The 115,343-nt window shown below is 71.4% G+C and carries 96 protein-coding genes, 3 tRNA genes and 1 pseudogene (1 of these 100 running past the window's edge); 59 read left to right on the forward strand and 41 right to left on the reverse strand.

Features of this window, described 5'->3' with window-relative positions; all coding sequences use genetic code 11:
* Positions 1 to 145 precede the first annotated feature (145 nt).
* Positions 146 to 646: a hypothetical protein gene (locus tag ASC99_RS10120; protein WP_057230436.1), complete on the forward strand. Its 501-nt coding sequence runs from the start codon at positions 146 to 148 to the stop codon at positions 644 to 646.
* A gap of 370 nt (positions 647 to 1,016) precedes the next feature.
* Here the strand turns inward: ASC99_RS10120 and ASC99_RS10125 are convergent, their stop codons facing one another.
* On the reverse strand, positions 1,017 to 1,202 hold the full coding sequence (locus tag ASC99_RS10125) for a hypothetical protein (protein ID WP_235502857.1): 186 nt from the start codon (positions 1,200 to 1,202) through the stop codon (positions 1,017 to 1,019).
* Positions 1,203 to 1,532: 330 nt separating this feature from the next.
* Here ASC99_RS10125 and ASC99_RS10130 point away from each other — a divergent pair, with 330 nt between their 5' ends.
* On the forward strand, positions 1,533 to 1,751 hold the full coding sequence (locus ASC99_RS10130) for a hypothetical protein (protein WP_057230438.1): 219 nt from the start codon (positions 1,533 to 1,535) through the stop codon (positions 1,749 to 1,751).
* A gap of 154 nt (positions 1,752 to 1,905) precedes the next feature.
* On the opposite strand, the gene ASC99_RS10135 is transcribed toward ASC99_RS10130, so the two are convergent.
* On the reverse strand, positions 1,906 to 3,072 hold the full coding sequence (locus ASC99_RS10135; RefSeq protein ID WP_235502858.1) for an IS630 family transposase: 1,167 nt from the start codon (positions 3,070 to 3,072) through the stop codon (positions 1,906 to 1,908).
* Positions 3,073 to 3,301: 229 nt separating this feature from the next.
* Entirely contained in the window at positions 3,302 to 4,141 is an 840-nt protein-coding gene (locus ASC99_RS10140) for a class I SAM-dependent methyltransferase (RefSeq protein WP_057230915.1), read from the reverse strand.
* 73 nt (positions 4,142 to 4,214) lie between these two features.
* Between ASC99_RS10140 and ASC99_RS10145 the strand changes: the two genes are divergently transcribed.
* Positions 4,215 to 4,814 (forward strand): TetR/AcrR family transcriptional regulator, encoded by a 600-nt coding sequence (locus tag ASC99_RS10145; protein WP_057230441.1) that lies wholly within the window; start codon positions 4,215 to 4,217, stop codon positions 4,812 to 4,814.
* Between the two features lie 488 nt (positions 4,815 to 5,302).
* Positions 5,303 to 6,058: an IS5/IS1182 family transposase gene (locus tag ASC99_RS10150; protein WP_057230442.1), complete on the forward strand. Its 756-nt coding sequence runs from the start codon at positions 5,303 to 5,305 to the stop codon at positions 6,056 to 6,058.
* Positions 6,059 to 6,280: 222 nt separating this feature from the next.
* Here the strand turns inward: ASC99_RS10150 and ASC99_RS10155 are convergent.
* The 6 genes from ASC99_RS10155 to ASC99_RS10180 all read right to left on the reverse strand — a co-directional run bounded on the left by ASC99_RS10155 (position 6,281) and on the right by ASC99_RS10180 (position 10,870).
* Positions 6,281 to 6,359 (reverse strand) — tRNA-Asn (locus ASC99_RS10155).
* A gap of 5 nt (positions 6,360 to 6,364) precedes the next feature.
* Positions 6,365 to 6,438 (reverse strand) — tRNA-Arg (locus ASC99_RS10160).
* Between the two features lie 312 nt (positions 6,439 to 6,750).
* On the reverse strand, positions 6,751 to 7,365 hold the full coding sequence (locus tag ASC99_RS10165) for a hypothetical protein (protein ID WP_157531465.1): 615 nt from the start codon (positions 7,363 to 7,365) through the stop codon (positions 6,751 to 6,753).
* Between the two features lie 364 nt (positions 7,366 to 7,729).
* Positions 7,730 to 8,293 (reverse strand): recombinase family protein, encoded by a 564-nt coding sequence (locus ASC99_RS10170; RefSeq protein ID WP_057230444.1) that lies wholly within the window; start codon positions 8,291 to 8,293, stop codon positions 7,730 to 7,732.
* Positions 8,294 to 8,432: 139 nt separating this feature from the next.
* Positions 8,433 to 9,770: a DUF2252 domain-containing protein gene (locus tag ASC99_RS10175; protein WP_057230446.1), complete on the reverse strand. Its 1,338-nt coding sequence runs from the start codon at positions 9,768 to 9,770 to the stop codon at positions 8,433 to 8,435.
* A gap of 98 nt (positions 9,771 to 9,868) precedes the next feature.
* On the reverse strand, positions 9,869 to 10,870 hold the full coding sequence (locus ASC99_RS10180) for an asparaginase (RefSeq protein WP_057230447.1): 1,002 nt from the start codon (positions 10,868 to 10,870) through the stop codon (positions 9,869 to 9,871).
* A 172-nt stretch (positions 10,871 to 11,042) separates the two neighbouring features.
* Here ASC99_RS10180 and ASC99_RS10185 point away from each other — a divergent pair, with 172 nt between their 5' ends.
* Positions 11,043 to 11,498: an Lrp/AsnC family transcriptional regulator gene (locus ASC99_RS10185; RefSeq protein ID WP_057230449.1), complete on the forward strand. Its 456-nt coding sequence runs from the start codon at positions 11,043 to 11,045 to the stop codon at positions 11,496 to 11,498.
* Here the strand turns inward: ASC99_RS10185 and ASC99_RS10190 are convergent.
* A complete protein-coding gene (locus ASC99_RS10190) occupies positions 11,481 to 11,894 on the reverse strand; it encodes a RidA family protein (RefSeq protein WP_057230451.1) in 414 nt (137 codons plus the stop codon). The genes ASC99_RS10185 and ASC99_RS10190 overlap by 18 nt on opposite strands.
* A 72-nt stretch (positions 11,895 to 11,966) precedes the next feature.
* Between ASC99_RS10190 and ASC99_RS10195 the strand changes: the two genes are divergently transcribed.
* On the forward strand, positions 11,967 to 12,863 hold the full coding sequence (locus ASC99_RS10195; protein WP_057230452.1) for a LysR family transcriptional regulator: 897 nt from the start codon (positions 11,967 to 11,969) through the stop codon (positions 12,861 to 12,863).
* A gap of 28 nt (positions 12,864 to 12,891) precedes the next feature.
* Here ASC99_RS10195 and dnaE read toward each other — a convergent pair whose 3' ends face one another.
* Together dnaE and ASC99_RS10205 are read right to left on the reverse strand one after the other, a co-directional pair.
* Complete coding sequence (gene dnaE / locus ASC99_RS10200; protein ID WP_057230454.1) at positions 12,892 to 16,449, reverse strand: DNA polymerase III subunit alpha; 3,558 nt, start codon at positions 16,447 to 16,449, stop codon at positions 12,892 to 12,894.
* A gap of 227 nt (positions 16,450 to 16,676) precedes the next feature.
* The gene (locus ASC99_RS10205) at positions 16,677 to 17,555 is read right to left on the reverse strand and encodes a LysR family transcriptional regulator (RefSeq protein WP_057230456.1); all 879 of its coding nucleotides are present in this window, start codon (positions 17,553 to 17,555) and stop codon (positions 16,677 to 16,679) included.
* A gap of 72 nt (positions 17,556 to 17,627) precedes the next feature.
* On the opposite strand from ASC99_RS10205, the gene ASC99_RS10210 reads away from it, so the two are divergent.
* The 6 genes from ASC99_RS10210 (at position 17,628) to ASC99_RS10235 (ending at position 23,461) form a co-directional block, all read left to right on the forward strand.
* Positions 17,628 to 18,497: a dihydrodipicolinate synthase family protein gene (locus ASC99_RS10210; protein WP_057230458.1), complete on the forward strand. Its 870-nt coding sequence runs from the start codon at positions 17,628 to 17,630 to the stop codon at positions 18,495 to 18,497.
* Between the two features lie 87 nt (positions 18,498 to 18,584).
* The gene (locus ASC99_RS10215) at positions 18,585 to 19,622 is read left to right on the forward strand and encodes an aspartate-semialdehyde dehydrogenase (protein ID WP_057230460.1); all 1,038 of its coding nucleotides are present in this window, start codon (positions 18,585 to 18,587) and stop codon (positions 19,620 to 19,622) included.
* 192 nt (positions 19,623 to 19,814) lie between these two features.
* Positions 19,815 to 20,849, forward strand: a complete 1,035-nt coding sequence (locus tag ASC99_RS10220; protein WP_057230462.1) for an NYN domain-containing protein — start codon at positions 19,815 to 19,817, stop codon at positions 20,847 to 20,849.
* 201 nt (positions 20,850 to 21,050) lie between these two features.
* Positions 21,051 to 21,944, forward strand: a complete 894-nt coding sequence (locus ASC99_RS40300) for an ABC transporter ATP-binding protein (RefSeq protein WP_057230917.1) — start codon at positions 21,051 to 21,053, stop codon at positions 21,942 to 21,944.
* Positions 21,941 to 22,750, forward strand: a complete 810-nt coding sequence (locus ASC99_RS40305; RefSeq protein ID WP_057230464.1) for an ABC transporter permease — start codon at positions 21,941 to 21,943, stop codon at positions 22,748 to 22,750. The genes ASC99_RS40300 and ASC99_RS40305 overlap by 4 nt, the downstream gene beginning before the upstream one ends.
* Before the next feature lie 48 nt (positions 22,751 to 22,798).
* On the forward strand, positions 22,799 to 23,461 hold the full coding sequence (locus ASC99_RS10235; RefSeq protein WP_057230466.1) for a hypothetical protein: 663 nt from the start codon (positions 22,799 to 22,801) through the stop codon (positions 23,459 to 23,461).
* 169 nt (positions 23,462 to 23,630) lie between these two features.
* Here the strand turns inward: ASC99_RS10235 and ybaK are convergent, their stop codons facing one another.
* The 3 genes from ybaK to ASC99_RS10250 form a co-directional block, all read right to left on the reverse strand.
* Positions 23,631 to 24,122 carry a Cys-tRNA(Pro) deacylase gene (gene ybaK, locus ASC99_RS10240; protein ID WP_057230467.1) on the reverse strand — a complete coding sequence of 164 codons (492 nt, stop codon included), beginning with the start codon at positions 24,120 to 24,122 and terminating at the stop codon, positions 23,631 to 23,633.
* Between the two features lie 15 nt (positions 24,123 to 24,137).
* Positions 24,138 to 24,866 (reverse strand): LON peptidase substrate-binding domain-containing protein, encoded by a 729-nt coding sequence (locus tag ASC99_RS10245; protein ID WP_057230469.1) that lies wholly within the window; start codon positions 24,864 to 24,866, stop codon positions 24,138 to 24,140.
* A gap of 69 nt (positions 24,867 to 24,935) precedes the next feature.
* Positions 24,936 to 26,513: an oxidoreductase gene (locus tag ASC99_RS10250; protein ID WP_200948309.1), complete on the reverse strand. Its 1,578-nt coding sequence runs from the start codon at positions 26,511 to 26,513 to the stop codon at positions 24,936 to 24,938.
* 95 nt (positions 26,514 to 26,608) lie between these two features.
* Between ASC99_RS10250 and hisD the strand changes: the two genes are divergently transcribed.
* Genes hisD through hisF form a run of 8 tightly spaced genes read left to right on the forward strand, consistent with a single transcriptional unit; the run spans position 26,609 to position 32,378 of the window.
* Entirely contained in the window at positions 26,609 to 27,916 is a 1,308-nt protein-coding gene (gene hisD, locus ASC99_RS10255; RefSeq protein WP_057230473.1) for a histidinol dehydrogenase, read from the forward strand.
* Positions 27,913 to 29,013, forward strand: coding sequence for a histidinol-phosphate transaminase (locus tag ASC99_RS10260; RefSeq protein ID WP_057230474.1), 1,101 nt, complete (start codon positions 27,913 to 27,915; stop codon positions 29,011 to 29,013). The genes hisD and ASC99_RS10260 overlap by 4 nt, the downstream gene beginning before the upstream one ends.
* Before the next feature lie 6 nt (positions 29,014 to 29,019).
* On the forward strand, positions 29,020 to 29,613 hold the full coding sequence (gene hisB, locus ASC99_RS10265) for an imidazoleglycerol-phosphate dehydratase HisB (protein ID WP_057230476.1): 594 nt from the start codon (positions 29,020 to 29,022) through the stop codon (positions 29,611 to 29,613).
* The gene (locus tag ASC99_RS39685; protein WP_057230478.1) at positions 29,610 to 29,762 is read left to right on the forward strand and encodes a hypothetical protein; all 153 of its coding nucleotides are present in this window, start codon (positions 29,610 to 29,612) and stop codon (positions 29,760 to 29,762) included. Before hisB ends, ASC99_RS39685 begins: the two co-directional genes overlap by 4 nt.
* Before the next feature lie 15 nt (positions 29,763 to 29,777).
* Positions 29,778 to 30,413, forward strand: coding sequence for an imidazole glycerol phosphate synthase subunit HisH (hisH, locus tag ASC99_RS10275; protein WP_057230480.1), 636 nt, complete (start codon positions 29,778 to 29,780; stop codon positions 30,411 to 30,413).
* Positions 30,414 to 30,460: 47 nt separating this feature from the next.
* The gene (priA, locus tag ASC99_RS10280) at positions 30,461 to 31,183 is read left to right on the forward strand and encodes a bifunctional 1-(5-phosphoribosyl)-5-((5-phosphoribosylamino)methylideneamino)imidazole-4-carboxamide isomerase/phosphoribosylanthranilate isomerase PriA (RefSeq protein WP_057230482.1); all 723 of its coding nucleotides are present in this window, start codon (positions 30,461 to 30,463) and stop codon (positions 31,181 to 31,183) included.
* The gene (locus ASC99_RS10285; RefSeq protein ID WP_057230484.1) at positions 31,180 to 31,611 is read left to right on the forward strand and encodes a RidA family protein; all 432 of its coding nucleotides are present in this window, start codon (positions 31,180 to 31,182) and stop codon (positions 31,609 to 31,611) included. The genes priA and ASC99_RS10285 overlap by 4 nt, the downstream gene beginning before the upstream one ends.
* Positions 31,608 to 32,378: an imidazole glycerol phosphate synthase subunit HisF gene (gene hisF, locus ASC99_RS10290; protein WP_057230486.1), complete on the forward strand. Its 771-nt coding sequence runs from the start codon at positions 31,608 to 31,610 to the stop codon at positions 32,376 to 32,378. Before ASC99_RS10285 ends, hisF begins: the two co-directional genes overlap by 4 nt.
* 154 nt (positions 32,379 to 32,532) lie before the next feature.
* On the opposite strand, the gene ASC99_RS10295 is transcribed toward hisF, so the two are convergent.
* The 3 genes from ASC99_RS10295 to ASC99_RS10305 form a co-directional block, all read right to left on the reverse strand.
* The gene (locus tag ASC99_RS10295; RefSeq protein ID WP_057230488.1) at positions 32,533 to 33,297 is read right to left on the reverse strand and encodes a VOC family protein; all 765 of its coding nucleotides are present in this window, start codon (positions 33,295 to 33,297) and stop codon (positions 32,533 to 32,535) included.
* Between the two features lie 88 nt (positions 33,298 to 33,385).
* Positions 33,386 to 34,024: a TIGR03085 family metal-binding protein gene (locus tag ASC99_RS10300; RefSeq protein ID WP_057230490.1), complete on the reverse strand. Its 639-nt coding sequence runs from the start codon at positions 34,022 to 34,024 to the stop codon at positions 33,386 to 33,388.
* A gap of 33 nt (positions 34,025 to 34,057) precedes the next feature.
* Positions 34,058 to 34,594, reverse strand: a complete 537-nt coding sequence (locus tag ASC99_RS10305; RefSeq protein WP_157531467.1) for a hypothetical protein — start codon at positions 34,592 to 34,594, stop codon at positions 34,058 to 34,060.
* A 135-nt stretch (positions 34,595 to 34,729) separates the two neighbouring features.
* Here ASC99_RS10305 and ASC99_RS10310 point away from each other — a divergent pair, with 135 nt between their 5' ends.
* The 27 genes from ASC99_RS10310 to ASC99_RS10435 all read left to right on the forward strand — a co-directional run bounded on the left by ASC99_RS10310 (position 34,730) and on the right by ASC99_RS10435 (position 75,625).
* Positions 34,730 to 35,203: a hypothetical protein gene (locus ASC99_RS10310; RefSeq protein ID WP_063857053.1), complete on the forward strand. Its 474-nt coding sequence runs from the start codon at positions 34,730 to 34,732 to the stop codon at positions 35,201 to 35,203.
* Positions 35,204 to 35,250: 47 nt separating this feature from the next.
* The gene (hisI, locus tag ASC99_RS10315; RefSeq protein ID WP_057230919.1) at positions 35,251 to 35,625 is read left to right on the forward strand and encodes a phosphoribosyl-AMP cyclohydrolase; all 375 of its coding nucleotides are present in this window, start codon (positions 35,251 to 35,253) and stop codon (positions 35,623 to 35,625) included.
* Between the two features lie 42 nt (positions 35,626 to 35,667).
* Complete coding sequence (locus ASC99_RS10320; protein WP_057230496.1) at positions 35,668 to 37,179, forward strand: anthranilate synthase component I; 1,512 nt, start codon at positions 35,668 to 35,670, stop codon at positions 37,177 to 37,179.
* Positions 37,180 to 37,222: 43 nt separating this feature from the next.
* A complete protein-coding gene (locus tag ASC99_RS10325) occupies positions 37,223 to 37,843 on the forward strand; it encodes a TIGR02234 family membrane protein (RefSeq protein WP_057230499.1) in 621 nt (206 codons plus the stop codon).
* A 112-nt stretch (positions 37,844 to 37,955) separates the two neighbouring features.
* Positions 37,956 to 38,213 carry an HGxxPAAW family protein gene (locus ASC99_RS10330; RefSeq protein ID WP_057230501.1) on the forward strand — a complete coding sequence of 86 codons (258 nt, stop codon included), beginning with the start codon at positions 37,956 to 37,958 and terminating at the stop codon, positions 38,211 to 38,213.
* Positions 38,214 to 38,332: 119 nt separating this feature from the next.
* A complete protein-coding gene (locus ASC99_RS10335) occupies positions 38,333 to 38,794 on the forward strand; it encodes a DUF2752 domain-containing protein (RefSeq protein ID WP_057230503.1) in 462 nt (153 codons plus the stop codon).
* Between the two features lie 198 nt (positions 38,795 to 38,992).
* Positions 38,993 to 39,805, forward strand: coding sequence for an indole-3-glycerol phosphate synthase TrpC (gene trpC, locus ASC99_RS10340; protein ID WP_057230505.1), 813 nt, complete (start codon positions 38,993 to 38,995; stop codon positions 39,803 to 39,805).
* Between the two features lie 8 nt (positions 39,806 to 39,813).
* Positions 39,814 to 39,957 carry a tryptophan biosynthesis modulator TrpM gene (gene trpM, locus ASC99_RS42085; RefSeq protein WP_369824173.1) on the forward strand — a complete coding sequence of 48 codons (144 nt, stop codon included), beginning with the start codon at positions 39,814 to 39,816 and terminating at the stop codon, positions 39,955 to 39,957.
* A gap of 55 nt (positions 39,958 to 40,012) precedes the next feature.
* Entirely contained in the window at positions 40,013 to 41,248 is a 1,236-nt protein-coding gene (gene trpB / locus ASC99_RS10345) for a tryptophan synthase subunit beta (protein ID WP_057230508.1), read from the forward strand.
* A gap of 2 nt (positions 41,249 to 41,250) precedes the next feature.
* Complete coding sequence (gene trpA, locus ASC99_RS10350; protein WP_057230509.1) at positions 41,251 to 42,057, forward strand: tryptophan synthase subunit alpha; 807 nt, start codon at positions 41,251 to 41,253, stop codon at positions 42,055 to 42,057.
* 309 nt (positions 42,058 to 42,366) lie between these two features.
* Complete coding sequence (locus ASC99_RS10355) at positions 42,367 to 42,618, forward strand: hypothetical protein (protein ID WP_057230511.1); 252 nt, start codon at positions 42,367 to 42,369, stop codon at positions 42,616 to 42,618.
* Positions 42,619 to 42,763: 145 nt separating this feature from the next.
* Positions 42,764 to 43,282, forward strand: a complete 519-nt coding sequence (locus ASC99_RS10360) for a MauE/DoxX family redox-associated membrane protein (RefSeq protein WP_082598230.1) — start codon at positions 42,764 to 42,766, stop codon at positions 43,280 to 43,282.
* A gap of 55 nt (positions 43,283 to 43,337) precedes the next feature.
* Positions 43,338 to 44,150 (forward strand): thioredoxin domain-containing protein, encoded by an 813-nt coding sequence (locus ASC99_RS10365; protein WP_057230513.1) that lies wholly within the window; start codon positions 43,338 to 43,340, stop codon positions 44,148 to 44,150.
* Between the two features lie 75 nt (positions 44,151 to 44,225).
* Positions 44,226 to 45,161, forward strand: a complete 936-nt coding sequence (gene lgt, locus ASC99_RS10370) for a prolipoprotein diacylglyceryl transferase (RefSeq protein WP_057230515.1) — start codon at positions 44,226 to 44,228, stop codon at positions 45,159 to 45,161.
* A 202-nt stretch (positions 45,162 to 45,363) separates the two neighbouring features.
* On the forward strand, positions 45,364 to 46,065 hold the full coding sequence (locus ASC99_RS10375; RefSeq protein ID WP_057230923.1) for a VIT1/CCC1 transporter family protein: 702 nt from the start codon (positions 45,364 to 45,366) through the stop codon (positions 46,063 to 46,065).
* Positions 46,066 to 46,482: 417 nt separating this feature from the next.
* Positions 46,483 to 51,066, forward strand: a complete 4,584-nt coding sequence (gltB, locus tag ASC99_RS10380) for a glutamate synthase large subunit (RefSeq protein ID WP_369824177.1) — start codon at positions 46,483 to 46,485, stop codon at positions 51,064 to 51,066.
* On the forward strand, positions 51,059 to 52,519 hold the full coding sequence (locus tag ASC99_RS10385) for a glutamate synthase subunit beta (RefSeq protein WP_057230516.1): 1,461 nt from the start codon (positions 51,059 to 51,061) through the stop codon (positions 52,517 to 52,519). Before gltB ends, ASC99_RS10385 begins: the two co-directional genes overlap by 8 nt.
* 526 nt (positions 52,520 to 53,045) lie before the next feature.
* Positions 53,046 to 53,300 carry an acyl carrier protein gene (locus ASC99_RS10390; protein ID WP_235502461.1) on the forward strand — a complete coding sequence of 85 codons (255 nt, stop codon included), beginning with the start codon at positions 53,046 to 53,048 and terminating at the stop codon, positions 53,298 to 53,300.
* Positions 53,287 to 54,132 carry a thioesterase domain-containing protein gene (locus tag ASC99_RS10395; RefSeq protein WP_057230519.1) on the forward strand — a complete coding sequence of 282 codons (846 nt, stop codon included), beginning with the start codon at positions 53,287 to 53,289 and terminating at the stop codon, positions 54,130 to 54,132. Before ASC99_RS10390 ends, ASC99_RS10395 begins: the two co-directional genes overlap by 14 nt.
* A gap of 86 nt (positions 54,133 to 54,218) precedes the next feature.
* Positions 54,219 to 60,935 carry a type I polyketide synthase gene (locus ASC99_RS41890; protein ID WP_082598231.1) on the forward strand — a complete coding sequence of 2,239 codons (6,717 nt, stop codon included), beginning with the start codon at positions 54,219 to 54,221 and terminating at the stop codon, positions 60,933 to 60,935.
* An 88-nt stretch (positions 60,936 to 61,023) separates the two neighbouring features.
* Positions 61,024 to 68,208, forward strand: coding sequence for a type I polyketide synthase (locus ASC99_RS10405; protein ID WP_057230521.1), 7,185 nt, complete (start codon positions 61,024 to 61,026; stop codon positions 68,206 to 68,208).
* A gap of 34 nt (positions 68,209 to 68,242) precedes the next feature.
* Positions 68,243 to 69,853 carry a PfaD family polyunsaturated fatty acid/polyketide biosynthesis protein gene (locus tag ASC99_RS10410; protein WP_057230523.1) on the forward strand — a complete coding sequence of 537 codons (1,611 nt, stop codon included), beginning with the start codon at positions 68,243 to 68,245 and terminating at the stop codon, positions 69,851 to 69,853.
* A complete protein-coding gene (locus tag ASC99_RS10415) occupies positions 69,850 to 71,481 on the forward strand; it encodes an acyl-CoA dehydrogenase family protein (protein ID WP_057230525.1) in 1,632 nt (543 codons plus the stop codon). Before ASC99_RS10410 ends, ASC99_RS10415 begins: the two co-directional genes overlap by 4 nt.
* Positions 71,482 to 71,509: 28 nt before the next feature.
* On the forward strand, positions 71,510 to 73,297 hold the full coding sequence (locus ASC99_RS10420) for an acyl-CoA dehydrogenase family protein (protein ID WP_057230527.1): 1,788 nt from the start codon (positions 71,510 to 71,512) through the stop codon (positions 73,295 to 73,297).
* Positions 73,284 to 73,532, forward strand: a complete 249-nt coding sequence (locus tag ASC99_RS10425; RefSeq protein ID WP_057230528.1) for a hypothetical protein — start codon at positions 73,284 to 73,286, stop codon at positions 73,530 to 73,532. The genes ASC99_RS10420 and ASC99_RS10425 overlap by 14 nt, the downstream gene beginning before the upstream one ends.
* Positions 73,529 to 74,242, forward strand: coding sequence for a 4'-phosphopantetheinyl transferase superfamily protein (locus ASC99_RS10430; protein WP_057230530.1), 714 nt, complete (start codon positions 73,529 to 73,531; stop codon positions 74,240 to 74,242). The genes ASC99_RS10425 and ASC99_RS10430 overlap by 4 nt, the downstream gene beginning before the upstream one ends.
* 54 nt (positions 74,243 to 74,296) lie before the next feature.
* Positions 74,297 to 75,625 (forward strand): NAD(P)/FAD-dependent oxidoreductase, encoded by a 1,329-nt coding sequence (locus ASC99_RS10435; RefSeq protein WP_057230532.1) that lies wholly within the window; start codon positions 74,297 to 74,299, stop codon positions 75,623 to 75,625.
* Between the two features lie 11 nt (positions 75,626 to 75,636).
* On the opposite strand, the gene ASC99_RS10440 is transcribed toward ASC99_RS10435, so the two are convergent.
* The gene (locus ASC99_RS10440; RefSeq protein ID WP_057230534.1) at positions 75,637 to 76,287 is read right to left on the reverse strand and encodes a MerR family transcriptional regulator; all 651 of its coding nucleotides are present in this window, start codon (positions 76,285 to 76,287) and stop codon (positions 75,637 to 75,639) included.
* A gap of 125 nt (positions 76,288 to 76,412) precedes the next feature.
* Here ASC99_RS10440 and ASC99_RS10445 point away from each other — a divergent pair, with 125 nt between their 5' ends.
* Complete coding sequence (locus ASC99_RS10445; protein WP_057230536.1) at positions 76,413 to 76,823, forward strand: DUF3291 domain-containing protein; 411 nt, start codon at positions 76,413 to 76,415, stop codon at positions 76,821 to 76,823.
* A 54-nt stretch (positions 76,824 to 76,877) separates the two neighbouring features.
* Positions 76,878 to 78,341 carry an MFS transporter gene (locus ASC99_RS10450; RefSeq protein ID WP_057230538.1) on the forward strand — a complete coding sequence of 488 codons (1,464 nt, stop codon included), beginning with the start codon at positions 76,878 to 76,880 and terminating at the stop codon, positions 78,339 to 78,341.
* 68 nt (positions 78,342 to 78,409) lie between these two features.
* Here ASC99_RS10450 and ASC99_RS40320 read toward each other — a convergent pair.
* From ASC99_RS40320 to ASC99_RS10460, 3 genes and pseudogenes are all read right to left on the reverse strand, one after another.
* On the reverse strand, positions 78,410 to 78,711 hold a 302-nt coding region (locus tag ASC99_RS40320), incomplete at its 5' end, for a 5'-nucleotidase C-terminal domain-containing protein (RefSeq protein ID WP_235583024.1).
* A gap of 1 nt (position 78,712) precedes the next feature.
* A pseudogene (locus ASC99_RS10455) lies at positions 78,713 to 80,323 on the reverse strand (bifunctional UDP-sugar hydrolase/5'-nucleotidase); the annotation flags it as partial.
* Between the two features lie 152 nt (positions 80,324 to 80,475).
* Entirely contained in the window at positions 80,476 to 81,135 is a 660-nt protein-coding gene (locus ASC99_RS10460) for a LuxR family transcriptional regulator (protein WP_057230543.1), read from the reverse strand.
* Between the two features lie 225 nt (positions 81,136 to 81,360).
* Between ASC99_RS10460 and ASC99_RS10465 the strand changes: the two genes are divergently transcribed.
* Positions 81,361 to 84,129, forward strand: a complete 2,769-nt coding sequence (locus tag ASC99_RS10465) for an AAA family ATPase (protein WP_057230545.1) — start codon at positions 81,361 to 81,363, stop codon at positions 84,127 to 84,129.
* A gap of 18 nt (positions 84,130 to 84,147) precedes the next feature.
* Here the strand turns inward: ASC99_RS10465 and ASC99_RS10470 are convergent, their stop codons facing one another.
* The 3 genes from ASC99_RS10470 to ASC99_RS10480 are packed head-to-tail and all read right to left on the reverse strand — an operon-like array spanning position 84,148 to position 87,272.
* Complete coding sequence (locus ASC99_RS10470; RefSeq protein ID WP_157531468.1) at positions 84,148 to 84,585, reverse strand: hypothetical protein; 438 nt, start codon at positions 84,583 to 84,585, stop codon at positions 84,148 to 84,150.
* On the reverse strand, positions 84,572 to 86,179 hold the full coding sequence (locus ASC99_RS10475; protein WP_235502455.1) for an extracellular solute-binding protein: 1,608 nt from the start codon (positions 86,177 to 86,179) through the stop codon (positions 84,572 to 84,574). The genes ASC99_RS10470 and ASC99_RS10475 overlap by 14 nt, the downstream gene beginning before the upstream one ends.
* Positions 86,180 to 86,192: 13 nt before the next feature.
* On the reverse strand, positions 86,193 to 87,272 hold the full coding sequence (locus tag ASC99_RS10480) for a hypothetical protein (RefSeq protein ID WP_063857054.1): 1,080 nt from the start codon (positions 87,270 to 87,272) through the stop codon (positions 86,193 to 86,195).
* A gap of 248 nt (positions 87,273 to 87,520) precedes the next feature.
* Between ASC99_RS10480 and pyk the strand changes: the two genes are divergently transcribed.
* Complete coding sequence (pyk, locus tag ASC99_RS10485; protein ID WP_057230553.1) at positions 87,521 to 88,951, forward strand: pyruvate kinase; 1,431 nt, start codon at positions 87,521 to 87,523, stop codon at positions 88,949 to 88,951.
* Between the two features lie 152 nt (positions 88,952 to 89,103).
* Here the strand turns inward: pyk and ASC99_RS10490 are convergent.
* A tRNA-Leu gene (locus ASC99_RS10490) sits at positions 89,104 to 89,176 on the reverse strand.
* A 98-nt stretch (positions 89,177 to 89,274) separates the two neighbouring features.
* On the opposite strand from ASC99_RS10490, the gene ASC99_RS10495 reads away from it, so the two are divergent.
* The gene (locus ASC99_RS10495) at positions 89,275 to 89,928 is read left to right on the forward strand and encodes an ANTAR domain-containing response regulator (RefSeq protein WP_057230554.1); all 654 of its coding nucleotides are present in this window, start codon (positions 89,275 to 89,277) and stop codon (positions 89,926 to 89,928) included.
* A 56-nt stretch (positions 89,929 to 89,984) separates the two neighbouring features.
* Here the strand turns inward: ASC99_RS10495 and ASC99_RS10500 are convergent, their stop codons facing one another.
* The 7 genes from ASC99_RS10500 to ASC99_RS10530 form a co-directional block, all read right to left on the reverse strand.
* A complete protein-coding gene (locus ASC99_RS10500) occupies positions 89,985 to 90,701 on the reverse strand; it encodes an ABC transporter ATP-binding protein (RefSeq protein ID WP_057230556.1) in 717 nt (238 codons plus the stop codon).
* Positions 90,698 to 91,540 (reverse strand): ABC transporter ATP-binding protein, encoded by an 843-nt coding sequence (locus ASC99_RS10505; RefSeq protein ID WP_057230929.1) that lies wholly within the window; start codon positions 91,538 to 91,540, stop codon positions 90,698 to 90,700. Before ASC99_RS10505 ends, ASC99_RS10500 begins: the two co-directional genes overlap by 4 nt.
* 8 nt (positions 91,541 to 91,548) lie before the next feature.
* Positions 91,549 to 93,300, reverse strand: coding sequence for a branched-chain amino acid ABC transporter permease (locus ASC99_RS10510; protein WP_057230931.1), 1,752 nt, complete (start codon positions 93,298 to 93,300; stop codon positions 91,549 to 91,551).
* 5 nt (positions 93,301 to 93,305) lie between these two features.
* Entirely contained in the window at positions 93,306 to 94,235 is a 930-nt protein-coding gene (locus ASC99_RS10515) for a branched-chain amino acid ABC transporter permease (protein WP_057230558.1), read from the reverse strand.
* A 131-nt stretch (positions 94,236 to 94,366) separates the two neighbouring features.
* A complete protein-coding gene (locus ASC99_RS10520; RefSeq protein ID WP_057230560.1) occupies positions 94,367 to 95,593 on the reverse strand; it encodes a branched-chain amino acid ABC transporter substrate-binding protein in 1,227 nt (408 codons plus the stop codon).
* A gap of 289 nt (positions 95,594 to 95,882) precedes the next feature.
* Positions 95,883 to 96,554, reverse strand: a complete 672-nt coding sequence (locus tag ASC99_RS10525) for a hypothetical protein (RefSeq protein WP_057230562.1) — start codon at positions 96,552 to 96,554, stop codon at positions 95,883 to 95,885.
* A 74-nt stretch (positions 96,555 to 96,628) separates the two neighbouring features.
* Positions 96,629 to 97,081 carry a PaaI family thioesterase gene (locus ASC99_RS10530; protein WP_057230564.1) on the reverse strand — a complete coding sequence of 151 codons (453 nt, stop codon included), beginning with the start codon at positions 97,079 to 97,081 and terminating at the stop codon, positions 96,629 to 96,631.
* A gap of 201 nt (positions 97,082 to 97,282) precedes the next feature.
* On the opposite strand from ASC99_RS10530, the gene polA reads away from it, so the two are divergent.
* Positions 97,283 to 99,961, forward strand: a complete 2,679-nt coding sequence (gene polA / locus ASC99_RS10535) for a DNA polymerase I (protein ID WP_200948315.1) — start codon at positions 97,283 to 97,285, stop codon at positions 99,959 to 99,961.
* Between the two features lie 154 nt (positions 99,962 to 100,115).
* Here the strand turns inward: polA and hrpB are convergent, their stop codons facing one another.
* Positions 100,116 to 102,611, reverse strand: a complete 2,496-nt coding sequence (hrpB, locus tag ASC99_RS10540; protein ID WP_057230568.1) for an ATP-dependent helicase HrpB — start codon at positions 102,609 to 102,611, stop codon at positions 100,116 to 100,118.
* Positions 102,612 to 102,614: 3 nt separating this feature from the next.
* Positions 102,615 to 103,487, reverse strand: a complete 873-nt coding sequence (locus ASC99_RS10545; RefSeq protein WP_157531469.1) for a class I SAM-dependent methyltransferase — start codon at positions 103,485 to 103,487, stop codon at positions 102,615 to 102,617.
* Between the two features lie 415 nt (positions 103,488 to 103,902).
* On the opposite strand from ASC99_RS10545, the gene rpsA reads away from it, so the two are divergent.
* Positions 103,903 to 105,396 carry a 30S ribosomal protein S1 gene (rpsA, locus tag ASC99_RS10550; RefSeq protein WP_057230571.1) on the forward strand — a complete coding sequence of 498 codons (1,494 nt, stop codon included), beginning with the start codon at positions 103,903 to 103,905 and terminating at the stop codon, positions 105,394 to 105,396.
* Positions 105,397 to 105,556: 160 nt separating this feature from the next.
* Complete coding sequence (locus ASC99_RS10555; protein WP_057230572.1) at positions 105,557 to 107,836, forward strand: MMPL family transporter; 2,280 nt, start codon at positions 105,557 to 105,559, stop codon at positions 107,834 to 107,836.
* Here ASC99_RS10555 and ASC99_RS38415 read toward each other — a convergent pair.
* Positions 107,826 to 107,978 carry a hypothetical protein gene (locus ASC99_RS38415; RefSeq protein WP_157531470.1) on the reverse strand — a complete coding sequence of 51 codons (153 nt, stop codon included), beginning with the start codon at positions 107,976 to 107,978 and terminating at the stop codon, positions 107,826 to 107,828. The genes ASC99_RS10555 and ASC99_RS38415 overlap by 11 nt on opposite strands.
* Before the next feature lie 87 nt (positions 107,979 to 108,065).
* Positions 108,066 to 108,482: a MarR family winged helix-turn-helix transcriptional regulator gene (locus tag ASC99_RS10560; RefSeq protein WP_057230574.1), complete on the reverse strand. Its 417-nt coding sequence runs from the start codon at positions 108,480 to 108,482 to the stop codon at positions 108,066 to 108,068.
* 62 nt (positions 108,483 to 108,544) lie between these two features.
* On the opposite strand from ASC99_RS10560, the gene ASC99_RS10565 reads away from it, so the two are divergent.
* Both ASC99_RS10565 and coaE read left to right on the forward strand, forming a co-directional pair.
* Positions 108,545 to 109,189: an MBL fold metallo-hydrolase gene (locus ASC99_RS10565; protein ID WP_057230576.1), complete on the forward strand. Its 645-nt coding sequence runs from the start codon at positions 108,545 to 108,547 to the stop codon at positions 109,187 to 109,189.
* A 4-nt stretch (positions 109,190 to 109,193) separates the two neighbouring features.
* Complete coding sequence (coaE, locus tag ASC99_RS10570; RefSeq protein WP_057230578.1) at positions 109,194 to 109,787, forward strand: dephospho-CoA kinase; 594 nt, start codon at positions 109,194 to 109,196, stop codon at positions 109,785 to 109,787.
* On the opposite strand, the gene ASC99_RS10575 is transcribed toward coaE, so the two are convergent.
* The 4 genes from ASC99_RS10575 to soxR all read right to left on the reverse strand — a co-directional run bounded on the left by ASC99_RS10575 (position 109,784) and on the right by soxR (position 113,936).
* The gene (locus tag ASC99_RS10575) at positions 109,784 to 110,170 is read right to left on the reverse strand and encodes a DUF5955 family protein (RefSeq protein ID WP_057230580.1); all 387 of its coding nucleotides are present in this window, start codon (positions 110,168 to 110,170) and stop codon (positions 109,784 to 109,786) included. The two genes, coaE and ASC99_RS10575, sit on opposite strands and share 4 nt — an antisense overlap.
* Before the next feature lie 14 nt (positions 110,171 to 110,184).
* Positions 110,185 to 112,452, reverse strand: coding sequence for a hypothetical protein (locus ASC99_RS10580; RefSeq protein WP_057230581.1), 2,268 nt, complete (start codon positions 112,450 to 112,452; stop codon positions 110,185 to 110,187).
* Positions 112,453 to 112,524: 72 nt separating this feature from the next.
* On the reverse strand, positions 112,525 to 113,379 hold the full coding sequence (locus ASC99_RS10585) for an SAM-dependent methyltransferase (protein ID WP_082598232.1): 855 nt from the start codon (positions 113,377 to 113,379) through the stop codon (positions 112,525 to 112,527).
* A 68-nt stretch (positions 113,380 to 113,447) separates the two neighbouring features.
* On the reverse strand, positions 113,448 to 113,936 hold the full coding sequence (soxR, locus tag ASC99_RS10590) for a redox-sensitive transcriptional activator SoxR (RefSeq protein ID WP_255359232.1): 489 nt from the start codon (positions 113,934 to 113,936) through the stop codon (positions 113,448 to 113,450).
* 58 nt (positions 113,937 to 113,994) lie between these two features.
* On the opposite strand from soxR, the gene ASC99_RS10595 reads away from it, so the two are divergent.
* Together ASC99_RS10595 and ASC99_RS10600 are read left to right on the forward strand one after the other, a co-directional pair.
* Positions 113,995 to 114,699: a thiamine pyrophosphate-dependent enzyme gene (locus ASC99_RS10595; protein WP_057230583.1), complete on the forward strand. Its 705-nt coding sequence runs from the start codon at positions 113,995 to 113,997 to the stop codon at positions 114,697 to 114,699.
* A 20-nt stretch (positions 114,700 to 114,719) separates the two neighbouring features.
* On the forward strand, positions 114,720 to 115,343 hold the 5' portion of the coding sequence (locus tag ASC99_RS10600) for a transketolase family protein (protein WP_057230585.1). It continues 273 nt past the right edge of the window; only the first 624 of its 897 coding nucleotides appear in the window; it begins with the start codon at positions 114,720 to 114,722; its stop codon lies off the right edge, out of view.

Consider the following 115,343-nt stretch of genomic DNA (forward strand, 5'->3'; position numbering starts at 1 on the left):
GGTCCGCTGGTTCTGGCCGTCGTCGTGCTCCCCGGGGCGGGGTGGCCCGCTGATCCCGGTCCCCGGTTCGTTGTGGCTGGGGGCGGTGGATGCCTGCGACTGGTCGTTGCCTGTTCCGGTGCGGTCGCTGGTAGAAACACTGTCCATGGCCTACTACGCCGATCTCAGCCGCTACTCGTATCTGACCGACGATGAGGATCGGGTGATCGAGGTGGTCGACATCCCAGACGGGTGCATCTACTTCGTTCCCGGCTCACCTCGTCTCAACGTGGGATGGCTGGGGGATTCCTGCCGGCCCGGCCCCGTGGACGCGGCCTTGGTGGCGGCCCTGCGCGAGATAGCCGCGCACCAGAGGGTCAACGTGACCCGCGGGTACCACCACTGCGAGATCGGTGCGTGCCCCGACCTGCTGTCGCTGGAGAACTTCTACACCGGGACGGAGGAGACCCGCGGGGACCGGGAGATCCGGGTGCCTGGCGAGCACGGCGTCGTCTTCGCCGCCCCCGCACTGGTCGCGCACTACGTCGAGGCGCACGGCTACCAGCCGCCGGCCGCCTTCGCCGCCGCCACGAAGGCATTCGCCGCCCAAGGCGGCCACATCGGGGAACCGTCCTGGGTGCCCCCGGACGCGGACCGGGACTACTAGGCAACACGTGCCCGGCTGCTCCCCGGCTGGGAGCGGCCGGCCCCGGTCTCCGTGCTCCGGTTCCTGACCCCGACCGGGGTGCTGCGGCTGCGCCGGGTGCGGTCGGTGGCCGGTTCCTTTCCGGGCGGGGCGGTGCTCCCCGGGCTGGGACGGTGTGGGGACGGGGCTGTCCCAGGCATGTCTCACCGGCGTCTCAGCACGCGAGTTGTGTCCGTTTCGCTGGGACAGTCTCAGGCCGTATCCCCAGGTGGGAGCGTTTTCGGTCTGGCCTGAGACAGGCCTGGGACACGGCCTCGCAGCTACCGGTGTTGACCCATCTCAGCGAAGTTTGACCGGCCTCTGGCTGCCGAGAACGGGCAGGCCCTGGGGTTCAGGCCACCTCGATCAGCCCGCAGGCATAGGGGAACGCCTCCAGGAACTCCCGTCGTTCGGGATCGGTCTCGGTCTCGGTCAGCCCCTCGATCGCCAGCAGGAGTCGCTCGAGCTGTTCGGACGGCAGCCCCTTGAGCACCGAGGCGACGCCCTCCATCACCTTCACCGCACAGTCGGGATCCACCTCGTCGTCATCGCAGCTGTCGAGGACCGGATGTTGCCGACGAGAAGCCCGGCAAGGACAGAGACCAGCGGGTCGGTGACGGTCATCCGAACACCCTAATCCGGGCCGATCTACGTACTCGCGGCGCCGGTCAAAGTTCGCTGAGACGGGTCAGGTGTCCTCCGGCAGGGGATCTTGACCGGTTGCCAAGTGATCTTGACAGTCACTGGGTTTCTGTCACTTGATCTTGGCCAGGGTCTGACCAGTGCGGGCCCGCTGGCCGGGTCGGCGCGCGCTCCGAGGGCGGGAAACCTGTCGCGGTCGCACCGGGTCTTCCGGGATGCTCGGCCCATGCGCATCAACTTCGACGGAGTCACTCCAGTGCCGCGGATGCTGCTCCTCAGCGAGTTCCAGCTCAACCCCGACTTCCATGTCAGCCTGGACCGGCCGGTGTTCGTCACGGCGGGCGACCGCGTCTCGTACGAGGGCGGCGCCGTCGTGGTGACTCGCCCGACCGGTGAACACCGCAAGCACCCGGCCGGCAACAGCTACTGGATCTGCCGCCGATAGTCGGGCGACCAAACTCGCCTGGCAATCGGTCAAGATCACGTGGCAGTGGGCTGTCGGGGGTGGCGGGCCGTCAGGCCGTCGCCCGCTGCTGACTGCCGTTGCTCTGTCAGGTCGCCGCCTTAGTGGTCGGCTTCGGAAGTCCTTCGGGGGTTGATCACGCGGTGAGGCGGAAGGAGGATTCTTCCGGGTGATCGGTGGTGTGCCGGTCGAGCCTGGCCAGCAGATCGTCCAGGTCGGAGGTGGTGAACTTCCACTGGAACGGCTGTGCCGTGGCGTTGTAGCGGTCTTCGAAGGCTCGGAGCCGGTCCCCGACCTGGGCAAGGTCGGTGAAGTCGTTGGGCGAGACGACCTTGCGCTGGACGACGGAGAAGTAGATCTCCACCTGGTTCAACCACGAAGCGTGGATGGGGGTGTGCACCATCACCGTGTTCGGGAACGCGGCGGTGAGCCGGTCGGCGGCCTTCTTGCCTCGGTGGGAGGAGCCGTTGTCGACTATCCAGAACACGCGCTTGGCGCTGACATAGGGCTCCCGGCTCATGACCTGGGTGACAAGGTTCATGAACGGTTCGATCCCGGTCCTGGGCTCGGTACGGCCGAACACCTTTGCGTAGTGGACGTCGTAGGCGGCCAGGTCAGCCAAGGCGCCTCCGCGACCGTAGGTGTGGTTGACGCGCATCGCACGGGCCTGGCCGGGGGCGAGGGTTGGGTGGCAGCGGCAGCGGGCCTGGATGGAGGTCTTCTCGTCCGCGCTGATCACGTACTCGTCCTCACCGAGCGGTTGGCCCTGCCAGGTGCGGGCGTACAGGTCCAGGACACGCTCGGCCCTCGCGCGGAAGTCGGGGTCGGTGATGAAGATCCATGAGCGGTACCGCCAGGGCTTGAGCGCGTCCTCGGCGAGCCAGCGGCGCACGGTGGAGGCCGACATGAACGTAGCGACGCCCCGGGCCATGGCCTCCCTGGCCAGCTCTGGGCACGACCAGCGTGACAGCGGCACGCCAGTCTCGACGGGTAACTGGCAGGCCAGCGCCTTCACCTGGGCGGCCCGCAGCGCGGTAAACGCGGAAGGGCGACCGGGGCGGTTGCGGTCGGTCAGCCCGGCCAGGCCCTGCTCGGCAAAGCGGCCTCGCCACCTGCGCACCGTGTCCAGATGCAGGCCGGTCTCCCGCGCGATGCGCGCATTGGAGCGGCCCCTGGCCGCATGCAGCACGATCTGCGCGCGCATCCGGGCCTGGTAGGCGGTCTTGTGGCCATGGGCCATCTTCTTCAGTCGATGCCTTTGCGAGGCGGTCAGCGATATCGGGCAGGCGGAGGAAACGGGCAAGGCAGGCAGGCCTATCAGCAGAAGTAGATCTCCTGGAGGAGGGATGGGAGATAGAGCTGGCGGACCTGGCCCAGGTCTCCTCGTAGTACCTGACCGAGCACTTCCAGCGGTTCGGTCGCTACAGCATCTGCGCCACCACTCCGGCCGGCGGCGGCCTGCGTCCGCTGCGCGACCCGGCCACCGGCGCCGTCCAGGAGAACGAGGAGGGGTAGGCCACGCAGGGCCCGTATCAGGAAGCAGTGGAGGGGGTATCGGTTCGCAGCGTGGTGACTGCCACGGTGGCGTAGTGCATCGTGAAGCTGCCTCCTGCCGCGTCGATGGCGGCGCCGACGCCAGCCAGCACTTCCTCCAGCTTGGCCTGCGGGAGCCGGGTGAAGGCGCCCTGGGTGGGTAGCTGATCCAGCCACTCGTCCCGTGTGTAGGGCCGTTCCCAGTCGAATCGCCACTGCTCGGGGTCGGCGAACCGATCCACCTCCCGTATCCCGTCGGCTGCCTTGGTGCACAGTGCCGTGTACCCGTCTACGGCGGGCACCGTCCATTGACGTGCGGCGAGCGAGTCGGGCATCACCCGGCGATAGACCTCGGCGAAGGCTTCCGCCACTTCGGGCAAGGGCTGGCCCGCGTTCCAGAAGAGGGCCAGCAGACCGCGGGGACGCAGAGCCTGTGCCGCCGTGGCAGCTCCAGCGACCGGGTCCACCCAGTGCCAGGTCTGTCCGGAAACGACGGCGTCGAACTCTCGGCCTGCCGGATCCCAAGCTTCGAACGCCGCCACCTCGACGTCGAGTCCACGCTGGCGTGCGAGGTCGGCCATCCGAGCGTCGACGTCGACACCCAGCACCCGGCATCCGGCCGCTTCGAACTGCCGGGCCACGATGCCAGTGCCACAGCCGACATCCAGGACATCGCGGCCAGGGCTGGCGGCAACGATCCGGTCCACCAATGCTTGGGGGTACATGGGCCGAGCCCGGTCGTAGCGTTCGGCGTCCGAGCCGAACGACTCCGCTACCTGTCGGTTTTCATGGGATGCGTCTTCGGGGCGAGGAGCTCGCCCCAGCGGTAGAGTGGGCACATGCCCACTATTAGTGGGCATGTGCCCACTCGTCAATACAAACGGGCCGATCAAGAAAACAAGGAGATGTGCGGTGCCCACGGGAGTAGCCATCCGCGATGTGCGCGGCCAACTGTTCGATGCCGCCGAGTGTGTCCTGCTGCGGGACGGACCGAGCGCGCTCACCAGCCGGGCGGTCACCACGGAGGCGGGCTGCGCCAAGGGCGTCCTGCACCGACACTTCGCCGATTTCGACGCCTTCCTCGCCGAGCTCGTACTGGACCGCATCGCGCGAATCGACGACCAGGCCGCCGCCCTGCGCAAGTCCGCCGGCACCGGCACCGTCGCCCACAATCTCACCCAGGCATTGCTGGACCTGTTCGAGTCGGTTGCGGTGGCTATCGTCAGCCTCGTCACCTCACGGGACAGCCTGCGCGCCCAACTGCGCGAGGTCAGGCCCGTCGGCGTCCCGCTCCTGACGGATGCCGCGGCCGCGATCACCTCCTACCTAACTGCCGAGCGCGAACTCGGCCGCATCACCGCGGACGCTGACGTCGACACGCTCGCTCCCGCTCTCATCGGAGCCGCGCACATGCTGTTCGCCGACCGACAAGGCATCCCGCCAGAGGCCGGAGACGTCCGCAAAGTCGTCACCGCAGTCATTGCCGACGCTGCGCAAGACCCGCTGCGGTGAACGGCCATACAGCAGGCGCATACCCAAGGCTCGGGCACCGGTGCGTGGAAGAGTCGACCTTCACGTAGTCGAACTGGACTGTCGTCGTACATGGCGATTCTCATAAACGAGCAATCGTGGCAGCCAACGCAGGGACCCCGCCTCGCTCCCCCCGACATCCGGCCAGACACCACCACGTACAACACGGGGCCCGAAGTCAACCCCCGAAGGACTTCCAGGACGGACCACTTAGCCGTGGCCCGCCGGTGTGCCCTCGTCCCGTGTCGGGCCCGCCCATTCACCTCTGACGGCCCGTCACCGCACGAGTCCAGAAAACACCCCGAATTTCCCTGCCCGTGCAGCCTGTTGATTCGCCCGCAGCGAGCCTTTTCAGCTCGGCACCTGATCGGGTGATCTGACGAATCGGGCGGATGTTCTGCGCAACGGACAGGGCCTCACGGCCGTTGAGCAGGTTCTCTACGCCTCAACTCGTCAGCCGGGAAGCCCCGTTGATTGCATATCCTGCCGCACTCGACCTGCCCCACGCACTCGTCGAGCTGGTCACCATGCTGATCGTCACCCGAGAGGGTGACCGCCGGTGCAAACTCGCGCCCCACCAACAGGCGCTGCTCGCCCTGGTCTACCTGCGCAAGCACAACACCCTTGCCCAGCTCGCGGCCGGCTTCCGGATCAGTGTCGGCACCGCCCGCGCCTACGTGCGGGCGGTCGTCGGCCTTCTCGCCGAACACGCGCCGGACCTGGCAGAGACCCTCGGCGCCGCACAGCCGGAGTATGTGCTGGTCGACGGCACCCTGGCCGAATGCGACCGCGTCCGCGACAGCGAGGGCGACTACTCCGGCAAGCACCGTCGCCACGGCGTGAACGTCCAGGTGGTCACCGACCCCAAGGGCACGATCCTGTGGTTCTCACCCGCACTGCCAGGCCGCACCGCGGACCTGACGGCCACCCGCACCCACCGCATCATCGCGATCTGCGAGGAACTCGGGATCGCCGTCCTCGCCGACAAGGGCTACGTCAGCGCCGGTGGCACGTTCGAAACCCCGATCAAACGCGCCGCCGGATGCGAACTGCCCGACAAGTACAGGGCGTTCAACAAGGTCCACGCCCGCCTACGGGTCGCCGTCGAGCGCGGTGTCGCCAAGCTCAAAACCTGGCGGATCCTCCGCCACGCCCGCCGCAGCCCGAACTGGCTCACGTCAGCCGTCGCAGCGATCCTCACCCTCACCCTCACGGTCTACAGCTGAAAAGGCTCANGGATCCTCCGCCACGCCCGCCGCAGCCCGAACTGGCTCACGTCAGCCGTCGCAGCGATCCTCACCCTCACCCTCACGGTCTACAGCTGAAAAGGCTCAGTGAGAGCAGCTCCGCACATCTTGCATACGCTGCGTAGCATCTCGGGTACTCAATGTGCCCGAGTGGAAGACGTCGAAAGGCCCGCCGCCGGGACTGATCCCCAGTGACGGGCCTGGCACGGGCGGAGGGGCTCGAACCCCCAACCTGGCTGTGTAATGTCCAGCCGCTCTATCCATTTTGAGCTACACCCGCGCACGTCCACCCGACCGGACTTGAACCGGCGACCTCCGCCTTAGAGGGGCGGTGCTCTGGCCAACTGAGCTACGGGTGGCCGTAGGTCTTGATTCTGTGCCACGGCCTGCGCCGGGGCCACAGGTTTTCGGACGCCGGGATGCGGCAGTGCTGACGGGTGTGCAGACGGCCCGCCACCGGGGCTGATCCCCAGTAACGGGCCGTTGTGGTCCCTGCGGGCCGGCAGGCGGCCGGTACCAGCGTGGCCTGGCCTTGGCCTTGCGCTGCCGGGTCCGCTGCGCGGCCTGTACGGCCAATGCCCGCACCCCCGGTTGCGGTTCGTCAATCCACGTCACCACCACGCGGTCCGCTATGGGTGTGCGGTCCCCGGGCCGTGCCGCCGGACGGACCGTCAGGTGGCCCAGGGCGGCCTGGAGAAGGGCGCGGCGCCCGTCAATGTCCTGGGACGCCCACAGCTCCGCCAGCGTCTCACCGTCGCCCAGCGGCGCCAGGTCGTCTTCGCCGGACAGGCGGACAACTGTGCGGTGAGGGTGGTGATCTGGAGTTCGAGGGCTTCCGCCAGCCGCTCGTACGCCCGCTCCGGCATGCCCTTGAGGTAGTAGCGGTCATCGAGCTGGGTGCGCCGTTCCCCAGCTTGCTGGAGCGCGGAGCGCAGTTTGTCCCGCTGCGCGGTCTGCTCCGGGTTCATGAACCCCAGCCAACGGCGGCCAATCGCCTGGACCGTCGCGGACCCCGGCGGAAGGGACCGCACGTGGTTGATCCACAGCACCTCCACCGCAGCCTCCAGCCGGGCCGACGCGGTGGTGAACCCGACACAGGCGGCCGGGCCCTGGTCCACCCGCGTGCGGCACGTGAGGACCACGCCGCTGTTTCGGGCGGGTCCGCCGCAGTGGGGGCAGCGCAGGATGAGCGGCGGCAGGGCGGTGCGCTGACGGTGGCCGCGCCCCCGTCCCGTCGCCCGGGGCTTGTCCGTGGAGCGGGCGGCCAGGTTCCCCTGGATCGTCACCCACTCCGTGTACGTGGCCACGCCCTCGCCGCACGTGACCGGCAGCCCGTCCGGGCCCATCTTTACCCCGGGCCGGTTGTACTTCCCCGTCGCCTGCCCATGCTCGTCAAGGACCGGGCGTGATTCCGGGACCAGCCCGGCCCAGTACGGGGAATGGGCCAGCTCCAATCGCCCGCTCCGTCCACGGCTTCCCGTCGCGCCGAACGGCCCCGTCGGCGGTCATCACGGTCGCCTGTTCTCCCACAGCAGGACGGCGATGCGCCGGGACGGCCCGTACTCCACCGGGTCCGGCTCCACCCGCATCGCACCCTTCTTACCCGTGGCACGCAGCCCGTACGGGGCCCGGCCACCGGTGAAGCACCCCTCATCCTTGTGCGCGTTGATCCCGTCGGTGACGCGGGAACGCGATCTCCGCAGCCTCCTCCCGAGCCCGCTCAGACAGGATCGCGAACAGCAGACGCCCGCCCTTCCGGCTGTCCAACCCCTCGGACACGCTGACCAGGGACGCGCCACGCTTGTCGAACTCGTCCAGCAGGACACCGACCTTGCCGATCCCCTCCCGGGACAGCCGGTCCGTCTTCCATACGGCCAGCCCCTTGGAGACTCCCGTCAGCACCGCGTCACAGGCACCATCGAACTCCGTACGCCGCACCCAGGACTTACTGGCCGACTGCTGCTCGAACCAGATGTGGCGCAGCGTCACTCCCTCTTTCCTGGCCCAGAACGCCAGGTCCCGGACGTGACTGCGGAGGTTGGTCAGATCGTCCTGCTTCCGGCTCCGCCGGACGTACCCCTCCCGAAGTTCGTCCGGCGTACCCGTCACCACCTCCCACAGGCCCAGGTCGGCGAGCTGCGCGGGGGCGAGGCCAAGGCCCAGCAGGGCGTCGCGGTCAGCACGTACGGTGGGCTCGGTCAGGGTGGTAGTCACGGGGCGTCCTCCAGGTCAGGGCTACTGCCCTTCCTGGGAGAGCGAAGATCGCTCCACCTGGCCCGGACAGAACCTATGGTTCTGACCGGGCTCCGTTCCCCGAGCCCCTGACCGTAGATGCGTGAGCAGTTGCCGAAGGTCAGCCCAGGCCGGGGATGCGGTCGTTGCGGAAGAGGTCGACGAAGATCTGGTGGTCGCTGCGGGCGCGGTCGCCGTAGGTGAGGGCGAAGGAGACCAGCATGTCGGCGAAGCCGGCGGTGTCGTCGCCGATCGCCCGGTCGATCGCGTGCTCGGTGGAGAACGGCACCAGGCCGTGCCCGCTGGAGGACTCGTCGGCGGCGGCGTGCATGCCCGCGGTGGCCCGGCCGAGGTGGGTGACCACGTCGCGGAGGTCGGCCGGTTCGGTGAGGTCGGTCCAGTCCAGGTCGGCCGAGTAGGGGGAGACCTCGGCGACCAGCATGCCCTGGCCGCGCAGGGTGGCCCAGCCGAGCCAGGGGTCGCTGGCGGCCTGCAGGGCGCGCTGGGAGATCACCGTACGGTGGCCCTCGTGCTCGAAGTGGCTGCGGATCTCCGGGTCCGTCACGTGCCGGGACACCGCCGGGGTCTGACCCTGCTTCAGGTAGATCACCACGTCGTTCTCCAGGGCGTCGGTGTGGCCCTCCACCAGCACGTTGTACGAGGGCAGGCCGGCGCTGCCGATGCCGACGCCCCGGCGGCCGACCACGTCCTTGACCCGCAGGGCGTCCGGCCGGATACGGGTGGCCGGGGGCAGGGTCGCCAGGTACTGCTCGAAGGCGGCCAGCACCTCGGCGCGGGTGGAGTCGTCCAGCGGGATCGCGCCGCCGCCGGAGCGGAACCGGCGCTCGTACCCCTCGATCACGGTCTCCCGCTCCAGCAGCGCCACCCGGGTCTGCAGCCGGGCCCCGCGCAGCGTCGCCAGCAGCGGGCCCTCGGCGGTGTCCAGGGTGTACGCCTCGGCCGGTGCGCCCGCCGCGAGGTCGGCGATCCGCGCCCGGTAGGCGGTGGCGAAGGCCCGGACCAGCTCGGCGATGGTGCTGTCGGAGAGCGCCTTGGCGTAGCCGAGCAGGGCCAGGCTGGCGGCCAGCCGCTGGACGTCCCAGGTGAAGGCGCCGACGTACGCCTCGTCGAAGTCGTTGACGTTGAAGACCAGCCGGCCCTCGGCGTTCAGGTAGGTGCCGAAGTTCTCCGCGTGCAGGTCGCCGTGGATCCAGACCCGGCTGGTCCGCTCGTCCAGGTACGGCGCGCCGAACGCCTCGAACGGAGCGGTGGTCAGGTCCGCGTAGTACAGCCCGGCGGTGCCCCGGTAGAAGGCGAAGGCCGAGGCGGCCATCTTGCGGAACTTCACCTTGAACGCGGCCGGGTCCTCGGCCAGCAGTCGGCCGAAGGCCTCGTCGAAGACCCGCAGGATGGTCTCGGCCCGGTCGGGCTCGCGCTCGGCCGCGTTCTGCTGCTGCATGGGGATCGTCCTCTGTGCTGGGTCGTCGGTCCTGGGTCGGATGACGCCACAGTATTCGGACAGGTTCCCGGCCGGCGGCGAGGGCCCCGGCCGCCGGCTCAGGCGTGGGTGAGTGCGCTGCTCCGGGCGGCCAGGGCATGCCGGAGCAGCTCGGTGCGCTCGGCCGGGTCGGTGGCGCCGAGCAGCGCGGCCAGCACGGCGATCCTGGACTGCCCCGCCCGCAGCGTGCCGGTCGGTACGGCGCCCGCGGCGACCAGGTCGACCGCACCGCCGTGGGTGTAGATCTCGGTGACCGGGCCGGACTGCACCCGGGTGGTCAGTGCGACCAGCACGCCCCGGGCGGTGGCGGCGGCGACCGCCTCGACGAACTCCGGGGTGGCGTTGCCCGCGCCGGTGGCGACCAGTACCAGGCCCTGTGCTCCGGCCGCCACGGCGGCCTCGAACAGCGCCGGGTCGGCGTCCGAGTGGTGCATCACCATGTCCACTCGGGGCGGCACGGCGTCGGCGGCGGGAAGCGCGAGCGGGGTCGGGCGCTCGGGCTGACGGATGATCAGGGCGCGGCCGAAGCCGACGTCGCCGAGCCGGTCGCCGGAGGGGTCGGCGAAGGCGTTCGGGGCGACGGTCTGGGTCTTCACGGTGCCCCGGGCGGCGTGCACCTCGCCGTCGAAGACCACCAGCACACCCAGGCCGCGTGCGGTGGCGGCGGTCAGCAGGGCGTCGTGCAGGTTGCCGGGCCCGTCACCGTCGGCGGCGTCCAGCGGGAGCTGTGCGCCGGTCAGCACCACCGGGCGCTGGTCGCGGTGGTGCAGGTCGAGCAGGAAGGCCGACTCCTCCAGGGTGTCGGTGCCGTGGGTCACCACGATGCCGTCCACCCCCGGGTCGCGGAACACCCGGTGCACGGTGTGCAGCAGATCCAGCTGGTGCCGGCTGGTCAGCCGGGGGCTGTTCACGCTGAACAGGTCGACCACCTCGACCGAGACGCCCTCGGGGACGGCTGCGGTCGCCATCACCTCGCTGCCGTCGGCGTCGGCGGCGAAGCCGGAGCCCTGCCAGCGGCTGGCTATGGTCCCGCCGGTGCTGATCACGACGATCCGGGCCATGAATGCCTCCTGCAAAGGGGAACAGCCCGGCACCAGCTGTTTGCCGGGGCCGGGCTGCCTGTTGGTCTCCGCGGGTGGCGGAACGCTCACCAGCAAGAATAGGCGAATCGGTGCGCAATGCGATCGCGAATTCTTGCGAGAGATGACAAGGAGTGGGCAATATGATCGCGTGATGGATCAGATCGACAGGGATATCTTGCGCGAGCTCCAGCGCGACGGCCGGCTGAGCAACCAGGAGTTGGCCCAGCGGGTCGGGCTGACGCCCTCGCCGTGCATGCGCCGGGTCCGCCAGCTGGAGCAGGACGGGGTGATCCGGGGCTACCGCGCGGTGATCGACCCGGCCGCCGTCGGCCGCAGCTTCGAGGTGCTGGTCTCGGTCGAGGTCCGCCGCGAACGCGAGGCGGTGGAGGCCTTCGAGGCCGCGCTCCAGGAGATCCCGGACGTGATCGAGGCGTACCGGCTGTTCGGCAGCCCCGGCTGCCTGTTGCGGATCGCGGTCGAGGACCTGAAGGCGTACGAGCGGCTCTGGATCGAGCGGCTGACCACCCTGGCGGGGGTCACCGAGGTCAACTCGCAGATCATCATGAAGCGGGTGAAGGAACCGAGCGGCCTACCGGTCGGCGGCTGACGGCTCATCGGGCATCGGGCATCGGGCGTCCACCTCGATCTCGATCCTCATCCGGGGGTCGGCCAGGCCGCACTCCAGCATCGTCGCAGCCGGGCGGACCGGACCGAAGATCCGGCGCAGGCTCGGCCAGCAGGGCGGGAAGTCCGCCCGGTCGGGCAGCAGATACCTGACCCGGACCACGTCGGCGAACGAGCAGCCCGCCGCCGCCAGCGCCTCGCCGATGTTGCGCAGGCACTGCTCGGCCTGCTCCACCACGTCCTCGGAGATGGTCATCGTCCGGTAGTCGAAGCCGGTGGTGCCGGACACGTGCACCCGGTCGCCGTCGACCACCGCCCGGGCGTAGCCGATCTCCTCCTCGAAGGTGGAGCCACTCAGAATCGCGCGTCGTTCGGTCATGGGGGCGAGCTTGGCAACGGGGCAGTGATACGTCCAATAGTCCGGACGGCATCCTGTGATACCCCTGGCGATATGGAACGCCCCGAACTCGGACTCCGCCAGCTGCACGCCTTCGCCGTCCTCGCGGAGGAGCTGCACTTCGGCCGGGCCGCCGAACGCCTCGGCATCGCGCAGCCGCCGCTCAGTCAGCAGATCCGGCGACTGGAGGAGAGGGTCGGGCACCCGCTGTTCACCCGGGGCCCCGGCGGGGTCGCGCTGACCGCCGCCGGCCAGGAGCTGCTGCCCGCCGCCCGACGGGCGCTGGACGAGATCGCGGACGGACTGGACGCGGCCCGGCGCACCGGTAGCGGCGAGGTGGGCCGGCTGCGGATCGGCTTCTCGGCCTCGCTCGCGCTGACCGTGCTGCCGGGTCTACTGCTGGCCTATCAAGAGCGCTATCCCGCAGTGCGGTTGGAGCTCCGCGAGCTGACCACGGCCCCGCAGGTGGCCGCGCTGCACGAGCAGACCATCGACCTCGGCCTGCTGCGCGAGCCGCCGGAGCAGCCGGGGCTGAGTACCCGGACGATCCTGACCGAGGAACTCGTCGCCGTGCTGCCCGCCGCCCACCCCCTGGCGGCCCAACGAGCCGTCCCGGTCGCCGGGTTGGCGGACGAGTCGTTCGTCCTGCTGCCCCGCGAGGCGGGCCCCACGGTGCACGACCGGATCCTCCGGCTCTGCCGCGAGGCGGGCTTCGAACCCCGGCTCGGCCAGCAGGCGGTGGAGTGGCAGACGGTCGCCGCCCTGGTCGGCGCGGGCCTCGGAGTCTCGATCGCCCCGGCCGGCCTGCGCCGCCTCCGCCTCCCGGGCGTCACCTACCGCCGGCTTGACCCGAACACCGCCCGCACCACCGTCGCGGCCGCCTGGCGCACCGAGGACCGCAGCCCACTGGTCGCCCGCTTCCTGGCCCTGGTGGCCGCCCACCCGGGCTGACTCCGGGGCAGGCTCAAGGCGGCACCACTCAGGCGTTGCTCCAGGCGGACGGGCCCAGCAAGGTCTTGACCTCGGAGGCGAAGGCGCCGTTGTCGGGGTTGACCAGGAAGCCGAGCTCGTACAGGACGTTCTTGGCCCGGCCGGTGGTGAGGAGGCGGACCGGGACGTCGCCCGGGTGGGAGCGGAGGGTGGTCTTGAACTCGGCGATCATCTCCGGGTTGACCCGGCCGGTGGGGACGGTGATCAGGATCGGCGGCTTGCCGCCGTGTTCGGCGGAGGAGATGTCCAGGCTGGTGATCTCCTGGCCGAAGATGCTCAGCGAGCCGTCGCGTTCGTTCAGCCGGCCGCGCACCGCGATCACGTTGTCCTCGACCATCTGGTCGGACATCAGGTTGTAGGCGGCGGGGAAGAACAGCACCTCGACCGAGCCGTCCCGGTCCGCCAGGGTGATGATCGCCCAGGCGTTGCCCGCCTTGTTGATCCGGCGGTCCACGGCGGTGATCAGGCCGGCCAGGCGGACCTCGCCCTCGGTGCGGCCGGAGCCGAGCAGTTCGGCGATCGAGACGTCGCGGTTGCGGGAGAGGATGTGCTCGGCGCCGTCCAACGGGTGGCTGGAGACGTACAGGCCGAGCATCTCCCGCTCCAGGCTGAGGAGTTGCTTGCGTGGCCACTCCCGGTCGGAGAGCTCGAAGTCCAGGCCGATGGTCGGCACGTCCTCGCCGTTGTCCATCGCGCCGAACAGGTCGTCCTGGCCGATCGCCTGCTGCTTCTTCACGCCGGTGACGGCGTCGATCGCGTTCTCGTGCACGGTGGTGAGCGAGAGCCGGGTGTGGCCCAGCGAGTCGAAGGCGCCGGCCTTGATCAGCGAGTCGACGGTGCGCTTGTTGCAGACCACCAGCTCGACCTTGTCCAGGAAGTCGGCGAAGGAGGAGTACTTCCCCTTCTCCTTCCGGGACTTGACCAGCGAGTCGATCACGTTGGTGCCGACGTTGCGGACGGCCTTGAGGCCGAAGCGGACGTCGGTGCCGACGGCGGTGAAGTCCTCCACCGACTCGTTGACGTCCGGGGAGAGGATCTTGATGCCCATCGACCGGCACTCGGCCAGGTAGACGGCCATCTTGTCCTTGTCGTCCGCCACCGAGGTGAGCAGGGCGGCCATGTACTCGGCGGGGTAGTTCGCCTTCAGGTAGGCGGTCTGGTACGAGACCAGGCCGTACGCGGCCGAGTGCGATTTGTTGAACGCGTACCCGGCGAACGGCACCAGCACGTCCCAGACGGCCTGGATCGCCGCGTCGGAGTAGCCGCGCTCCTTGCAGCCCGCGTGGAAGGGGACGAACTCCTTCTCCAGGACCTCCTTCTTCTTCTTGCCCATCGCGCGGCGGAGCAGGTCGGCCTGTCCGAGGCTGTAGCCGGCCAGCACCTGGGCGGCTCGCTGCACCTGCTCCTGATAGACGATCAGACCGTAGGTGGGGCCGAGCACCTCGGCGAGCGGGGCCTCCAGCTCGGGGTGGATCGGGATGATCTCCTGCTGGGCGTTCTTGCGCAGGGCGTAGTTGGTGTGCGAGTTCATGCCCATCGGGCCAGGCCGGTACAGCGCCGAGACGGCGGAGATGTCGGCGAACTCGGTCGGCTTCATCAGCTTGAGCAGCGCCCGCATGGGCCCGCCGTCGAGCTGGAACACGCCCAGGGTGTCGCCCCGGGCCAGGAGTTGGTAGGTGGTCGGGTCGTCCAGCGGGATCTTCTCGATGTCGACGGTGATCCCGCGGTTGGACTTCACGATCTTGATGCAGTGGTCGATGATGCCCAGGTTGCGCAGACCCAGGAAGTCCATCTTGATCAGACCCATGGCTTCGCACGACGGGTAGTCGAAGCCGGTGATGATCACGCCGTCCTTGTCCCGCTTGTGCAGCGGGATCAGTTCCAGCAGCGGGGTCGAGGAGAGGATCACGGCCGCCGCGTGCACACCGGTGCCGCGGATCAGGCCCTCGATGCCGAGGCCGGTGTCGATGATCTTCTTGACGTCCGGCTCGTTCGCGTAGAGCGAGCGGATCTCGGTGCCCTCGTTGTAGCGCGGGTGCTTGTCGTTGAACAGGTCGGCCAGCGGCACGCCCTTGCCCATCACGTCCGGCGGCATCGCCTTGGTGATCCGGTCGCCCATCGCGAACGGGTAGCCGAGGATGCGGTTGGCGTCCTTCACGGCCGCCTTGGCCTTGATGGTGCCGAAGGTGTTCACCTGGGCGGTGTACGCCTCGCCGTACTTGTCGGTGACGTAGCGCACCATCTGGTCGCGCTGGCGGTCGTCGAAGTCGATGTCGACGTCCGGGGGGTTGATGCGCTCGGGGTTCAGGAACCGCTCGAACAGCAGATCGTGCTCGAGCGGGTCCAGCTCGGTGATCCGGGTCAGGTACGAGACCATCGACCCGGCCGCCGAACCACGGCCCGGGCCGACCGGGATGCCGTTGTCGCGGGCGTACTGGCAGATGTCGGCGACCACCAGGAAGTACGCGTCGAAGCCCATCGGGGAGATGACGCCCATCTCCAGCTCGATCCGGTCCAGCACCTCCTGGCTCGGGCTGTCGCCGTAGCGGTGCTGCAGGCCGGCCTTGATCTTCTGCCGCAGGAAGGACGCCTGGGTCTCGCCCTCGGGCACGTCGAACTGCGGCATCCGGTCGACGTAGTTGAAGACCTCGTCGTACGGCTCGATCCGGTCGGCGATCTCCAGCGTGTTGCGGCACGCCTCCGGCAGCTCGGTGAAGAGCGCGCGCATCTCCTCCGGCGTCTTGATGTAGTAGCCGCTGCCGTTGAACTTGAAGCGGTTCGGGTCGTCCTTGTTCTTGCCCACGCCGACGCAGAGCAGGCTGTCGTGGGCGTCGGCCTGATCGGCCGTCACGTAGTGCGAGTCGTTGGTGGCCAGCAGCGGGATGTCCAGCTGCTTGGCGAGCCGGAGCAGACCGTCCCGGACGTCCCGCTCGATGGACAGGTCGTGGTCCATCAGCTCCAGGAAGTAGTTCTCCCGGCCGAAGATCTGCTGGTACGCGTCGGCGGCCTTGACCGCCTCCTCGTACTGGCCCAGCCGCAGCCGGGTCTGCACCTCGCCGGACGGGCAGCCGGTGGTGGCGATGATCCCGGTGGCGTTCGCGGCGATCAGCTCGCGGTCCATCCGGGGCTTCATGTAGTAGCCCTCCATCGACGCGAGCGAGGAGAGCTTGAAGAGGTTGCGCAGCCCGGTGGCGTTCTGCGCCCACATGGTCATGTGGGTGTACCGGCCACCACCCGAGACGTCCTTGCCGCCCTCGCCGTCCGCGCTCACCTGACGCTGCCCGCCGGGCGCCCAGAACACCGGCTTCTTCTCGAACCGCGAGCCCGGTGCGACGTACGCCTCGATGCCGATGATCGGCTTGACGCTGCCGATCTTCTTCGAGGTCTGGAAGAACTCGTACGCGCCGAACATGTTGCCGTGGTCGCTCATCGCGATCGCGGGCATGCCCTGCCGCTCGGCCTCCGCGAACAGCTTCCCGTTCTTCGCCGCTCCGTCCAGCATCGAGAACTCGGTGTGGACATGCAGGTGAACAAAGCTGTCGGCCACGGTGGGACGGCTCCTCAGGCGCAGGGTCTGTCTGGCGATTCCCGTCGGGCCCGGCCCGCCCGGCACGCACGCTCACCGCACGGCCGAAACACCCAAGTAGCTCCGCTACGAGGGCGCCCCGGCCGCACGCCGAGCGCACGCACCGAACGACCCGGTCTGATCCGACGGGAATCGCCAGACAGACCCTCGAAGGAAGGCTCCACCCTAGCCCCTGAACGGAGGTCCGTTCAGCACCTCAGTTCACTCGGGAGTGCCGTTCGCAGAGCCGCGACGAAGGCCGCCACGGCCGGGTGACGGGCCGCTCCGGCGCGGTACGCGGTCCCGGTCCGGCGGGCCATCGGGAGCCGGGTCAGCGCCACGCCAGGGGGCGCCCCGGCCACTCCCAGCTGGGGGACCAGAGCCACTCCCTGGCCCGCCGCGACGAGCGCCAGAACTGTGGCGAAGTCGTCGATCTGGTGCCGGATCCGGGGCGTGTAGCCCGTCGCCTGGCAGGCCCGGACGGCCATCGAGTGGCAGAGGGTGCCGTGCGGCGCGACGATCCACGGCGACTCGCGGTGGTCGGCGATCGTCCCGGCCGACGGGGCCGCCAGGTACATCGCCTCGGTGAACAGCGGCTCGGCCGCCAGGCCCGGCGTCGGGTCGGCCGGGACGAAGTCGTACTCGTGCACCAGCGCCACGTCCAGCTCGCCGGAGCGGAGCAGCGCCGAGACCACCGCCGGGTCGACCTCGGTCACCATCGGCTCCAGGCCCGGGTGCTCACGGCCGAGCGCGGCCAGCGCCGCCGGGATGATCGCCCGGGCGGCCGAGGGGTAGGTGCCGATCCGCAGCGGGCCCGCCAACCCGCTTCGGGCGTCGGCCAGTTCGGCCCCGGCCTGTTCCAGTCGCTCCAGTACCGCCTCCGCGTGCCGGACCAGGTTCCGCCCGGCCGGGGTGAGGGCGACCCGGCGGCCGGTCCGCTCCAGCAGCGGGACGCCGGCCTCCCGCTCCAGCACCGAGAGCTGCTGCGAGACGGCGGACGGGCTGAAGGCGAGCGACTCGGCGACGGCGGCGATGGTGCCGCGGTGGGCGAGTTCACGGAGCAGCCGAAGCCGGCGGACGTCGAGCATAAGCAGAGCTTACGCAAAGCCTCGGAGATATGAACTGGACCTGAACAGACTCGGGGCGGCAGGCTCGACGGCATGGAACTGCACGGAATCCACGTACCGCTGGTCACCCCCTTCGAGGCGGACGGCACGCTCGCCGTCGAGGCCCTGGCCGGGCTGGCCCGGCAGGCGCTGGCCGACGGCGCGGCCGGGCTGGCCGCGCTCGGCACCACCGCCGAGGTGGCCACCCTGGACGAGGCCGAGCGACGGACCGTGATCGAGGTCTGCGCCAAGGCCGCCGCCGAGTACGGCGCCACCCTCACCGTCGGCACCGGCGGCAACGACACCAGGCGCACCGTCGCCGCCCTGGCCGAGCTGGCCGGGGTGGCGGACGCCGCCCTGGTCACCGTGCCCGCCTTCACCCGGCCGGGCGAGGCCGGAGCACTGGCGCACTTCGAGCAGCTGGCCGCCGGGAGCCCGGTGCCGCTGATCGTCTATCACATCCCGTACCGCACCGGTCAGGCGCTGAGTGCCGCCGCGCTGCGCCGGATCGGCGCCCTGCCGAACGTCGCCGGGGTCAAGTACGCGGCCGGCGGGATCGACCAGGAGACCATCGCGCTGCTCGCCGACCTGCCGCCGGACTTCGCGGTACTGGCCGGGGACGACCCCTTCCTGGCCCCGCTGCTCGCCCTCGGCGCGACCGGCGGCATCCTGGCCTCCGCCCACCTGGCCACCGCCCGGTTCGTCGAATTCGCCGAGGGCCGGGGGTCGCGGGAGCTGGGACACCGGCTCGCGCAGCTCTCGATCGCCTGCTTCGCCGAGCCCAACCCGACCGTGATCAAGGGCGTCCTGCACGCCCAGGGGCGCATCCCCACCCCGGACGTCCGCCTCCCGCTGCTGCCCGCAAGCCCGGAGTCGGTGGCGGACGCGCTGTCCCTGCTGCCGCCCAGCACGCCCACCCAGTGAAACGCCTTGTCGCTCCGACCCGCTGAACAGGCATGATGGGCGGAGTGTGCGGGCCTTGATCGAGCACAACACAGGAGGAGAAGTCGGATGAGGATCGGCATCGTGGGTGCCACCGGCCAGGTCGGTGGAGTGGTGCGCAGCATTCTGGCGGAGCGTGAGTTCCCGGTGGCGGAGCTGCGGCTGTTCGCCTCGGCCCGGTCGGCGGGCAAGACGCTGCCCTGGCAGGACGGCGAGGTCACCGTCGAGGACGCGGAGACCGCCGACTACTCCGGCCTGGACATCGTGATCTTCTCCGCCGGTGGCTCCACCTCCAAGGCGCTGGCCCCCAAGGTCGCCGCCGCCGGTGCGGTCGTGATCGACAACTCCTCGGCCTGGCGCGGTGACCCCGAGGTCCCGCTGGTGGTCTCCGAGGTCAACCCGGACGCGATCGCGAACCGCCCCAAGGGCATCATCGCCAACCCGAACTGCACCACGATGGCCGCCATGCCGGTGCTGCGCCCGCTGCACGACGAGGCCGGTCTGACCGCCCTGGTCGCCACCACCTACCAGGCCGTCTCCGGCTCCGGCCTGGCCGGCGTCGCCGAGCTGCACCGGCAGGCCTGCGAGATCACCGAGCAGGCCGACCAGCTGGCCTTCGACGGCGAGGCGGTCCAGGCCACCGACCCGGGTGTCTACCAGCGGCCGATCGCCTTCAACGTGATCCCGCTCGCGGGCAACCTGGTGGACGACGGCTCGTTCGAGACCGACGAGGAGCAGAAGCTCCGCAACGAGTCCCGCAAGATCCTGGAGATCCCCGACCTCAAGGTCTCCGGCACCTGCGTGCGCGTCCCGGTCTTCTCCGGCCACTCGCTCCAGGTGAACGCCCGGTTCGCCAACCCGATCAGCGTCGAGCGCGCGTACGAGCTGCTCGCCAAGGCCCCGGGCGTCGAGCTGTCCGAGATCCCGACCCCGCTCCAGGCGGCCGGCAAGGACCCCTCGTACGTCGGCCGGATCCGGGTGGACGAGACGGTGGAGAACGGCCTCGCGCTGTTCCTCTCCAACGACAACCTGCGCAAGGGCGCCGCGCTGAACGCGGTGCAGATCGCCGAGCTGGTCGCGGCCGAGCTGGCCGAGCTCAGGGGCTGACACCCCGTCACCTGCCGGTCGGCCCTCGACGCCGACCGGCAGGGGCGGTGGCGGAACGGTTCGCCCGTCGATCGGAGGGTAGAGAGTGCCCACCGGCGGTACTCGCCCTGACCGCCGGGACGTCGGCGGCCGTGCGGGCCCCCACATCATTTCCTCCGCGCGGTGCGGCCCTCCGGAGGGAAGTGGTGTGGAGTGGACCGGTGCGTCGTCCTGGTGGACGCGGGGTACCTGCTGGGTGCCGCCGCCAACCTGCTGGCGGGAGACCCCGTCCGGGCCCGGCTGACGGTGGATCACGCGGCGCTGGCCACCGCGCTGGCCGAACGGGCCGAGGCGGAGACCGGGCTGCCGCTGCTGCGGATCTACTGGTTCGACGCCGCCCCCGACCGGCGCTCGCTGCCCGAACACCGCCGGCTGCGCACGCTGCCCCGGGTCACCGTCCGGCTCGGTGCGCTCACCCGGGCCGAGGGGCGCTGGGTGCAGAAGGGCGTGGACGCCGCGATGCACGCCGAGCTCACCGAGCTGGCCCACAACCGGGCCTGCGCCGACCTGGTGCTGCTCAGTGGCGACGGCGACCTGCTGCCCGGCATGGTGTGCGCCAAGGAGCACGGCGTGGTGGTCCACCTCTGGGCGGTCCAGCCGGTGGACGGTGACTTCAACCAGTCCGAGGACCTGGTGGCCGAGGCGGACGAACGGCGGGTGCTGAGCCGCGCCTTCGTCGAACGCTGGGCCCAGCTGCGGGAGACCGGCCCGGCCACCGTACCGGCGGTGCGCGCTCCCGAACTCCGGGTCGTGCCCACCCCCAGGGACCTGGCCACCCGCCCGGCCCCCACCGTCCCGCCCGCGCTGGTGCTGCGCTGGTCCTCCGCCCGGCTCACCCCCGCGCCGCCCACCCTGGCCGAGATCACCAGCCCCGAACAGCGCTGGGCCGACCGGGAGGAGGACAGCGCCGCCGTTCCCGGCGAAGCCCAGCAGGTCGGCGCCGTGTTCGCCCGCCGCTGGCTGTCCCGGCTGCAGCGGGACACCGAACTGCTCCCGCTCTGGGCCGACCACCCGCGCATCCCGCACCGGCTGGACTCCGAACTGCTGCGCTACGCCGCCCGGTTCGGCCTGCTCGCGGCCAAGGACGACCAGATCGACGAGCAGGACAGGTACGCCATCAGGGCGGGCTTCTGGCAGGCCTTCGCCGACCGCGTCCCGCGCCCCGACCTGGCGGTCGCCCAGGAGTGAGGGGGCTCGCCGGAGCCGAATCAACCCCCTTGTCCGGTTCCTCCGGGCCAGCGCGTAGAGTCTTCGACCGTGAGCGACACCGACCGGCGGGCACCACAGCCCACGCCGCAAGGCGACCTCGGCGGTCCCGGCCACCACCCTGCCGGGCAGTGCTGCACCGTACGAGACCTTGCCAAGACCTACCGCAGCAAGGACGGCGAGATCCGGGCCAACGACGGCATCGCGCTCGACATCCGACGCGGCGAGGTCTTCGGCCTGCTCGGACCCAACGGCGCGGGCAAGTCCACCCTGGTCCGCCAGCTCACCGGGCTGCTCCGGCCGGACCGGGGCTCGATCGACATCCTCGGGCACGACATCGTCCGGCACCCGGAGCGGGCCGCCCGGCTGCTCGGCTACCTGGGCCAGGAGTCGACCGCGCTGGACGAACTCACCGTCGCGATGGCGGCCGAGACCACCGGATGCCTGCGCGGCCTGACCCGGGCCCAGGCCCGGAGCGCGAGCACCGACGTGCTGACCGAGCTCGGCCTGACCGCGATCGCCGGCCGCCCGCTCGCCAAGCTCTCCGGCGGACAGCGCCGGCTGGCCTGCTTCGCCGCCGTGCTGGTGGGGGAGCGGCCGCTGCTGGTGCTGGACGAACCCACCAGCGGCATGGACCCGGTGGCCCGCCGGGCGGTCTGGTCCGCAGTCGACCGGCGCCGGGCCGAGCACGGGACCACCGTGCTGCTGGTCACCCACAACGTGATCGAGGCGGAGACCGTACTCGACCGGGTCGCGGTGGTGGACGAGGGCCGGATCATCGCCTGCGACACCCCCGGCGGCCTCAAGGCCCTGGTGGACGGCGACGTCCGGCTCGACCTGGTCTGGCGCACCGAGGCCCCGCTCGGCGTCCCCGCCGTCGCCCGGCTGGCCGAGCGGGCGGTCCGCTCCGGGCGCCGCTGGACCATCCGCACCACGCCCGAACAGGCCCGCGAACTGGTCGCCACCGTCACCACGGGCCCCGCCTTCGCGGCCCTGGACGACTTCACCCTGGCCACCCCGAGCCTGGAGGACGCGTACCTCAAGCTCGGCGGCCGGCACGAGGGACTGGCGAAGTGAGCCCCACTCAGATCCGGAAGGCCGACGCGGTGGCCCTGCTCGACCCGCCCCTGGCCCCCGCCCCGGCCCGCCTGCTGCCCTCGCTGGCAGCCGTCTACCGGGCCCAGCTGGCCCGGGCCCGGGTGGCCCGGATCCCGCTGCTCTTCGTGGCGACCTTCCAGTCGCTCGGCATCCTGCTGATGATGCGCGGCGTGGTGGACCCCGGGGACGTCCCGGCCGCCCGTTCGGTGGTGGCGGGCTCCAGCGTGCTGGTGGTCGCCTTCGTGGCGCTCAACCTGCTGGCCCAGTACTTCGGCCGGCTCCGTGCCACCGGCGGCCTGGACCACTACGCGACCCTGCCGGTCCGCCCGGCCGCCGTGGTGCTCGGTGCCGCCGCCGCGTACGCCTCCTTCACCGTGCCCGGCGCGCTGGTCACCGCCGGGGTCGGGGCCTGGATGTTCTCGCTCCCGTTCGGCCATCTCTGGGTGCTGCTCGCGGTCGTCCCGCTCGCGGGCGCGGCGCTGGCCGGGGTCGGCGCGGCCTGCGGGCTGCTGGCGCCCCGTCAGGAGATCGCCACCCTGCTCGGCCAGCTCGGCATGTCGGCCGCACTGCTGCTCGGCGTACTTCCGGTGGCCCAGCTGCCCGGTTTCGTCCGGCTGCTGCGTGACCTGCTGCCCTCCACCTACGGGGTGGAGGCCTTCGCGGAGAGCTTCGCCACCGCACCCGACTGGGCCTCGGTGTTCGGCAACCTGGCAGTCTGCGGTGCGGTCGGCCTGGTCTCGCTGGCGGTCGCCACCTGGGCTTATCGCCGGGCCGCCACCCGCTGAGACCCCGGTGTTCGACCTGGGAGCCGCCGGTCGTGAAACGATGGGCCGGTGACCGTACCGAACACTCCTGCGGATTCCGCCGCCGAGCCGCCCCGGGACTCCGTCCCGGTGTACCCCGCGCAGCCGGACCCGTACCTGCCGCCGCCGATGCCCGTCCGCGAACGGCGCCCGCTCGGGCCCGAGCTGCGGATCGGAGCGCTGACCACCCTGGCCGGGGTGGTGGTCGGGGCGCTGGTCGGCCTGCTCTGGCTGTGGCTGGCACCGCGGGTGATGTTGGTGGCCGGCACCGACGCGATCCGGTACGTCGACCCCGAGGGCGAGCAGCGGGCCGGTGCCGACGGCACCTTCGCCCTGCTGGCGCTGGCCGCCGGTGTGCTCTCCGCCCTGGCCGCCTTCCTGCTGACCCGCCGACGGGGCGGCGGCATCGCCGTCGCGGGCGGGCTGGCCCTGGGCGGTCTGGCCGGTTCGATCCTGGCCTGGCAGCTCGGCACCCGGCTCGGCCCCGCCACGGACGTGTTCGCCAGCGCCAAGAAGGCCGGCCAGGGCGTCGAGTTCAGCGCAGCCCTCGAACTCGGCTCCCACGGCGCCCTGCTGGTCTGGCCGATGGCGGCGATGGTCGTCCTGCTCGCCCTCTCGGCCGCCTTCGGCAAACGCGAACAGGACCCCCCGCCGTACTGGGTCGGCCCCCAGTGGCAGCAGCCACAGGCCTAGGCACACGCCAGACGCTCCGGCACAGGCTTCGGAAGACAGGGGCTCGGGGAACTGCGACGCCGACCTCGTACACGGTGATCCGTACGTAGATGGTCAGGCACTTCGTCCGTGACCCCGGCGCCAGATCTCCTCGCAGTTCCCCGAGCCCCTGGGCCGTAGATGGTTGAGGTCAGCGGCCGATAGAGGCGACCACAGCGGTGGTCAGGGCGACCAGGTCGGCGGGGGAGAGTTCGATCTCCAGCCCGCGGCGCCCACCCGAGACGTAGACCGTCGGATGCGCCAGCGCCGTCACATCGACGACAGTCCGTAGCGGACGGCGCTGCCCGAGCGGCGAGATGCCGCCGAGCACGTACCCGCTGCTGCGTTCGGCCGCCGCCGGGTCAGCCATCGCCGCCCGCTTGCCGCCGACCGCCTGGGCCAGCGCCTTCAGGTCGAGCTGCCCGGAGACCGGCACCACACCGACGGTGAGCTTCCCGTCCACCTCGGCGACCAGGGTCTTGAACACCCGCTCACCCGCGACGCCGAGCAGCTCGGCCGCCTCCCCGCCGTACGAGGCGGCGGCCGGGTCGTGCTGGTACGCGTGCACGGTGAACGCCACCCCGGCCGCCTCCAGCGCCACCGTCGCGGGCGTACCGCCACCGCGCTGCTGCTTCTTCGCCATCGCGCTGACCCTCCGTCAGTTCGGGCTGAACGACTGCCGGGTCAGCTCCACCCCGGGCAGCGAGGGCAGCCAGGCCAGCACCGCGGTCTCCCGCCGGAGCAGCTCGAGCTCGGTGGTCAGCCGCTGCGCGGTGTCGGGGCAGGCCAGCAGCGCCTGCTTCACCGGGGTGGGCAGGATCGCGGCGGCCGCGACCAGGTAGGACAGCACCTGCGGATCGTTCGGCAGCTCGTGCTGCCCGGTCAGGCTGACCTCGCGGGCCCCGGCGAGCCGCTTCTGGTACGCCCGGAAGGCCCGTTCGACCCCGGCGGCCAGTGCGCCCGCGCCCTCGCCGGTCTGCTCCTCGATCGGCTCGGTCTCGCCGACCAGGTAAGGCCCCGTCACATCGACCGAGCGGAGCCAGAACCGGGTGGTCCCGGTCACCAGCAGCTCGTACTGCCCGTCCGGCTGCTCCTGCGCCGAGGCCACGTCCGCCACGCACCCGATGTGGTGCAGCGCCTCCAGCGGATCGCCGGTGATCGTTCCGAGCCCGTCCAGCGGCCCGGCCGGCTCCGCGTTCTCCCGGACCGGCGCGACCTCCCGCCCGTCCTTGATCGCCAGCACCCCGAACCGCCGCGGCCGGTCCTCCGGCTGGGCCATCAGGTCGCCCACCAGCCGCCGGTACCTCTCCTCGAAGACGTGCAGGGGCAGCACCAGGCCCGGGTACAGGACCGTGTTGAGGGGAAAGATCGGCAGCCGTTCAGTCACGGCGCACAGCGTAGTTCAGCAACGGCCACCCCTGTCCCGATTACCCGTCAGCCGGCCGGCAGGTGCGGCTCAGCCCCGCTGCAGCATCCGGGTCGCACCGGCCACCACGGTGGTGGCGAGCACCCAGCCGGAGAGCACCAGGCCCGCCACCATGAACTGGCCGGTCCGGTCGGGGTTCCAGCCGTCCGGGCCGAGGTTCACCACCGGGAGGACCTTGCTGAGGGCGTACAGCGGCGCGTTCCAGGTGGGCTTCTCGTCGGCCTTCAGCGGGGCCGGCTCGTGGTCGGAGAAGTACAGGGCGCCGATCGCCCAGGCCAGCACCAGCCAGAGCGCCGCCCGCCCGGGGCGGTAGCCGTACCCGACGGCGGCGTCCTGGATCAGACCCCAGAGCCGTCCTGGCGGCGGCAGGGTGGAGCGCCGCCGCCGGTGCTTGGCGTACAGCACCTCGCGGGCGTCCTCGTCCCGGCCGTCCCGGCGCAGCGCGGCGGCCAGCTGCTCGTACGGCTCCGGCTGGTACTCGCCGAGGGCGCTCTCCAGCCAGGCGATCCGCTGCTGGACGCTGAACGGCCGGTCGGGCCGGAGCGACTCGTAGGTGAAGCCGGTCAGCCGGACGTGGCCGTCCTTGGGCCAGCTGTCCGGGTTGTCGACCAGGTTGCCGATCCTGGCCCGGGAGAGTGAGACCTTGCCGCTGGGCGGGGTGTGGCAGGTGAAGCGCAGCTCCGGGGTCTGGATCCGGCGCAGCGAGAGCTCCTGACCCTCCGGCAGGTGGAACTCGGCGTGGGTGATCAGCAGCGCGTTCTCGAACCGCCCGTCCACCAGCCGGACCCCGCCGTACGCCCGCAGCGGGGTGCTGGGGGAGTCGTGCGGGATCGGGGCGCCGTAGCCGTCGCCGTAGATGGTGTGCGAGTCGGCCCAGCCGCCGTCCAGCGAGCCGCCCAGGTACATGGTGTTGCCGACCGAGATGTGGGCCAGGTTGAGGCAGTACCGGTCCGGGGCGGCGGCCTTCAGCTGGGCGCCGCGGAGCGAGAACCGGCCGCCGATCCGGCTGGTGCGCATGCTCAGCTCACCGTGCACGTCGATCCGCTCGGCCTCGAAGTCCTGCTGCACCGTCAGCCCGTCGGCGGCCAGTGCCCGGCCGTACCGGTCGCCGCCGACGACGGCCTGATTGAGCAGCAGATCGGTGCCGATCTTGGCGTCGGTGAGCCGCATCCCGAACGGCAGGACGCAGCGAGCCAGGTGCAGATCGCCCTCGGTGGCCAGCCGGGACGCCTCCAACCGGGGGATCCAGCAGCGGATCAGCCGCAGCGTGCCGGCCTGCGCCTCGGAGATCAGGATCTTCTTCTCGAACCGGCAGTCGTGCAGCTCGACGTAGTGCTCGATCCGGGCCCCGGCCAGCCGGAGCGGGCCGGTCACGTAGGCGCCGCTGAGCTTGAGCGACGCCACCTTGCCCGGCGCCGGCTCTGGACCGTTGAGCAGCAGGGTGGCCAGCACCTCGGCCCGGACGAACCGCTCGGCGGGCCAGTCGACCGGGCCGCTCACCAGGTCCACCGCGTCGTCCCAGCTACGCAGGTCGTAGAGATCGCCCTGCCGGAACGCCTCCCAGAGCCCCTGCTCGACCGGCGTCCAGCCGTCCGGCGGCTGCTGCACCGCTGCCTCCCCCAAGATCTTGAACTGTCTCGCCTTTCGTATCACGGACTGAAATGCGGGGCCTCGGGTTCCGGCCACTCCCTACACTGGGCGATGTGATCTCTCGAATTGACCTGCGCGGCTCGGATGCCGACCTGCGCGACGTGCTGCCCCGTGCCGAGTTCGACGTGGAAGCCGCCCTGGAGAAGGTGCGGCCGATCTGCGAGGACGTACGCCATCGCGGGGTCGCGGCACTGATCGAGATCACCGAGCGGTTCGACGGCGTGACGCTGGAGACCACCCGGGTCCCCGAGCAGGCGATCACCGCCGCGCTGGAGACCCTGGACCCGAAGGTGCGCGCCGCACTGGAGGAGTCGATCCGCCGCGCCCGGCTGGTCCACCGCGAGCAGCGCCGTACCGACCACACCACCCAGGTGGTGCCCGGCGGCACCGTCGCCGAGCGCTGGGTGCCGGTCGACCGGGTCGGCCTGTACGTGCCGGGCGGCCTCGCGGTCTACCCGTCCTCCGTGGTGATGAACGTGGTGCCCGCACAGGAGGCCGGCGTCCCCGGCATCGCGGTCACCTCGCCGCCGCAGAAGGACTTCGGCGGCAGCGTCCACCCGACCATCCTGGCGGCCTGCGCGCTGCTCGGGGTCACCGAGGTGTACGCGGTCGGTGGCGCCCAGGCGGTTGCGATGTTCGCGTACGGCACCGCTGAGTGCGCCCCGGTCAACCTGGTGACAGGACCCGGCAACATCTACGTGGCCGCCGCCAAGCGCCTGCTCAAGGGCCGGATCGGCATCGACGCCGAGGCCGGTCCGACCGAGATCGCGGTGCTTGCCGACGACACCGCCTCCGCCCGTGAGGTGGCCGCCGACCTGATCAGCCAGGCCGAGCACGACCCGATGGCCGCCTCCGTGCTGGTCACCGACTCGGTCGCGCTGGCCGAGGCGGTCGAGTCCGAGCTGGTCGAGCAGGTCGCCCGGACCAAGCACCGCGAGCGGGTCACCGAGGCACTGACCGGCAAGCAGTCCGGCATCGTGCTGGTGGACGACATCGAGCAGGGCCTCGCGGTGGTGAACGCCTACGCCGCCGAGCACCTGGAGATCCAGACCAGGGACGCCCGCGCGGTCGCCGCCAAGGTCCGCAACGCCGGTGCGATCTTCATCGGCGCGTACGCCCCGGTCTCGCTCGGCGACTATGCGGCCGGCTCCAACCACGTGCTGCCGACCGGTGGTTGTGCCTGCCACTCGTCCGGCCTGTCGGTGCAGTCCTTCCTGCGCGGCATCCACGTGGTGGAGTACACCCGCGAGGCGCTGGCCGACGTCGCCGCGCACGTGGTCAACCTGGCGAACGCCGAGGACCTGCCCGGTCACGGCGACGCCGTACGAGCTCGATTCGACTGGACGGTGCCGGGCGCGTGACGAACATCGACGATCTGCCGATCCGGGACGAGCTGCGCGGTCAGTCCCCTTACGGCGCACCGCAGTTGGACGTGCCCGTCCAGCTGAACACGAACGAGAACCCGTACTCGCTGCCCGAGCCGCTGGTGGCCCGGATCGCCGAGCGGGTGGCCGAGGCGGCCCGCAACCTCAACCGCTACCCCGACCGGGACGCGGTCGAGCTGCGCACCGGTCTGGCCGACTACCTGACCAGGACCACCGGGCACGCGGTGACGAAGGATCAGGTCTGGGCCGCCAACGGCTCCAACGAGATCCTCCAGCAGCTGCTGCAGACCTTCGGCGGCCCGGGCCGCAGCGCGCTCGGCTTCGAGCCCTCGTACTCGATGCACGCGCTCATCTCCCGTGGTACCGGCACGACTTGGATCTCCGGCCCGCGCAACGAGGACTTCACCGTCGACCTCGAGGCGGCCAAGGCGGCGATCGCCGAGCAGAAGCCGAACGTGGTCTTCATCTGCTCGCCGAACAACCCGACCGGCACCGCCGTGGAAGCCGACGTGGTGATCGCGCTGTACGAGGCCGCCCAGGCCGCCGGGCCCAGCCTGGTGATCGTGGACGAGGCGTACGTCGAGTTCTCGCACCGCGCCTCGCTGCTGCCGATGCTCGAGGGCCGCCCCAACCTGGTGGTCAGCCGCACGATGTCCAAGGCCTTCGGCGCCGCCGGGCTGCGGCTCGGCTACCTGGCCGCCGACCCCGCCGTGGTGGACGCCGTGCAGCTGGTCCGGCTTCCGTACCACCTGTCGGCCGTCACCCAGGCGACCGCGCTGGCCTGCCTGGAGTACACCGACACGCTGCTCGGCTACGTCGAGCGGCTCAAGGCGGAGCGGGACCGGCTGGTCGACGCGCTGCGCGGGCTCGGCCTCGAAGTCACCGACTCCGACTCCAACTTCGTCCAGTTCGGCCGCTTCGCCGACACCCACGCGGTGTGGCAGGCGATCCTCGACCAGGGTGTCCTGGTCCGCGACAACGGCGTCCCCGGCTGGTTGCGCGTCACGGCCGGCACCCCGGCCGAGAACGACGCCTTCCTCGACGCCGTCCGTACAGTCAGCAAGGAGCTTTGAACCCTCATGTCCCGCATCGGCCGCGTTGAGCGCACCACCAAGGAGACCTCGGTCCTGGTCGAGATCAACCTCGACGGCACCGGCAAGACCGACATCTCCACGGGCGTCGGGTTCTACGACCACATGCTCGACCAGCTGGGCCGCCACGGTCTCTTCGACCTCACCGTCAAGACCGAGGGCGACCTGCACATCGACACCCACCACACCATCGAGGACACCGCCCTCGCGCTCGGTGCCGCCTTCCGGCAGGCGCTCGGCGACAAGGTCGGCATCTACCGCTTCGGCAACTGCACGGTGCCGCTGGACGAGTCGCTGGCGCAGGTCACCGTCGATCTCTCCGGCCGCCCCTACCTGGTGCACACCGAGCCGGAGAACATGGCGCCGATGATCGGCAGCTACGACACCACGATGACCCGGCACATCCTCGAGTCCTTCGTGGCCCAGGCCGCCATCGCCCTGCACGTGCACGTGCCGTACGGTCGGAACGCCCACCACATCGTGGAGTGCCAGTTCAAGGCACTCGCGCGGGCGCTCCGTTATGCCGCCGAGCACGACCCGCGCGCGGCCGGCATCCTTCCCTCGACCAAGGGTGCGCTGTGAACAACTCGTCCACGCTGCTGATCATCGCCGGGCTCTTCCTGTCCGGCGGCGTGTTCTCGTTCTGGAAGCAGAAGCAGTCCAAGGGCGTGATCGCGGTGCTCGCGATCGGCGCCGTGCTCTGCCTCTCGTCCGGCCTGATGCGCCTCTAAGAAGGAACTCCTCTGATGGCCAAGAACGTTGTCGTCCTCGACTACGGCTCGGGCAACCTCCGCTCGGCCCAGCGCGCGGTCGAGCGCACCGGTGCGAACGTCACCGTCTCGTCCGACTTCCAGACCGCGATGGACGCCGACGGCCTGTTGGTGCCGGGCGTCGGCGCCTTCGAGGCCTGCATGCGCGGCCTCAAGGCGGTGCGCGGCGAGCAGATCATCGGCCGCCGGCTGGCCGGTGGCCGGCCGGTGCTGGGCATCTGCGTCGGGATGCAGATCCTGTTCGAGAAGGGCGTCGAGCACGGCGTCGAGACCGCCGGCTGCGACGAGTGGCCCGGCACGGTCGAGCCGCTGGACGCCCCGATCGTCCCGCACATGGGCTGGAACACCGTCGACGTGCCCGAGGGCAGCCGGCTGTTCGCCGGCCTGGACCCGGAGACCCGGTTCTACTTCGTGCATTCCTACGGCGTGCGCCGCTGGGAGCTCGAGGTCACCAACCAGAACATCCGGTCCCCCCTGGTCAGTTGGGCCACCCACGGGCAGCCGTTCGTCGCCGCGGTGGAGAACGGCCCGCTCTGGGCCACCCAGTTCCACCCCGAGAAGTCCGGCGACGCGGGTGCCGCGCTGCTGACCAACTGGGTCAACACCTTCTGACAACTGCCTTCCACCGCAGGCCCGTTCCGATTCAGGAAAGTTGCACCATGAGCCGCCTCGAACTGCTGCCCGCCGTCGACATCCGCAACGGCCAGGCCGTCCGCCTGGTCAAGGGCGCCTCCGGCACCGAGACCTCCTTCGGCACGCCGCTCGCGGCGGCACTCGCCTGGCAGAACGCGGGCGCCGAGTGGCTGCATCTGGTGGACCTGGACGCCGCGTTCGGCACCGGCGACAACCGCGAGATCATCCGCGAGCTGAGCGAGCAGATGAACATCAAGGTCGAGCTCTCCGGTGGCATCCGGGACGACGCCTCGCTGGCCGCCGCACTCGCCACCGGCTGCCGCCGGGTCAACCTGGGCACCGCCGCGCTGGAGCAGCCGGAGTGGGTGGCCAAGGTGATCGCCGAGCACGGTGACAAGATCGCGGTCGGCCTGGACGTGGTCGGCACCACCCTGCGCGGCCGCGGCTGGACCAGCGAGGGCGGCGACCTCTACGAGGTGCTGGCCCGCCTCGACGCCGAGGGCTGCGCCCGCTACGTGGTCACCGACGTCAACCGGGACGGCACCCTGACCGGGCCCAACCTGGAGCTGCTGCGCAACGTCTGCGCCGCCACCGACAAGCCGGTGGTCGCCTCGGGCGGCGTCTCCTCGCTGGACGACCTGCGCGCGATCGCCACGCTGACCGGCGAGGGTGTCGAGGGCGCGATCGTGGGCAAGGCACTCTACGAGAGCAAGTTCACCCTCGAAGAGGCCCTGGAGGCCGTTTCATGACGGACCGTCAGATCGTACGCGGCAGGATCGCCGGATTCTCCCCCTGGGAGGACGAGTTCGGCTACTCGCGCGCCGTGGCGGCCGGGGACCACGTCCACGTGGCCGGCACCACCGCGTGGGTGGACGGGCGGATCGAGCACGAGGGCGACCCGTACCACCAGACCCTGGCTGCCTTCGGTGTCGGCCTGCAGGCCCTCGCCTCGTACGGTCTGACGGCGGACGACGTGTTCCGCACCAGGATGTACATCACCCATGTCCGGGACGCCGACGAGGTCGGCCGGGCCCACCTGACCCTGTTCGGCGCCTCCCGGCCCGCCGCCACCATGGTCGTGGTGGAGGGCCTGATCGACTCCCGGATGATGGTCGAGATCGAGCTCGATGCCTACCGCGCCGGGCTCGCCAGCAGCTTGGAAGGTTTGTCGCAATGACCCTCGCCGTACGAGTCATCCCCTGTCTGGACGTGGACAACGGGCGGGTGGTCAAGGGCGTCAACTTCCAGAACCTGCGGGACGCGGGCGACCCGGTCGAGATGGCCAAGCTCTACGACGCCGAGGGCGCCGACGAGTTGACCTTCCTCGACATCACCGCCTCCTCCGGCGACCGGGAGACCACCTACGACGTGGTCCGCCGCACCGCCGAGCAGGTCTTCATCCCGCTCACCGTCGGCGGCGGTATCCGCGCCGTCGAGGACGTCGACAAGCTGCTCCGGGCCGGCGCCGACAAGGTCGGCGTCAACACCGCCGCGATCGCCCGGCCCGAGCTGATCCGCGAGATCGCCAAGCGCTTCGGCCGGCAGGTGCTGGTCCTCTCGGTCGACGCCCGCCGCTGCCCGCCCGGCACCGAGACCGCCTCCGGCTTCGAGGTCACCACCCACGGCGGCCGCCAGGGCACCGGGCTGGACGCGGTCGAATGGGCGGGCCGGGCCGCCGAGTTGGGCGCAGGCGAGATCCTGCTCAACTCGATGGACGCGGACGGCACCAAGGACGGTTACGACCTCGAGCTGATCCGCGCCGTCCGCAAGGCCGTCGCCGTCCCGGTGATCGCCTCCGGCGGCGCGGGCAAGCTCGCCGACTTCGCCCCCGCGGTCGACGCCGGCGCGGACGCTGTCCTGGCGGCGAGCGTCTTCCACTTCGGCGACCTCCGCATCGGCCAGGTCAAGGAAGCCCTCCGGTCGGCCGGGCACCCTGTCCGCTGACATTGACTTGCACTGTCCAGGGGCTCGGGGAACGGCGAGGAGGTCTGGCGTGCGGGTCAAAATGCAAAGTGCCTGACCACGCACGTACGTTGAACGCTCCTGAGGCCGGCGCCGCCGTTCCCCGGGCCCCTGATGGTGCAACTTGGCGAGGCGCCTATTCGCTGCGGATGACCGCGAAGCGTGCGCCGAACGGATCCGTCAGCCAGGCCATCCGCCCGATGCCGGGGGCGTCCACGCCGGGGAGCAGCACCGTCCCCCCGCTCTCCACCGCGTGGGCGATCGTTGCGTCCGGGTCCGCGACCTCGAAGTACGGCAGCCACCCGGCTTCGGGGTGCTCGCTCGGGGCGATCCCGCCGAACGCGGCGTCCTGCTGGTCGCCCTCGGCCACCGAGACCACGGTGTACGTCATCCCGGGGACCTCGACCTGCTCGGTGCGCCACCCGAACAGCGCCCGGTAGAAGGCCACCGCCGCCGCTGCGTCGGGCGTGTGCAGCTCGGCCCAGCACAGCGAGCCCGGCGAGCCCGCCGTGTCGAGGCCGGCCGTCCGTGCGGCCTGCCAGAGGGCGAACTGCCCGCCGTGCGGGTCGGTCAGGGCGGCCATCCGCCCGGCGTCGAAGACGTCGCCCGGCTCGACCCGCACGGTGCCGCCGGCCTGTTCGGCGGTTTTCACGGTGGCGTCCACGTCCGGGGTGGCGAAGTAGAGCGTCCAGGACGACTGCGTGCCGTCCTCGGTCAGCGGGCCGAGTGCGGCCACCGTCCGCCCGTCCAGCTGGAAGAAGCCGTAGCCGCCCGCCTCAGGCCCGGCCGACTGGAAGGTCCAGCCGAGCACCTCGCCGTAGAAGGCGGCCGCCGCACCGGTGTCGGGGCTGCCCAGGTCGAGCCAGGTCGGCGAGCCGGTCTGAAAGTCGGTGGTGAGCATGCGGAAACCGCTCCTTCGGGTGGCATGGCGTCGTCCGTTCCACCCTGCCACCCGCCACTGACAGGCGCGCGCGCCGACTGACGGACTGTCACTCGAACGGCAGTACCACCCGCAGCGCCTCGACCGCGTCCGCCGGCCCGCTCACCGTGACCTGCGCCCGCGCCCCCCGGCCGAACGCGAACAGCACCAACTCGCCCGGCTCGCCGGCCACCTCGACGGTCGGCCCGGTCTGCCGCGAGACGGTCACCGCCCGGCCGTCCGGCCGCCGCAGTACCAGCCGTACCGGGGACTTCCGGCCGGCCTCCAGCCGGGCCAGCATCGGCAGCCGCCGCCAGAGCGCCTCGGTCAGCCCGGGGTCGAGCGGCTCCGGCTGCCACTCCTCGCCGGCCCGCCGGACGTCCTCCGCGTGCACGAAGTACTCGACGACGTTGGCCGCCTCGTCCGCGCCGGGCAGTGAGAAGGGGGAGAACGCCGACGGCCCGGTCCGGAACAGTCGCAGCAACTCCTCGTACGGGCGCGCCCGGTAGTCCCCCTGGACCCGGGCCGTCCAGCCGGCCAGCGGGGTCAGCCTGATCCCGGCCGCCGCGTCCATCCGCCGCTCGCGCACCACCAGATGGGCGGCCAGGTCGCGGGTGGTCCACCCCGTGCAGAGGGTCGGCGCGTCCGGCCCGGCCGCACGCAGGAGTCCGGTCAACCGCTGGCGCTGCACTCGAGCGAAGTTCGACATGCGGCCCAGCCTACGTGCGCGCGTGGAGCCGAACTAGCTTGGCCCAAGACCCTTCAGATGCCCTGTCAGCCGCCGACCGCCCGGCTGGTCGGTGACGGACATGATGCAGGTCGCGTCCCGCAGCCCGGCCTGGTAGTGCACCAGGCGCGGCCCGAGGTAGCGCCCGAAGTAGGGGCCGCCGCCGCCCTGCCTGCCCTCCCACTCCACCAGGTGCGGTTCGCAGGCGGCGGTCATCGCCTGCTGGACCGCCGGCTCACCGGTCAGCCCGTCGGGCAGCACGATGTCGGCGATCACCTCGCCGTCGTGCGGCTGCTCGCAGGGCCGGGCCTCCGCCGGTGCCGTCGTCCGGCTCAGCGGCTGGTAGTCCAGGCACGTCCCAGGCAGGAAGTACAGGTACGGCAGCACCTTCGGCGAAGGCGAAGGCGAGGGGGAGGGCGAAGGCGCGGCCGAACTGGGCGGCGGCGGTGACGGCACCGCCCGCTGCTCCGGCTCCGGCCGGAGCAGCACCACCGCACCCGCCGCCAGCAGAAGCAGGACCACCGCCGTGGCCGCCACCCGTCGCCGTCTCATCCCCGACCCCCTTGTTCCGACCGGGCCCATTCTGGCCGCCAGGGACCGTCCCGTCAGCTACTCCGCCAAGCCGGAACCGGGCCAGGTATACGCTGGCGGTGGCACGGCCCTGAACAGGTACTGGGGTCTTTGGTTATGCGAGTTGGGATCGTCGGGCACGAGGGGCTCTCGGATCTGAGCGAGATGCTGGTCCGGGGCGAGCTGTGGCGACTGGTCACCACGTTCGGCAGCTACGACCTGGTCGGGGTGACCTGTCTGGCGGCCGGCCCTGAGACCTGGTTCGCCCAGTCGGTGCTGGAGCACGGCGGCAAGGTCGAGGTGATCGTGTCGGCCACGGCTGGGAAGGCCGGGGCGTTCGCGGGAGCCGGCCGGCAGACCAGGCAGCGGCTGATGAACGAGGCGAACGCGGTGCACCGGCTGGCCCCGGTCGAGGTGGGCGGGCTCGGCGACGACACCTGCCGGGCCCTGGTCGGGATGGTGGACGAGCTGATCGCGGTCTGGGACGGACGCCCCGAGGGGCACACCGCCGACGTGGTGAAGGCGGCAGAGCGGGCCGGGCTGTACGTCCAGGTGGTCTGGCCGCAGGGGTGCGAGAGCCCGGCGGCCTGACCCCTGCAGTACCGGGTCGGCCTGGGTGAGCTGCCACAATGGGCGCCATGTCGACCACTCCCGCCGCTCCCGGCAGCACCGCCCTCGCCCCTGACATCGCCGCCCGGCTCAAGCGCACCGAGGACGGCCTGCTGCCGGCGATCGCCCAGCAGTACGACACCGGCGAGGTGCTGATGCTCGGTTGGATGGACGACGAGGCGCTGCACCGCACCCTGACCACCGGCCGCTGCACGTACTGGAGCCGCAGCCGCCGGGAGTACTGGGTCAAGGGCGACACCTCCGGCCACTTCCAGCACGTCAAGCAGGTGGCGCTGGACTGCGACGGCGACACCCTGCTGGTCAAGGTCGACCAGGTCGGCGCGGCCTGCCACACCGGCGACCGGACCTGCTTCGACGCCGACCTGCTGCCGGTCGCTCGCTAGTCTTTCCTTCACTGTCCCGACTGACGAACGGTGCCAAGCCAGATGGACCTTGAGGACTTCCGCAAGCTCGCCGTAGACACCCGGGTCATCCCGGTCACCCGCCGGCTCCTCGCGGACGGCCTCACCCCCATCGGGCTGTACCGCAGCCTGGCCGACGAGCGCCCGGGCACCTTCCTGCTGGAGTCGGCGGAGCAGGGCAACTGGTCCCGGTACTCCTTCGTCGGCGTGCACAGCGCCGCCACCCTGACCGCCGACCCGGACGGCAACGCCCGCTGGCACGGCAGCCCGCCGGTCGGCATCCCCACCACCGGCGACCCGCTGGAGGTGCTGCGGGCCGCGCTGGAGGCCCTGCACACGCCCCGGCACACCGACGACGGCCTGCCGCCGCTCACCGGCGGTCTGGTCGGCTACCTCGGGTACGACGTGGTCCGCCGGCTGGAGAAGCTGCCGAACCTCACCCCTGACGACCTGAAGCTCCCCGAGCTGACCATGCTGCTGGCCACCGACCTGGCCGTGCTCGACCACGCCGACGGCACGGTGGTGCTGATCGCCAACGCGGTCAACCACAACGACCTGGCCACCGGTGTGGACGAGGCGTACACCGACGCCGTCGCCCGGCTGGACCGGATGCAGGCCGACCTGGCCCGGCCGGTCGACCCGGGCCTGGCGACCTTCACCCCCACGGCGGTTGACGCCCACTCACCCTTCGGCGGAGCCCCGTACCGGGCGGCGGTCGAGGAGGTGAAGGAGCGGATCCGGGCCGGCGAGGCGTTCCAGGTGGTGCCCTCGCAGCGGTTCGAAGCACCGTGCGAGGCCAGCGCGCTGGACGTCTACCGGGTCCTGCGCACCACCAACCCCAGCCCGTACATGTACCTGTTCCGCTTCCCCGGCCCGGACGGCACCGCCGAGGGCGGCTTCGACGTGGTCGGCTCCAGCCCGGAGGCGCTGGTCAAGGTGACGGGTGGTCAGGCGATGGTGCACCCGATCGCCGGCACCCGGCACCGCGGCGCCACCCCGCACGAGGACGCCGAGCTGGCTGCCGAGCTGCTCGCCGATCCGAAGGAGCGGGCCGAGCACCTGATGCTGGTCGACCTCGGCCGCAACGACCTCGGCCGGGTCTGCGAGCCCGGCAGCGTCGAGGTGGTCGACTTCATGTCGGTCGAGAAGTACAGCCACGTGATGCACATCGTCTCCACCGTCACCGGCCAGGTGGCGGCGGGCCGTTCCGCCTTCGACGTGCTGACCGCCTGCTTCCCGGCGGGCACCCTCTCCGGTGCCCCCAAGCCCCGCGCGATGCGGATCATCGAGGAGCTCGAACCCACCCGCCGCGGCCTCTACGGTGGCTGCGTCGGCTACCTCGACTTCGCCGGCGACTCCGACACCGCGATCGCCATCCGCACCGCCCTGCTCCGCAACGGCACCGCCTACGTCCAGGCGGGCGCCGGCGTGGTGGCCGACTCCGACCCGCACTCCGAGGACACCGAGTGCCGCAACAAGGCCGCCGCCGTCCTCCGCGCCGTCGCCACCGCCAACACCCTGCGCAGCTCGCGGTAGACCCCGGCGCGGTCCGGGCGGTCCGGTCAGGGATAGTGGACGGGTGACCTCGCTTCCCTCGCCCCGTACTGCTGAGCCCGCTGCCGTCGAGACTGCGCCGAAGAAGAACAGCCGCCGGAGTCTCGGGGTGATGCTGGCGCTGACCGTGCTCGGGGCGGTGTTGGTGCTGACCGCCGTGAGCCGGGTGTGGGCGACGGGGAAGGCCGGGGGGCTGGCGGTCGAGGTGACCGGGAGTGCGGTTTCGGGGCTGCCGGGCGGGCTGGCGCTGGTCGGGCTGGCTTCGGCGGTGGCGGTCTTCGCGGTGCGTGGCGTGGGCAAGGCGGTGGTGGGCGCCCTGGTGACGCTGGCCGGGCTCGGCGCTGCGGTGGCGGCGGTGGCCGGCGCGACCGGTGCCGGTGCGCTGAACGGCGAGGCGGCCAAGAAGCTGGCGTTGGTCAGCGCCCAGGCGGAGCAGGTGAGCCACACGGCCTGGCCGTGGGTGGCCGCGCTGGGCGGTCTGCTGCTGGCCGTCGCCGGGCTGCTGACGGTGCGGCACGGCCGGGACTGGCCCGCGATGGGCAGCCGGTACGACGCGCCGGCCCGCAAGGCCACGCCGAAGGCCAAGGGCGCCGGGACCCCGGCCGAGCTGTGGCAGGCACTGGACCGTGGCGAGGATCCCACCTGAAACAGAGGCCCCCGCTTGGGGTCGGACGTCAGGGCCCGGCACAATGGGGACGTAAACCCGCCGAGCGCCCGTCAGCCCGGCCGGGCCCCGGAGAACCAAGGAGCACCATCAGATGTCGGCAGCAGCGCACGGCAACACCCCCGCCGCCTGGACCGGCTCGACCATCGCCTTCATCGGCTTCACGGTCAGCGGCGTCGCCATGATCCTTCCCGCCATCTGGCTGTTCTGGGTGGGCCTGGTCGTCGTCGTGCTCGGCGGCGTGGTCGGCAAGGCGATGGCGATGGCGGGCATGGGCAAGCAGCCCAGCCAGAACTTCGCCACCCCCGAGGAGACGATCGCTCGCCGCGAGGCCGTCACCGCCGGGGCCTGAACCCCCGTCAGATCCGTCCCAGGGAGCGGCAGGCGCACGGAGCGCCGGTCGCTCCCTGCTGCGTGACACGCACGCTCGCCTGAGGGGTGAGCCCCGGCGGCCGGGGCAGAATCGGCGGTGTGAACGCCGCCCCGCAGCCCGCCCCGCAACCCAGCGCCTCGCCCGTGCCGCCGTCCCTGCTGCGCCGGCTGGTCCGCCCGCTGGCCGCCCTGACGGCGGTCGGTCTGCCGACCCTGTACGTGGCGGGGGTGGACCCGAACACGCCCGGCCACTACCCGACCTGCCCGGTGCTCGCGGCCACCGGCTGGTGGTGTCCCGGCTGCGGTGGCCTGCGGGCCGTGCACGCGCTGACCCACGGCGAACTGACCACGGCGGTGCACGACAACCTGCTGGTGGTGCTGCTGGCGGTGGTCGCCGGGCTGCTCTGGGTGGGCTGGCTGTGGGCCGCCCTGACCGGCGGGAAGGCGCCCCGGATCGGGTTCGGCGCGGCCCGTACCGTCCTGCTGGTGCTGGTCCTCGGGCTGTTCATGGTGCTGCGAAACCTCCCGATCGGAGCCGCCCTGGCACCGCCCGCGGTGTAGCCCTCCGGCGTGTGCGCCGGTCCGCTCCGCGAGACGCGCGCCGGGCGGATGCGGTTCGCGCCCCCTGCGCCCGATACCATCGAGAGGCCGACGGGGGCAGATCAGCACCGGACCTGCACAGGTCCGGTCCGGTTCGTACCCGCGGTGTTACACCCGACTAGCCGGGCGATCGCCCGGCAGAACGATGGGGGCGCCCGCGTGAGTGTGCTCGACGAGATCATCGACGGGGTCCGCGAGGACCTCGCCGAGCGACAGGCCCGGGTCTCCCTGGACCAGCTCAAGGAGCTGGCCGCCAAGGCTCCCGACGCCAAGGACGGCGTTGCCGCGCTGCGTGGCGACGGCATCCGGGTGATCTGCGAGGTCAAGCGCTCCAGCCCCTCCAAGGGAGCGCTGGCGGCGATCGCCGACCCGGCGGCCCTGGCGCTCGACTACGCGGCCGGCGGTGCCGCCGCGATCAGTGTGCTGACCGAGCAGCGCCGCTTCGGCGGTTCGCTGGCCGACCTGGACGCCGTCCGGGCCGCGGTCGAGACCCCGATCCTGCGCAAGGACTTCATCGTCACCGCGTACCAGCTCTGGGAGGCCCGCGCCCACGGCGCCGACCTCGCGCTGCTGATCGTGGCGGCCCTGGACCAGCCCGCGCTCGTCTCGCTCATCGAGCGGGCCGAGTCGATCGGGCTCACGCCCCTGGTCGAGGTGCACGACGAGGAGGAGGTCGCCCGCGCGGTGGACGCCGGAGCGAAGATCATCGGTGTCAACGCGCGCAACCTCAAGACCCTCGAGGTCGACCGGAACACCTTCGGCAACGTGGTGGACGCCATCCCGGCGCACATCGTCCGCATCGCCGAGTCCGGGGTGCGCGGTCCGCACGACCTGATCGCGTACGCCAACCTGGGCGCGGACGCCGTGCTGGTGGGCGAGTCCCTGGTGACCGGCAAGGACCCGAAGGCGGCCGTGGCCGACCTGGTGGCCGCCGGTGCCCACCCGGCGCTGCGCAACAACGGACGGGGCTGACCCGACCGATGAGTGCCCGTCTCGCCCCCGGCTGCCGCCCGCGCGGCTGCCGCGCGCCCGCGCGCCGGGTGCTGGGGCGGCGGGTGCGGTACGTGATCGGCTGCGAGCCCGGGCAGGTGCCGGGTCGCCGATGGCGCAGGACGAACGGCTGAGCACAGCCATGCCACGTTCCTGACAGTCATTCACCGAATCACGAGGACTACAGCCATGTCCGAAAAGGACTACCTGCCAGGCACTCAGGTCCCCGACGCCCGGGGCTACTTCGGCGCGTACGGCGGCCGCTTCATCCCGGAGGCGCTGGTCGCCGCGGTCGAGCAGGTCGCCGAGGAGTACGAGAAGGCCAAGGCCGACCCGGCCTTCGCCGCCGAGCTCGACGCGCTGCTCAAGGACTACACCGGGCGGCCGAGCCCGCTCACCGACGTGCACCGGTTCTCCGCCGAGGCGGGCGGGGCGCGGGTCCTGCTCAAGCGCGAGGACCTGAACCACACCGGCTCGCACAAGATCAACAACGTGCTGGGCCAGGCGCTGCTGACCCGCCGGATGGGCAAGACCCGGATCATCGCCGAGACCGGCGCCGGCCAGCACGGCGTGGCCACCGCCACCGCCTGCGCGCTGTTCGGCTTCGACTGCACCATCTACATGGGCGAGGTCGACACCGAGCGCCAGGCGCTCAACGTGGCCCGGATGCGGATGCTGGGCGCCGAGGTGATCCCGGTGACCTCGGGCAGCCGCACGCTCAAGGACGCCATCAACGAGGCGTTCCGGGACTGGGTCGCCAACGTCGACTCCACCCACTACCTGTTCGGCACGGTGGCCGGGCCACACCCCTTCCCCGCGATGGTCCGGGACTTCCACAAGGTGATCGGCATCGAGGCCCGCGAGCAGGTGCTGGAGCGCACCGGCAGGCTGCCGGACGCCGTGGTCGCCTGTGTCGGCGGCGGCTCCAACGCGATGGGCATCTTCCACGAGTTCATCCCGGACGCGGGCGTCCGGCTGATCGGCTGCGAGGCGGCCGGCGAGGGCGTGGACACCCCCAGGCACGCAGCCACCCTGACCAAGGGCGACCCCGGAGTGCTGCACGGCTCGCGCACATACGTGCTGCAGGACGAGGACGGCCAGACCATCGAGTCGCACTCGATCTCGGCGGGCCTGGACTACCCCGGCGTCGGCCCCGAGCACGCCTGGCTGAAGGACACCGGCCGGGCCGAGTACCGCCCGGTGACGGACGATCAGGCGATGCAGGCGCTGCGGCTGCTGTCCCGTACCGAGGGCATCATCCCGGCGATCGAGAGCGCGCACGCGCTCGCGGGGGCGCTGGTGCTCGGCCGCGAGCTGGGCCCGGAGGCCACCATCCTGGTGTCGCTCTCCGGCCGTGGCGACAAGGACATGCACACCGCCGCCCAGTACTTCGGCCTGTACGACCAGAACAACGGGGGTAAGTGACCATGGCTTCGAAGCTGAGCGCGGTGCTGGCCGCCGCGAAGAGTGAGCACCGGGCGGCCCTGATCGGCTACCTGCCGGCCGGCTTCCCGACCATCGACGGCGGCATCGCCGCGGTCAAGGCCCTGATCGAGGGCGGCTGCGACGTGGTCGAGGTCGGCCTGCCGCACTCCGACCCGGTGCTGGACGGTCCGACCATCCAGACCGCCGACGACATCGCGCTGCGGGGCGGCGTCCGGATCAAGGACGTGCTGCGGACGGTCGCCGAGGCGACCACCGCCCACCCCGGTACGCCGGTGCTGGTGATGACGTACTGGAACCCGGTGGACCGCTACGGCGTGGCCCGGTTCGCGGCCGAGCTGGCCGCCGCCGGGGGAGCGGGCGTGATCCTGCCCGACCTGCCGGTCGAGGAGTCCGACGAGTGGCGGAAGGCGGCGGGCGAGCACGGGCTCGACACCGTCTTCGTGGTCGCCCCGAGCAGCAAGGACCCGCGCCTCGCGGAGGTCACCGCGGCGGGCTCCGGCTTCGTCTACGCGGCCGCCGTGATGGGCGTGACCGGCACCCGGGCGGCCGTCGGCAACCTGGCCGAGGACCTGGTCGCCCGCACCCGGGCCACCACCGACCTGCCGGTCTGCGTCGGGCTCGGGGTGTCCAACGCCGACCAGGCTGCGCAGGTGGCGGCTTTTGCGGACGGGGTGATCGTGGGCTCCGCCTTTGTCCAGCGCATCCTGGACGCGGCGGACGACGACGCCGGGCTGGCAGCGGTCCGCGAGCTCGCCGCTGAACTGGCGGAGGGCGTCCGCCGCCGCTAGGCACCTTCCCGAGGTTGCACTATCAGGGGCTCGGGGCTCTGCTGACAAGCGGCTCCGCCGCGGGGCGAGGAGATCTGGCGCTCGGGTCAAAATCCAAAGTGCCTGACCACCTACGTACGTTTGACCTTTTCGAGGTCGGCGTCGCAGTTCCCCGAGCCCCTGTGGGTTGATGTCCGGAGGGTCGGCTCGGGCCCGCCGTCCGGGTGAAGTGTTGGGGGTTGACGCATCGGGGGCGGTTGGGTGGCGTTGAGTGGAGGGACGAGTTCGTGTGCTGTACGACTCGTTTCGCCGACTGAAGGAGTGCGCCAAGTGCCCCGTCTCCAGCGTGCCGTCCTGCTGCGGGCGGCGGCGGCCGCCCTGGTGCTCGGTGCGACGCTGGGTGCGGAGGCGGTGGTCGGTCCGGTGCTGGCCCAGCGGGGGGCGGAGCGGGCCGAGCGGGATGCGTACGTGTGCAGTCAGGCGGCCCGGGTGGATTCGGTGGTGCGGGCCGGGCGGTCGCAGCACGATGGGCGGCCACCGCTCAGCCGGCTGGCGGGTCCGGCCGGGTGCGGGCAGCACTGACGCTGGATCAGATCGGACATCTGTCCCTATTTCATCACTCATTCGGCTTAATGCGCGAATGTGGAGTAACCGCCATTCATCCCCTACGGTTCATCAGGAAGCGTGAGTAGCACCACGCCAGGGACGTACCGAGGGGGAGGACCCGATGGCCAGTCAGCAGACCGCCGCCGCACCGGACCGCGGCTCGGGACTGCGCCGCGCGGTCGACGGCGAGGCGGGGGAGTGGTTTGGGCTGGCGGCCCGGATCGGCCTGGCCGTGGTCTGGGCCTGGGCCGGGCTGGCCAAGGTGGCCGATCCGGCGGAGGCGGCGCAGGCCGTGCGGGCGTACGAGATCCTGCCCGAGTCCCTGGTCAAGCCGATCGGTTACGGGCTGCCGTTCCTCGAACTGGCCCTCGCCCTGCTGCTGTTGATCGGTCTCGGGACGCGGATCGTCGCGGTGATCTCGGCCCTGCTGCTGCTCACCTTCATCGGCGGTATCAGCTCCGCCTGGGCCCGTGGCATCTCGATCGACTGCGGCTGCTTCGGCGGCGGTGGCGCGGTCGACTCCTCGCAGACCGAGTACCTGCAGGAGATCATGCGCGACAGCGGCTTCCTGCTGCTGGCCGCGTGGCTGGTGTACCGGCCCAGGACCAAGCTCTCGGCCGATGCGTGGCTGAGCGCTTGACGGACCGACAGCCGCCACCGAACCCACCGGCCCCCACCTTGGACGTACCAGAGCTATGAGTGAGAAGAACCGAGAAGGCAAGCGCACCGCCCGCGAGCGGATGCTGGAGGAGCGGGCCGCCGAGGAGGCCCGTTCGAAGCGGAAGAAGAAGCTGATCATCGGCGGGGTGGTGCTCGCGGTGATCGCGGCGGGTGTGATCACCGGTGTGGTGGTGCAGAACCAGCGCTCCAAGCCGGACACCCCGGTGGCCCACCCGGCCGGCACCATCGGTGACAAGAACCTGGTGATCCCGGACGGCCCGGCGAACGCCCCCTCGGTGCTGACCGTCTACGAGGACCCGCGCTGCCCGGCCTGTGGCACCTTCGAGCGTGAATTCTCCAGCACGGTCAACCAGTTGGAGAACCAGGGCAAGCTCTACGGGAACTACCACATCGTCTCGTTCATCGACCGCTCGCTCGGCGGCAAGGGCTCCAAGTACGGTGCCAACGCGCTGGCCTGTGCCCAGGACGCGGGCAAGTTCCGCGAGTACCACGACGTGATGTACAAGAACCAGCCGGAGGAGACCAGTGACTCCTTCGGCGACAAGAGCACCCTGATCGACCTGGCCAAGCAGGTCCCCGGGCTGGACAGCCCGACCTTCGAGAGCTGCGTCAACGACAACAAGTACGCCGGCTGGGTGTCCGCGGTGCAGCAGGACTTCGACAAGTCCAGCTACAAGTCGACCCCGACGATCCTGCTCAACGGCACGCCGATCTACCCGAAGAACGGTGAGGAGCAGATCAGTCCGGAGAACCTGGCGAAGTGGGTGGACGCCGCCAACGCGGGCAAGCCGCTGGGCACCGTCACCAGCGCCACTCCGGCGCCCTGAGCGACGAACGTTCGAAAGCTGTGACCCCGCGCGGTGCCGGAGTGTCGGGCGGGGTCCGGTAGCGTCGACCTCGCCATGGATCTCGCATACATTCCGAGCCCGTCGCGGGGGGTCCTCTATCTGGGGCCCGTCCCGCTTCGCGCCTACGCCTTCTGCATCATCATCGGTGTCGTCGTGGCCGTCTGGCTCGGCAGCAAGCGCTGGGTCGCCCGGGGCGGTGCCAAGCACACCGTCGGTGACATCGCCGTCTGGGCGGTGCCGTTCGGCCTGGTCGGCGGCCGCCTCTACCACGTGATCACCGATCACCAGCTGTACTTCGGTGACGGGAAGAACCCCTGGAACGCCTTCAAGATCTGGGAGGGCGGCCTCGGCATCTGGGGCGCGATCGCGCTCGGCGCGGTCGGTGCCTGGATCGGCGCCCGCCGCCGGGGCGTCCCGCTGCCCGCGTACGCCGACGCGATCGCCCCCGGCATCGCGCTGGCCCAGGCCTGCGGCCGCTGGGGCAACTGGTTCAATCAGGAGCTGTACGGCCGGACCACCGACCTGCCCTGGGGTCTGGAGATCCACAAGATCGAGTCGGACGGTTCGGTGGTGGACGGGGTCTTCCACCCGACCTTCCTGTACGAGTCGCTCTGGTGCGTCGGTGTCGCACTGCTGGTGATCTGGGCCGACAAGCGGTTCACCCTCGGCCACGGCCGGGCCTTCGCGGTCTACGTCGCCGCGTACAGCGTGGGCCGGTTCTGGATCGAGGACCTGCGGATCGACGAGGCGCACCACATCCTCGGCCTGCGGCTGAACGAGTGGACCGCGATCCTCACCTTCGTCGGCGCCATCGCCTACCTGGTGATCGTCGGGAAGAAGCGCCCCGGCCGGGAGGACCCGGACTCGATCGACCCGGCCGCCCACGTCGGTGAACTGACGCTGTCCGAGCCGGAGTCCGTCGCCACCGGCGGGGACCAGCCGGAGGACACCGCCGCAACGACCGACCCGGAGCCCGGGAAACCGTCCTGAACTGCTGACTTCCGACTCCTCGGCCGCCCTGCACCGTCTCGGTGCGGGGCGGCCGAAGTGCTGTTCGGACAGCCTTACTTTGCTGGAAACCATCGTTTCATCGGACTACCTTTCGAGGCGTCAGGAGATTTCGCAGTACGTCGTACCTGGGGGCCAGACCGTGACCGTGACCATCGCCGAGCCGATCGCCGAGGAGAACCCGATGCCTCGCATCCCGGCCGAGGGGCACCACCGGGACGTCAACGGTGGCTGGCTCCGCCCGGCGGTGTTCGGCGCGATGGACGGGCTGGTCTCCAACTTCGCGCTGATGACCGGCGTGGTCGGCGGCGCGGTCTCCACCAGCACGGTGATCATCACCGGCCTGGCCGGGCTGGCCGCCGGCGCCTGCTCGATGGCGGCCGGCGAGTACACCTCGGTGGCCTCCCAGCGGGAGCTGGTCGAGGCCGAGATCGAGGTGGAGCGGCTGGAGTTGCACCGCAACCCGCAGGGTGAGCTGGCCGAGCTGTCGGAGCTGTACATCTCCCGGGGGGTCGAACCGGAGCTGGCTCGCGAGGTGGCCCGGCAGCTCACCACCGACCCCGAGCAGGCCCTCGAGGTGCACGCTCGCGAGGAGCTCGGGATCGACCCGCACGACCTGCCGTCCCCGATGGTGGCCGCGGTCTCCTCGTTCGGGTGCTTCGCGCTCGGCGCGCTGCTCCCGCTGCTGCCGTACCTGCTCGGCGCCACCTCGCTGCTGCCCGCGCTGGTGCTCGCGTTGACCGGGCTGTTCCTGTGCGGTGCGGTGGTGGCCAGGGTGACCGCGCGCAGCTGGTGGTACAGCGGGCTGCGGCAGTTGCTGCTGGGTTCGGCGGCGGCCGCGGTGACCTACCTGCTGGGCGCGCTGATCGGGGGTCAGGTCGGCTGACCTGACCCTGTATGAATATGACCTTCCCCACATGGATCACTGAGTAGACCTGCACTGATCCCGGCGAGGCGAGGGCCCGGCCGCAGAATCTCATGCGCGGCTCGCCGATCGGAGAAGGATTCGCAGGGCGCCCCTTCTCACGATGTGGACGGGGCATTACGTCCCTGTTTCGCTCCCGGCGACAGGGGGCACACTGGTGGGAGCGTGCGGACGAGCGTTCGCCTCCCGCCAGCTCTGTTACTTGCCGGTAATAGCCCGTGACCTGGGCACCTTGTCCGCCATCTGGACGTGACATTCCACTTTTCGGGATGTCCGGCATCATGTAACCTGCACGAAATCGCAGAGGGCCAACGTCGTCCCTATTGCACAAGCACCTTGCCAGAGACGACGACGGGAGAGCCGATGCTGTCTGCATCCATGCACTCCGCCAACGAGCCCCAGCAGGCCGCAGCCCGGCCCTACGCGCTCGTTCCGGATGCGCGACCCACTGCTCAGGGCCTGTACGACCCGCGTAACGAGCACGACGCCTGCGGCGTCGGTTTCGTCGCCACGCTGACCGGCATCGCCGACCACACCATCGTTGACCAGGCCCTCACGGTGCTGCGCAACCTGGAGCACCGGGGGGCCACCGGCGCCGAGCCGGACTCCGGTGACGGCGCGGGCATCCTGACCCAGGTCCCGGACGCCTTCCTGCGCTCCAAGGTCTCCTTCGAGCTCCCGGCGGCCGGCTCCTACGCCGTCGGTATCGCCTTCCTGCCGGACGAGGACGCGGCCGACGCCGCAGCCGTCGCGCAGATCGAGGCGATCGCCGCCGAGGAGAACCTCACCGTCCTGGGCTGGCGCGACGTGCCGGTCACTCCCGACCTGCTGGGCGCCACCGCGCGTTCGGTGATGCCGCGGTTCCGGCAGATCTTCGTGTCCGGCGGCGAGCTGACCGGCATCGCGCTGGACCGGGTCGCCTTCGTCCTGCGCAAGCGTGCCGAGCGGGAGGCCGGGGTGTACTTCCCCTCGTTCTCCGCCCGCACCATCGTCTACAAGGGCATGCTGACCACCGGCCAGCTGGAGCCCTTCTTCCCCGACCTGTCGGACCGGCTGTACGCCTCCGCGGTCGGCCTGGTGCACTCGCGGTTCTCCACCAACACCTTCCCGAGCTGGCCGCTCGCCCACCCGTACCGCTTCGTCGCGCACAACGGCGAGATCAACACGGTCAAGGGCAACCGGAACTGGATGACGGCGCGTGAGTCCCAGCTCGCCACCGACCTGATCCCGGGCGACCTGAGCCGGATCTTCCCGATCTGCACCCCGGACCACTCCGACTCGGCCTCGTTCGACGAGGTGCTGGAGCTGTTGCACCTCGGTGGCCGTTCGCTGCCGCACTCGGTGCTGATGATGATCCCGGAGGCGTGGGAGAACCACGCCACCATGGACCCGGCCCGCCGCGCGTTCTACCAGTACCACTCCAACCTGATGGAGCCCTGGGACGGCCCGGCCTGCGTGACCTTCACCGACGGCACCCAGATCGGCGCGGTGCTCGACCGCAACGGCCTGCGCCCGGCCCGGTACTGGGTCACCGAGGACGGCCTGGTGGTGCTCTCCTCCGAGGTCGGCGTGCTCGACATCGACCAGGAGAAGGTGGTCAAGAAGGGCCGCCTGCAGCCCGGCAAGATGTTCCTGATCGACACCGTCGAGGGACGGATCGTCGAGGACGAGGAGCTCAAGGCCCAGCTGGCAGGCGAGCACCCGTACGAGGAGTGGGTCGCGGGCGGTCAGATCGAGCTCGGCAAGCTGCCGGAGCGCGAGCACATCCACCACACCCACGCCTCGGTGACGCGTCGTCAGCAGACCTTCGGCTACACCGAGGAGGAGCTGCGGGTCATCCTGGCCCCGATGGCGAAGTCCGGTGGTGAGGCGCTCGGTTCGATGGGCACCGACAGCCCGATCGCCGCGCTCTCCGAGAAGCCCCGGCTGCTCTTCGACTACTTCATCCAGCTGTTCGCGCAGGTCACCAACCCGCCGCTGGACGCCATCCGCGAGGAGCTGGTCACCTCGCTGCTCAGCAACCTCGGCCCGGAGGGCAACCTGCTCGCCGCCGAGGCGGCGCACTGCCGCTCGGTCGGCCTGAGCTTCCCGGTGATCGACAACGACGAGCTCGCCAAGCTGATCCACATCAACGCGGACGGCGACCAGCAGGGCCTGAAGGCGGTCACGCTGTCGGGCCTGTACAAGGTCTCCGGCGGCGGCGAGGCGCTGGCCGCCCGGCTGGCGGCGATCGCGGCCGAGGCCGACGCGGCGATCGCCGACGGCGCCCGGATCATCGTGCTGTCGGACCGTCACTCGGACGCCGAGCACGCGCCGATCCCGTCGCTGCTGCTCACCTCCGCCGTGCACCACCACCTGATCCGGACCAAGCAGCGCACCCAGATGTCGCTGATCGTCGAGGCCGGTGACGTCCGCGAGGTGCACCACGTCGCGCTGCTGATCGGCTACGGCGCCGGTGCGGTCAACCCGTACCTGGCGATGGAGTCGGTCGAGGACCTGGTCGAGCAGGGCACCTTCCTGACCGGGATCGAGGCCGAGAAGGCCATCAAGAACCTGATCAAGGCGCTCGGCAAGGGCGTGCTCAAGGTGATGTCCAAGATGGGCATCTCCACCGTGGCCTCGTACCGCGGCGCGCAGGTCTTCGAGTCGATCGGCCTCTCCCAGGAGCTGGTGGACAGCTACTTCGCCGGCACCACCACCAAGCTCGGCGGCATCGGGCTCGAGGAGATCGCCAAGGAGGTGGCCGCGCGCCACGCCAAGGCGTACCCGGCCTCCGGCATCTCCGCCGCGCACCGCGCGCTGGACATCGGCGGCGAGTACCAGTGGCGCCGCGAGGGCGAGCCGCACCTGTTCGACCCGGACACGGTGTTCCGCCTGCAGCACTCCACCCGGTCGCGCCGCTACGACATCTTCAAGCAGTACACCGAGCGCGTGAACGAGCAGTCCGAGCGGCTGATGACGCTGCGCGGCCTGTTCAAGTTCAACGGCCTGGGCCGGGCGCCGATCTCGATCGACGAGGTCGAGCCGGTCTCCGAGATCGTCAAGCGGTTCTCCACCGGCGCCATGTCGTACGGCTCCATCTCGATGGAGGCGCACGAGACGCTGGCCATCGCGATGAACCGGCTCGGCGGCAAGTCCAACACCGGTGAGGGCGGCGAGGACCCGGAGCGCCTGTACGACCCGGAGCGCCGCTCGGCGATCAAGCAGGTCGCCTCCGGCCGGTTCGGCGTCACCTCCGAGTACCTGGTGAACGCGGACGACATCCAGATCAAGATGGCCCAGGGCGCCAAGCCCGGTGAGGGCGGTCAGCTGCCCGGCCACAAGGTCTACCCGTGGGTCGCGAAGACCCGGCACTCCACCCCGGGTGTCGGCCTGATCTCGCCGCCGCCGCACCACGACATCTACTCCATCGAGGACCTGGCTCAGCTGATCCACGACCTCAAGAACGCCAACCCGGCGGCCCGCATCCACGTGAAGCTGGTCTCCGAGGTCGGCGTGGGCACGGTCGCGGCCGGTGTCTCCAAGGCGCACGCGGACGTGGTGCTGGTCTCCGGCCACGACGGCGGTACCGGTGCCTCGCCGCTCACCTCGCTCAAGCACGCGGGCGGTCCCTGGGAGCTCGGCCTGGCCGAGACCCAGCAGACCCTGCTGCTGAACGGCCTGCGGGACCGGATCGTGGTCCAGACGGACGGTCAGCTCAAGACCGGCCGCGACGTGGTGATCGCCGCCCTGCTGGGCGCCGAGGAGTTCGGCTTCGCCACCGCGCCTCTGGTGGTCTCCGGCTGCATCATGATGCGGGTCTGCCACCTGGACACCTGCCCGGTCGGCGTCGCCACCCAGAACCCGGTGCTGCGCGAGCGCTTCTCCGGCAAGCCCGAGTTCATCGTGAACTTCTTCGAGTTCATCGCGGAGGAGGTCCGGGAGATCCTGGCCGAGCTGGGCTTCCGCACCATCGAGGAGGCGGTCGGCCACGCCGAGCACATCGACGCCGCCGAGGCGGTCACGCACTGGAAGGCGGCGGGCCTCGACCTGGCCCCGCTGTTCCACGTGCCGGAGCTGCCCGAGGGCGCCGCGCTGCACAACACCACCACCCAGGACCACGCGCTGGACAAGGCGCTCGACAACCAGCTGATCGAGCTGGCCGAGGACGCCCTGGAGCGCGGCGACGCGGTCCGGATCCAGCTCCCGATCCGCAACGTGAACCGGACGGTCGGCACCATGCTCGGCCACGAGGTGACGAAGCGTTACCGGGGCGAGGGTCTGCCCGAGGGGACGATCGACGTCACCTTCACCGGTTCGGCGGGCCAGTCGTTCGGCGCCTTCGTGCCGAAGGGCATCACGCTGCGTCTGGAGGGCGACGCCAACGACTACGTCGGCAAGGGCCTCTCCGGCGGTGTGCTGATCGTCCGCCCGGCGCGCGACGCGGCCGCCATCGGCGCCGACGCGCAGAACCACGTGATCGCCGGTAACACCATCGGCTACGGTGCGACGAGCGGCCGAATTCACCTGCGGGGCAAGGCCGGTGAGCGTTTCGCCGTCCGTAACTCCGGTGCCACCCTGGTGGTCGAGGGCGTGGGCGACCACGGCCTGGAGTACATGACCGGTGGACGGGTCGTCGTTCTGGGTGAGACCGGACGTAACCTGGCAGCAGGCATGTCCGGCGGTGTCGCGTACGTGCTGGACCTGCGTCCGGCGAACGTGAACGACGGCATGGTGGGCATCGAGGCCCCGACCAACGCCGACCGCGACTGGCTGCGCGAGACCGTGCAGCAGCACTACGAGGAGACCGGCTCCACCGTGGCCGCCGAGCTCCTGGCTGACTGGGCCGGCGGGGTCTCCCGCTTCTCCAAGATCATGCCGACCGACTACAAGGCAGTGCTCGCCGCCAAGGATGCCGCTGAGCGCGACGGGCTCTCCGAGTCTGAGACCACTCGCAAGATGATGGAGGCGGCACGTGGCTGACCCCAAGGGCTTCCTGACCACGCCCAAGCAGTTGGCGGAGCGCCGCCCGGTCGATGTTCGACTTCGTGACTGGAACGAGGTCTACGTCGAGCGCAGCCTGCTCCCGATCATCAGCAAGCAGGCCGGCCGCTGCATGGACTGCGGCATCCCGTTCTGCCACAACGGCTGCCCGCTCGGGAACCTGATCCCCGAGTGGAACGACCTCGCCTTCCGGGACGACTGGACCGGCGCGATCGAGCGGCTGCACGCGACCAACAACTTCCCGGAGTTCACCGGGCGGCTGTGCCCGGCTCCCTGTGAGTCGGCGTGCGTGCTGGGCATCAACCAGGACGCGGTGACCATCAAGAACGTCGAGGTCACCATCATCGACAAGGCGTGGGACAACGGCGGGGTCACCGCCCAGATCCCCGAGCGCCTGTCCGGCAAGACCGTCGCGGTCGTGGGCTCAGGCCCGGCCGGTCTCGCGGTGGCCCAGCAGCTCACCCGGGCCGGGCACACCGTGGTGGTGTACGAGCGCGCGGACCGGATCGGCGGCCTGCTGCGTTACGGCATCCCCGAGTTCAAGATGGAGAAGCGCCACATCAACCGCCGCATCGAGCAGATGCGTGCGGAGGGCACCCGCTTCCGTACCGGGGTCAGCGTCGGCGAGGACATCACCGGGCAGCAGCTGCGCGAGCGTTTCGACGCCGTCGTGGTCGCCGCCGGTGCCACCACCGCGCGTGATCTCCCGGTCCCCGGGCGGGAGTTCAAGGGCATCCACCAGGCCATGGAGTACCTGCCGCTGGCCAACAAGGTGCAGGAGGGCGACTTCGTCGAGCCGCCGATCAGCGCCAAGGGCAAGCACGTCGTGGTGATCGGCGGCGGTGACACCGGCGCCGACTGCCTGGGCACCGCGCTCCGGCAGGGGGCCGCCTCGGTCACCCAGCTGGAGATCATGCCGCGTCCGAGCGACGAGCGTCCCGGCAACCAGCCCTGGCCGACCATGCCGATGACCTACAAGGTCACCTCCGCGCACGAGGAGGGTGGCGAGCGCGTCTACGCGGTCAACACCACCCACTTCACCGGCGACGAGGTCGGCAACGTCGCTGAACTCCACCTCGTCGAGGTCGAGTTCAAGGACGGCCGGTTCCAGCCGATCGAGGGCACCGAGCGGGCCATCCCGGCCCAGCTGGTCACCCTGGCGATGGGCTTCACCGGCACCGACGTCAAGAACGGTCTGGTGGAGCAGCTCGGCGTCGACCTGGACGCCCGCGGTAACATCGGCCGGGATGCGAAGTTCGGCACCAACGTGGACGGCGTGTACGTCTGCGGCGACGCCGGCCGTGGCCAGTCGCTGATCGTCTGGGCCATCGCGGAGGGCCGTTCGGCCGCCGCCGCGGTGGACAAGTACCTGGGTGGCAAGACCGCGCTGCCCGCCCCGATCCGCCCGACCGACCGCCCCCTGGTGGTCTGACCAACCCTCTCCTGAAACCGCCGGACGCTCGTTGTCCGGCCGCACCAACCGCTTGCCCGTCAGAGCCGCCGGGCTCATGCGGTATCACGGCACCTGCCCCCTCCCCGACCAAGTTGGGGGCAGGTGCCGTTCCGCGTTTACGGAGCCGGTGACCGCGTCCTGCGGGAGCCTGGGTGTTTGCTGAGTGTGTGCGCCGAGGTGACAACAACTGCCGTACCGTTCGTGGGTTTTGGCACGACTTGCCATGCCTTGCCAGGTACAGGCTCCGGTCCGGGCCGGTCAAGTTAGTTGACGGTTGAATAGCAGGTCACCGAGGGCCACAGTGGAGCCAGTGGCGACCGGGCCCGGGTTCGAAGTCGACGGCCCCCGGTTCCACTTCTCATCGGTGCTCAATGCCCGCTTCCCGCTCTCCCTTCGTACTGCCCACGGACCATCCCGTCAAGGGCCGGTCCGGCGTACCCGAAAACGTCGATGCGGTGCCGGTCGGGCTCGGCCGGCGCCAGAGGAAGGACCAACCGTGGCTCAAGTGACGGCAGTTGAAGCCCAGCAGTGGCTGATCGAGAAGATCGCCCACCGGCTCGGGGTGGCGCCCGGGGAGGTCTCGCCCGAGCAGTACTTCGACGAGCTGGACCTGGACTCCACCGAGGCGCTGATCCTGGCCGGCGAGATGGAGAACTGGCTCGGCTTCGAACTCGGCACCACCACGCTCTGGTACCACCCCACCATCAAGGACCTGGCCGCCCACATCGCCGAGGAGAGCGGCCAGCGTGCCGCCGCGTAGACCCGGGCCGGTCGCGGCCCTCCCGTTACGCCGGGCTGCCGTAGGCGGCCACACCGTCCATCTGGTCCACCCCGGGGCGCTCGCTCCGCAGGTGCACCGTACGCTCGCCGAGGCCCTTCCCGAGGGTGTCGGACTGACTGTGCTCGACCTCTCCGCCGTCCCCGAGTACGGGGAGGCGGCCCTCACCGGAGGCCGGGCCGAGACCACCGTGGAAGCCCTCGCCGACTGGGCCGCCGGACTGACCAGTCATCAATTCTCGCTGGTGGGCTGGTCGTTCGGTGGGGTCGTCGCGCAGGCGATGGTCGAGCGACTGCCCGCCGACCGGCGCCCGGAGCGGCTGGTGCTGCTGGACAGCATCGCGCCGACCGAGGAGTACCAGCAGCCCGACGAAGCCCTCGAACCCCCGTTGCTGCTGGGCTGGTTCGCGATGTACCTGGGCGCCAAACGCGGCCGTCCGGTACCGCTCGACCCGGCCGCCCTGCTCGGCTGCGGCGTCGACGACGGGCTCCCGCTCGTGCTGGACGCCGCCACCGCGAGTGGTGCACTGCTCCCGGACACCCCATTGCCCGGGCTCCGCAAGCTCTACGACACCTACGTCGACGGGCTGTTGCGCAACAACCGGCTCACCGCGCCGTACCGGCCGAAGTCGTCGAGCGTCCCGCTGGTCCTGGTGAAGGCCGAACGCAGCCTGATCCCCGAGGACCCCACGCTCGGCTGGCAGCCGCTCGCCCCGCACGGGCTCAGCCTGGCGGTGGCCCCCGGCGACCACTACACCATGCTCACCCGACCGGACGCGGCCCAGGCCATCGCCCGCCTGGTCCACCCCGTTTAGGTCCGACGCCCTGCCCTGGCAGTGTCCACACCCCCGTTGGGCGCTGCCCGGGTGAGACCCGGCCACCGAGACCAAGAGAGCCCGCCGTGAACTCTTCGCAGCCAGCGCACTCCTCGAACAATCCGACCGTCCCGCCTCACGACAGTGCCGTCAGACCGAGCGAACGCGAGCTGGACCGCCGGCTCGCCCGCGACCCGATCGCCATCGTCGGCCTCTCCGCCCTCTACCCCAAGTCCCGTGACCTGCGGGAGTTCTGGGGCAACGTGGTGGAGGCGGCGGACTGCATCGAGGACGTGCCGTCGACCCACTGGGACCTCGACGAGCACTACGACCCGGACCCGACCGCACCGGACAAGACCTACTCCCGGCACGGCGGGTTCATCCCCACCGTGGACTTCAACCCGATGGAGTTCGGCCTGCCGCCGACCACCCTGGAGGTCACCGACGTCCTCCAGCTGCTCAGCCTGGTGGTCGCCCGCGACCTGCTCAAGCACGCCGGGGCCGAACAGCCCTGGTACGACGCCTCGCGCACCGGAGTGGTGCTCGGCATCACCGGCGCCAACCAGCTCACCCAGCCGCTCTCGGCCCGGCTGCAGACCCCGGTGCTCAAGGAGGTGGCCCGCAGCGTCGGCCTCTCCGAGCGGGACGCCGAGGAGATCGCCGAGAAGTTCAAGCTGGCCTTCGCGCCGTGGGAGGAGAACTCCTTCCCCGGCATGCTGGGCAACGTGGTGGCCGGGCGGATCGCCAACCGGCTCGACCTCGGTGGCACCAACATGACCATCGACGCCGCCTGCGCCAGCTCACTGGCCGCCGTGAAGACCGCCGTCAGCGAACTGCTGGAGGGTCGCGCCGACACCATGCTGGCGGGCGGTTGCGACGCCGAGAACACCATCTTCATGTACCTGTGCTTCGCCAAGACGCCGGCGTTCTCCAAGGCCGGCCGGATCCGTCCGTTCGACAAGGAGGCCGACGGCACGCTGATCGGCGAGGGCATCGGCATGCTGGCGCTGCGCCGGCTGGCCGACGCCGAGCGGGACGGCAATGAGATCTACGCCGTGATCCGGGGCATCGGCTCGTCCAGCGACGGCCGGTTCAAGTCGATCTACGCCCCCCGCAAGGAGGGCCAGATCGTCGCCCTGGAGCGGGCCTACGAGGACGCCGACTGCTCACCGGAGAGCGTCGAGCTGTTCGAGGCGCACGGCACCGGCACGGCGGTCGGTGACGCGACCGAACTGTCCGCGCTGGCCGCGGTGGTGTCGGGGGCGACCGAGGCGAAGCAGTACGCGGCGGTCGGCAGCGTGAAGTCGCAGATCGGGCACACCAAGGCGGCGGCCGGCGCGGCCGGGCTGATCAAGCTCTCGATGGCGCTGCACCACAAGCTGCTGCCGCCGACCATCAACGTGGACGAGCCGAACCCGGCGATCGACTTCGCCAACAGCCCGTTCTACGTCAACACCGAGAGCCGCCCGTGGATCCGCGACCCGGAGCGGGCGCACCGCCGGGCCGCCATCTCCTCGTTCGGCTTCGGCGGCACCAACTTCCACTTCGTGCTGGAGGAGTACGGCGACGGCGACGACCTCAAGGTGGTCTTCCCGGTCGTCCGGGTGCACCAGTGGCACGCGCCGACCGTCCAGGCGCTGGCCGGTGCACTCGCCGGTCCCGCGCTGACGGAGCCGGCCCCGGCCGGCCACCCCCGGGTGGCGCTGGTGGCCAGGACCGACGCGGAGCTGGCCGAACTCACCGCGCTGGCGGCCGCCGAGCTGGCGGCCAAGCCGGACGCCTCGGACTGGGCCCACCCCAAGGGCGTGTACTTCCGGGCCCGTGCGGGCGAGAGCGGCAAGGTCGGCGCGCTGTTCGCCGGTCAGGGCAGCCAGTACGTGAACCCGGGGCACCGGGCCGTGCTCGCCGTGCCGCCGCTGCGGGCCGCCTTCGACGCCGCCAACCGGCGCTTCGCGGGCACCGAGCCGCTGTCCAGGGTGGCCTTCCCGGCGCCCGCCTTCAACCCGGCGGCCAAGGCCGGGCAGGAGGACGCGCTGCGCCGTACCGAGTACGCGCAGCCCGCGATCGGCGCGCTGGCGGCCGGTCAGTTCCGCTACCTGAGCGAGCTGGGCTTCGCGGCCGACGGCCATCTCGGGCACAGCTTCGGCGAGTTGACCGCGCTCTGGGCCTCTGGCGCGCTGGACGACGACGCCTTCTTCGAGCTGGCCAGGGCCCGGGGCGCGGCCATGGCGCCGCCCGCCGAGGCCGGGTTCGACCCGGGCGCGATGGCCGCGCTGAGTGCCACCGATCAGCAGGTGGCCGAACTGCTGGCCCGGTTCGCCGGGTTGACGGTCTGCAACCGGAACGCGGCCGACCAGATCGTGGTCGGCGGCGGCACCGAGGAGGTCGAACGGCTGGTCGCGGCCGCGAAGGAGGCCGGGATACGAGCCAGTCGGCTGCCGGTCTCGGCCGCCTTCCACACGCCGTACGTGGCGCACGCGGTCGAGGCGTTCCGGGCGAGCGTCGAGCAGGTCGAGATCCGCGAGCCGCACGGACCGGTGTACGCCAACACGCCGGGCGCGGTGTACGGCGCCGACCAGGCTGCCAACCGGCGGGTGCTGGCCGAGCAGTTGGTGAACCCGGTGCACTTCGCCGACCGGGTGGAGGAGATGTACGCGGGCGGGTTCCGGACCTTCGTGGAGTTCGGGCCCAAGGGCGTACTGACCCAGCTGGTCCGCCGGATCCTGGGTGACCGGCCGCACGTCGTCGTCCAGCTCGACCCCGGCCCCGGGGTCGACGCCGACATCGCCCTGAAGCGCGCGGTCGCCCAACTCGTCGTGCTGGGGCTGCCGTTGTCGGTGGCCGACCCGTACGTCCTGGTGCCGGAGCCGGTCGCGCCGGTGAAGGGAATGACCGTCCCGCTGAACGGCATCAACTACGTCCCCGAGCACCGCAGGGCCGCCTACCGGGAGGCGATCGACAACGGCTACCGGGTCACGCTGCCGACCGTCGAGGTCCACGTGCCGGTGCCCGTACCGGTCGAGGTGCCGGTCGAAGTACCCGCTTCCGTTCCCGTACCGGCCCCCGTGGCCGCCGTCGTCCAGGAGACCGAACCCGTGGACCACGATCGTCAGCCCGACCGGCTGTCCGAGCTGATCACCGATCACCTCGCCCTGCACGACGACTACCTGAACGGGCAGCTGCAGAGCGCCGAGCGGCTGGCCGGACTGCTGGAGAACGCCGCCGACCAGGGCCGCCTGCCCGAGATCCTGGGCGGGGTGACCGCGGTCAAGGAGCACGGCCTCGCGATCGGCCGGACGCACCTGCGGGCCAACGAGATCCTTCGCGACCTGGCCGCGCTGGAGCTGGGCGGGGCTCCCGCTGCTGCTCCCGCCCCAGTCTCGGCTCCGGTGCCGGCTCCGGTCGCAGTCGCAGCCGTGGCGCCTGCTCCGGTCGCGCTGGCTCCCGCGCCGGTGGCGGTTGCTCCGCTGCCCGTGGCTGCCGCGCCGGCCCCGGTGGTTGCCGCGCTGCCGCCGGTGCCGGTGGTGGCTCCGGTGCCGGTGGTTGCTGCGGGTCCGTCGGCGGATGAGGTGGCTGCCGCGCTGTTGGCGGTGGTGTCGGCGAAGACGGGTTATCCGGCGGAGATGCTGGAGCTGGGTATGGATGTCGAGGCGGATCTGGGGATCGACTCGATCAAGCGGGTCGAGATTCTGGGTGTGCTGTCGGAGCAGTTCCCGAGTGAGGTGCATGTCGGTCCGGAGCAGCTCGGTGAGCTGCGGACGCTGGGTCAGATCGTGGACTTCATGTCGGCGAGTGCAGTGCCGGTGCCGGTGGTTGCTGCGGGTCCGTCGTCGGCCGATGTGGCAGCGGCGTTGCTGGCGGTGGTGTCGGCGAAGACCGGCTATCCGGCGGAGATGCTCGAACTGGGTATGGATGTCGAGGCGGATCTGGGGATCGACTCGATCAAGCGGGTCGAGATTCTGGGTGTGCTGTCGGAGCAGTTCCCGAGTGACGTGCACGTGGGCCCGGAGCAGCTGGGTGAGCTGCGGACGCTGGGTCAGATAGTCGAGTTCATGTCCGGCGCCACGGCTCCGACTGCTGCGGCTCCGGCGCAGGCCGGCCCCTCGGCGGGTGACGTCGCGGCGGCCCTGCTCGCCGTGGTCGCCGCCAAGACCGGCTACCCGGCGGAGATGCTGGACCTCGACATGGATGTGGAGGCGGATCTGGGGATCGACTCGATCAAGCGGGTCGAGATTCTGGGTGTGCTGTCGGAGCAGTTCCCGAGTGAGGTGCACGTTGGTCCGGAGCAGCTCGGTGAGCTGCGGACGCTGGGTCAGATCGTGGACTTCATGTCCGGGACCACGGCTCCGGCCGCCCCCGCGCCGGAGCCGGTGGTGGCCCCCGCCCCCGCCCCCGCTCCGGTGGTCCCCGGCCGACTCGGCCGGGCCCAGGCGACGCTGGTCGAACTCCCGCTGCCGGACCGGCTGGTGGGGGCGTACCCGGCGGGTTCCGCCGCCCTGCTGGTGGACGACGGCGGTGAGCTCACCCCCGAGCTGGCCGAGCGCCTGACCGCCACCGGCTGGCAGGTCCAGCTGCTCCGCCTGCCCGGGGTGACCCGGCAGCTGCCGGGGGTCCGCGACTTCGCGCTCTCCGGCTGGGGTGTCACCGAACTGGCCGAGAGGATCGAGCAGTTGACCCCGGTCAGCCTGGCGGTCACCTTCTCCACCCGGCCGGACAGCGACTGGGCGGACGGCGTCCGCCGACTGTCGCACGCGCTGCTCACCGCCAAGCACCTGGTCGAGCCGCTGACCCGGGCCGCAGGTACCGGCCGGGCCGGCTTCGTGACCGTGACCCGACTGGACGGCGGCTTCGGCCTGCACGGTGTCGAGGAGGCGCTCGCGCCCTCCGGCGGCTTCGGCGGTCTGGTGAAGACCCTCGCGGTCGAGGCACCCGAACTGTTCTGCCGCGCCGTCGACCTGGCGCCGGGCCTGCCCGCTGCCACTGCTGTCGGGCTGGTCCTGGACGAGCTCTGGGACGCCGCCACCGAACCGGTCCAGGTCGGCCACGACGGCACCCGCCGGGTCGCGCTCGGCCTGACCGAGCAGAGCCCCGCCACGGTCTCCGGTGAGGTCGCCCCGCTGACCGCCGAGGACCTGATCGTGGTCACCGGCGGAGCCCGGGGCATCACCGCCCGCTGCGTGGTCGAGCTGGCCACCGCCCACCGTCCCGGCTTCCTGCTGCTGGGCCGCACCGCGCTCGGCGACGAGCCCGCCTGGGCTCATGGGGTCACCGGTTCGGCCGAGTTGAAGGCCGCCGCAGTCGCGCAGCTGAAGGCGGCGGGGGAGAAGCCGACCCCGAAGCGGGTCGAGCAGCTCTTCCAGTCCGTGGTCGGCGAGCGGGAGATCCGTCGCACGCTGGCCGAGGTCGCGGCGGCGGGCAGCCGGGTCGAGTACCTGGCGGTGGACATCACCGACGCCGCCGCGACGGCCGCGGTGCTCGCCCCGTACGCGGGACAGGTGACCGGTGTGGTGCACGGCGCCGGGGTGCTGGCCGACCAGCTGATCAGCGCCAAGAAGGCATCCGAGATCGAGCGGGTCTTCGCGCCGAAGCTGACCGGGCTGCGCTCGGTGCTGGACGCGCTGCCCGCCGACGTGCTGCGGCACGTGCTGCTCTTCACCTCGGTGGCCGGGTTCTTCGGCAACCGGGGCCAGTCCGACTACGCGATGGCCAACGAGGTGCTGAACGCCTGGGCGGCCGGCTGGAAGCGCAAGCACCCGCAGACCCGGGTGACCGCCCTGAACTGGGGTGCCTGGGACAGCGGGATGGTCTCGCCGCAGATCAAGGCCGTGTTCCAGGAGCGTGGCATCACGCTGATCCCGGAGTCCGTCGGAACCGCCCTGTTCACCGGGCAGTTCGCGCCGGAGCACGGCAACGACGTGGTGACGGTGCTCGGCCCGACCACTCCGCTCTCGGTGCGGGAGAGCGTGGCTCCGGCCGCGACCGTGCTGGAGCGCAGGCTGGACGTGCTGGCCGCCGAGCCGATCGTCGCCGACCACGTGATCGGCGGGGTGTCGGTGCTCCCCGCCGCGCTCGCGCTGGGCTGGGCGATCGGTGCGGTCGAGCGACTCAGCGGAGGGACGGTCCGTCAGGTCCGCGACTTCGCGGTGCACAAGGGCGTGCTGTTCGACGGCAGTGAGCAGGGCAGCTTCCAGCTCACCACCGCCCCGGCCGGGGACGGTGCCACCACCGAGGTGACGATCCGTTCGGTCGCCGCCGACGGCACCGTCCGCCCGCACTACGCGGCCGGGGTGGTGCTCGGCGCCGACCCGGCGACCGAGACCAGCCGCCCGAGCGTGGCCGGACTCCCGGCGCTCGGCCAGGGCCGGGACGCGAGCGGGTACTACACCGACGGGACGCTGTTCCACGGCGACTCGCTGCGCGGTCTGCGGCGGGTGCTCGCGGAGCAGGAGTCGCGGCTGGTGCTCGAGGCCGCACTGCCCGAACACCGGCCCGGCAACGGGGCGTTCGGCGGGCAGCTGTACGGCCCCGGCACGGCGGACCTGCTGCTCCAGGCCGGTCTGGTCTGGATGAAGCTGTACCGCGCCACGGCGAGCCTGCCGCTCTCGGTGGCCCGCGCCGAGTTCCACCAGGCGCTGCCCGACGGCGAGCCCTTCCTGATCGTGGTCGAGCCGGTCTCCAGCAACGGCAGCACGGCGAGCCTGACCGTCACCGCCTGCGCCCCCGGCGGCCGGGTGCTGGCCCGTCTCGGCGGGGTGAGCCTGGTCTCCACGCCGCAGCTGGCCGCCAAGTTCGTCACCAACTAGGCGTACTCGCCCCTCGGCCCGGTCCCCGGTCGGTCACCCCTGTGGTGGCCGGCCGGGCCCGGCCGACAAGCTCCGGAAGGACCACAACGTGAGCAAGTACGCCATCGTCGGCCTGTCCTGCCTCTTCCCCGGGGCCGGGACGCCCGAGGAGTTCTGGCAGAACCTGAGCGGCGGCGTCGACAGCCGCCGGGAGGGCGGGACCGAGGTCTTCGGCCCGGCCGCCGACCCGCGCGACGAGGACCCGGCACACCGGATCTACTGCAGCAAGGGCGGTTTCGTCACCGGCTTCGAGTTCGACCCCAGCGGTTACCTGCTGGACGCCGACCGGCTGGCCCGGCTGGACCGGGTCTTCCACTGGTCCCTGCACGTGGCCCGGGAGGCGCTGCGCGACAGCGGCTACGCCGACCGCACCGAGGTGCTGGCCAGGACCGGCCTGATCCTCGGCAACTACTCCTTCCCGACCCCGAGTTCGGCAGAGATCAGCCTGCCGCTGGTGGACCAGGCCGTGCTGGAGGGCCTGCGCCTCGCGGGCCTGGACGGCCTGGCGGCCCCCGCCGCCCCGGCCGCCGAACCGGCGGACGCCCGGGTCAGCGGCGCCCCGGCCCGGGTGGCGGGCGCCGCGCTCGGCCTCGGCGGTCCGCGCTTCGCACTGGACGCCGCCTGCTCCTCCGCGCTCTACGCCCTCAAGCTGGCCTGCGACCAACTCGCCGCCGGCCAGGCCGACCTGGTGCTGGCGGGCGGGGTCTGCGCACCGGACCCGACCCTGATCCACCTCTCCTTCTCCGACCTGCACGCCTACCCCGAGAACGGTTTCAGTCAGCCCTTCGACGCCGCCTCGGCGGGCATCCTGACCGGCCAGGGGGCCGGCATGGTGGCGGTCAAGCGGCTCGCCGACGCCCAGCGCGACGGTGACCGGATCCACGCCGTGATCGACGGCATCGGGCTCTCCAACGACGGTGCGGGCCGCCATCTGCTGGTCCCCAACGCGGCCGGGCAGCACCGCAGTTACCAGCTCGCCTACGCCGAGGCCGGAGTCGCCCCGGGCGAGATCGACTACCTGGAGTGCCACGCCACCGGCACCCCGATCGGCGACACCACCGAGGCCGACTCGGTGGCCCGCTGGTTCGGTGAGCACGGCAAGGTGCCGCTGCTCGGCTCGGTCAAGGGCAACATCGGCCACCTGCTGACGGTGGCCGGGCTGAGCAGCCTGCTGAAGGTCGTGCTGGCCATGCAGCGCGGCGAACTCCCGCCCACCATCGGCGTGTCCGAGCCGGTCAACGACGCGGTCGGCGGTTCGCTGGTCCGCGAGCGGACCGCCTGGCCCGCGCACCAGGGGCCGCGCCGCGCGGCGGTCTCCGCCTTCGGCTTCGGCGGTACCAACGCGCACGTGGTGCTGTCCGCCACAGCCGACCGGGCCGAGGCCGAACTCCCGGTGGCCGCCCCGGCGCTGGACATCGTCGGGCTGGGCGCGCACTTCGGCTCGCTGGAGTCGGTGGACGCGTTCGAGCAGGCCCTGCACAACGGCGGCGACGCCTTCCGTCCGCTGCCCGAACTCCGCTGGCGCGGACTGGAGTCCACCACCGGCGGCGCACTCGAGCAGGCCGGCCTGGGGGCCGCGACGCTGCCCGAGGGCGGCTTCGTCGACCAGGTCACGATCGACCCGGCCGACTACCGCATCCCGCCCGCTGACCTGCGCAACTACAACCTCCAGCACGCGCTGATGGCCAAGGTCGCCGACGAGGCGCTGACCGACGCCGGCTTCGACCGCACCGCCCCGGCCGGGCAGTCCGGCCCCGACCCCCGGCGGGTCGCGGTGCTGGTCGCGATGGAGATCGAGCCCAGCGCCCACCTGCACCTGGCCAGGTACGGCCTGGCCGGCCGGCTGCGCGAGGCGTACCGGGCGGCGGGGCTGGACCTGACGGACACCCAGGTCGAGGAGCTGGCCGCGGCCGCCCGGGACGGCGTGCACCAGCCGATCGTGGCCAACGAGGTGCTGAGCTACATCGGCAACATCATGGCCAGCCGGATCTCCTCGCTGTGGAATCTGACCGGCCCGTCCTTCACCATCTCCTCCGACGGCGCGGGCACCGCCGAGGCACTCGACATCGCCCGCCTGCTGCTGCTCGACCCGGAGATCGAGGCCGTGCTGGTCGGCGCGGTGGACCTGGCCGGTTCGCCGGACGGGCTGCTGCTGCGCACCGGTACGCCGGTGGCGGGCGCCGGGCTCAGCTTCGGCGCGGGCAGCCAGGGCTGGCGGATCGGCGAGGGCGCCGGCGCGGTGGTGGTCACCCGTCCGGGCGGCGAACGGCCGGTCTACGCCCGGCTGGACGCCTTGGTGGTCCGGCACGCCGTGCCGGTCGACGGCGTACTGCCGGAGGCGGACGCGGAGCTGCTCGCGGACGTCGCCAGGCAGGCGCTGGAACTGGCCGGGATCGGCGCCGACCAGGTCGGCTACCTGGAGGCGCACGCGGGCGGTACGCCCGTCCTGGACGCGGCCGAACTGACGGCGCTGGCCGCCGTCTACCCGGCCGGGCGGACCGAGCTCGCGCTCGGCAGCGCCAAGGCCCAGCTCGGCGACACCCAGGGCGCCGCCACCATGGCGGGCCTGCTGCGCGCGGTGCTCGCCCTGCACCACGGCTACCTGCCCGGCGTCCCTGGCTGGCAGCGCCCGGCCGAGGAGCATGCCGAACGCTTCGCGGCGGGCGGCTTCTACCTGCCGGAGACCTCCCGCCCCTGGCTGCGGACCGAGCGCTCGGCCCGGCGGTACGCCGCGGTCAGCTTCCTCGGTACCGGGGGCGCGCACGGTCACCTGGTGCTCTCCGCCGGGCAGACCCGGGGCGCGGTCGTCGAGCGGGACTGGCGGCGGGCCGACGGACCGGTGCTGCTCGCGCTCGGCGCCGAGGACCACGCGGGCCTGACCGCCGAGATCGACCGGCAGCTGGGGCTGCTGGCGGACGGGGCCGACCCGTACGCGCTCGCGGTGGACGCCGCCGGGCGGCTGACGGAGCGGCAGACCGCCCGGGTGGTCCTGGTGGCCACCGACGGGGCCGCGCTGCGCAGCCAGCTGGAGGCCGCCGCCCGCGACCTGCCGGGCGTGCTGGCCCGCGGCGAGGAGTGGGCCACCCCGGCCGGCAGCTTCGCCACCGGACGGCCGATCGGTCCGGAGGGCAAGGTCGCGCTGGTCTACCCGGGCGCCTTCAACTCCTATCCGGGCCTGGGTCGAGACCTGTTCCGGGCCTTCCCCGGACTGCTCACCCGCTTCGAGGCCGAGGCGGAGCAGCCGGACCGGGCGTTCCGCTCGGCCATGCTCCACCCGCGTGGTCAGCAGGCCTTCGGGAAGCGGGAGTTGATGGCGCTGGAGGAGCGGCTCGGCGGTGACCTGCCGTTCATGCTGGCCACCGGTACCAGCTTTGCGATCCTCTACACCGACCTGGTGCGCGAGCTGCTCGGGGTCCGGGCGCACGGCGCGTTCGGCTACAGCCTGGGGGAGAGCAGCATGCTGTTCGCCACCGGCGGTTGGCGGCGCGAGGCCCGCCGGGACGACCGGATCAGTGCCACCCCGCTGTTCAAGGACCGGCTCACCGGCGCCCGCCGGACCGTCCGGGACCTGTGGCAACTGCCGGACGACACACCCGACTCGGCGGTCTGGGCGAGCTTCGTGCTGCTCACCGACGCGGACCTGGTGCGCGAGGCACTGACCCGGTACGACCGGCTCTTCCTGACCCATGTGAACACCCCGACCGAGGTGGTGATCGCCGGGGCGCCGGACCAGTGCCGGGCCCTGATCGCCGAGTTGGGCTGCCCCTCGGCCCGCTCCCCGGTCAACTCGGTGATGCACTGCCCGGTGGTGGACGGTGAACTGGCCGGCCTGGCCGAGCTCAACGACCACCCGGTCGGCTCGCCCGGCGACCTGCAGCTGTTCAGCGCGTACGACTACGGCACGGTCGCCGGGCTGTCCCGGGAGACCGTGGCCGAGCGGATCGCGCACACGCTGCGCAGCACCATCGACTTCCCCCGGCTCACCCGCACCGCGTACGAGCAGGGCTTCCGGTACTTCATCGAGGTCGGCCCGAGCTCCACCTGCACCCGCTGGGTGCGCGAGTCGCTCGGCCAGGACGCCCATGTGGCGGTCTCGGTCGACCGGCGCGGGGTGCCGGCCGCGAAGTCGGTGGCCCAGCTGGCCGCCCGGCTGCTGGCGCACGGTGTGCCGCTGGACCTGCCCGCCCTGCTCGGTGCGCTGCCCGCCCCGGCGCGGAAGCGGCTGCGCATCCCGGTCGGCGGTGGCCCGGCCATCCCGGCCGCCGTCGCCGCTGCCGCCGCCCCGGTGCTCAGCCGGGCCCGGGTCCCCGCGATGGCCGGTGCCGTGCCCGCGAGGGCCGGTGCCGTCGGGTCGCCCCCCGCCGCCCCGCTCAGCCCCGCTCCGTCTTCTCCGTCCGGACCAGTCGGTCCCGTCCCGCTGGAGGGCCACGCCCCGATGCCTGTCGACCCGTCAGTCGCCGATCCCGAGGTCATCGCTTTCGACGGCGAGCCGATCTCCTTCCTGCCCTGGGCCGAGCCCGAGCCGGTCGCCGACCCCCGCCCGGCCGTGGTCACCCCGGAGCGTCCGGCCCCGGTCGGTGGGTCCGCCGCCACCGAGCTGGTGCGCGAGCTGCGCGAACAACTGCTGGCCACCCACTCGGTGGTGATGGAGACCCAGCGCGTCCTGCAGGAGTCCACCCTCGCCCGGGCCGAGGCGCTGCTCACCGAGACCCCGGCCGACCCCGGGCTGCCCGTGCTCCCGGCACCCGAGCCGATCAGCTTCTCGGTCCAGACCGCGCTGCCGGCCGCCACACCGGCCGCCCCTGCGCTGCCGCCCGCCGCCCAGGACGTCAGGGCACCGAGGCCGGACGGTGTGATCTGGGACCAGGCCGATCTGCTGGAGTTCGCCACCGGCAGCCTGGCCAAGGTCTTCGGCGCCGAGTTCGCCGAGATCGACGGCTATGGCAAGCGGGTCCGGCTGCCCGCGCCGCCGTACCACTTCGTCACCCGGGTCACCGACCTGAAGGCGGAGACCGGCGTCTACCAGCCGTCCTTCATCCGCACCGAGTACGACGTGCCCGAGGACGCCTGGTACACCGTCGACGGCGGCGTGCCGCCGGCCGTGGCGATCGAGGCCGGGCAGTGCGACCTGCTGCTGATCAGCTACCTGGGCATCGACTTCCGGAACAAGGGCCAGCGGGTCTACCGCCTGCTGGACTCCACCCTGGTCTTCCACGGCGACCTGCCGAAGGCCGGGCAGACCCTGCGCTACGACATCTCGATCAACCGCTTCGTCACCCAGGGCGAGACCACGCTGTTCTTCTTCTCCTACCTCTGCTACGCCGACGGGGAGTTGATCCTCGAGCTCAAGGACGCCTCGGCCGGCTTCTTCAGCCAGGCCGAGCTGGACACCCCGCTCGGTGTGGTGACCACCGCGAAGCAGAAGGCGGCCAGGGCGGCGCTCACCAAGGGCTCGTTCAAGCCGCTCGCCGACACCGACCGGAACCACCTGACCGCCGAGCACCTGGAGTTGCTCGCCCAGGGCCGCCCCGGTGAGGTGTTCGGCCCGCACCACGCCCAGGACGCCGGGCTGAACCCGGCGCTGCGGCTGCCGGTGGCCAAGCTCCGGATGATCGACGAGCTGACCATCGACCGCACCGGCGGCCCGCGCGGCCTCGGTCTGCTCACCGCGAGCAAGCAACTGGAGCCGAACGCCTGGTACTTCGAGTGCCACTTCCCGGACGACCCGGTGCTGGCCGGCTCGATGGTGGCCGAGGGCGCGGTGCAGGCCCTGCAGTCCTACCTGCTGCACCAGGGCATGCACCTGGTGCTGCCGGACGCGCGCTTCCAGACCATCATCGGCCTGCAGACCGAGGTCCAGGTGCGCGGCCAGATCACCCCGCAGCACACCGAGATCCGGTACGAGATCGAGGTGATGGAGCTGACCCTGCTCCCGCGCCCCTCGGTGATCGCCGACGTGCTGGTCTACCTCGGCGACAAGCCGGTGATCCGGATGCACAACTTCGGCATCCAGATCCGGGAGAAGGAGGGCACCCCGTACCGTCCGGGCGAGGGCGGCGTGCCGGTCTTCCTGGGCCGGCGGAACCGCTCCGGCGAGCCCGCGATGATCAACGAACTGCACCTGGCGCACGCCGCCAAGGGCGACCTGGGCACCGCGATGGGCCCCGAGTTCGACGTCTACGCGAACAGCCGGGCGCCGTACATCCCCAACGGGGACTTCCAGTTCGTCGACCGGATCATGTCCCTCAAGGGCACCCGGGGCGACCTGAACCCGGGCTCCGAGATGGTCACCGAGTACGACTCGCCGGCCGACGCCTGGTACTACACCCAGAACTCCCACCCGCACATGCCCAACGCGGTCTACATGGAGAGCTCGCTGCAGGCCGCCATCCTGCTCGGCTACTACCTGGGCGCCACCCTCAAGCGGCCCGAGGAGCAGTACGCGATCCGCAACCTGGACGGCCGGGCCACCCTGGTCAAGGACCTGGACCTGCGGGGCAAGACCATCCGGCACCACTCCAAGCTGCTGATGACCAGCGCGATGTCCGGCGCGGTGCTGCAGAACTTCAGCTACGAACTCTCCGCCGACGGCGAGGTGTTCTACACCGGCGAGTCACTGTTCGGGTACTTCAGTGACGCCGCGCTGGCCAACCAGGCCGGGCTGGACTCGGGCAAGTTCGTCGCCCCCTGGATCGAGCAGGAGCGGCCCGCCGCCGACCGGGTCCGGCGGATCGAACTCCCCGTCGACGCACCGGCGTTCACCGACCCGAGCGGTGGCCGGCTGCACCTGCCGGGCGAGCACTACGCGCTGGTGGACCGGGTCGACCTGGTCGCCGACGGCGGCCGGCACGGCGCGGGCTACCTGCACGGGTACCGCGAGGTGCGGCCCGACGAGTGGTACTTCGACTGCCACTTCCACCGCGACCCGGTGATGCCGGGCTCGCTCGGGGTGGAGGCGGTGCTCCAGGCGCTGCGGCTGTTCGTGCTGGAGGAGGGCCTGGCCGAGGGCATCGAGAACCCCAGGTTCGGGCTGGCCACCGAGATCGAGACCGGCTGGCGGTACCGGGGTCAGATCCTGCGGCACGACCGGGAGTTGAGCTTCGACGTCCATGTGAAGGAGATCCGCCGCGAGCCGGGCCGGGTGGTGGTGATCGCCGACGCGGACCTGTGGAAGCCGGGGCTGCGCATCTACGAACTGACCGACGTGGCCATCGAGGTCCGCACCGAAGCCTGACCGCCCCCCACGCGCTAGGAGAGACACCCCACCCATGGACACCTTGGAATCCACCCCGCTGCGCTGGTACGGGGAGAGTTACCCCGCCACCGACGCGCCGGGCATCTACCAGGCGCTCGCCGAACTCGACCGCCCCTGCTTCATCGTCCGCACCCCCGAGGGCATCGGCGCCGTTGCCGAGGGCCGGGCCGCCGCGAGCGGTACCCGGCGCGGCGGGGCGGCCGGACTGCCGCTGCTGGCCGCCGTCGCCGCGCTGCCCGCGCACCGGCTCGGCTCGCCCGAGTTCCGGGCCGCGCACGGGGTCCAACACCCGTACCTGGCAGGCGCGATGGCGGGCGGCATCGCCTCCGCCGACCTGGTGATCGCACTTGCCAGGGAGGGCTTCCTGGCCTCCTTCGGCGCGGCCGGGCTGCTGCCCGAGACGATCGAGGCGGCGCTCACCCGGTTCGCCACCGAGATCCCCGGCCTGCCGTACGCCGTCAACCTGATCCACAGCCCGAGCGAGGAGCGGCTGGAGCGCGAGGCGGTCGAGCTGTTCCTGCGCTACGGGGTGCGCTGCGTGGAGGCGTCCGCCTTCATGGCGCTCACCCCGCACGTGGTCCGCTGGCGCCTGGCCGGGCTGCGGCAGGGACCGGACGGGCGGGTGCTCGCCGAGCACCGGCTGATCGCCAAGATCTCCCGGACCGAGACCGCCGAGCGCTTCATGCGTCCGGCCCCCGCCGCGATGGTCAGCGCCCTGCTGACCCAGCGTCTGATCACCCCGGAGCAGGCCGAACTGGCCAAGTACGTACCGATGGCGGACGACATCACGGTGGAGGCCGACTCCGGCGGCCACACCGACCGCCGGCCGCTGCCCGCGCTGCTGCCCAGCATCCTGCGGCTGCGCGACACCGTGCAGCGCGAGCACCGCTACCCGGCCCAGATCCGGGTCGGCGCGGCGGGCGGGCTCGGCACCCCGGTCGCCGTGGCGGCGGCCTTCGCGATGGGCGCGGCCTACGTGGTGACCGGCTCGGTCAACCAGTCCTGTGTGGAGTCCGGCGCCTCGAAGGCGGCCAAGGCCCTGCTCGCCGAGGCGGGTATCGCCGACTGCGAGATGGCCCCGGCCGCCGACATGTTCGAGATGGGCGTCGAGCTCCAGGTGCTCAAGAAGGGCACGCTGTTCCCGATGCGGGCCAAGCGGCTGTACGAGCTCTACCAGGCGTACGACGGCCTGGAGGCGCTGCCGACCGAGGAGCGGGTCCGGCTGGAGACGCAGATCTTCCGCCGGCCGCTGGACGAGGTCTGGCAGGACTGCGTCGGCTACTTCTCGCGCCGGGACCCCGAGCAGCTGGCCCGGGCCGAGGGCAACCCCAAGCGGCGGATGGCGCTGGTCTTCCGCTGGTACCTCGGGATGTCCTCGCGCTGGTCCACGGTCGGCGACCCGGACCGCACGCTGGACTACCAGATCTGGTGCGGCCCGGCGATGGGCAGCTTCAACGACTGGGTGACGGCCAGTTACCTGAAGACCCCCGGCAACCGCCGGGTGGCCGACGTCGCCCAGCACCTGATGCGCGGCGCCGCCTTCCACACCCGGGTGGCGCAGCTGCGCACCTCGGGCGTCCGGATCCCCGCCTCGGCGGCCGACTACCGGCCGGTGCCGCTGTGACCGCGCTCGAGGCCGAGGAGCTCGACCGCGAGCTGGGCGACCCGACGGACGCCGCCAACCCGTTCGGGTACGCGGCGGCCGTCGGCCGGGACGAACGCGACGAGTTCCCCGAGGAGTTGTGCGCCGTCCTGCGCAAGCGGGACTTCCACCTCAACTACCTGCCGGCCGAACTGGGCGGCAGCTTCCGCTCCTTCGACCACAGCCTGACCCTGGTGCGCACCGCCGCCCGCCGGGACCTGAACGTGATGCCCGGCACGATGTTCAGCATCACCGCCGCGACCTGCGTCCAGCTGCACGGTTCGCCCGCGCAGCAGGAGCGGGTGGCCGCGATCCTGCGCCGGGGCGGCTCGGTGGCCTTCGCGATGTCGGAGGCCGAGCACGGCAGCGACCTGCTGGCCAACACCGCCCGGCTCACCCCGGCCGGCGAGGGCCGGGAGCTCAGCGGCACCAAGTGGATGGTCGGTCTCGGCCACCGCAGCGAGGCCGCCTACCTGGTGGCCCGGACGGGGGAGCGCGGGCCCGCCGCGTTCTCCGCGACCCTGCTCGACCTGGACGACCGGGTCGAGCGGGGCCCCCAGGTGCCGACCGGCGGGATGCGCGGGATCGACTTCGCACACCTGACCTTCGACCGTCACCCCGTCCCGGCCGACGCCCTGGTCGGCCGGGACGGGGAGGCGCTGGAGACGGCGGTCAAGGCCCAGCAGGTGGTCCGCCTGATGAGCACCGCGGGCAGCCTCGGCTGCGCCGACACCGCGCTCCGGCTGACCCTCGACTTCGCCGAGGGCCGCCGGATCGGCCGCACCCCGCTGCTCGAATCCCCGTACCCGCAGCGGGAGTTGGCGATCTCCTCGGCTGCGCTGCTGGCCGCCGACGCGGTCGCGCTGGCGGCCGCCAGGGGCATCCACGTGGCGCCCGAGACGTTCAGCGTCTGGGGCTGCGCCGCCAAGCACGTGGTGGCGGAGGCGGTGGAGGACCTGATGCTGCGCTGCGGCACGGTGCTGGCCACCCGCTCGGTGCTGCGGACCGAGGGTCCGGGCGGCGGCCTGTTCCAGAAGCTCCAGCGGGACGCCGCGCTGGTCCGGGTGGTGGACACCAGCACGGTGGCCAACCTCCGCTCGTTCGCCGGTCAACTCCCGGCACTGGTCGGCCGGTCGGCCGTACCGGACCCGGCGGCGGTGCGGGCGGTATTCGACCTGGCCGCCGAGCTGCCGCCGTACGAACCGGCCCGGCTGGACCTGAACGCCCGGGGCCGTGACCTGGTCACCGGCGGCCCGCTGCCGGAGGTCGAGGGCTCCGCCCAGGCCGACCGGCTCCGGGCAGCACTGGCCGGGCTGCCGGCCGAAGTGGCCGGGGCCGACCCGAAGGGCAACGACTTGGTCGACCTGGCCGAGCGGTTCGCCTGGCTGCACGCCGCGGCCGCCTGCCTGCACCTGCACGCGGCCAACCGGGACGACGAACTGCTGGGCCGCACCGACTGGTTGGACGCGGTGCTCGGCTACCTGCTGACCCGGGCCGACGGCACCGCGCCGCGCCGGGTGGCCGGACCGCTGCTGCCCGCACTGGCGCTCACCCGCGAACTGCACGCGGCCAACCGCCTGTTCTCCGCCGTCCCGGTCCACCTGGCCTGATGCCCAGCCTCACAGGAGAGAGAACCCCGTGCCGAAGGCAGACCTGACCGAGCTCGCCGCGCGGCTCGAAGCGCACCTCGGAGACCCGCACGACCCGAGCAGCCTGATGCCGTTCGACCAGATCCTCGACCACGACGAACGGGAGGAGTTCCCCTACGCCTTCGTCAACCTGCTCCAGCGCTGGGGCGTGCACGAGTACGTGATCCCGAAGGCGCAGGGCGGCAAGGCGGGTGACGTCGAGGTCGGCTTCAACCTGCTGCGCCTGATCGCCCGCCGCGACCCGACCTCGGCCACCGCCCTGATGCTCACCAGCCTCAGCTTCATGCCCGCCTGGATCGCCGGGACGGACCAGCAGAAGCAGTACGTGGTGGACCTGATGAAGCAGGGCAGCAAGCTGGCCTGGGGCCTGTCGGAGCGTCACCACGGCAGCGACGTGCTCGGCAACGAGATGCGCGCCGAGAAGGTGGACGGCGGCTACCTGCTGACCGGCGAGAAGTGGCTGATCGGCAACGCCACGGTCGCCGACGGCGTGAGCGTCTTCGCCAGGACCGACCCCAAGGGCGGCCCGGCCGGCTACTCCATCTTCCTGGTGGAGAAGCGCAACACCCCGGCCGGCGCCGTCGAGGAGCTCCCGAACGAGCGCCTGCACGGCCTGCGGGCGCTGGACATGAGCGGCATCCGGCTGGACGGCGTCTTCGTCCCGGACGAGGCCAGGCTCGGCCACCAGGGGCAGGGCCTGGAGATCGCGCTGAAGAGCGCCCAGGTGGCCCGCACCACGATCGGTTCGATGGCGCTCGCGGCGGTGGACACCGCGCTGCGGGTGACCCTGGACTTCACCGAACAGCGCGAGATCTTCGGCAAGAAGGTCAGCGACATCCCGTACTCCCGGCGGCAGTTGACCGAGGTCTTCGCCGACCTGATGATCGCCGACGCGGTCAGCCTGGGCGCGGTGCGCAGCCTCCAGGTGGTGCCCGAGCAGACCAGCGTGTGGTCCTCGGTGGCCAAGTACTTCGTGCCGACCCTGCTGGAGCGCTCGATGGCCCAGCTGAACATCGTGCTGGGGGCCCGGCTCTACCTGCGGGCCCACCCGCACTACGGCATCTACCAGAAGATGCTGCGCGACCTGCTGGTGGCGATCTTCGCCGACGGCAACACCGTGGTGAACCTGAAGAACATCGCCCTCCAGCTGGACGGCCTGCTCGGCACCGCCGCGCAGGACACCGCAGCCCGGGCCGCCGCGGAGCAGCGGGTCCCGCAGCTGTACGGCATCGACCGGGAGCTGCCGCTCTACCGCCCGTGGGACCAGGAGCTGTTCAGCCGCGGCAAGGACGACGCGCTGCTGGCCGCGCCCGGCTCGCTGGACCGGCTGCGCGAACTGGCCGCCGAGGCCAAGGGCGAGGAGCAGGTCTGGCTGAACAGGTCGGTCGAGGTGGCGGCCGGGCTGCTCGGCCGGGCCGAGGCGATCCACCGGCAGGCCGGCGAGCTGCGGGACGGACTCGGCCGCGAGTACGGCCAGTCGGCCGAACTCTTCGACCTGGCCAAGCAGTACAGCACGCTGCACGCCACTGCCGCCTGCCTGCACACCTTCGTGCACTCGCACGAGGCGCTGGACGACCCGCTGCCCAGCGGCGCCCTGCTGCTGCTCCAACTGGAGCGACTGCACCGGCTGTTCAACCCGCACGAGCCGGTCACCGGCTCGGCGGTGGTGGACGAGGTGATGCGGGTGCTGCGGCACCTGCACCAGGAGAACCGGCTGTTCTCCTACTGGCAGTTCCCGCTCGCGACCCGGACCGGAGCCCGCCATGCCCAGAGCTGAGACCGACCAGGCCCACCGCACCCACGCCCGCACCGAGGCCCGTACCGCGATCTGCCACGGCTGCCAACGGCGCTTCGGCAAGGAGCAGTTGGACCACACCCTGAAGGTCTGCCCGGCCTGCCGGAGTGGCTTCCGGCAGTCGATGGACGAGTGGCTCAAGCACCTGCTCGGCCTGGGCGCACTGGCGCAGCCGCAGGAGCAGCGCCCGGCGACTCCCTACCGGGTGCGCCCGTGAACGGCCAGTTACCCGTGGGCATCGACGGCCACCTGTACCTGCTGGCCGAGGCGTCGGTGGACCGGTTCGCCGAGCGCTACGGCGGTGACGCGCTGCTGACCAGGGAGGAGCGGCTGCGGATGGCCCGGCAGCGTACCGAGGCGGCCCGCCGCCGGTTCCTCGGGGCCCGGTTGCTGTCCCGGCACGCGCTGAGCGACCGGGACGGCAGGCCGGTGGGGGAGTGGCGGTTCCGGACCAGCCCGGCCGGCCGTCCCGAGCCCGAACCGGACGGGCACGCGCTGCGGTTCAACCTCTCGCACACCGACGGCCTGGTGGCCTGCCTGGTCACCGAGGGCGGGTCCTGCGGGGTGGACGTCGAGCGCACCCCCGCCCGGCCGGACGCGGTGACCCACCTGCCGCGCTGGTTCGCCCCCGCCGAGCGGGGTGAACTCTCCCATCTGACCGCCGGGTTGGCGACCGGAGTGGCCGCCTACTGGGTGCTCAAGGAGGCCTACCTGAAGGCGATCGGCACCGGCCTGCGCCGGGAGCTGGACGGCTTCGCGTTCTCGGCGCCCTGGCGGGCGCCGATCCGGCTGACCGATCCGACCCTGCCGGCCGGTGAGGCGTCCCGCTGGCGCTTCGAACTGGTCAACCCCGCCCCGGGGTTCGTGCTCGCCGCCGTGGTCGAGAACGGCGTGGCCGGGCGCCTGCACCGCACCTGGGTCAGCTGACCCGAGCTCCGACACCCCCAGCTCCGACACCCCGCTCACAGTGAGGAAGCCTCCATGTCCAGCAGCACTTCCCCCGCCCGTCCGCTCGGCCGCAAGCCCCGGGTCGCGGTGATCGGCGCGGGTGTGGCCGGCCTCTCCGCCGCCTACCGGCTGCGGGAGCACGCCGAGATCACCCTGTTCGAGCAGGACGACCGGCCCGGCGGCCACGCCAACACCATCGAGGTGGAGGAGAACGGCCGAACTCTCGGCATCGACACCGCCTTCGTGGTCTTCAACCAGCCCAGCTACCCGAACCTGACCAAGTTCTTCGCCGAGCTGGGCGTGGAGACCAAGCAGCACCTCGGCGGCTTCAACTTCTTCGACCTGGACAGCGGCCTGCAGTACGGCACCGCCGAGATGGGCCTGCCGGAGGAGGAGGTGAACAGCCGCTACTCGGAGGAGTTCCGGACCATCTGGCGCGAGGCCCGCCGCTTCCACGAGGAGGGCCGCAAGGACTTCTTCCGCAAGCGCACCGACCTGCCGCTCGGTGAGTACCTGGACCGGGGCGGCTACAGCCACGAGTTCCGGTACGGCTACGTGATCCTGCTCTGCACCGCCGTCTGGTCGGTGCCGGCCGAGCTGATCTGGGAGATGCCCGCCACCACCGTGATCGCCTTCTTCATGGCGCACGACGAGGGCGGCCTCGGTGGCAAGCGGGTGGACTGGCGGACCGTCAGCGGCGGTTCGATCAGCTACGTCCGCAAGGCGATCGCCGCGATCGACCCCAAGCTCCGGCTGGCCGAGCCGGTCACCGGCGTCCGCCAGGAGCCGGACGGGGTCACCGTGGCCACCGTGAACGGCGCCGAGCGCTTCGACTACGCGATCGTGGCCACCCACGGCGACCAGGCCAGGGAGCTGCTCGCCAACCCGGACGACGTGCAGCGGAACACCCTGGCGAAGATCCGCTACAACTCCTCGACCGCGATCCTGCACACCGACGCGACCGCGATGCCGGGCGACCGGGAGCGCTGGGACAACTGGAACTACGGCAAGGTGACGGTGGCCGGTGCGACCCGCCCGTACGTGGCGTACTACATGAACCGGCTGCACGGCTTCGAGGCCGAGCAGGACTACTTCGTCACGCTGGACTACCCCCGGGCGCTGCGCGAGGAGCTGGTGATCCGGGAGCTGAGCTACTCGCACCCGGTGATCGACCTCGACCTGCGGCGGCTGCAGCAGACCATCTACCAGGTGAACGAGGGCACCCGGGTCAAGCTGGCGGGCTCCTACTTCCACTCCAAGCAGCTCTACCACGACCAGATCGGCTCGCACGAGGCCGCGTTCTCCTCGGGCGCCGAGGCGGCCGCCCAGCTCCTCCGGGAGCTGGACGGCGACCAGGGCTGAGACGGCGGGCCTCAGTCGGTGTCAGGGCCGGTGTCAGGCCGGGGATGCCGCTTGGCGGACTCGTTCTCCTGAGCCATCCTGCGCAGCGCCAGCAGCACCGGCTCGAGCAGGATGGTGAGCAGGACGGCGCGCTCGACCCGCTCCAACGGGTCCTCCGCGTCCTCCAGTTGGGCCAGGTCGAGGTCGGCCGTCCGTTCGGCCAGCCGGGCGTACGGGACCAGGGTCTGCCAGTCGGCCGGCAGGCCCAGCTCCCGCAGGGTGTGGATGGTGTCGGTGATCGTGGCGCGGGTAGGAGCCTTCTCGCTGATCTCCCATCCCAGCGCGGAGATCAACTCGTCGGCGGGGGTGGGCTCTTGCGGCTGGTCGGAGGGGGAGTCCGGTTCGTCCGTGGGGACGACGGCCCCGAGTGCCAGGCCGAACAGCAGGTGGAGGTCGGTGGAGTGTTCGTCCAGCGCCCGGAGCACCTCGCGGGTGGTGGACACCGACAGTCCGCGCACCGCGATCAGGGCCCGGGCCAGCCGTAGCCGGCGCAGGTGGTGGTCGTCGTACTCGGCCTGGGTGGCCGAGGTGGCCACGCCCGCAGGCAGTAGCTCCTCCCGCAGGTAGTACTTGATCGTCGCCACGGGGACGCCACTGCGCCGGCTCAACTCCGAGATCCGCATCCGTTTCCGCTCTCCACTGGAAAATTGGGTAGCTCTACTGTCTAATATAGATAGTGCCACACTCCAACAGTGTCGCATCACCCCTGCGCGTAAGCCCGTACCGGTACCACCGAGAGGCCGTCGTCATGCCCACGCTCCCCTGGACCACCCCGAACGCCCCCCAGCCCGACGCGCAGATCCTGGTGATGGCCTCACGCCTGGAGGTCAGCTCACTCCGGCACTCCCCGCGCTTCTTCCTCAAGTCGCTGTCCGCCTGGCGGCAGGTGCGCCGCGCCCCCGGCGCCGTGGGCGCCTCGCTGATCGCCCAGCCGCTCAAGGGCGTCTTCTGGACGCTCTCCGCCTGGGAGGACCGCAAGGCCCTCTACACCTACGCCAAGACCGAACCGCACCACTCGATCATGACCTCGCTGCGCGCGGTGACCAAGACGTCCACCTTCGTCTTCTGGGAGGTCGCGGCCGAGCAGCTGCCGATCGACTGGGCCGACGCCAAGAACCGGATCGCCGAGCAGCAGCGCCTCGACGCCGCCGCCGAGTAGCACCCGCCCCGCTCCGTCCCGAAAGCCCCGAAGCTCGAAAGGGAGAACCCTGCCATGTCCGTCCCCGAAAGCCGTCCGGCCCCGGCGGGCACAGCCGTCGGACGCAAGTTCCCGCTCTGGCTGGTGATCGTCGCGTGCAGCCTGCCGATGTTCATGGTCGCGCTGGACAACCTGGTGGTCTCCACCGCGCTGCACACCCTCGCGGTCGACCTCAAGGCCGACACCCAGGACCTGCAGTGGTTCGTCAACGCCTACGTCCTGAGCTTCGCCTGCCTGCTGCTGACCGGTGCCGCGCTCGGTGACCGGTTCGGGCACCGCAGGGTCTTCACGCTCGGCATCGTGCTGTTCACGCTCTCCTCGATCGGTTGCGGACTCGCCGACACCAGCGGCCAGTTGATCGCCGCCCGGGCGATCCAGGGCTTCGGCGCGGCAGCCGTCATGCCGCTCTCGCTGACCCTGCTCTCCAACGCGGTGCCCGAGAAGATGCGCAGTTTGGCGCTCGGCCTCTGGTCGGCCGTCAGCGGCCTGGCGATCGCGCTCGGCCCGGTGGTCGGCGGCGCGGTGGTCGAGGGGCTGGACTGGGAGTGGATCTTCTGGATCAACATCCCGGTCGGCATCGTGGCCGTTCCGCTGGTGCTCGCGGTGGTGCAGGAGAGCCGTGGCGAGCGGGCCAGGCTCGACCTGCTCGGCATGGTGCTGGCCACCGCCGGTCTGCTGGCGCTGGTCTGGGGCATCGTCAACGGCAGCGAGGACGGCTGGACCGACGGCCGGATCGTCACGGCCTTCGTCGCGGCTGCCGTGCTGCTGGCCGCCTTCGTGGCCTGGGAGCGCCGGGTCGAGCACCCGCTGCTGCCGCTGCGGTTCTACCGGGTCAGGGCGTTCACGCTCACCAACATCGTCTCCGCCTCGATGTACTTCGGGGTCTTCGGCTCGATCTTCTTCCTGGCCCAGTACCTGCAGATCGCCCCGCCCCGCACCCCGCTGCACGCCGGAGTGCTCACGCTGTCCTGGACCCTGATGCCGATGGTGATCGCCCCGATCGCCGGCGCGCTCACCGACCGGGTGGGCGGCGGGCGGCTGATGGCGCTCGGCCTCTTCCTCCAGGCGGTCGGCCTGTCCTGGATCAACCTGGTCGCCTCCGCCGACACCCCGTACTCCCAGTTGGTCGGCGGGATGCTGGTGGCGGGCGCCGGGATGGGCTTCGCGATCGCCCCGACCGCCGCCGTGGTGCTCGGCGCGGTCGGTCCCGAGCACCGGGGCAAGGCCTCCGGCGCCAACACCACCGTCCGGGAGATCGGCGGTGCACTCGGCATCGCGGTGCTCAGCAGCGTCTTCACCGCCCACGGCACGATGGCCTCGCCGGCCGGCTTCGCGGACGGCCTGCACCCGGCGGTCTGGGTCGGCGTGGCGGTGGTGGTGCTCGGTGGCCTGTGCGCGCTGGCCATCCCGCGCAATCCCCAGCCGGCCGCCGAGCCCGTACCGGCGGAGGCCGACGCCCCCGCACCGGTCGCGGTCTGAGCAGACGTCAGCGGGCCCGGGGCGTGATCACGCCCCGGGCCCGCTCGGCTCTGCCCCGACGGCAGTGGCTAGAACAGCGGGACCCCGGCCCGGACCAGGCGCCAGGTGCCGCCGCCGAACTCGGTCGGGTCGATGACGCCCTTGGCCTTCACCCAGGAGATCATCGTGTTCCGGATCTCGTCCGAGTCCGCCCAGGCCAGGGGCGCCGACGCCACCCCCGGGAAGTTGCCGCCGCCGTTGGCCCGGTAGTTGTTCACCGCCAGCACGAACTTCGCGGCCGGGTCGACCGCCTTGCCCTCGTACGACAGGTTGACGATCCGCGAGCCGACCGGCTGCGAGATGTCGATGTCGTACGAAACCCCGTACACCGNCGCGGCCGGGTCGACCGCCTTGCCCTCGTACGACAGGTTGACGATCCGCGAGCCGACCGGCTGCGAGATGTCGATGTCGTACGAAACCCCGTACACCGAGTCGAAGTTGTAGTCCGGCGTGTTCGCCTGGTTGGTCAGCGTGTCCAGGTTGATCGCGTCACCGGGGGCGAGCTGGGCGAAGTACTTCGCCGAGTACTCCAGGTACGCCTTGATCTGGGCGCCCGTCAGAACGCGCGCCTCCAGGGTGTTCTCGTAGATGTACAGACCCGCCGCGTCCCGCAGCTTGACCTCGCCCGCGGGAATCCGCGCGGTCCGGTTGAACGGCGCGGCCTGAGCCAGCACCGGCAGGTTCGCGTACGAGGTGGAGGCCAGCGCCGCCTTCACGGTGTCCGCCTGGACCCGGCCGATCAGGTCGATGATCGGCACGTCCTTGAAGCGGGCCTCACCGATCGACAGCTCGGCCTTGCAGGTGCCGATCACCTGGTTGACGTACTCCACGACCTTCTTGTGCTGGGCGCTGAGCAGCTCGACGATCGCCGGGTCCTCCGGCACCGTGTTCGAGTTCAGCACCCGCGAGGTCAGCGAGGTCACGTGCCACTGGCCGCGCGAGAACTCCACCTCGAAGTCGAAGCAGGACAGCCGCTGCGCCCAGCAGAGCGGCTCGGAGAGCACGACCGTCTTCCCGGTCTCCTTGTTGACGATCAGACGCTGCGGCACCTCCTTGTGGGTGTGGCCCACCAGCACCGCGTCGATGCCGGGCACCGTCTCCGCCATCTCGCCCGAGGCGTCCTCGGGCCAGGGCAGCTGGTCGCCGTAGGTGGTCGGCTCGTCGATGCCGGAGTGCGCCGAGACCACGATGACGTCCGCGCCCGCCGCCTTCATCCGCGGCACGTACTTCTTGGCCATCTCCACGATGCCGGGGAAGATCATCTGGCCCGCCACGTTGGCCTTGTCCCAGATCGCGATGCCCGGGTTGGTCAGGCCCAGGATGCCCACCCGCAGCGGACGGCCGTGGCCGAGATGCAGCTCCTTGATCACGTACGGCGGGAAGGCGGGCTTCTCGTCCTTGGCGAACAGCGCGTTGGCGCCCAGCAGCGGGAAGTCCAGCTGCTCCTCGAAGGCACGGACGGTCGGGATGCCGTAGTTGAACTCGTGGTTGCCGAGGGCGGCGGCGTCGTAGCCGATGGCGTTCATCGCCGCGGCCATCGGGTGCTTGGGCGGACGCTTGCCGGTGATCGGCTCGACCCGGGCGTAGTAGTAGGTGAGCTGGGTGCCCTGGATGATGTCACCGGCGTCGATCAGCAGGGTGCGGTGGCAGCCCTTCTCCTCGCGGATCTGGTTCACCAGCGTGGAGATCTTGGCCAGGCCGACGTCGTTGTGCGCCTTGTCGTCGTACTCGGCGTCGGTGAAGTAGTCCCAGTTGAGCACCCGGCCGTGCAGGTCGGTAGTGCCCAGCACGGTGAACGTCTGCTTCTTCTGGGCCTTGCCGCGCTGCTCGGCGGGCGCGGCGGCGGCCGGGGCGGCCGTCAGCAGCGGCAGCCCGCCGGTCAGGGCCGCGCCGGCGGCGGTCACCGCGGAGCGGGCGACGAAGTCACGACGGTTCAGAGGCATGGACGACTCCAACGTGGGGCGGACGGTCCGTCAGCAGAGGTGTGACGCGCGTAGAAGTCTGCCTGCAAAAACCCGCGCCGAACAGCCCCCAGCACGTTTCCAGCAGGTGAGAAGTAGAAGACCCACACGTGACGCCCGCCCACAGGCAGGGTCTAGATGTACCCCTCGCGCAGTGCGTGGGCCACCGCGTGGGCCCGGTTGCGCAGGTTCAGACGGCTCGTCAGGCCGTGCAGCACGTTCTTGACGGTGCGCTCCGAGTACGAGAGCTTGCTCGCGATCTCGCCGGTGTCCCAGCCCTCGGCGACCAGTCGCAGGATGTCCGACTCGCGCTCCGAGATGCCCGGCGGCGTGAAGCCGGGCAGCCCCTGGACGCTCCGCTGCAGCCGTCCCATCTGGGTGATCAGCCGCCCGAGCAGGTCGCCCGGTAGGTCGCCCTCGCCGCGCGCGGCCGCCAGTACGGCCTGCTCCAGCCGCTCCGCCGTCGCCTCCCGCCGCCGCAGGATCGCCGAGACCCCGCACTCGACGGCCTCCAGCAGATCGGCCTCCCGGATCTGATCCACCACCAGCACCACCCGGTACTCCTCCAGGTGCACCAGCCGCCGCAGCGTCCCGGTCACGGCCCGGTCCACCGTCTCGGCCACCAGGACCGCCACCGACCCCGGGCCGCCCTCGCCGTTCTCGGCGAGCTCCAGACCGGCGCACAGCCGGAGCTGGCTGACCGCCCCGGCGTGCGAGATCGGATCGGTGGCCTGGATCAGGACCCGGACCACGGACGGCGCTCGGAGCGTCTCGGCGACGTACTCGATGGTCACGGCTTCCCCCTGCTGTTCTCTGTGCCCGGACAACGGGGAGAACGGTCGTATCCACGCCCCACCCCGGCCCCATGCTCACCGCGAGCGGTCCGGGCCTACCATCGTGGTTGACCACGAGATCGGCCGTTGAGAGCAAGCTCACAGCCATCGGCCGACGGTCCGGGTCACCGTTCCACCGGGTCGGCCCGTGGTACCGAACGGGCGCGAAGGGGAGGGCGAACAGAGATGAACAGCAGTGCCGCGGCGGCGTGCACCGGCCAGTACGGGTTCGGACCCGACCTGGTCGAACGACGCACCGTGCTGGACGAGGCGGCCCGGCTGGCGGACCGCGCCCGGCACGGCCAGGGCAGCCTGCTGCTGCTCACCGGCCCGGCCGGCGTCGGCCGCAGCGCCCTGCTGAACGCCCTGGCCCACTCCGAGGCCGCCCGCCCGATGACCGTCCTGCGCGCCAACTGCGCCGCCGACGAAGCCGCCCACCCCTACGCCGCCGCCCGCCAACTGGCCGGAACCGGCATCGCGTTCAGCCCGGGACCGGACGGCGCCGCACCCTGGGAACTGCTCCGCGAACACGCCGCCCGCCGCCCGCTGCTGCTGCTCGTCGACGACATCCAGCACGCCGACGCCCCGTCCCTCGGCTGGCTCAGCCAGCTCGGCCGTCGGCTCGAACGCCTGCCCGTACTGGCCGTGGTGACGGAACGTCGGCAACCCGGCCGGACCGGCCGCGCCCCGAGATTCGGCCAGGACCTCCCGGCCGGCACCGTCCACCCGCACCGGATCGGCCCGCTCACCCGCCGGGGAGTCGCCGAACTGCTGAGCACCCGGCTCGGCGGCCCGGCCCCCGACGACCTGGTCGACGACTGCCTGCGTGCCACCGGCGGCACCCCCCTGCTGCTGCACGCCCTGCTGTACGCGCTGCTCACCGAACTCGGCGGGCCAGGACACCCGCTCGGCGACACCCCGGGCGGAGCCTTCCAGGACGCGGTCGGCCACTGGCTACGGGCCGCGGGCGAACCCGTCGCCGTCGCCGCCCGGATGCTCGCCCAGCTCTCCGGCCACCCCACCGGCAGCGCCGACCTGCCCACCCTGGCCGGCGACAGCACCGGCCGGGTCGCCGACTGGCTGCACGGACTGCGCGCCCACGGCATGCTCCAGGACGGCAGCGCAGGACACCTCGACGAGTTCGCCCACCCCTGGCTGCGCACCGCCGTCCTGGCCGACTGGAGCCAGGAACGCCGGGCCGAGGTGCACCACCGGCTCGCCGCACTGCTCTACGATCGGGGCGAGTCCGAGGACCTGATCGCCGACCACCTGCTGCACACCGAGGTCTGCGGCACCGAATGGGCCGCCGACGTCCTGATCGGCTCGGCCCGCACCGCCCAGCGCACCGGGCGGACCACCCACGCCGTCCGGCTGCTCCGCCGGGCCCTGCGCGAGCCGCTCACCGGCTACCGACGCGGCACCGTACTGGTCGAACTCGGCTGCCAGGAAGTCACGTTGGGTCCACCCGAATCAATCACCGGCACCCGGCACCTGGCCGAGGCGGTCCGCCTGCACCAGTCCGACGAGACGATCTTCGAAGCCGCCAACGCGCTCGGCTCGGCACTGGCAGGCCGCGGCGAGACCGCCGCCGCGCTCGAGGCGATGGAGGACCTGGCCGAACGGTTCGCCGACCGCCCCGAACTGGCCCGCGCCGTGCACGCCGCCGCCGCCCTGATCGCCTCGCACGACGGCGCCAGCTGGCTCCAGGTGGTCGAAGGGCTGCGCCGGATCGAGGCCCGCGCCCCCGACGGCCTGGCCCCGGCCGCCCTCGGCGTGCTGACCGAGTACGGCGCCACCAGCGGACTGCTGTCCGCCGCCGAAACCGCAGAGCGGATCGGGCAGTTGACCACCCGGGCGCTGGACACCTTCTCCCGCAGCTACGTCAACGCCACTGCCGCCACGCTGGCCCAGTGGGCCGACCTGCTCCCGCTCGCCGACCGGCTGGTGGCCGACGGGCTGGCCGCCCACCGGGGCACCCCCTTGCACCCCGCCTACCAGTGCCTGCTCAGCGTCCGCGCCGAGAGCCGGATGATGCGCGGTCAGTACGCCCTGCTGCTCGCCGAGTTGACCTGTGCCGAGGACCCCCTGGGCGTGCTCGCCCTGAACAACTCGCACCTGACCTCGCAGGCCGTGCTCGCCCTGCTGGAGACCGGCCGCTTCGCCGAGGCCCGCCAACTCACCGACGCCGCCGTGGCGGAGACCCCCGAAGGCGGCGAGCGCTCGTGGGAGTGGAACGAACTGCTCTACGCCCGCGGCCTGCTCCGGCTGGGCACCGGCAGCCCCGCCGCGGCCCTCGCCGACCTCCAGGAGTGCGGCCGACGGCAGGACGAACGCCGGGCGATCAGCCCGATCGTCACCCCCTGGCGGTCCGCCGCCGCCGACTGCCACCTGCTGCTCGGCCGGCCCGGCGCGGCCGCCGAACTCGCCACCGAGGAACTCCGGTTGGCCAGGATCTGGGACACGCCCCGCACCATCGGCCGCGCCCTGCGCGCACTCGGCGCCGCCACCGGCGGCCGACCGGGGCTGACCACCGCGGGTGAGGCGGTCGAACTGCTGCGCGTCGACGGCCTCGAGACGGAGCTGGTCCCCGCCCTGATCAGCCTCGGCCGGCTGCTGCTCGGCAGCGGCCGTCGGGCCGCCGCCCGGGACACCCTGCGCGAAGCGGTCACGCTGGCCGAACACATCGGCGCACTACGGCTGGTGGCGGTCGGCACCGAACTCCTGCTGGAGTCCGGGGCCCGCCCGGCCAAGCAGCGGCACACCGGCGCCCAGGCCCTCACCGACAGCGAGCAGCGGGTCTGCCGACTGGCCGCCGAAGGCCACTCCAACCCCGAGATCGCCGAACTGCTGCATCTCGCCCTGCGCACCGTGGAGACCCATCTGACCAACAGCTTCCGGAAGTTGGGCATCCGCCGCCGGGCCGAGATCGCCGCCCGGCTGTCCGACAGCGCCTGACCGATCCCGCCGGCTACCTCAGAGCAGCCCCGACAGCCGGTCCACCTCCGCCTTCAGCGTCGCCGTCGGGTCCACCCCGCCCGGCGCCAGCGCCTCCCAGCAGCGGGCCCGGACGTAACCGTCCAGTGCCACCGGCAGCTCCCAGCCCACGATCCGCTGCACCAGGCGCTGATCGGCCGCCCCGAGCGCCGCCAGCAGCGACTCCGCGCCCACCGAGGTCGGCAGCCCGATCGAGGCCACCCGCTCCGCCAGCGCGGCCAGCTCCGTGGCCGGTTTCGGCCCGGGGGGCGGCGGTGGCACCACGATCGCCCCCGCCAGGTACATCGCCACCACCACGGCCGGACCCCAACTGCCGGTCAGCCCGGCGAAGTAGAGCCCCAGCCCACCTGCTCCGCCCGCGCAGCCGACCAGGTTGCGCTTCGACTCCAGGTACGCCAGCACCCTACTGATAGCCACGGATCTCCTCGAACGCCCCGTCCAGGGAGCCCGTACCGTCGAACAGCTTGCCGCCGGTCAGCTCCGCGATGCCCTGCAGCTGCGCCTTGGCCGCGTCCCCGAACTGGATCGGGAAGACCGGCACGGCCCGCTGACGCTCGGTCAGGCCGCCGAACCAGCCGCGGAACTCCGCCTCCTTCATCCCCTCGTTGCTCTCCCCGTCGGTCATCAGCACGATCGAGGTGAAGCGGTCGTCGCCGGCCGCCGCCTGCTGCCGAGTGAGCAGCTCGTACGCCTCCCGCAGGGAGCTGTACACCGCCGTCCCCTCGTTCGCCTGCATGGCCCGGACGTCCGACTCGATCCGGGCCAGCTCCGCCGCCGGTGCCTTGTCCGGCACCGTGTACGTCCGCTCCGACTTCACCTTCGAGGCGAACTCGATCAGGGTCACCTCCTCCCGCTCCCGGAACCGCCGTACCCCGCGCGGATCCTGCAGACCGGTCAGCCGTGTCATCGCCGTCTTCAGGGCCTCCAGCCGGGGCCCCTTCATCGAGCCCGAGGTGTCCAGCACGTAGACCGTCCTGGACGGTCGGCGCAGATCGTTCTGGTAGGTCGACAGCAGCCCGTCGGCCACCGCCCGGCTGCCCGGGAAGGGCAGCTCCCGGCGCAGGTCGGTCGGCACCCCGGCGGCCGGGGTGACGTTGGGTGTCACCGGGCGGCGCAGCGTGGCCGCCGAGATCTTCTGCTGGGTCTCGGCCGTGGTCAGGTACTTGGCCAGCCGCTGGAAGGAGTCCTGTGCGGGCTGCCCGGCCGAGGCCAGCAGCGAGAGCGGGTAGTCCGCCGAGATCACCCCGTCCACCGGCCGGATCACGGTCAGCCGGTCGGCCTCGGGCAGCGTCCGGTTCATCGAGAGCAGCACCGACTCGTAGTTCACCAGCGCGCCGACCTTGTTCTGGCCGGGCTTCTGGTACGCCTCGGCCAGCCAGCCGGAGGAGCCCGAGGTGAGCCGCTGCCCCGAGAAGAACCGCTGGAGCGACGGTGCCGCCTTGCTGACGTCCGCGTCCGAGAGCGCCGAGCCGGCCCCGGAGAAGGCCGAGGCCAGCGCCACCAGGGCGGAGAACCCGGAGTTGGAGCGGGACGGGTCGGCCATCCCGTAGGACAGCTTCCCGGCCGCCGCCGCGTCCCCGAGCTGACCCCAGGTCACCTGCGAACCGTCGCCCCAGCCCAGCTCGCTGAGCATGCCCGAGCGGACCCCGACCGCGACCGGCGTGGTCATCACCGGCGTCTCGGAGAGCAGCTTGCCCTTGGCGGCCGTGTCCAGCCGCAGGTAGCGGTTGGAGGGGAACCAGACCGCGTCGTACTTGGCGTCCGCCTGACCGGCCGCGACGGTGTCGGCACCGTCCAGCGAACCGGTCCAGGTGAACTCCACGCTGACCCCGGTGACCTTCTTCGCCTCGGCCAGCACCGGTGCCATGTCCTGGAGTTCACTGCCCGCCAGTACCCGCAGCACACCGTCCTTGGACGGGTTCGGGGCCGGGTCCGGCGTGGCCGGCTCGCTGGTGCAGGCGGTCGCGGCCAAGGCCAAGGTCAGCAGGGCCGGAACGATCCTTCGGAGCATCGCTGTCCTCATCTCACTTGCCTTTCGCCGCTTCGACCAGCCTGGCCAGCATCGGGACGGCTGCCACCTGGGCCTGCTTGATCTGCGCCACGGTCAGATCCGCCGCGAAGGTCGGCCCCTCGCGCCCCTCCAGGGCCTTGGCGAACGCCGCCTGGTCGGCCGTCGGCCGGAAGCCGTGCTGGGCTTCCAGTGCCCGCAGCTTCGGGCTGTCCCGGAGGAGTTCGGCCATCTTCCGGCCTTCCGGGGTCAAGCCGACGGCCGTGTGGTCACTCCATACGGTGGTGTCCGGGTAGAGCACCACCAGGTCACCCATCGGAATCCCGTGCGCCTTGAGCGAGGCCACCTGGGACTCGTAGACCAGCACCAGCGGGTTGCCGACACCGGACTTGAAGTCGCTGAACGGGCCGTCGGAGCTGGTCTTCTGGTCGCCCTGCTTGTCCGTCAGCTTCTTCAGCAGCGGCGCGACCCCGGCCACCGCCGCGTCGTCGGCCACCACCCGCTCACCGTTCGCCAGGTACGAGACGGCGGCCAGGTGCAGCGCCCCCGAGGAGGAGGTGCGCGGATCGGTGGTGGTCAGGTAGATCTCACCGGACAGATCGGCGTGTCCGGCGGTGTTCTTGAGGTCCGACCACTTCCGGTTGTTCTTGACCGCATCCAGGTACGGCCCCATCCGCAGCTTCCACGGGTTCGTCTCCGCGTGCTCGGCCAGGCCGTTGCTCTGGAGGACGTCGGCCACCGCCTTGTGCGCGATCACCACCAGCGGCGAGTAGAACGGCCGGACCGGCTCGGCGGTGATGCCCTTGCTCTTCGCGATCTCCTCGGCAGGGCCCCGGCTGGACGGAAAGGCCAGGTCGACGTCCTTCAGATCCGCGCTGGCCATCGACCAGGAGCCGATGGTCTGCGGCCGGACGTCCAACCCGTTCGCCTTGAACTCGGCAGCCACCGCCGGGTCGTCGAAGAACTCGGCCTTCTCCGAACCGATCAGCACCTGGACCCGCTTCGGGTCGGCCCCACCGTTGCTGTTCAGGAAGACCACATAGCCCACCCCGCACAGCAGTCCCACGGCCACCAGCACGCCGATGACTCTTCTCATCGCCAACCCTTCCCCCTTGAGCGGCAGTTCAGGACCCTGAGCGTCCCGCCCGGCCGGGAGCGGAGTGCGAAGTGAGGATGAACCAGGGGTGAACAGGCCTTCACGGAACCGCATCAGAACCCCAATCAGGGCCTGGCCCAAGCGAACTCACGGCGTGTCACATCGTTCACCCAATCGTTCAACAATCGCCATGGTGAAGTCGGCCGGAACGTCGATGTTACGTCTCGGTAATGCCTAGGCTCGGTGCCATGCGCCGAGCAAAAATCGTCTGTACTCTCGGGCCCGCCGCCGACTCGTACGACCAGATCAAGGCACTGGTCGAGGCCGGCATGGACGTCGCCCGCTTCAATCTCAGCCACGGCTCCCAGCTCGAACACGAGGAGCGTTACCGCCGGGTCCGCAAGGCCTCCGACGAGACCGGCCGCAGCGTCGGTGTCCTGGTGGACCTCCAAGGTCCGAAGATCCGACTCGACACCTTCGCCGAGGGGCCCGTACTCCTTGAACGCGGCGACGAGTTCACCATCTCGGTGGAGGACGGGGTGATCGGTGACCGCGACATCTGCGGCACCACCTACCGCGGCCTGGCCAACGACGTGTCCCGCGGTGAACGGATCCTGGTCGACGACGGCCGGGTCTGCCTCGAGGTCACCCACGTCGACGGCCCCCGGGTGCACTGCATCGTCACCGAGGGCGGGCTGATCTCCGACCACAAGGGCCTCAACCTGCCCGGCGTCGCCGTCTCGGTGCCCGCGCTCAGCGACAAGGACGTCGCCGACCTGCGCTGGGCCCTGCGGACCGGTGCCGACATCATCGCGCTCTCCTTCGTCCGCAGCGGCAAGGACATCGAGGACGTCCGCCGGATCATGGCCGAGGAGGGCCGGTCCGTCCCGGTCATCGCCAAGATCGAGAAGCCGCAGGCGGTCGACAACCTGGAGTCGATCGTCGACGCCTTCGACGGCATCATGGTCGCCCGTGGCGACCTGGGCGTCGAAATGCCGCTGGAGCAGGTGCCGTTGGTGCAGAAGCGGGCCATCAAGCTGGCCAAGCGGAACGCCAAGCCGGTGATCGTCGCCACCCAGATGCTGGACTCGATGATCAACGCCTCCCGCCCCACCAGGGCCGAGGCCTCCGACGTCGCCAACGCGGTGCTGGACGGCACCGACGCGGTGATGCTCTCCGGCGAGACCTCGGTCGGCAAGTACCCGGTCGAGACCGTCAAGACGATGTCCCGGATCATCACCGCGGTCGAGGAGGACACCCTGGCGGCCGGCCTGCCCCCGCTCACCGAGCGGAACAAGCCCCGGACCCAGGGCGGCGCAGTGGCCCGCGCGGCAGCCGAGATCGGCGACTTCCTGAACGCCAAGTACCTGATCGCCTTCACCCAGTCCGGCGACACCGCCCGCCGCCTGACCCGCTACCGCTCACCCATCCCCGTGCTCGCCTTCACCTACGAGCCCGCCGTCCGCAGCCAGCTCTCGATCACCTGGGGCGCCGAGACCTTCCTGGGCCCGTTCGCTTCCACCACCGACGAGATGGTCGCCCAGGTCGACGCCCAGCTGCTCTCGCTCGGCCGCTGCCAGAAGGGGGACATCGTCGTCATCACGGCCGGCTCACCCCCCGGCCTGGCCGGCTCCACCAACCTGGTCCGCGTCCACCACGTCGGCGAACTCGACAACTGACGGATCGACGGCCGACGGTGCGGCACCCCTCAGGGGTGCCGCACCGTCAGTAGTTGCGCCGGTCGTGCGCCGAGAGGGTCCGACAGGGATCGCGCCGCTCAGAAGAGTGAAGATCCGCGAACAGGTCAGCGACCTTGGAAATGAAGGAAAAGTGCCCCGGGTGGGATTCGAACCCACGCTGGATGGTGTTTGAGACCACTGCCTCTACCGCTGGGCTACCGGGGCGCCCGCAGAATCGAAGGTGGCCCCCGACCCTGTGCGACCAAACATACCGTGTCTAGGTAGGCTCGTGCATGCAGCACCCCGCCGGAACGAGGAGCCCCGTGAGCACCGCCGACGAGCAGGCCCAGCCGCTTGACACCGACTTGCCCCAGATCACCCGCATTGTCATCGCCGAGGACGAGACCCTGATCCGTCTCGACCTCAAGGAGATGTTGGAAGAAGAGGGGTACACCGTCGTCGGCGAGGCCGGGGACGGCGAGACGGCGGTGAGGCTGGTCGAGGAGCTCAGGCCCGACCTGGCGATCCTGGACGTGAAGATGCCGATCCTGGACGGGTTGTCGGCGGCCGAGCGGATCCACGAGGCGAACCTCGCTCCCGTCCTGATGCTGACCGCGTTCTCGCAGCGTGAGCTGGTGGACCGGGCCCGGGACGCCGGGGCGATGGCGTACATCGTGAAGCCGTTCAGCAAGAGCGACCTGGTGCCCGCGATCGAGATGGCCGTCTCGCGGTACACCGAGATGCGCACACTGGAGGAGGAGATCGCCGACCTCACCCAGCGCCTGGAGACCCGCAAGCTGGTCGACCGCGCGAAGAGCGTGCTGCAGACCAAGTTCGGGCTGAACGAGCCCGCCGCCTTCCGCTGGATCCAGAAGACCTCGATGGACCGCCGGATGACCATGGCCGCCGTCGCGGAGGCCGTGATCGAGGAGGGCGTCGCCCAGGACAAGAAGAAGGCCGAGCCCACCGAGGCCTGACCGGACAGCACGAAGGGCCCGGCCGAGACGGCCGGGCCCTTCGTGCTGACGGCGGGTCAGTCCTCGCCGAGGTAGGCCTTGCGGACCGAGTCGTTGCCGAGCAGGTCGCGGCCGGTGCCGGTGAGCACGATCCGGCCGGTCTCCATCACGTAGCCCTGGTCGGAGAGCGAGAGCGCGGCCTGGGCGTTCTGCTCGACCAGCAGGATGGTGGTGCCGGCGGCCTTCAGTTCGACGATGGTCGCCATGATCTTCTGCATCATCAGCGGGGACAGGCCCATCGAGGGCTCGTCCAGCATCAGCAGCTTCGGACGGGACATCAGGGCCCGCCCCATGGCGAGCATCTGCTGCTCGCCGCCGGAGAGGGTGCCGGCCGCCTGCTTCCGGCGTTCGCCGAGGATCGGGAAGAGCGTGTAGGCCCGCTCCACGTCCTCGGCGATGCCGGCGGTGTCCTTCCGGAGGAAGGCGCCGAGCAGCAGGTTCTCCTCGATCGTCATCCGGGGGAAGATGTGCCGGCCCTCGGGGGAGTGCGCCAGCCCGAGCGAGACGATCTTGTGCGCGGGCACCGTGCCGAGCGGCTGTCCGTCGAAGGTCACCGTGCCGCCGGTCGGCTTGAGCAGACCGGAGAGGGTGCGCAGGGTGGTGGTCTTGCCCGCCCCGTTGGTGCCGATCAGGGTGGTCACCTCACCCTGGTTGACGGTGAAGCTGATGCCCTTGACGGCCTCGATCTTGCCGTAGGCGACGCGGAGGTCCTTGACCTCAAGCAGCGCGGTCATGTGGCGTCCTCCGCCTGCTCGTCGGTGCTGGTCGCGGTCTCCAGCGGCGCACCGAGGTACGCCGTGATGACCCGCTCGTCGTTCTGGACGGTCTCCTTGTCGCCCTCGACGATCTTCTGGCCCTGGACCAGGACGGCGGTCCGGTCGCAGAGGTTGAAGATGAACTTCATGTCGTGCTCGATCACCAGGATCGCGATGCCCAGGTCGCGGATCGCGAACACCAACTGCTCGGCGGCGTTGGTCTCCTGGGGGTTCATCCCGGCGGTCGGCTCGTCCAGCAGCAGCAGGCCGGGGTCGCTGGCCAGTGCCCGGGCGATCTCCAGCTTGCGCTGCTCGCCGTACGGGAGGTTCCGGGCCAGGTGCTCGGCCTTGGCGGCCAGGCCGGTGAACTCCAGGAGTTCCAGGGCTCGTTGACGGCTGGCCGCCTCGGCCCGGTGGAAGCCGGGGCCGCGCAGGATGGCCGAGAACAGGCCCTCCTTGGTGCGGGTGTGCCGGCCGACCAGGACGTTCTCCAGGACGGTCATGTTGCCGAACAGCCGGATGTTCTGGAAGGTCCGGGCGACGCCGGCCTGGGTGACCAGGTGCGGCTTGGGCGGCAGGACCTTCCCCTGGTAGCTGACGGTGCCCTCGGTCGGGACGTAGAGCCCGGTCAGGCAGTTGAAGAAGGTGGTCTTGCCGGCCCCGTTCGGGCCGATCAGGCCGACGATCTCGCCCTGGTTGACGGTCAGTGAGACGTCGTTGACGGCGGTCAGGCCGCCGAACCGCATGGTGACGCCTCGGACGTCGAGCAGGGGGGCACCGACGGTGGTGGCCGGGGCGGCGGCGGTGGTGGTGGTCATCTGGGTGTTCACGCCCCCGTCTTGGTGAGTGCGCTCTCGCTGGGCGGCGAGGCCTGGGCGGGGATGTCCGCCTCGTGGAATTCCAGCTTGGCGCGCCGGTTGGCGATCATGCCCTCGGGGCGGACCCGCATCAGGATGATGAGCGTGATGCCGAAGGCCAACAGCTGGTAGTTGGAGAGGAATTCGAGCTTCTTCGGGACCAGGAAGAGCAGCGTCGCGCCGACCAGGGGCCCGCTGATGGTGCCCATGCCGCCGAGGATGACGGCGGCCAGCAGGAAGGCCGAGTTCGGCGGGAGCGCCTCGGCGAAGGTGTACTGGTCGGGGGTGACGGTGTAGCTGACGTGGGCCTGGACGGTACCGGCCAGACCTGCCAGGCAGGCGCCGAGGGCGAAGGCGAGCAGCTTGAGGCGGAAGCCGTTGATGCCCATGGCCTCGGCTGCGGTCTCGTCCTCGCGGATGGCGACCCAGGCGCGGCCGATCCGGGAGTTGCCGACCCGGGCGAAGACCAGGACGACGAACGCGGTGACGACCAGCATCAGCAGGTAGTAGTTGGAGAAGCGGCCGAGTTCGACGCCGGCGATGAGGTGCTTCTGGCCCAGGTTGAAGCCGAGGATCTCCAGGTCCGGGATCCGCGGGATGCCGTTGGCGCCGTTGGTGATCTTCGGCCCGGTGGTCCCGTTGAGGTTGTTCATGGTGATGCGGAAGATCTCGCCGAAGCCCAGGGTGACGATGGCGAGGTAGTCGCCGCGCAGCCGCAGGGTGGGGGCGCCGATCAGTACACCGAAGACCATGGAGGCCGCCGCGCCGGTCAGCATGGCTGCCCAGAACGGGAACTGGACGTGGATCGGGGAGGCGGGGGAGCCGGAGACCAGGGCGGCGGCGTACGCGCCGACGCCGAGGAAGGCGACGTACCCGAGGTCGAGCAGACCGGCCAGGCCGACCACGATGTTCAGGCCCAGGGCGACGGTGGCGAAGATCAGGATGTTCGCCGCGACCGAGGTGTACTGGTCGCTGGTCTGGGTGAACGGGAATCCGGCGGCGGCGGCGAAGGCGGCGCCGGTGGCGATCGGGCGGTGCTTGATCGTCAGGGCCCGCAGCCGGGGCAGCAGCCCGGACTTGGAGAGGGCGGCGATGACGAACCCGGCCAGGATCAGGTACCCGGTGAACAGCTCGCCGTACTCGGTGTCGATGCCGAAGGTGATCGCGAACAGGCCGATCGCGAAGGCCACGACGATGAGCAGCACCTCGACGGTGGAGGGCAGCTGACGGGCCGTCGGAAGCGGCTGGTCGGTCTTGGCGAGGCGCAGGCCCCAGCTGGTGCCCTTGGGGTGGCGGTCGACCGGCAGGCCGAGCGCGCCGACCAGGGCGACCAGGGAGGCGACGCCGGCGATCCAGCCGCCGGGTTCGAGGTTGGCCAGGCCGTTGAGGTCGATGGCGATGGCGATGATGGTGAACCAGGTGACGGCGGCGCCGCCGAACGCGGCATACAGCAGGCCGTTGTCGCTGCCGCTCGGGCTGGTCCAGCGCAGGCCCGGGACGCCGTAGGAGGCGAGGGCGAGGACCAGGGTGAGCAGGCCGGCGGTGAGGGTCAGCCACTGGAGGCCGCCCGGGTAGCCGGTGACGGTGAGGTCGCCGGGGAAGTCGGCGGTCCAGGTCCAGGCGAGGAAGGCGGAGGCGGTGGTGGCCAGCGCACCGACGGCGGTGACGGCGCGGGCGGCGCCGAGCGGGAGGGGGATGACCGGGGTGGTCTCAGTGCTCATGGTGGTCACGCCCTGTCCGCGACGCGCTCGCCGAGCAAGCCTTGTGGCCGGACGAGCAGTACGACGATGAGGAGTACGAAGGCCCAGACGTCCTTCCAGGCGGCGCCGCCGAAGAGGTCCATACCGGGGACGTGCTGGATGTAGCCGGTGGCGAGTCCTTCGGTGAGGCCGAGGGCGAGACCGCCGAGCATGGCGCCGTAGATGTTGCCGATGCCGCCGAGGACGGCGGCGGTGAACGCCTTGAGACCGAGCAGGATGCCCATCCGGGAGTCCACCTGGCCGGTGCGCAGACCGTAGGCGACGGCGGCGACGGCGGCGAACGCGGCACCGATGGCGAAGGCCATCACGATGATGCGGTCGGTGTCGATGCCCATCAGCTTGGCGGTGTCCGGGTCCTGGCTGGTGGCCTGCATGGCCCGGCCGGAGCGGGTCTTGGCGACGAACCAGCCGAGGATCATCATGCAGAGCGGGGCCGCGATGATCAGGAAGATGTCGCTGCGCTGGATGGTGATGCCCGCCAGCTCGAAGGGGTCACCGGGGATCTTCGGGAAGACCCGGGCCTTCTTGGCGTCCGGGTAGAAGGAGAAGACCAGCTGCTGCAGCACGATCGAGAGACCGATGGCGGTGATCAGTGGGGCGAGCCTGGGGGCGCCGCGCAGAGGCCGGTAGGCGAACCGCTCGGCGCCGACGGCGACCAGGGTGGAGACCAGGATGCCGGCCAGCAGCATGAGGGGGATGGCGATCCACAGGCTGGTGCCACCGGGCAGAGCGAGGAAGGCGGTGAGGGCTCCGAAGCCGCCGACCATGAAGATCTCGCCGTGGGCGAAGTTGATGAGCTGGACGATGCCGTAGACCATCGTGTAGCCGATCGCGACGAGCCCGTAGAGGGCTCCCAGGATCAGGCCGTTGGCCAGCTGCTGCGGTAGTTCGTGCACCGCTCGGCCTCCGTAGTGCGCGCGTGGTACGCGTGTGGGGTGGATGTGGGTGCGCGGGGGCGCTCGTGGCGCCCCCGCGCGGGTTGATCAGGAGTTGACGGCTGGTCGGCCGGTTGCCCGGCCGGTCAGATTCAGCCGCTGAAGGTGCCGGTCTTCTCCACGGCCCACTTGCCGTCCTTGACGGCGTACACGGTGAGCTGCTTGTTGGTGGTGTCGCCGTACTGGTCGAAGGAGACCTTGCCGGTCACACCCTCGAAGGAGATCGCCTGGACGGCGGCGACGACCTTGGCGCGGGCGTCCGCGGGGAGCTTGCCGTTGTTGGCGGCGGCGACGGTCTTGACGGCCTGGATGATGGCCCAGGCGCTGTCGTAGGAGTAGCCGCCGTAGGTCTCGTAGGCGTCCTTGTAGGCGGCGGCCTTGTAGTCCGCGATGAACTTCGCGGCGGAGGGCAGCTGCTCGACCGGGAGGCCGACCGCGGTGGCGACGTCGCCCTGGCTCTTCGGGTTGAGCTTGATGAAGTCACCGCTCTGGATGCCGTCGCCGCCCATCAGCGGGATGTTGACGCCACCCTCCTTGAGCTGGAGCGAGAGCGGACCGGCGGCCGGGTACTCGCCGCCGTAGTAGATCGCCTCGGCGCCGGAGGACTTGACCTTGGTGACGATCGCGTTGAAGTCGCGGTCGTCGGGGTTGACGTGCTCCTCGCCGACGATGGAGCCGCCGAGCTTGGTGAACTCGCCCTTGAAGGTAGCGGCGAGGCCGGCGCCGTAGGCCTTCTGGTCGTCGATCAGGAAGACCTTCTTCTTCTTCGCCTCGTTCACCAGGTACTGGGCCGCGAACGGGCCCTGCACGGCGTCGGTGGTGGAGGTGCGGAAGTAGGACTTGAACGGGCGGGCCTTCGTGCCGGAGGCCCACGCCTCACCCTGGCTGAGCGCGACACCGGTGTTGGCCGGGGAGATCTGCACCAGGTTGGCGTCGTTGAAGATCTGCTGCATCGACTGGGCGACGCTGGAGTTGAGCGGGCCGACCACGCCGATGACGGTCTTGTCGGCGACCAGGTTGGTGGCGTTCTGCTGGCCGGGGGCCGGCTTGGCGGTGTCGTCCAGGGCCTTGATCTCGAACTTGACGCCCGGGACCTCGTTCTTGGCGTTGGCCTGCTTGACGGCCAGGTCCACCGAGTTCTTGATGCCGAGGCCGAGGGCGGAGAGGTCACCGGTGAGCGGGGCGTCGACGCCGATGGTCACGGTGGTGGAACCGGCCGCACCGTCTTCGGCCTTCTTCTCGCCGCGCGAGCCGCAGGCGGAGAGGGAGAGCGCGCCGGCGACTGCGATGCTCACGACAATCAGTGAACGATTACGCACGAGGGTTCCCTTTCTGAGGAAAAGCACCGGGCCGGAAGTGCCTTGGTGCTCGGTCGCGCGCTGGGGCCAGGCCCGATTGTGTGGCGCGGTGACTGGCCGTGACTCTAGAACGCATTCGGCCAGTCGGGCAGGGGTGCGGGCATGCTGTGATTCTCTTGTTATGAGGACCCGCCGAAGTAATCTCACAATGTGGTCGTTCGGGCCGGATCTGACGGGGCGTGACAGGAGCCTCAGAGGGTGGTTGACCTGAACGAGCCCGAGAAATGCAGGTGGTCGGCGATCCGTCCGACTATCGGACGCCAGTGTCCGCAGGCGTGCCATCGGCCGGAGGTGTCCGGATATCGGATTCTGGACAGGCAATGTGGAGCTGCCGGGAAAGTGCTAGCGCATATCCGTCACCCGGGATCTGGCTGATGGTCTGGATTGCGCGGGTGTTACGCAGCGTTACATCCAGGTAGGGGAGGCCGGCGTCCAGCGGGAGACCGGCGCAGTCCTGCACCCGGTAGTCCAGGGTCAGGGGCGCGCTCTGACCAGCCGTCACCTCGTACGGGAGGCCGCGGTGCGCCGACACTCGTAACCCCGGGTAGGGCTGGGTGAGCCCGATCAGCTCCACCGGGTACGAACCGGCCACCTCGACGCTCATCAGGATGCTGAAGCTGCCCGGCTCGCCGGCCGAGACCGAACGGTAGGTCAGTCTGGTCACCTGGGCGGGGAACGGTGCCAGCGGCGGGGGAGCGTCGGCCGGAGGCGCGGGCCGGTCCAGCGCGCGGAGCGCGACCAGGGTGATCCCGGCGATCGACAGTGCGGCCAGCACGAAGCGCTGACGATCCGTCAGCCGGTTCGGCTGCCGGTGTGCGGGCGGTGTCGGCCTGGCCGAGAAGGTGCCCTCCCCCGCCTCGATCGGCCCGAGATCCCCGACCCCGCTGCCGTCCCGCCTGCCGCCGCGCTGCTCGCCCGACATGCCGCCGCCCCCTTGTCCGGCCGACTACCTGCCCGGCCCGGGCGGAGGCCAAACAAGGGGGCGGGACCGGGAGGCTAGAGGTCGCGCAGCATGCAGGTCAGCCGGCAGCTGGTGATCCGCTTGCCGGTGTCGTCGGTGATGGCGATCTCGAAGGTGGCGGCGGTCCGGCCCTTGAACACCGCGGTGGCCACCCCGGTCACCAACCCCGAGGTGGCGGACCGGTGGTGGGTCGCGTTCAGGTCCACGCCGACCGCGTACCGGCCGGGTCCGGCGTGCAGCATCGCACCGATCGAGCCCAGCGTCTCCGCCAGGGCGGCCGAGGCCCCGCCGTGCAGCAGCCCGTACGGCTGCTGGTTGCCCTCCACCGGCATGGTGCCGACCACCCGGTCCGCGCTGGCCTCCACCACCTTGATGCCGAGCCGGTCACCGAGGTGGCCGCCGGAGAAGGTGGCGGGGTCGACGCCCAGCTTGGCGAAGTGATCGAGGACGTCCTGCGGGACGTTCAGGATCGGGGCCGCGTCGGTCATGGTGCTCCTGCCGGTCGAGGGTCTCTGCTCGTGCTCCCGTGATCGTACGACCGTCGCTCGCGGCGGCAAGAGGTTGTCGGCGGCGGGCCATAGGATCGGTCATCGGCAGAGCAATCGGCAGGAACGGACGTTGACGTGGCTACGCAGAGTGCAGACAAGAGCGCGCCGGGTGGCGCCGGTTCGGGCGGCCGGCCCCGGCTGATGCTGCTCGACGGGCATTCGATGGCCTACCGGGCCTGGTTCGCGCTGCCCGCGGAGAACTTCTCGACCGTCACCGGTCAGACCACCAACGCGATCTACGGCTTCGCCTCGATGCTCGCCAACACCGTGCGGGACGAGCAGCCCACCCACCTCGCGGTCGCCTTCGACCTCTCCCGGAAGACCTTCCGGTCCGAGGAGTTCCCCGACTACAAGGCCAACCGGGCCAAGACGCCGGACGAGTTCAAGAGCCAGATCGGCCTGATCCACGAGCTGCTCGACGCGATGCACATCGCCCGGATGTCCGTCGAGGGCTTCGAGGCGGACGACATCATCGCCACCCTGGCCACCGCCGCCGCGGCCGAGGGCTTCGACGTGCTGATCGTCACCGGCGACCGGGACGCGCTCCAGCTGGTCACCGAGCACGTCACGGTGCTCTACCCGACCAAGGGCGTCTCCGAGCTCACCCGGTACACCCCGGAGAAGGTCGCCGAGAAGTACGGCGTGACGCCCAACCAGTACCCCGACCTGGCGGCGCTGCGCGGTGACCCGTCGGACAACCTCCCCGGCATCCCCGGGGTCGGCGAGAAGACCGCCGCCAAGTGGGTCAACCAGTTCGGCTCCTTCGACGAGCTGGTCTCCCGGGCCGACGAGGTCAAGGGCAAGATCGGCGAGAAGCTCCGTGAGCACCTCGACTCGGTCAAGCGCAACCGGGTGCTCACCGAGCTGGTCCGCACCGTCGAACTCCCGCTCGGTGTGGCCGAGTTGGCCCGTATCCCGTTCGACCGCGAGGCGGTCGGCCAGCTGCTGGAGTCGCTGGAGTTCCGCAACTCCAACTTCCGCGAGCGGGTCTACGGCGTCGACCCGGCCGGTGCCGAGCTGGCCGAGGAGGTCGCCGCCGCCCCCGGCATCGCGGTCGAGGGCACGCTGCTGACCGAGCCCGGCGCGCTGGCCGGCTGGCTGGCCGAGCGGCCCGACGGCCTGATCGCGGTCGCCGCCGTCCACCAGTGGTCGCTCGGCACCGGCGAGGTCGGCGAGATCGCGCTGGCCGCCGGTGAGACGGCCGCCTGGTTCGACCCGACCCAGCTCGCCGAGCAGGACGAGCGCGCCTTCGCCGACTGGCTCGCCGACGCCGACCGGCCCAAGGCGCTGCACATCGCCAAGCAGGTCATCCGGGCCTTCGCCGAGCGCAGTTGGACGATCCGCGGCATCGTCGCCGACACCGCACTGGCCGCCTACCTGGACAAGCCGGGCCGCCGCACCTTCACCCTGGACGTGCTGGCCGAGGAGTACCTGGCCCGCTCGCTCGCCCCCGCCGAGGTGGCCGAGAGCGGCCAGCTCTCCTTCGACGCCCCCGAGCACGACCCGACGGCCGGCGCGCAGGCGCTGATGGCCCAGGCCCGGGCGGTCCTCGACCTGGCCGCCTTCTTCGAGACCCGGCTCGCCCAGGTCGGCGCGACCAAGCTGCTGCACGAGATGGAGCTGCCGATCGCCGAGCTGCTGGCCCGGATGGAGCGCACCGGCATCGCCGCTGACGGCGAGTGGCTCACCACCATCGAGTCGCAGTTCGCCGCCGAGATCCAGCGGGTGGTCGGGGAGGCGCACGCCGCCGCCGGGCACGAGTTCAACCTCGGCTCGCCCAAGCAGCTCCAGGAGATCCTGTTCGGCGAGCTGGCCCTGCCCAAGACCAAGAAGATCAAGACCGGTTACACCACGGATGCCGACGCGCTGACCTGGCTGGCCGGCCAGACCACCAACGAGCTGCCGGTCATCCTGCTCCGCCACCGTGACCAGGCCAAGCTGCGGACGACGGTCGAGGGCCTGCTCAAGACGGTCTCGCCGAAGGGCCGGATCCACACGACCTTCAACCAGATGGTCGCCGCCACCGGCCGGCTGTCCTCCCAGGACCCGAACCTGCAGAACATCCCGGTCCGGACGGAGGAGGGCCGGCAGATCCGCCGCGCCTTCGTGGTCGGCGAGGGCTACGAGGCGCTGCTCACCGCCGACTACTCGCAGATCGAGCTCCGGATCATGGCCCACCTCTCCGAGGACGCCGCCCTGATCGAGGCCTTCGAGTCCGGCGAGGACCTGCACACCACGGTCGCCTCCCAGGTCTTCGACGTCGAGCCGGAGGCGGTCGACGCGGAGATGCGGCGCAAGATCAAGGCGATGTCGTACGGGCTGGCGTACGGCCTGTCGGCGTACGGGCTCTCGCAGCAGCTCGGCATCAAGCCTGGTGAGGCGCAGGGTCTGATGGACACCTACTTCGAGCGCTTCGGCGGGGTCCGCGACTACCTGCACCGGGTGGTCGAGGAGGCCCGTGCGGTCGGCTACACCGAGACGCTGCTCGGGCGGCGGCGCTACCTGCCCGACCTCACCAGCGACAACCGGCAGCGGCGGGAGATGGCGGAGCGGATGGCACTCAACGCGCCGATCCAGGGCTCCGCGGCGGACATCGTCAAGATCGCGATGCTGAACGTCGACAAGGCGCTGGTGGCGGCCGGGCTTAAGACCCGGATGCTGCTCCAGGTCCACGACGAAATCGTGCTCGAACTCGCGCCGGGGGAGCGGAAGCAGGTCGAGGCACTGGTCCGGGAGCAGATGGCCGGGGCCTACCCGCTCCGCGCCCCGCTCGACGTCTCGGTCGGCGTGGGCGCCAACTGGGAAGAGGCCGCGCACTAGGTGAGTCGGCACACGCCAGGGGCTCGGGGAACTGCGACGCCGACCCGTGCAAGGTGATCGTCGCGTAAGTGGTCAGGCACTTTTGCAGTGACCCGCACGCCAGATCTCCTCGCAGTTCCCCGAGCCCCTGGACCGTAGATGCTCAAGCGCCTGCCTACTTTCTGGGGTTGGCGCGACGCGTCGGTGCTGCGGTGGTGGGGTCCTCGGGCCAGGGGTGGCGGGGGTAGCGGCCGCGGAGGTCGGCTCGGACGGCCTTGTAGCCCTCGCGCCAGAAGGTGGCGAGGTCGCCGGTGACGGCGGCCGGGCGGCCGGCGGGGGAGAGCAGATGGACCGTCAGCGGCACCCGCCCGCCCGCCAGGGCCGGTGCGGCCTGCCAGCCGAAGAGTTCCTGGAGCTTCACCGCGAGCACCGGCCGGTCCCCGGAGTAGTCCACCCGGATCTTCGAGCCGGTCGGCACCGTGATCCGCTCAGGCGCCAGCTCCTCCAGTCGGCCGGCCTCGCCGGTCGCCCAGGGCAGCAGCCGCTGCAACGCCCCGGCCACGTCGATCCGTTCGAGGTCGGCCCGGCGGCGGGCCCGGGACAACTCGGGCTCCAGCCAGTCGCCCGACGCCAGTGCGACATCGCTCACGTCCGGCCAGGCTCCACCCAACTCCCGGTGCAGGAAGGCAAGTCGGGCCCGCAGTGCGGCCGCGTCCGGCGTCCAGCGGAGCAGTGCGCCGACTCCCTCCCGGGCCAGCCCGTCCAGCAGGGCCGCCCGCACCAGCGAGCGGTCGGGCTTGGCCAGTGGCGCCGCCGCCAGCTCGATCGCGCCGAGCGAGGCAACCCGACGGGCCGTCAACTCCCCCTGCCGGACCGACCATTCGACCTCCTCGCGCTCCGTCAGCAGGGCCGCGCCGGCCTGTCGGGCGGTCGCCTCGTCCAACGCCACCGCCAGCCGGATCCGCGCCGACGGCGAACCGGCGGGGCGGTCCGCGACGGCCACCGCGATCCACTCCGACCCGGCCAGGCGTGAGCCCGTACCCAGCTCGGCGGCGGTCCCGGCGGCCATCAGGTAAGGGCCGTCGGTGCTGCGGGCCCTGGCCACCCGCTCGGGGTAGGCCAGCGCCACTACAAGGCCTGCTGCCCGGGCGTCCGGCGGGCCGGTGTCGGGGACGTCCACCAGTCGCCGCAGGCGCCGGGTCTCGTCCTTCCAGCGCCGCGCGTACGGGTCGTCGGAGGCGGACCTGACCCGGCGCCAGACCTCCGACAGGTCGTCACCGAAGGCCCGGGGCGGCTCCTCCGAGAGCAGCGCGACCACCTCGGCGGCCCGGCGCGCGCCGACCAGCTCGGCGCCGTCCAGCAGGGCGCGCGCCAGCCGGGGGTGCAGCCCGCTCCGGACGATCCGCTGCCCGCGTGCGGTGGCCCGGCCGTCCTGGTCCACCGCGCCGAGGCCGGTCAGCACCCGCCGGGCGGCGGCCATCGCCCCGCCCGGCGGCCGGTCCGGCAGGGCGAGTCCGGTCGCGTCCGGATCGCCCCAGCAGGCGGCCTGGAGGGCGAAGGAGGTCAGCTCGGCCTGGGCGATCTCCGGGGTCGGGAAGGGGGCGGTGAGGGCGTCCTCGGCCTCGGCCCAGCACCGGTAGACCACCCCGGGCGCCTCCCGCCCGGCCCGCCCGGCGCGCTGCCGGGCAGCCGCCAGCGAGGCCCGTACAGTGACCAACCCGGCCAGTCCGCGGGCATGGTCGGTGCGCGGCTCGCGGGCCAGCCCGGAGTCCACCACCACCCGGACGCCCGGCACGGTCAGCGAGGACTCGGCGACCGAGGTGGCCAGGATCACCCGCCGTCCGGTGCCGGGCGAGAGGGCGGCGTCCTGGACCGCCTGCGGAGCCTGCCCGTGCAGCTGCAGCACCTCCACCGAGGTCCCCAACTGCCCGGCCACCCAGGCGATTTCGCCGACCCCGGGCAGGAAGCAGAGCACGTCCCCGGCCCGCTCGGCCAGCGCCCGTCGCACCGTGCCGGCCACGTGCTCCAGCAGCAGCGGGTCGGTCCTGGTGCCCTGCGGCGGCTTGACCCCGCGCGGCGGCGGGGCCCAGACCACCTCGACCGGATGGGCGACGCCGTGCGCCTCCACCACCGGTGCACCGCCCAGCAGTTCGGCCCAGGCGGCGGTGTCCGAGGTGGCCGAGGCGCAGACGATCTGGAGCTCGGGCCGCAGGGTGGCCCGGACGTCCAGCAGGAAGGCGAGCGCGGTGTCGGCGTCCAGGTGGCGTTCGTGGCACTCGTCCAGCACCACCACGTCCACGCCCGTCAACTCCTGGTCGCGCTGCAGGCGTTGCAGCAGCACACCGGTGGTGACCACCTCGACCACGGTGCCGGGACCGGCCCGTCGCTCCCCACGCACCGTCAGGCCGACCTGCTCGCCGACCGCCGTACCGAGCAGCCAGGCCATCCGCCGCGCGGCGGCCCGCACCGCGAGCCGTCGGGGCTCGGCCACCAGCACCCGCCGGGCCGGGCCCGGCAGGGCGTCCACCAGCCCGGCCAGGGCGAGCGGCACCAGGGTGGTCTTGCCCGTCCCGGGCGGCGCCGCGAGCACGGCGACGCCCTCATTGGCCAGCGCCCGCTGCAGGGCGGGTACGGCGGTGCGGACCGGCAGTTCGAGCCCGACGGAGCGCACCGGTCAGCCCCGTTCCGCCACGAAGATCGCGGTCCCGGGGAACAGCTCGCCGCGCAGCGGGCTCCAGCCGCCCCAGGTCTGCTCCAGCCCCTCGGGCCACTCCGGCTCGACCAGGTCCAGCAGCCGGAAGCCGGCCCCGACCAGCTCGCGCACCCGGTCCCCGAGCGTGCGGTGGTGCTCGACGTAGGTGGCCCGCCCCTCGGCGTCCTGCTCGACGTACGGCGTGCGGTCGAAGTACGAGGAGCCCGCGGTCAGCCCCTCCTCGCCCGGCTCGTCCGGGAAGGCCCAGCGGATCGGGTGGGTGACCGAGAAGACCCAGCGCGCCCCCGGGCGCAGCACCCGGTGCACCTCGCGCATCAGCGCGGCGGTGTCGGCGCTGAACGGCACCGCCCCGTACGCCGAGCAGGCCAGGTCGAAGGAGCCGTCCGCGAACGGCAGCACCGCCCCGTCGGCCTGCACCACCGCGATCGGCTCGTTGCCCCGGCCGAGGTCGATCCGGCGGGAGTGCTGGAGCTGGCGGTAGGAGATGTCCAGCGCGACCGGGCGGGCGCCCTGGGCGGCCAGCCAGCGCGAGCACTGGGCGGCCCCGGACCCGATCTCCAGCACCTGGGCACCCGGCAGCGACGCGGCCGGGCCGAGCAGCCGGACCTCGGCCTCGTCCACGCCCTCGGGGCACCAGGTGAAGCGGTCGTCGCCGAGGAACTCGCCGTGCTCGTCCTGGTAGTCGTCGGCGTTCCGGTCCCACCAGAGCCGGCTGGCCCGGCTGGACTCACCGGCCTCGGCGTCCCGGCGGAGGGCGTCGTCCTCGTCCTCCTCGGGCAGGTCGGCGGGAGCAAGATCGTCCGGGTCGAAGGCGGGGGTGGTGGCCAAGGTCATAGAGCCCGTCGCGTAGGGTATGGACTGCGGAAGCGCTGCTGTCGCGAAACCGGAGCCGCAAGGTACCGGGTCGTGACCGTGGCATCCGGGGAGAGGCCCCTGCGGCTGCCATCGCGAGATGCGCAGTCGGAGGATATGGCCTGATCCATCCCGATCTCCACCGTCTCGCCCTCTTCGGCGTTGACCGTGCCGGGCTGGCCCCGTATGCTACAAGTTGCGCTGCGGGCCTGCGCGCCTCGGACGGAGCAGGTCGCGCTCGCATCTGTCGAAGACCCCACGGTCGCAAGACGGACACCTTCTGGCTAGCCGGAATGGTGAGCCGTGTTCTTGGCTGTCCGGCTTTCGGTGGGAGCGATACGGGCCCTCCGCGTGGCAGTACCTACGATTTCTTGTCCGCACCGGAGCCCTTTTCCTAATGACGACCCCCATCACCGACACCTCTGTCAGCACCACCCCGCAGGTCGCGATCAACGACATCGGCGACGCGGCAGCTTTCCTCGCGGCGATCGACGAGACCATCAAGTACTTCAACGATGGCGACATCGTCGAGGGCATCATCGTGAAGGTCGACCGTGACGAGGTCCTCCTCGACATCGGTTACAAGACCGAGGGTGTCATCCCCTCCCGCGAGCTCTCGATCAAGCACGACGTCGACCCGCACGAGGTCGTCAAGGTCGGTGACGAGATCGAGGCCCTGGTTCTCCAGAAGGAGGACAAGGAGGGTCGTCTGATCCTGTCCAAGAAGCGCGCACAGTACGAGCGCGCCTGGGGCACGATCGAGAAGATCAAGGAAGAGGACGGGATCGTCACCGGTACCGTCATCGAGGTCGTCAAGGGTGGTCTCATCCTCGACATCGGCCTCCGTGGCTTCCTGCCGGCCTCGCTCGTCGAGATGCGCCGCGTCCGCGACCTCCAGCCCTACGTGGGCAAGGAGCTCGAGGCCAAGATCATCGAGCTGGACAAGAACCGCAACAACGTGGTCCTGTCCCGCCGTGCCTGGCTGGAGCAGACCCAGAGCGAGGTCCGTCAGACCTTCCTCACCACCCTGCAGAAGGGTCAGGTGCGCTCCGGCGTCGTCTCCTCGATCGTCAACTTCGGTGCCTTCGTGGACCTGGGTGGCGTCGACGGTCTCGTTCACGTCTCCGAGCTGTCCTGGAAGCACATCGACCACCCGTCCGAGGTTGTCGAGGTCGGCCAGGAGGTCACCGTCGAGGTTCTCGACGTTGACATGGACCGCGAGCGCGTCTCCCTGTCGCTGAAGGCGACCCAGGAGGACCCGTGGCAGCAGTTCGCCCGGACGCACCAGATCGGTCAGGTCGTCCCCGGTAAGGTCACCAAGCTCGTTCCGTTCGGTGCGTTCGTGCGCGTCGACGAGGGCATCGAGGGCCTGGTCCACATCTCCGAGCTGGCCGAGCGCCACGTGGAGATCCCGGAGCAGGTCGTCCAGGTCGGCGACGAGATCTTCGTCAAGGTCATCGACATCGACCTCGAGCGTCGCCGGATCAGCCTGTCGCTGAAGCAGGCCAACGAGGCCCTCGGTGCGGACGCGGCCACGGCCGAGTTCGACCCGACCCTCTACGGCATGGCTGCCTCGTACGACGACGCGGGCAACTACATCTACCCGGAGGGCTTCGACCCCGAGGCCAACGACTGGCTCGAGGGCTTCGAGAAGCAGCGTGAGGCCTGGGAGGCCCAGTACGCCGAGGCGCAGTCGCGCTTCGAGTCGCACCAGGCCCAGGTCATCAAGAGCCGTGAGGCCGACGCCGAGGCCGCTGCCGAGAGTGGCGAGGCCGTTGTCGCCGCCGCCGGTGGCTCGTACTCCTCCAGCAGCGACGAGGGCTCCGGCGCTCTCGCTTCGGACGAGGCGCTCGCCGCGCTGCGCGAGAAGCTGGCCGGTGGCCAGAGCTGATCTCATCCTCATCACTGAGGGTTAGTCACTGACGAACCCCCCGTCCCGGTTCCCGGGACGGGGGGTTCGTTCGTGTGAGATGGAACTCCGGCTGCGGGTATAGGGCATTGGTGCGTTTACGCCTAGCTTTGAGGGGAACTGCCCGAAAGGCTACGCACATATGCGCACCACCCTCACTGCGGCATCTCCCACCCGTCAGCCCGCCGGACCTCAGGTCGGCGGGCGGCTCGCGGCCATCGGCCGGTTCTGCCATCGCCACCGGCGCTGGGTACTCGGCCTGTGGGCCGTGGTGCTGCTGCTCGGTGTGCTGATCGGCGGGCGGGTGTTCGAGAGCAGTGTGTCGACCACCTCGGCGGGCGGTTCGGAGTCAGCCGCCGGTACGGCCGCGGTGGCTGCGGCCGACCCGGCGCGGGGCACGGTGACCGCCGTGGTGGACGGTGCACCGGTGAGCGATCCGGCGGTCAAGGCCGCCGTGACGGCCGCCACCGCCGAGATCGGCGGGCTGCCCGGAGTGGTCTCGGCCTCCGACACGTACAGCACCGGCGGTGCGCTCACCTCGACCGACGGCAATGCCGGGCTGGTCTCGGTGCGGATGGCCGACGGCAGTACCGACGCCCAGCTGAAGGCCGTGACGGCCGAGCTGGCCGCGATCCAGGCCCCTGGTACGCACGTCACGGTCGGCGGGGACCTGGTGACCCAGCAGGAGGTCAAGGACCAGACCGAGCGGGACACCAAGTTCGGCGAGATCGTCACGCTGCCGCTGACCCTGCTGGTGATGGTGCTGGTCTTCGGTGGTTTCGCCGCCGCGAGCCTGCCGGTGATCGGCGCGGTCGCGTCGGTGGGCGGGGCCCTGCTGGCGATGTTCGGCTTCAGCCGGCTGATGGACATCGACACCAGCGTGCTGCCGATCGCCACCGTGCTCGGCCTCGGACTCTCGATCGACTACGCGCTGCTGATGGTCAACCGGTTCCGTGAGGAACGCGGGCACGGGGCCGCGATCGCGGCCGCCGTCGAGCGGACCGCCGCCACGGCGGGACGGACGGTCGCCTTCTCCGGGCTGACCGTCGCCGTCGCGCTCTCCGGACTCTTCGTCTTCACCAGCCCGGTCTTCCGGGCCGTCGCGGTGGCCGGCGTGAGCGTGGTGGTGATCGCCGTCGCGGCGGCGCTCACGCTGATCCCCGCGCTCCTCGGCTTCGTCGGACACCGGGTCAGGACACCCAGCGGACCGGTCTCGGACGACGGCTTCTTCGCCCGGACGGCGCGCCGGGTGCAGCGGCGCGCGGTGCCGGTGGTGCTGATCTGCGTCGCGCTGCTGATGGCGGCGGGCGCTCCCTTCCTCAGCTCTGACTGGCGCAGCTCCGGCGCCGGGGTGCTGCCCACCTCCTCGGCGGGTCGGCAGGTGGCCGAGACGATCGAGCAGCGCTTCCCGCAGCTGGCCCCCGCACCGGTCACCGTGGTGGTCGAGGGCGGCCAGGCGGCCGCGCAGCAGTACGCCGATCAGGTGGTTTCCAAGCTCCCCGGGGTGACCGGCGTACGGGCCGTCACGGCGGTCTCGCCGGAGCTGAGCACAGTGGAGGTGCTGGTCGCCGGGGACCCGCAGGGTGCCGGGGCCAAGCATGTGGTCGGTGAACTGCGCGACCAGCGGGGCGGGCTGACCACGTACGTGACGGGGGACGCCGCCTCGGTGGTCGACTTCCAGCACGAGATCGCCACCCGGGGGCCCTGGGCGCTCGGGCTGGTCGCGGTCGGCACGCTGGTGCTGCTGTTCCTGATGACCGGCTCGGTGGTGATGCCGGTCAAGGCGCTGCTGATGAACGTGCTCTCGCTGGGCGCCTCGCTCGGCGCGCTGACCCTGGTCTTCCAGCACGGGTACTTCAGCGGGTTGCTGGGCTTCACCCCGACCGGCGGGCTCGAGACCTTCATACCCGTGCTGGTCTTCGCCTTCGCCTTCGGCCTCTCGATGGACTACGAGGTCTTCCTGCTGGCCCGGATCAAGGAGCTGCGGGACGAGGGGTACAGCAGCGCCCGCTCGGTGGAGCTCGGGCTGCAGCGGAGCGGACGGATCATCACCTCGGCCGGGCTGCTGATGGTGATCGTCTTCGCCGGGTTCGCGGCCGGGCAGATGCTGATGGTCAAGGAGATGGGCGTCGCGTTGGCGGTGGCCGTCGCGGTGGACGCGACGCTGGTGCGCTGTCTGCTGGTGCCGGCCGCCATGACGCTGTTCGGCGAGTTCAACTGGTGGGCGCCCGCTCCGCTGCGGCGGCTGCACCGGCGGATCGGGCTGACCGAGCACGTCGCGCTGCCGCCGATCCCGGCAGCGGTGCTGCCGGTGCAGCGGGACTCGGCGGTGCCCGAGTCGATGGAGTTGGAGCTGGAGCTGGAGCTGGCTTCGGTGGAGCGCGAGCCGTTGGAGCGGGAACCGGTCGCGGTCAGCGGCTGAGGCAGCTGTTGGCGAAGTCGCCGTTGAGCGCGGCCAGTCCGCCGAGCGCGTCGCAGGCGGCCGCCGGACCGGCGCCGGCCAGCAGCAGACCGCCGGCGGCGGTGATCAGCAGGACGGCGAGCCTGGTCTTGGTGAGCTTCATGACGGGCATCCCTTCGGGGCGGTACGGAGCGACCTGCTCAACGCGCCCGGAGCCGGGAGGGCATGGCCGGGTCACCCGGACGGCGGATCAGCCGAGCCTGCCGAGCAGCGCGATGCCGTCCCGCAGCCGGTGCTGTTCGGCCGGGGTGAGCCGCTCCGCGATGGCGGTGGCCAAGTCCCCCTCGCGGCGGCTGCGCTGGGCGTGCAGGGCGGCGGTGCCGTCGGTGGTGGCGGCGTGCAGCACCTTGCGGCCGTCGGTGGCGTGGCGTTGTTGCTCGACCAGCCCGGCCTCGGTGAGCAGGGCGACGGTGCGGGCCATCGACTGGTGCCGGACGCGCTGACGCTCCGCCAGCTCGGCGGTGGTGTGCGGGCCCTCGCGGACCAGCCAGCCGAGCACGGCGGCCTGGTTCTGCGGTAGCTCGTCGCCGACCCGCAGATGGCGGACCAGGGTGCCGATGGTGGTGCGCAGCTCGGCAGCGAGTTCCAAGGGGTCGAGATTCTCCATGGGGTCAGTCTACCGAGATTCTACACAGCAGAACTGTACAGTTCTGCTGTAGTGTTTCTGGCATGCGACTCACCAAGTTCGGACATGCCTGCGTACGCGTCGAGACCGAGCGGGCCACCGTGGTCATCGACCCGGGAGCGTTCACCGAGGAGGACGCCCTGCGGGGTGCCGACGCGGTGCTGATCACCCATGAGCACTTCGACCACTTCGTGGAGGACCGCCTGCGCGCGGCCGTCGAGGCCGACCCCGGGCTGCGGATCTGGACCAACGGATCGGTCGCCCGGCAGCTGACCGGGCTGGGCAGCCGGGTCCGGGTGGTGGGGGAGGGCGACGCGTTCGAGATCAACGGCCTCGACGTCAGCGTGCACGGCGAGTGGCACGCCCTGATCCACCCGGACATCCCCCGGGTGGGGAACGTCGGCTTCCTGTTGGACGGCCGGCTGTTCCACCCCGGCGACGCGCTGACCCTGCCGCCGCAGCCGGTGGAGACGCTGCTGCTGCCGCTGGCCGCGCCCTGGGCGCGGATCGCCGACCTGATCGAATACGTCCGCGAGGTCGCGCCCCGGCGGGCGCTCGCCGTGCACGAGGCAGTGCTCAGTGAGGCCGGGCAGGCGGTCCACGTGCGGCTGATCGGCGGGACGGCGGGGGTGGAGTTCGGACAGCCGAAGGCCGGCGAGCAGCTCGATCTCGACGGGGCGGTAGCCTGACGCCATGCTGAGGATCGGACTGACGGGCGGGATCGGCGCGGGCAAGAGCGAGGTCTCCAGGCAACTGGCCGCGCTGGGCGCGCTGATCGTGGACTCCGACCTGATCGCCCGTGAGGTGGTCGCACCGGGGACGGACGGACTGCGCGCCGTGGTGGCCGAGTTCGGCCCCTCGGTGCTGCGGGCCGACGGTTCGCTGGACCGGCCCGCGCTGGGCGCGCTGGTCTTCGCCGACCCGGAGCGCCTGGCGGCGCTGAACGCGATCGTGCACCCGCTGGTCCGCGCCCGGTCCGCCGAGCTGGAGGCCGCGGCGGGGGAGCGGGACGTGGTGGTGCACGACGTCCCGCTGCTCGCGGAGAACGGGCTCGCGCCGCTCTACGACCAGGTGGTCGTGGTGGACGCGAGCGACGAGGCCAGGATCGACCGGCTGGTCCGCCTGCGCGGGATGACCGAGGCCGAGGCCCGGGCTCGGATGGCCGCCCAGGCCGACCGGGAGACCCGGCTGGCGATCGCCGACCTGGTGATCGACAACAGTGGCACGCTGGCCGAACTGGCACCCCGGGTCCAGGAGTTGTGGGAGACCCTGCAGAAGCGGGCTTAGCCTCCCAGGATGCCCTGGACGGCGCCGGTCAGTTCGGCGACCGCGACGGCCAGCGGGGCGACCGGGGCGGCGATCGCGGTCAGCCGGTCCAGGGCGCGGCGGAGCACGCCGGGCTCGGGGCTCTGCTCGGCCAACTCCTCGCGCAGGCGGCGTACTTCGACCTGCGGGGTGTCGCCGTCGGGGAGCTCGGCCCGGTGCTCGGCGAGCAACCGCTCGACGGTGGCCAGTAGTTCGACGGCCAGCGCCCGGTGGTCGACGGCCAGGTTCTGGAAGCCGACCGGGCCGCTGACCGCGCGGGCGTGCTGCCCGATCGCCTGGTTGCCGACCTGGCTCTGGCCGCCGAACTGCTGCACGCCGTGGTTGGTCACCGGTTCGTTCGCCATCAACTGCTCCTCCGTCACAGGGTCTTGTCGAGATCAGGGGTCTGCTGGTTGGCAGTCGCGCCCTGGCCGATCGCCTGGTTGCCGACCACGCTGATACCGCCCTGCTGGATCACCCCGTGGTTCAGGATGGTCTGCTGCTGCTGCCGCAGGTCTCTGGTGTCCACGCCGTGCTCGTCCAGGAACTCCACGATCGCCGCGAAGGCGTGCCGGTCGAGGGTGTCGAAGGCCCGGTTGGCGTCGATGTGCTGGAAGTAGTTCTGGTAGTGCCCGCTGTCGGCCGCCTCCCGCACGCTCGGTGCGGCTCCGTAGTCGAAGCCCGGGCTCTGTTCGATCGTCAGCAGCTCGTGCAACCTGCGCCGTTGCCGCCGTCGGCCCGCCGTCGCCTGGTGGTAGGCGGCCCGGGGTGCGCCGAACAGGGCGCGGGCGGTGCCGCCGACGCCGGCCAGCCGCAGGATGCGCAGGCGGGTCGCGGTCGCGGTGGCCGGCAGCAGGTCGATCTCGTGGTACCAGGCGTGCACCGGGGACAGGATGCGCCGTTCGGCCTGGATGTGCATGGTCCGGCCGTCGGTGGACATGTGCAGGAACAGGCTCGGCACCACGTCGCCGCCCCAGAGCGGCAGGTGCGCGGCCAGGTAGTGCCGCACCACACCGGTGGGGTTGAGGGCGATCTCCCGGACCCGGTCCTCCGGCAGCGAGCTGGCCGGGGAGAGCTGGTCGGGCGGCAGTAGTTCGTCGTTCCCGGCCAGGGCGGCGCCGTTGGCGAAGACCCGGTCCTGGAGCTGGAGCACCGACAGGTCGGTCTCGTCCTTCCCGGGCTTGTCGGCCGCGTGCCGGGCGGAGGTCTCCTGCAACCGCCGCCGGACCGCGCTGACCAGCTGCCAGACGTCGAACTCCTGCAGACCGCGCGCCGGTTGACCCGGCCCGGCGGGAGCGGGCAGCAGGGCCACGGCGGTCGTCCAGCTGCCGCGCGTCCCGGAGTAGCCGACGAACGGGTTGTAGCCGCTGTAGATGGTGAGATTTCCGCGCTGGGCCTTGGCGATGGCGGCCAGCCGCAGTTGGGTCTCGCGGGTGCCGGACGGTGAGACCGGCAGGTCGGGGCGGAACACCTCGCGACGGAACTGGCCGCGCAACCTGGCGTCCACGTCCAGAGTGTGACGGAGCGTCAGGAGGTAGGCGGTCAGCAGCCCGCCGGTGGTGACGACCAGGGCCGGGATGCCCAGCAGCCAGCTGCCGAGCAGCCAGCTCAGCTGCCCGTCCACGTCGATCGAGCCGAGCAGCAGCGCCAGCGCCAGCCCGGCGCCGAAGACCGGGACGGCGACCGCGACCAGCCGCAGCACCGCGTACGGGGTGGTGAACAGGCTGCGGCCCCGGGCCGTCCAGGCCGTGCTGGTGTCGAAGGACGAGCGGCTGAGCGCCTGCAGTGCCAGCCAGGCGAACACCAGCCACAGGGGCGCGAACAGCAGGATCACCCCGAACACCACGGCGAGGGCCGAGTCCCGTCGTCGGCGCAGACCCTGGGCGGCGATGCTGTGCCGGGCCACCGGGACCAGGTCGAAGGCGGGCGAGGTTGCGACGGCGCCGAACTCGTCGTACACCAAGTGCTCGACGACCGAGTCGGCGAGCAGGTCGTGGGTGTACACGGCCGCGCTGACGTACCGGGTCACGTCGCCCGGCACGCTGCCCAGCGGGGTGGAGTTCGGTCGCTGGTACTCGGCCATGACGGTGCTCCGTTCACGCTTGCGGGTGGGCCGCCGGGTGGCCGCCGCCGAGGCGTCCTCCGGCCGGGCTGCCAGGGAGAGGAGGACGAGGGTGAGGAGCAGGCCGACGAACAGGCCGAAGGTCAGGGCGGCGGTGATCTGCTCCACGAAGGCCAGGTCGGCGCGGAGATAGCCGTGCAGCCGGTCACCCTGCCAGAGGATGACCCAGATCGGCAGCGCCGACAGCAGGCCCGCCAGCCCCCCGGCGCCCAGGCAGCCGACCAGCAGGGCGGCCCACCCCTGGCGTAGTGGCACGTACCGGGGCACCAGAAGCAGCAGCACGGCCAGGAAGACGGCGGTCCCGACCAGTTGGCTGAACGCCCAGACCAGGTCGGGATCGTCGCCGACGACCCACCAGCCGGCCGACATGAGCTGACGCCGCAGCCAGTCCAGCGTCTGGTTCTCGAGCCTGTCCTGGTCCAGTAACCACGGTTGCACCAACGGGCTGCCCAGCACGATCAGGGCCAGGCAGACCGCCAGCAGTCGGCGTCGGGCCAACTTCGTTACGGCGAACCCCAGTTCCATTGCACCCCCCAGCGCGTCCGGTGCCGAGCACCCTACGCCGCAGGGGGGTGACTGTCAGGGATATGCCGAGTCTCAGGGCTTGCGGGCGACCCCGGCCCAGATGCCGACGGTCGCGTCGGTGTCGGCCGGCGGCTGGTCCGGGTGCCAGCTCGGGGCGGTGACCAGGCCGGGCTCGAGCAGTTCGAGGCCGTCGAAGAAGCGCAGCACCTCGGCCTTGGTGCGCATGCTCAGCTGGGCGGTGGCGCTCCGGTAGACGGCGGGGCCCTTGGTGGCCGCCTCCGGGGTGGAGAAGTCGGCGGTGCCGTGCGAGATCGCCAGGAAGCTGCCGGACGGGAGGGCGTCGACCAGGGTGCGGACGATGGCCCGCGGGTCGTCGGCGTCGTCGACGAAGTGCAGGACCGCGAAGAGCAGCAGGGCGACCGGCTCACCCAGGTCGATCACCTTGCGGACCTCGGGGTTGTCCAGGATCGCCGCGGGGTCGCGCAGGTCGGCCTGGACCACGGTGGCGTTGCCGACCCCGGCACCGGCCAGCAGCGCGCGGCTGTGCACCAGCACGATCGGGTCGTTGTCCAGGTAGGCGACCTTGGCGTCGGGGATCACCTGCTGCGCGATCTCGTGGGTGTTGCCCGCGGTCGGAATGCCGGTGCCGATGTCCAGGAACTGCCGGATGCCGTACTCGGCGGCGAGTCTGCGGACGGCGCGCTGCAGGAAGGACCGGTTGGCGAGCGCGCTGATCCGCACCAGCGGGCTGAGCGAGAGCACCTTCTCGGCGGCCTCCCGGTCGGCCGGGAAGTTGTCCTTGCCACCCAGGTAGTAGTCGTACATCCGGGCCGGGTGCGGTATTTCCGGGCGCAGGTCGGTCGGCGGGCGGAGTTCGTCCTGGTCACCCGACATCCAGTCCAGCGAGACGTCCTGATGATCGGTCATGTCTGTTCTCCCCCGTGGCTGTTCGAGTCGGCCGGGTGCCGAGGTGCGTCGAGGGCAGCATAGTTGGATCAGATCTCGGCGGTGTGCGGCTCCGGACCTCCGGACGGATCGCGGGTGAGCAGATAGCGGGCACCGGGCCCGGCGGCCGCGGCGCGGTCGTCGGCGTTGTAGAGCGCGCAGCGGGAGAGGGACAGGCAGCCGCAGCCGATGCAGCCGGTGAGCTTCTGCTTGAGACGTTCCAGCTCGGCGATCTGCTCGTCGATCCTGGACTGCCACGACTCGGCCACCGTGCTCCACTCCTGGCTGCTCGGTGCCCGGTCGCCGGGGAGCCGGTCGAGCGCGGTGCGGGCCTCGTCGAGGGAGAGGCCGACCCGCTGGGCGGCCCGGACGAAGGCGACCCGGCGGAGGGTGGCGCGCGGGTAGCGGCGCTGCCCCCCGGCCGTGCGCTCGGAGCCGATCAGGCCGAGCTTCTCGTAGTAGCGCAGCGCGGAGGTGGCCATCCCGCTGCGCTCGGAGAGCTGACCGATGGTGAGCAGATCGTGCCGGGAGAGTGTCACGGTCGGGAACGATACCGGGCTTGACTTGAAGTCGACTTCAAGTTGCACGATCTCATCCATGACCACCGCAGCGATCACCCCGCAGCAGTACGGCTTCGACGACCTCGCCGGGCTGATGGCCCTGATGACCGGCGCCGAGAAGCACGGCCCGGCCGCCACCTCCACCCTGGACGCGCTCTGGGTGCTCTACCACCGGGTGCTCCGGGTCGGCCCGGAGACCGTCACGGCGGCCGACCGGGACCGCTTTCTGCTCTCCAAGGGCCACGGCCCGATGGCCTACTACGCGGTGCTGGCCGCCAAGGGCTTCCTGGACCCGGCGGTGCTGCCGAGCTTCGGCGCCTACGACTCGCCGCTCGGCCACCACCCGGACCGCCTGCTGGTGCCCGGCGCCGAGATCGGCTCGGGATCGCTCGGCCACGGCCTGCCGCTGGCGGTCGGCACCGCGCTCGGGCTGCGCGCCCAGGGCCTGCCGGACCCGGCGGTCTGGGTGCTGATCGGTGACGCCGAGTTCGACGAGGGCAGCAACCATGAGGCGGTCGCCTTCGCCGGGGCCTACGGTCTTGACCGGCTGCACACCGTGGTGATCGACAACTCCTCGGCCAGCCTGGGCTGGCAGGGCGGGATCGCGGCCCGGTTCGAGGGTGCGGGCTGGTCGGCTGTCACGGTGGACGGCCGGGATCACGAGGCGCTGTACCAGGCGTTCACCGCGCCGCACGAGGGCCGGCCGCATGTCGTGGTCGCCCAGGTCGAGTCCAAGTACTAAGAGGGGAAACGGAAGACATCATGGACACCATGCGCGAGCGCTTCGCGGCTGTCAGCACCGAACTGCTGGACCAGGACCCGAGGTTGGCCGTCGTGCTGGCCGACATCGGCGCCGACGCCTTCGCGGCCGCCCGGAGCGCGCACCCCGACCGGGTGATCAACGTCGGCATCAGGGAGCAGCTGCTGATCGGCGTGGCCGGCGGCCTGGCGCTGGCCGGGATGCGGCCGATCGCCCACACCTTCGCCAGCTTCCTGGTGGAACGCCCCTTCGAGCAGGTCAAGTTGGACCTCGGCCATCAGGGCGTCGGCGCGGTGCTGGTCAGTGCGGCCGGTTCGTACGACTGGCCGGCCGGCGGCCGTACCCACATGGCGCCAGGCGACGTGGCGCTGCTGGACACCCTGCCCGGCTGGACGGTGCACGTGCCCGGGCACCCGGACGAGGCCGAGCGGCTGCTGCGGCACGCGGTGGCGGACGGCGACGAGAAGGCGTACGTCCGGCTGTCGGTACACCAGAACGCCACCGCTCGGCCGGTCGCGCCGGGACGGTTCCTGACGATCCGTCAGGGCAGGCGCGGCGTGGTGCTGGCGGTCGGCCCGATGCTCGACGCCGTACTGGCGGCCACCGAGGGGCTGGACCTGACGGTG

Origin of the sequence: Kitasatospora sp. Root107, assembly GCF_001424875.1 — a bacterium.
Lineage (GTDB): Bacteria > Actinomycetota > Actinomycetes > Streptomycetales > Streptomycetaceae > Kitasatospora.

Coding starts and splice junctions, on each gene's coding strand:
- ASC99_RS10410 (WP_057230523.1), top strand. CDS start 68,243: ATGGACACCTTGGAATCCACCCCGCTGCGCTGGTACGGGGAGAGTTAC.
- gltB (WP_369824177.1), top strand. CDS start 46,483: ATGCACTCCGCCAACGAGCCCCAGCAGGCCGCAGCCCGGCCCTACGCG.
- hisB (WP_057230476.1), top strand. CDS start 29,020: ATGTCCCGCATCGGCCGCGTTGAGCGCACCACCAAGGAGACCTCGGTC.
- ASC99_RS10585 (WP_082598232.1), bottom strand. CDS start 113,379: ATGACCGATCATCAGGACGTCTCGCTGGACTGGATGTCGGGTGACCAG.
- ASC99_RS10475 (WP_235502455.1), bottom strand. CDS start 86,179: ATGCTCCGAAGGATCGTTCCGGCCCTGCTGACCTTGGCCTTGGCCGCG.
- ASC99_RS10180 (WP_057230447.1), bottom strand. CDS start 10,870: ATGGCCCGGATCGTCGTGATCAGCACCGGCGGGACCATAGCCAGCCGC.
- hisH (WP_057230480.1), top strand. CDS start 29,778: ATGGCCAAGAACGTTGTCGTCCTCGACTACGGCTCGGGCAACCTCCGC.
- trpM (WP_369824173.1), top strand. CDS start 39,814: ATGAGTGCCCGTCTCGCCCCCGGCTGCCGCCCGCGCGGCTGCCGCGCG.
- ASC99_RS10565 (WP_057230576.1), top strand. CDS start 108,545: ATGCGACTCACCAAGTTCGGACATGCCTGCGTACGCGTCGAGACCGAG.
- ASC99_RS10580 (WP_057230581.1), bottom strand. CDS start 112,452: ATGGAACTGGGGTTCGCCGTAACGAAGTTGGCCCGACGCCGACTGCTG.
- ASC99_RS10285 (WP_057230484.1), top strand. CDS start 31,180: ATGACGGACCGTCAGATCGTACGCGGCAGGATCGCCGGATTCTCCCCC.
- ASC99_RS10435 (WP_057230532.1), top strand. CDS start 74,297: ATGTCCAGCAGCACTTCCCCCGCCCGTCCGCTCGGCCGCAAGCCCCGG.
- ASC99_RS10360 (WP_082598230.1), top strand. CDS start 42,764: ATGGCCAGTCAGCAGACCGCCGCCGCACCGGACCGCGGCTCGGGACTG.
- hisI (WP_057230919.1), top strand. CDS start 35,251: ATGTCGACCACTCCCGCCGCTCCCGGCAGCACCGCCCTCGCCCCTGAC.
- ASC99_RS10365 (WP_057230513.1), top strand. CDS start 43,338: ATGAGTGAGAAGAACCGAGAAGGCAAGCGCACCGCCCGCGAGCGGATG.
- ASC99_RS10175 (WP_057230446.1), bottom strand. CDS start 9,770: ATGCAGCAGCAGAACGCGGCCGAGCGCGAGCCCGACCGGGCCGAGACC.
- rpsA (WP_057230571.1), top strand. CDS start 103,903: ATGACGACCCCCATCACCGACACCTCTGTCAGCACCACCCCGCAGGTC.
- ASC99_RS10465 (WP_057230545.1), top strand. CDS start 81,361: ATGAACAGCAGTGCCGCGGCGGCGTGCACCGGCCAGTACGGGTTCGGA.
- ASC99_RS10310 (WP_063857053.1), top strand. CDS start 34,730: ATGCGAGTTGGGATCGTCGGGCACGAGGGGCTCTCGGATCTGAGCGAG.
- ybaK (WP_057230467.1), bottom strand. CDS start 24,122: ATGGCGAAGAAGCAGCAGCGCGGTGGCGGTACGCCCGCGACGGTGGCG.
- ASC99_RS10530 (WP_057230564.1), bottom strand. CDS start 97,081: ATGACCGACGCGGCCCCGATCCTGAACGTCCCGCAGGACGTCCTCGAT.
- ASC99_RS10575 (WP_057230580.1), bottom strand. CDS start 110,170: ATGGCGAACGAACCGGTGACCAACCACGGCGTGCAGCAGTTCGGCGGC.
- polA (WP_200948315.1), top strand. CDS start 97,283: ATGCTGCTCGACGGGCATTCGATGGCCTACCGGGCCTGGTTCGCGCTG.
- ASC99_RS10210 (WP_057230458.1), top strand. CDS start 17,628: ATGGAACTGCACGGAATCCACGTACCGCTGGTCACCCCCTTCGAGGCG.
- ASC99_RS10545 (WP_157531469.1), bottom strand. CDS start 103,487: ATGACCTTGGCCACCACCCCCGCCTTCGACCCGGACGATCTTGCTCCC.
- ASC99_RS10185 (WP_057230449.1), top strand. CDS start 11,043: ATGGATCAGATCGACAGGGATATCTTGCGCGAGCTCCAGCGCGACGGC.
- ASC99_RS10375 (WP_057230923.1), top strand. CDS start 45,364: ATGCCTCGCATCCCGGCCGAGGGGCACCACCGGGACGTCAACGGTGGC.
- ASC99_RS10190 (WP_057230451.1), bottom strand. CDS start 11,894: ATGACCGAACGACGCGCGATTCTGAGTGGCTCCACCTTCGAGGAGGAG.
- ASC99_RS10320 (WP_057230496.1), top strand. CDS start 35,668: ATGGACCTTGAGGACTTCCGCAAGCTCGCCGTAGACACCCGGGTCATC.
- ASC99_RS10215 (WP_057230460.1), top strand. CDS start 18,585: ATGAGGATCGGCATCGTGGGTGCCACCGGCCAGGTCGGTGGAGTGGTG.
- ASC99_RS38415 (WP_157531470.1), bottom strand. CDS start 107,978: ATGAAGCTCACCAAGACCAGGCTCGCCGTCCTGCTGATCACCGCCGCC.
- hisF (WP_057230486.1), top strand. CDS start 31,608: ATGACCCTCGCCGTACGAGTCATCCCCTGTCTGGACGTGGACAACGGG.
- ASC99_RS10295 (WP_057230488.1), bottom strand. CDS start 33,297: ATGCTCACCACCGACTTTCAGACCGGCTCGCCGACCTGGCTCGACCTG.
- ASC99_RS10595 (WP_057230583.1), top strand. CDS start 113,995: ATGACCACCGCAGCGATCACCCCGCAGCAGTACGGCTTCGACGACCTC.
- ASC99_RS10445 (WP_057230536.1), top strand. CDS start 76,413: ATGCCCACGCTCCCCTGGACCACCCCGAACGCCCCCCAGCCCGACGCG.
- ASC99_RS10525 (WP_057230562.1), bottom strand. CDS start 96,554: ATGTCGGGCGAGCAGCGCGGCGGCAGGCGGGACGGCAGCGGGGTCGGG.
- ASC99_RS10195 (WP_057230452.1), top strand. CDS start 11,967: ATGGAACGCCCCGAACTCGGACTCCGCCAGCTGCACGCCTTCGCCGTC.
- ASC99_RS10510 (WP_057230931.1), bottom strand. CDS start 93,300: ATGAGCACTGAGACCACCCCGGTCATCCCCCTCCCGCTCGGCGCCGCC.
- ASC99_RS10560 (WP_057230574.1), bottom strand. CDS start 108,482: ATGGAGAATCTCGACCCCTTGGAACTCGCTGCCGAGCTGCGCACCACC.
- ASC99_RS10500 (WP_057230556.1), bottom strand. CDS start 90,701: ATGACCGCGCTGCTTGAGGTCAAGGACCTCCGCGTCGCCTACGGCAAG.
- lgt (WP_057230515.1), top strand. CDS start 44,226: ATGGATCTCGCATACATTCCGAGCCCGTCGCGGGGGGTCCTCTATCTG.
- ASC99_RS10440 (WP_057230534.1), bottom strand. CDS start 76,287: ATGCGGATCTCGGAGTTGAGCCGGCGCAGTGGCGTCCCCGTGGCGACG.
- ASC99_RS10130 (WP_057230438.1), top strand. CDS start 1,533: ATGCGCATCAACTTCGACGGAGTCACTCCAGTGCCGCGGATGCTGCTC.
- ASC99_RS10555 (WP_057230572.1), top strand. CDS start 105,557: ATGCGCACCACCCTCACTGCGGCATCTCCCACCCGTCAGCCCGCCGGA.
- ASC99_RS10120 (WP_057230436.1), top strand. CDS start 146: ATGGCCTACTACGCCGATCTCAGCCGCTACTCGTATCTGACCGACGAT.
- coaE (WP_057230578.1), top strand. CDS start 109,194: ATGCTGAGGATCGGACTGACGGGCGGGATCGGCGCGGGCAAGAGCGAG.
- trpA (WP_057230509.1), top strand. CDS start 41,251: ATGGCTTCGAAGCTGAGCGCGGTGCTGGCCGCCGCGAAGAGTGAGCAC.
- pyk (WP_057230553.1), top strand. CDS start 87,521: ATGCGCCGAGCAAAAATCGTCTGTACTCTCGGGCCCGCCGCCGACTCG.
- ASC99_RS10305 (WP_157531467.1), bottom strand. CDS start 34,594: ATGAGACGGCGACGGGTGGCGGCCACGGCGGTGGTCCTGCTTCTGCTG.
- ASC99_RS10480 (WP_063857054.1), bottom strand. CDS start 87,272: ATGAGAAGAGTCATCGGCGTGCTGGTGGCCGTGGGACTGCTGTGCGGG.
- ASC99_RS10425 (WP_057230528.1), top strand. CDS start 73,284: ATGCCCAGAGCTGAGACCGACCAGGCCCACCGCACCCACGCCCGCACC.
- ASC99_RS10450 (WP_057230538.1), top strand. CDS start 76,878: ATGTCCGTCCCCGAAAGCCGTCCGGCCCCGGCGGGCACAGCCGTCGGA.
- ASC99_RS10300 (WP_057230490.1), bottom strand. CDS start 34,024: ATGTCGAACTTCGCTCGAGTGCAGCGCCAGCGGTTGACCGGACTCCTG.
- trpB (WP_057230508.1), top strand. CDS start 40,013: ATGTCCGAAAAGGACTACCTGCCAGGCACTCAGGTCCCCGACGCCCGG.
- ASC99_RS10330 (WP_057230501.1), top strand. CDS start 37,956: ATGTCGGCAGCAGCGCACGGCAACACCCCCGCCGCCTGGACCGGCTCG.
- ASC99_RS10205 (WP_057230456.1), bottom strand. CDS start 17,555: ATGCTCGACGTCCGCCGGCTTCGGCTGCTCCGTGAACTCGCCCACCGC.
- ASC99_RS10505 (WP_057230929.1), bottom strand. CDS start 91,540: ATGACCACCACCACCGCCGCCGCCCCGGCCACCACCGTCGGTGCCCCC.
- priA (WP_057230482.1), top strand. CDS start 30,461: ATGAGCCGCCTCGAACTGCTGCCCGCCGTCGACATCCGCAACGGCCAG.